This window comes from Flammeovirga aprica JL-4 (genome assembly GCF_012844305.1).
In the GTDB taxonomy this organism is placed as follows: domain Bacteria; phylum Bacteroidota; class Bacteroidia; order Cytophagales; family Flammeovirgaceae; genus Flammeovirga; species Flammeovirga aprica.
In genome coordinates, this window is the sequence record NZ_JABANE010000007.1 from 1 (window position 1) to 115,343 (window position 115,343).

At 34.7% G+C, this 115,343-nt stretch carries 70 protein-coding genes (1 of these 70 running past the window's edge); 42 read left to right on the plus strand and 28 right to left on the minus strand.

From position 1 onward, the window contains the following. Positions 1-190: 190 nt before the first annotated feature. The 3 genes from HHU12_RS03590 to HHU12_RS03600 are packed head-to-tail and all read left to right on the plus strand — an operon-like array spanning position 191 to position 1,474. Complete coding sequence (locus HHU12_RS03590; RefSeq protein ID WP_169655253.1) at positions 191-394, plus strand: fructose-6-phosphate aldolase; 204 nt, start codon at positions 191-193, stop codon at positions 392-394. Between the two features lies 1 nt (position 395). Then, on the plus strand, positions 396-1,100 hold the full coding sequence (locus HHU12_RS03595; protein ID WP_169655085.1) for a cell division ATP-binding protein FtsE: 705 nt from the start codon (positions 396-398) through the stop codon (positions 1,098-1,100). Between the two features lie 2 nt (positions 1,101-1,102). Then, on the plus strand, positions 1,103-1,474 hold the full coding sequence (locus HHU12_RS03600) for a DUF983 domain-containing protein (RefSeq protein WP_169655087.1): 372 nt from the start codon (positions 1,103-1,105) through the stop codon (positions 1,472-1,474). Between the two features lie 62 nt (positions 1,475-1,536). On the opposite strand, the gene HHU12_RS03605 is transcribed toward HHU12_RS03600, so the two are convergent. The 3 genes from HHU12_RS03605 to HHU12_RS03615 form a co-directional block, all read right to left on the minus strand. Continuing rightward, the gene (locus HHU12_RS03605; protein ID WP_169655089.1) at positions 1,537-4,449 is read right to left on the minus strand and encodes a WD40/YVTN/BNR-like repeat-containing protein; all 2,913 of its coding nucleotides are present in this window, start codon (positions 4,447-4,449) and stop codon (positions 1,537-1,539) included. Between the two features lie 130 nt (positions 4,450-4,579). Continuing rightward, positions 4,580-5,977 (minus strand): outer membrane protein transport protein, encoded by a 1,398-nt coding sequence (locus tag HHU12_RS03610; protein WP_169655090.1) that lies wholly within the window; start codon positions 5,975-5,977, stop codon positions 4,580-4,582. Between the two features lie 81 nt (positions 5,978-6,058). Then, entirely contained in the window at positions 6,059-7,339 is a 1,281-nt protein-coding gene (locus tag HHU12_RS03615) for a citrate synthase (protein ID WP_169655255.1), read from the minus strand. A 411-nt stretch (positions 7,340-7,750) separates the two neighbouring features. Here HHU12_RS03615 and topA point away from each other — a divergent pair, with 411 nt between their 5' ends. From topA to lpxK, 3 genes are all read left to right on the plus strand, one after another. Further along, the gene (topA, locus tag HHU12_RS03620; RefSeq protein ID WP_169655092.1) at positions 7,751-10,189 is read left to right on the plus strand and encodes a type I DNA topoisomerase; all 2,439 of its coding nucleotides are present in this window, start codon (positions 7,751-7,753) and stop codon (positions 10,187-10,189) included. A gap of 261 nt (positions 10,190-10,450) precedes the next feature. After that, positions 10,451-11,641, plus strand: a complete 1,191-nt coding sequence (gene sucC / locus HHU12_RS03625) for an ADP-forming succinate--CoA ligase subunit beta (protein WP_169655094.1) — start codon at positions 10,451-10,453, stop codon at positions 11,639-11,641. 69 nt (positions 11,642-11,710) lie between these two features. After that, entirely contained in the window at positions 11,711-12,727 is a 1,017-nt protein-coding gene (gene lpxK / locus HHU12_RS03630) for a tetraacyldisaccharide 4'-kinase (RefSeq protein WP_169655097.1), read from the plus strand. On the opposite strand, the gene HHU12_RS03635 is transcribed toward lpxK, so the two are convergent. Together HHU12_RS03635 and HHU12_RS03640 are read right to left on the minus strand one after the other, a co-directional pair. Beyond that, positions 12,682-13,371 carry an arginine-tRNA-protein transferase gene (locus HHU12_RS03635; RefSeq protein ID WP_169655099.1) on the minus strand — a complete coding sequence of 230 codons (690 nt, stop codon included), beginning with the start codon at positions 13,369-13,371 and terminating at the stop codon, positions 12,682-12,684. The two genes, lpxK and HHU12_RS03635, sit on opposite strands and share 46 nt — an antisense overlap. A gap of 86 nt (positions 13,372-13,457) precedes the next feature. Continuing rightward, on the minus strand, positions 13,458-14,021 hold the full coding sequence (locus HHU12_RS03640; protein ID WP_169655101.1) for a Crp/Fnr family transcriptional regulator: 564 nt from the start codon (positions 14,019-14,021) through the stop codon (positions 13,458-13,460). A 223-nt stretch (positions 14,022-14,244) separates the two neighbouring features. Between HHU12_RS03640 and HHU12_RS03645 the strand changes: the two genes are divergently transcribed. From HHU12_RS03645 to greA, 8 genes are all read left to right on the plus strand, one after another. Next, the gene (locus HHU12_RS03645; RefSeq protein WP_169655103.1) at positions 14,245-15,162 is read left to right on the plus strand and encodes a hypothetical protein; all 918 of its coding nucleotides are present in this window, start codon (positions 14,245-14,247) and stop codon (positions 15,160-15,162) included. Between the two features lie 242 nt (positions 15,163-15,404). Next, positions 15,405-15,725, plus strand: a complete 321-nt coding sequence (locus tag HHU12_RS03650; RefSeq protein WP_169655105.1) for a hypothetical protein — start codon at positions 15,405-15,407, stop codon at positions 15,723-15,725. Between the two features lie 156 nt (positions 15,726-15,881). Beyond that, positions 15,882-16,280: a hypothetical protein gene (locus HHU12_RS03655; RefSeq protein WP_169655107.1), complete on the plus strand. Its 399-nt coding sequence runs from the start codon at positions 15,882-15,884 to the stop codon at positions 16,278-16,280. Between the two features lie 173 nt (positions 16,281-16,453). Continuing rightward, positions 16,454-20,809, plus strand: a complete 4,356-nt coding sequence (locus HHU12_RS03660; protein WP_169655109.1) for a CusA/CzcA family heavy metal efflux RND transporter — start codon at positions 16,454-16,456, stop codon at positions 20,807-20,809. Positions 20,810-20,821: 12 nt separating this feature from the next. After that, positions 20,822-22,021 carry an efflux RND transporter periplasmic adaptor subunit gene (locus HHU12_RS03665; RefSeq protein ID WP_169655111.1) on the plus strand — a complete coding sequence of 400 codons (1,200 nt, stop codon included), beginning with the start codon at positions 20,822-20,824 and terminating at the stop codon, positions 22,019-22,021. A 265-nt stretch (positions 22,022-22,286) separates the two neighbouring features. Continuing rightward, complete coding sequence (locus HHU12_RS03670) at positions 22,287-23,000, plus strand: 4Fe-4S binding protein (RefSeq protein WP_169655113.1); 714 nt, start codon at positions 22,287-22,289, stop codon at positions 22,998-23,000. Then, on the plus strand, positions 23,000-23,509 hold the full coding sequence (locus tag HHU12_RS03675) for an NADH-quinone oxidoreductase subunit J family protein (protein WP_169655115.1): 510 nt from the start codon (positions 23,000-23,002) through the stop codon (positions 23,507-23,509). The genes HHU12_RS03670 and HHU12_RS03675 overlap by 1 nt, the downstream gene beginning before the upstream one ends. A 107-nt stretch (positions 23,510-23,616) precedes the next feature. After that, positions 23,617-24,087, plus strand: coding sequence for a transcription elongation factor GreA (gene greA / locus HHU12_RS03680; protein WP_169655117.1), 471 nt, complete (start codon positions 23,617-23,619; stop codon positions 24,085-24,087). A gap of 60 nt (positions 24,088-24,147) precedes the next feature. On the opposite strand, the gene purU is transcribed toward greA, so the two are convergent. From purU to HHU12_RS03700, 4 genes are all read right to left on the minus strand, one after another. Further along, the gene (gene purU / locus HHU12_RS03685) at positions 24,148-25,017 is read right to left on the minus strand and encodes a formyltetrahydrofolate deformylase (protein WP_169655119.1); all 870 of its coding nucleotides are present in this window, start codon (positions 25,015-25,017) and stop codon (positions 24,148-24,150) included. 9 nt (positions 25,018-25,026) lie between these two features. Further along, positions 25,027-26,535, minus strand: coding sequence for a GH3 auxin-responsive promoter family protein (locus tag HHU12_RS03690; protein ID WP_169655121.1), 1,509 nt, complete (start codon positions 26,533-26,535; stop codon positions 25,027-25,029). A gap of 201 nt (positions 26,536-26,736) precedes the next feature. Next, positions 26,737-27,477, minus strand: coding sequence for an LPS export ABC transporter ATP-binding protein (gene lptB, locus HHU12_RS03695; protein WP_169655123.1), 741 nt, complete (start codon positions 27,475-27,477; stop codon positions 26,737-26,739). A 130-nt stretch (positions 27,478-27,607) separates the two neighbouring features. Continuing rightward, positions 27,608-28,480 (minus strand): DUF4178 domain-containing protein, encoded by an 873-nt coding sequence (locus HHU12_RS03700; RefSeq protein ID WP_169655125.1) that lies wholly within the window; start codon positions 28,478-28,480, stop codon positions 27,608-27,610. A 161-nt stretch (positions 28,481-28,641) separates the two neighbouring features. Between HHU12_RS03700 and HHU12_RS03705 the strand changes: the two genes are divergently transcribed. Further along, positions 28,642-29,019 (plus strand): TraR/DksA family transcriptional regulator, encoded by a 378-nt coding sequence (locus tag HHU12_RS03705; RefSeq protein WP_062618323.1) that lies wholly within the window; start codon positions 28,642-28,644, stop codon positions 29,017-29,019. Positions 29,020-29,085: 66 nt separating this feature from the next. Then, positions 29,086-29,673 (plus strand): SMC-Scp complex subunit ScpB, encoded by a 588-nt coding sequence (gene scpB / locus HHU12_RS03710; protein WP_169655126.1) that lies wholly within the window; start codon positions 29,086-29,088, stop codon positions 29,671-29,673. Between the two features lie 50 nt (positions 29,674-29,723). On the opposite strand, the gene HHU12_RS03715 is transcribed toward scpB, so the two are convergent. Next, positions 29,724-30,797: a helix-turn-helix transcriptional regulator gene (locus HHU12_RS03715; RefSeq protein ID WP_169655128.1), complete on the minus strand. Its 1,074-nt coding sequence runs from the start codon at positions 30,795-30,797 to the stop codon at positions 29,724-29,726. Positions 30,798-31,350: 553 nt separating this feature from the next. Between HHU12_RS03715 and HHU12_RS03720 the strand changes: the two genes are divergently transcribed. The 5 genes from HHU12_RS03720 (at position 31,351) to HHU12_RS03740 (ending at position 46,775) form a co-directional block, all read left to right on the plus strand. After that, positions 31,351-33,099, plus strand: a complete 1,749-nt coding sequence (locus HHU12_RS03720; protein WP_169655130.1) for a coiled-coil domain-containing protein — start codon at positions 31,351-31,353, stop codon at positions 33,097-33,099. A gap of 174 nt (positions 33,100-33,273) precedes the next feature. Next, the gene (locus HHU12_RS03725) at positions 33,274-36,342 is read left to right on the plus strand and encodes a SusC/RagA family TonB-linked outer membrane protein (protein ID WP_169655132.1); all 3,069 of its coding nucleotides are present in this window, start codon (positions 33,274-33,276) and stop codon (positions 36,340-36,342) included. Positions 36,343-36,353: 11 nt separating this feature from the next. Continuing rightward, the gene (locus HHU12_RS03730) at positions 36,354-37,781 is read left to right on the plus strand and encodes a RagB/SusD family nutrient uptake outer membrane protein (RefSeq protein ID WP_169655134.1); all 1,428 of its coding nucleotides are present in this window, start codon (positions 36,354-36,356) and stop codon (positions 37,779-37,781) included. A gap of 58 nt (positions 37,782-37,839) precedes the next feature. Then, positions 37,840-39,285 (plus strand): FISUMP domain-containing protein, encoded by a 1,446-nt coding sequence (locus tag HHU12_RS03735; protein ID WP_169655136.1) that lies wholly within the window; start codon positions 37,840-37,842, stop codon positions 39,283-39,285. A gap of 17 nt (positions 39,286-39,302) precedes the next feature. Further along, complete coding sequence (locus tag HHU12_RS03740) at positions 39,303-46,775, plus strand: S8 family serine peptidase (RefSeq protein WP_169655138.1); 7,473 nt, start codon at positions 39,303-39,305, stop codon at positions 46,773-46,775. Between the two features lie 345 nt (positions 46,776-47,120). On the opposite strand, the gene HHU12_RS03745 is transcribed toward HHU12_RS03740, so the two are convergent. Genes HHU12_RS03745 through HHU12_RS03755 form a run of 3 tightly spaced genes read right to left on the minus strand, consistent with a single transcriptional unit; the run spans position 47,121 to position 51,463 of the window. Further along, positions 47,121-47,774, minus strand: a complete 654-nt coding sequence (locus HHU12_RS03745) for a bifunctional nuclease family protein (protein WP_169655140.1) — start codon at positions 47,772-47,774, stop codon at positions 47,121-47,123. Between the two features lie 49 nt (positions 47,775-47,823). After that, positions 47,824-48,996 (minus strand): NTP transferase domain-containing protein, encoded by a 1,173-nt coding sequence (locus HHU12_RS03750; protein WP_169655142.1) that lies wholly within the window; start codon positions 48,994-48,996, stop codon positions 47,824-47,826. A gap of 40 nt (positions 48,997-49,036) precedes the next feature. Beyond that, on the minus strand, positions 49,037-51,463 hold the full coding sequence (locus HHU12_RS03755) for a TonB-dependent receptor (RefSeq protein ID WP_169655144.1): 2,427 nt from the start codon (positions 51,461-51,463) through the stop codon (positions 49,037-49,039). A gap of 189 nt (positions 51,464-51,652) precedes the next feature. On the opposite strand from HHU12_RS03755, the gene HHU12_RS03760 reads away from it, so the two are divergent. From HHU12_RS03760 to HHU12_RS03790, 7 genes are all read left to right on the plus strand, one after another. Further along, positions 51,653-52,075 (plus strand): DUF7832 domain-containing protein, encoded by a 423-nt coding sequence (locus HHU12_RS03760; RefSeq protein ID WP_169655146.1) that lies wholly within the window; start codon positions 51,653-51,655, stop codon positions 52,073-52,075. A gap of 130 nt (positions 52,076-52,205) precedes the next feature. Then, on the plus strand, positions 52,206-57,488 hold the full coding sequence (locus tag HHU12_RS35780) for a translocation/assembly module TamB domain-containing protein (RefSeq protein WP_449401692.1): 5,283 nt from the start codon (positions 52,206-52,208) through the stop codon (positions 57,486-57,488). Next, positions 57,478-59,790, plus strand: coding sequence for a translocation and assembly module lipoprotein TamL (gene tamL / locus HHU12_RS03770; protein WP_169655150.1), 2,313 nt, complete (start codon positions 57,478-57,480; stop codon positions 59,788-59,790). Before HHU12_RS35780 ends, tamL begins: the two co-directional genes overlap by 11 nt. Before the next feature lie 401 nt (positions 59,791-60,191). After that, entirely contained in the window at positions 60,192-61,802 is a 1,611-nt protein-coding gene (locus tag HHU12_RS03775) for an ABC1 kinase family protein (RefSeq protein ID WP_169655152.1), read from the plus strand. Between the two features lie 2 nt (positions 61,803-61,804). Further along, entirely contained in the window at positions 61,805-62,194 is a 390-nt protein-coding gene (locus HHU12_RS03780; protein WP_169655154.1) for an HIT family protein, read from the plus strand. A 21-nt stretch (positions 62,195-62,215) separates the two neighbouring features. Continuing rightward, on the plus strand, positions 62,216-64,252 hold the full coding sequence (ligA, locus tag HHU12_RS03785; RefSeq protein ID WP_169655156.1) for an NAD-dependent DNA ligase LigA: 2,037 nt from the start codon (positions 62,216-62,218) through the stop codon (positions 64,250-64,252). Continuing rightward, positions 64,245-64,784 carry a DUF6913 domain-containing protein gene (locus HHU12_RS03790; RefSeq protein WP_169655158.1) on the plus strand — a complete coding sequence of 180 codons (540 nt, stop codon included), beginning with the start codon at positions 64,245-64,247 and terminating at the stop codon, positions 64,782-64,784. The genes ligA and HHU12_RS03790 overlap by 8 nt, the downstream gene beginning before the upstream one ends. Before the next feature lie 56 nt (positions 64,785-64,840). Here HHU12_RS03790 and HHU12_RS03795 read toward each other — a convergent pair whose 3' ends face one another. From HHU12_RS03795 to HHU12_RS03805, 3 genes are all read right to left on the minus strand, one after another. Then, entirely contained in the window at positions 64,841-65,017 is a 177-nt protein-coding gene (locus HHU12_RS03795) for a hypothetical protein (protein ID WP_044203993.1), read from the minus strand. 160 nt (positions 65,018-65,177) lie between these two features. Further along, a complete protein-coding gene (locus tag HHU12_RS03800) occupies positions 65,178-66,422 on the minus strand; it encodes an aminotransferase class I/II-fold pyridoxal phosphate-dependent enzyme (protein ID WP_169655160.1) in 1,245 nt (414 codons plus the stop codon). Between the two features lie 194 nt (positions 66,423-66,616). Further along, a complete protein-coding gene (locus tag HHU12_RS03805) occupies positions 66,617-67,612 on the minus strand; it encodes a DUF6588 family protein (protein WP_169655162.1) in 996 nt (331 codons plus the stop codon). 100 nt (positions 67,613-67,712) lie between these two features. Between HHU12_RS03805 and HHU12_RS03810 the strand changes: the two genes are divergently transcribed. From HHU12_RS03810 to HHU12_RS03835, 6 genes are all read left to right on the plus strand, one after another. Then, positions 67,713-68,816: a hypothetical protein gene (locus HHU12_RS03810; protein WP_169655164.1), complete on the plus strand. Its 1,104-nt coding sequence runs from the start codon at positions 67,713-67,715 to the stop codon at positions 68,814-68,816. 228 nt (positions 68,817-69,044) lie between these two features. Further along, the gene (locus HHU12_RS03815) at positions 69,045-69,347 is read left to right on the plus strand and encodes a hypothetical protein (RefSeq protein WP_169655166.1); all 303 of its coding nucleotides are present in this window, start codon (positions 69,045-69,047) and stop codon (positions 69,345-69,347) included. Between the two features lie 47 nt (positions 69,348-69,394). Further along, on the plus strand, positions 69,395-69,856 hold the full coding sequence (locus HHU12_RS03820; RefSeq protein ID WP_169655168.1) for a 3-oxoacyl-ACP synthase: 462 nt from the start codon (positions 69,395-69,397) through the stop codon (positions 69,854-69,856). 232 nt (positions 69,857-70,088) lie between these two features. Further along, positions 70,089-72,863: a leucine--tRNA ligase gene (leuS, locus tag HHU12_RS03825; protein WP_169655170.1), complete on the plus strand. Its 2,775-nt coding sequence runs from the start codon at positions 70,089-70,091 to the stop codon at positions 72,861-72,863. A 424-nt stretch (positions 72,864-73,287) separates the two neighbouring features. Beyond that, on the plus strand, positions 73,288-74,505 hold the full coding sequence (locus tag HHU12_RS03830) for a bifunctional 3,4-dihydroxy-2-butanone-4-phosphate synthase/GTP cyclohydrolase II (protein ID WP_169655172.1): 1,218 nt from the start codon (positions 73,288-73,290) through the stop codon (positions 74,503-74,505). Positions 74,506-74,564: 59 nt separating this feature from the next. Then, the gene (locus HHU12_RS03835) at positions 74,565-74,975 is read left to right on the plus strand and encodes a redoxin domain-containing protein (protein ID WP_169655174.1); all 411 of its coding nucleotides are present in this window, start codon (positions 74,565-74,567) and stop codon (positions 74,973-74,975) included. On the opposite strand, the gene phhA is transcribed toward HHU12_RS03835, so the two are convergent. The 3 genes from phhA to ftsH form a co-directional block, all read right to left on the minus strand. After that, positions 74,965-75,714, minus strand: a complete 750-nt coding sequence (gene phhA, locus HHU12_RS03840) for a phenylalanine 4-monooxygenase (RefSeq protein WP_169655176.1) — start codon at positions 75,712-75,714, stop codon at positions 74,965-74,967. The two genes, HHU12_RS03835 and phhA, sit on opposite strands and share 11 nt — an antisense overlap. A gap of 119 nt (positions 75,715-75,833) precedes the next feature. Next, positions 75,834-76,058 carry a hypothetical protein gene (locus HHU12_RS03845; protein ID WP_169655178.1) on the minus strand — a complete coding sequence of 75 codons (225 nt, stop codon included), beginning with the start codon at positions 76,056-76,058 and terminating at the stop codon, positions 75,834-75,836. Position 76,059: 1 nt separating this feature from the next. Next, entirely contained in the window at positions 76,060-78,012 is a 1,953-nt protein-coding gene (gene ftsH / locus HHU12_RS03850; protein ID WP_169655180.1) for an ATP-dependent zinc metalloprotease FtsH, read from the minus strand. Positions 78,013-78,271: 259 nt separating this feature from the next. Between ftsH and HHU12_RS03855 the strand changes: the two genes are divergently transcribed. Further along, positions 78,272-79,198: a tetratricopeptide repeat protein gene (locus HHU12_RS03855; protein WP_169655182.1), complete on the plus strand. Its 927-nt coding sequence runs from the start codon at positions 78,272-78,274 to the stop codon at positions 79,196-79,198. A gap of 94 nt (positions 79,199-79,292) precedes the next feature. Here the strand turns inward: HHU12_RS03855 and HHU12_RS03860 are convergent, their stop codons facing one another. The 9 genes from HHU12_RS03860 to HHU12_RS03900 form a co-directional block, all read right to left on the minus strand. Continuing rightward, positions 79,293-80,606 carry a leucine-rich repeat domain-containing protein gene (locus tag HHU12_RS03860; protein ID WP_169655184.1) on the minus strand — a complete coding sequence of 438 codons (1,314 nt, stop codon included), beginning with the start codon at positions 80,604-80,606 and terminating at the stop codon, positions 79,293-79,295. 471 nt (positions 80,607-81,077) lie between these two features. Beyond that, complete coding sequence (locus HHU12_RS03865; RefSeq protein WP_169655186.1) at positions 81,078-82,850, minus strand: tetratricopeptide repeat protein; 1,773 nt, start codon at positions 82,848-82,850, stop codon at positions 81,078-81,080. A gap of 168 nt (positions 82,851-83,018) precedes the next feature. Further along, positions 83,019-84,023 (minus strand): sugar nucleotidyltransferase, encoded by a 1,005-nt coding sequence (locus HHU12_RS03870; protein WP_169655188.1) that lies wholly within the window; start codon positions 84,021-84,023, stop codon positions 83,019-83,021. Positions 84,024-84,037: 14 nt separating this feature from the next. Next, entirely contained in the window at positions 84,038-84,472 is a 435-nt protein-coding gene (dut, locus tag HHU12_RS03875; RefSeq protein WP_169655190.1) for a dUTP diphosphatase, read from the minus strand. Positions 84,473-84,477: 5 nt separating this feature from the next. After that, on the minus strand, positions 84,478-85,986 hold the full coding sequence (locus tag HHU12_RS03880; protein ID WP_169655192.1) for a lipopolysaccharide biosynthesis protein: 1,509 nt from the start codon (positions 85,984-85,986) through the stop codon (positions 84,478-84,480). 119 nt (positions 85,987-86,105) lie between these two features. Beyond that, complete coding sequence (locus tag HHU12_RS03885; protein ID WP_169655194.1) at positions 86,106-86,882, minus strand: enoyl-CoA hydratase/isomerase family protein; 777 nt, start codon at positions 86,880-86,882, stop codon at positions 86,106-86,108. A gap of 194 nt (positions 86,883-87,076) precedes the next feature. Beyond that, positions 87,077-87,898: a tetratricopeptide repeat protein gene (locus HHU12_RS03890; protein WP_169655196.1), complete on the minus strand. Its 822-nt coding sequence runs from the start codon at positions 87,896-87,898 to the stop codon at positions 87,077-87,079. A 41-nt stretch (positions 87,899-87,939) separates the two neighbouring features. Then, a complete protein-coding gene (locus HHU12_RS03895; protein ID WP_169655198.1) occupies positions 87,940-88,755 on the minus strand; it encodes an OmpA family protein in 816 nt (271 codons plus the stop codon). A gap of 159 nt (positions 88,756-88,914) precedes the next feature. Beyond that, positions 88,915-89,208: a hypothetical protein gene (locus HHU12_RS03900; RefSeq protein ID WP_169655200.1), complete on the minus strand. Its 294-nt coding sequence runs from the start codon at positions 89,206-89,208 to the stop codon at positions 88,915-88,917. A 157-nt stretch (positions 89,209-89,365) separates the two neighbouring features. Between HHU12_RS03900 and HHU12_RS03905 the strand changes: the two genes are divergently transcribed. From HHU12_RS03905 to ade, 7 genes are all read left to right on the plus strand, one after another. Next, positions 89,366-90,685 (plus strand): tetratricopeptide repeat protein, encoded by a 1,320-nt coding sequence (locus tag HHU12_RS03905; RefSeq protein ID WP_169655202.1) that lies wholly within the window; start codon positions 89,366-89,368, stop codon positions 90,683-90,685. An 84-nt stretch (positions 90,686-90,769) separates the two neighbouring features. After that, positions 90,770-92,710 carry a DNA topoisomerase (ATP-hydrolyzing) subunit B gene (gene gyrB / locus HHU12_RS03910; protein WP_205959773.1) on the plus strand — a complete coding sequence of 647 codons (1,941 nt, stop codon included), beginning with the start codon at positions 90,770-90,772 and terminating at the stop codon, positions 92,708-92,710. A gap of 131 nt (positions 92,711-92,841) precedes the next feature. Next, a complete protein-coding gene (locus HHU12_RS03915) occupies positions 92,842-93,780 on the plus strand; it encodes a lysophospholipid acyltransferase family protein (RefSeq protein WP_062618284.1) in 939 nt (312 codons plus the stop codon). A 320-nt stretch (positions 93,781-94,100) separates the two neighbouring features. Then, complete coding sequence (locus HHU12_RS03920) at positions 94,101-95,165, plus strand: PorP/SprF family type IX secretion system membrane protein (RefSeq protein WP_169655204.1); 1,065 nt, start codon at positions 94,101-94,103, stop codon at positions 95,163-95,165. A gap of 211 nt (positions 95,166-95,376) precedes the next feature. Next, positions 95,377-113,547 (plus strand): PKD domain-containing protein, encoded by an 18,171-nt coding sequence (locus tag HHU12_RS03925; protein WP_169655206.1) that lies wholly within the window; start codon positions 95,377-95,379, stop codon positions 113,545-113,547. A gap of 206 nt (positions 113,548-113,753) precedes the next feature. Next, positions 113,754-114,356: a porin family protein gene (locus HHU12_RS03930; protein ID WP_169655208.1), complete on the plus strand. Its 603-nt coding sequence runs from the start codon at positions 113,754-113,756 to the stop codon at positions 114,354-114,356. A gap of 113 nt (positions 114,357-114,469) precedes the next feature. After that, a protein-coding gene (ade, locus tag HHU12_RS03935; protein ID WP_169655209.1) for an adenine deaminase crosses the window boundary here: on the plus strand, positions 114,470-115,343 show its 5' portion. 743 nt of this gene lie beyond the right edge of the window; only the first 874 of its 1,617 coding nucleotides appear in the window; the start codon lies at positions 114,470-114,472; the stop codon falls past the right edge of the window.

Genomic DNA, 115,343 nt, shown 5'->3' on the forward strand with positions numbered 1-115,343 from the left:
ATTCATCACCATGTCAGTGATCAATATATCCAACGATATTTAGATGAATTTCATTTTCGATTTAATAGAAGGGTATATCGGAAAACAATTTTCAAAAAATTATTGGCACGGATGGTTTCTTCAATTCATGTCACCCAAAAACAGCTTTGTGATTGGGCGACGTAAGTTTATATACCTATTTATTTTTTACATGTATATTATTAAAGTAAAAGGCAAAGCCAAAATCCCGAACTACATTCAGCTAAGAGACGAAGATTTTGTTCTGATCGCATATTTCAGAGCGGACAGACCGTTGACAAAATTGGAGAAATATGGTCTTGAAGGCAAAGAAGAAGTTTTAAAAGAGGTAATTGAACAATTGCCTTTCGGGAAAATTCAAAAACTAGATATCTAAGATGGATCAAATTGTTACTATCCGAGATGTGAAAGTTGTTTTTGAGGGTGCTGTCATTCTTAAGGACATCAATTTTGATATCGCTAGGGGTGAGTTTATTTATTTGTTAGGAACGACAGGTAGTGGTAAATCCTCTCTTTTGCGTTTGTTGTACGCAGATTTGTACCCGACGGAAGGAGTAGTTAGAGTGAATAATTTTCAAGTGAATGAGCTTGATAAAAAAGATATCCCTTTCTTGCGCCGTTCTGTAGGTGTCATTTTCCAAGACTTCGAACTCTTGACGGACAGATCTGTAGAAGAGAACTTATTGTTTGTGATGAAAGCAACAGGTTGGAGTAATCAACAGAAAATGAACAATAAGGTGGATGAACTCTTGGAAAAAGTAAATCTTCCTCGCTTGACAAAAGATAAGATGCCTCATCAGCTTTCTGGTGGTGAACAACAAAGAGTTGCAATTGCTAGAGCTTTGGTAAATGACCCTGATCTCATTATTGCTGACGAACCTACTGGTAACTTAGACCCTAAAGTATCAAGAGCAATTCTTGACCTATTTAAAGAAATAAATGAAAGTGGAACCAGTATCATAATGGCCACGCATCAGCATTCCTTTTTGAGGGTTAACCCTGAAAGAGCTTTAATATGCGAAGGTGGTAACATTAAAGATATCTCAAAAGAACAGGTTCAACAAAAACTAGACTTAACCTAATTATGAGTAAAAGTAAGCTTCAAGCCATTGTACAAAAGAAATGTCCTCAATGCAGAGAAGGAGATCTTTTTACAAATTCAGCTTTATCTCTCAAATTCAATCAAATCAATTATAGATGTACCAAATGCAACGCCAACCTTGAGCCTGAAACAGGTTTTTATTATGGTGCTATGTATGTAAGTTACGGTATTAATACTGCTCTTATGTTTGTGATGCTTGTGATCACTGCGGTTTTAATTAAGCCAGAAGACACAATCACTTATATCATTATGGCTGTAATTCCTATGATTGTATTATTACCCTTTACATTCCGACTTTCTAGGTCAATTTACCTTCATCTCTTTGGAGGAATTGATTATAAAGGAAAAGCATAAAAAATGCTCCATTGTAGCTTCTGACTATAATGGAGCATTTTCTTTTTTTATTGAATTTCCTCTTAAGGAATCTTCTTTTTCTTTACTCTTTTATAAGGTGCTTTTTTCTCATTTACCTTTAAAGTACTTTCTGCTTTTTCACCTCCCATTGATACAGTAACGGTATAAACACCTGGCTTAAGGTAATTCACTTTATTGTCCGTTTCCTTTAATTCAACTTCCAACGCTTTTTCCAAAACCTTCCTGTTTTTTGCATCTATTGAAAGATTGTAATCAAGATAATTCAGGCCTTTTTCTACATCCACTGAATAAGTCTTTAGCGTTTTTCCTTCACAGGAGATCTTAATTTCAACCGTTCCTTTTTTATGATTGAAAACAGGAATTTGAACTGTACTTTCAATAGGTTCTCCCCATTCAAAGTAGCCTTCAATCATTCCCCATTTAGGGTTTTCTGTGATTTCATCTATAGCAAAAACTTTTAATGTAGTTTCAAAATCTTCCTTTTTAAAGTTTTGACTAATAGAAAGATCTCCAACATAAATTGCTCTACCATGAGTACCTACGACAATTTCGTTATCTCTTGGATGAACTACTAAATCATGAACAGCAACATTGGGTAGGTTGCCTAATGTCATAAATGAAGAACCCTTATCGTAAGAGACATAAAGTCCATTGTCAGTTCCTACATAAAGTACATCGTTGTTATTGGGGTCTTCTTTTACAACATTGATAGGTTCTAGTGGTAAATCACTTCCAAGTTTTGTCCAAGTCTGTCCTCTATCTTTAGAAGCGTAGAGGTAAGCATTAAAATCATCATTTCTATATCCATTTAAAGCAACAATGACAGTATTTAAATCATGCTTTGAAGCAATTATTCTACTTACCCATAAACCTTCAGGCAAGCCTTTAGAAATATCTTTCCATGAAGCACCAACATTTTCAGATAGGAATACTTTGCCATCATCAGAACCAGTATAAATTAAACCAAACTGAATAGGGGATTCTGAAATACTTGTCAATGTTCCATAAGGTACATTTCCTTTTATTCCTTTATTTGTCAAATCACCTGAAAGAGCTTCAAACTTTTCTCCTTTATTTAGTGATCTGTGAAAACGATTTGATCCAAAGTAAACGATATCTTCATTATGAGTGGAAACTTGAAGAGGGGACTGCCAGTTCCAGCGTAGAGGCTTTTCACTTAAATCATGCTTTGGAGTAATGTATTTCTCAACGCCTTTTTTCGTATTGATTCTATAATAGTTTCCAAATTGATAACCAGTATAAACCGTTTCATTATCTCTAGTATCCACACCGATTTGCATACCATCACCACCCATGATTTCTTGGAATGGATATTTTCCTGAGTTTTGCCAGCCTCTATCAATTTTAGATTTAGAAGAACCTACCCAAACGCCATTATCCTGAAGACCGCCATAGATATTATAAGGTTCTGCCATATCCACGTTTACAGCGTAGAATTGTCCCACAGGTATTGAATTTGCCTTGAAATAAGTATCACCTCCATCATAAGAGATGTTGACGCCTCCGTCATTTCCTAAAACAATGTGTTCTTGGTTTTTAGGATTAATCCATAAAGCATGATGATCAACGTGAACGTTAGGATCTCCTTTGTCTTTCCAAGTTTTACCGCCATCCGTTGATTTTAATACAGGAACACCAAGAATGTATAACGTTTGATCATCTTGAGGACTCACACGGATATTCCCAAAATAGTAACCAAATGTATATACCACTCTATCTAAATGATTGCTATGTGTCTTTTTCCAAGTTTTACCGCCATCTTTAGATTGATATACTTCTGCACCTTTTATCTCTGTATTAAATAGATCATCTTCAGCATCACCTAAGTATTCAACTAAGACAATCGGATTATATTTTCCTTTCTTGATATCCTTTTTAATTGATTCTGCTGAATAAGCTTTAGGGAAATTATAGTGATCTAGATATTTATTGATGTTTTCGTCAGTCTGATTCAGAAAGTCGTCAGAAGACATGTTTTTTAACTGAGTTCTTGTCAGCGGTAACTCTTCTTTCTTCTTTTGTTCCTCTTTCGGGTCTTGATTATCAAGGAAAGCATACAACATGTTAGAATCTTGATGCGAAATAGCAAGGCCAATTCTACCTACACCATCTGTTACAGGGAAAGCAGATTTTTTTGTAGTGATTCTATTCCATGTGTCTCCTCCGTCAATCGACTTATAAATTCCAGACTCTTTGCCTGAAGCTTTGAAATCCCAAGCCTTACGTGTTCTTTCCCAAGCTGAAGCATAGAGTACTTGGGGATTTTTAGGGTCAATAATTATATCTATAACACCTGTGCTATCAGAAATAAATAAGGTCTTCTTCCAAGTCGTACCTCCATCTACTGATTTATAAACCCCTCTATTCTCATCCTTAGAATATAAGTTACCAATAGATGCTACCCAAAGCGTATTTTCTTCTGTAGGGTGTAATACGATACGACCAATGTGCTGTGTGTTTTCAAGACCAGCATGTTTCCAAGTTTTACCATGATCATCTGATTTGTACAAACCAAGGCCAGCGTAACTTGAACGGCTTGAATTATTTTCTCCAGTTCCAACCCATATTGTCTTTTGAGGTGAACTCCAATTGACAGCAATATCACCAATTGTCATAGTTGCTTCCTGATCAAAAATAGGAGAGAAGTCTACTCCGGAAGTTGTAGTATGCCACAAGCCACTAGATGCATATGCTGCATAAAACTCTTTAGGGTTGTCTGGATTAACATCAACATCCGTTACACGGCCACTCATAACCGTTGGACCAACATTTCTGAATGGGATATTCTTTAGAAATGACTTTTCATTAAGTTGTTCATGTTTGTCGAAATGTGGAAGTCTGCTCGTATTCGAGTCTTGAGCTTTTGCAGTAAAAGAATTGGTGAGTACTACAAATAAGCTCAGTATTAAACTCAGCGTATAAGTTCTTTTCATGTTTATTTATTAATTGAATTGTTATAGATACAAGAACGGAAGAAAACAGATAAAATGTCCGTTCACTTTTGTCCTAGTACTTACTATAAATATAGTAGAATATTATGAGTACAATTCAAGAAAATAAGAATTATAGCTGTGTTCTGTCTTTGAAATGATAAGTAATACCAAAAATTAGATTAAACTGAAGGTAAGTAGTTTCAGTATTATGTTTTCTATCATATAATTCTTCGTATGGCCTTGCTGTTAAGTTGGTGATTTGTGTGTCGTTTTCAGAAAATCCCATATCACAAACCAAACCGCCTATAATATTAAACCTAGACCCAAACCATTCGAAACCTGCTGACAAGTGATAAAGATCCCAATAGTCAAAAGACAAACGATTATCTTTGATCGGGTCAATGTCTTCAAAATCTAAAAAGTTGAAATCCGTTCTGAAGCCTGTTAAAATGTTCACATCCTCCACAATTCTATGCTTGAAACCTACAGCAAAATTTACGATGGGTTTGTTGGCTACAAAGTATTGGCTAAAAGTATCATCATTTGAAGAGAAAATTGATTTCTCTGGCTTTAACTCTAGAATCCCATATTTTTTCACTTTACCAAAAACACCTATTCGAGCTGAATATTCTGTTTTGGGAGTTGTATAACCAAGGTTTAACTCAGCTGTAACAGGTAATTTATAATTTGAATATACCCTTTCTTGATCACTAATTTCTTTCAGTACATTACCAGAATTATCTAGTGTTTCAATGATTCTCCTCGAATTAGATCTTGATAAAAAGGGAAGGTTAATGTCGGCAGTTTCAAAATTGAAACCAATATTCAAACGGTCGTTGTAATGCCATGCAATACCAATTTTCCACAAAAGAGAAACCTGATTGAATCTTAGATTTTTATAATCATTACTGTAGTTAGTAATAGTGTTATTCCTAGACCATGTTTCATTAGTGTTATTAGTCAGTTCAGATCCTTTTATATCTATGAAGTGTGTGACACCTATACCTACAGATTCACTTATTCGGTAAGTTGTGCCGATAGCAATACGGTCATTTCTCAATTGACTTTTATAATTGAAATAACCTTCATAATAATCATTAGTATTCGGTATTTGCCCTTGATTTGAGCTCGTATATTCTCTTTTACTATTCAATAAATTAATGATCGCATAAGTAACCTTAAAATGTCTTTTCTTCAAATTAAAAGCAGTACCCGCAATCATCTGAGGTTTTGTTTCAAATTGATTCCCTTTTAAGTCAATACCTTGACCTGCACCATTTTGTATGTTAAAAAAAGTATAACTTAAAAGATCTGAAGTAAAGGATACGTTGGGGGTTTCTGTAAAGGCTAATGCACCAGGATTGTAAAAAATAGCACTGTTATCAGTTGCACCTGAAGCGAGTGAACCTCCCAATAAATTACCATTGGCACCTTGTTGTTGTTGCCAGTAAAAGTTACCCTGTCCCATTACCGATGAGATAGAAGTAGTCAGAATAAACAGCAGGAAAAAAATATAGATACGGAGCATGGATCAAAAATAAAAGAAAAAGTACAGAAAAAAAAGCCATCAATTCTGATGGCTTTTCTGAAAGTAAAGTTACTTCCTTTATTATTTTGTAGGATAAGGTCTTGCAACTGCACCAGTATAAACCTGACGAGGACGAGAGATAGGTTGTCCTAAGTTTCTTGACTCTTTCCATTGTGCAATCCAACCTGGAAGACGACCCAATGCAAACAATACTGTAAACATTTCTGTAGGGAAGCCCATTGCTTTGTAAATAATTCCAGAATAGAAATCCACGTTTGGATATAATTTTCTTTGTTGGAAGTATTCGTCGTTCAATGCTTTTTCTTCTAAACCTTTAGCGATCTCAAGAAGTGGATCATTGATACCTAATTTATCAAGTACTGCATCTGCGTGCTTCTTAATGATCTTCGCTCTTGGGTCGAAGTTTTTATATACTCTATGACCGAATCCCATCAAACGGAATGGATCATTAGGATCTTTTGCTTTTGCAATAAATTTATCAACATCACCACCGTTAGCGTGGATGTCTTCTAACATCTCAATTACAGCTTGGTTAGCACCACCGTGAAGAGGACCCCAAAGTGCATTGATACCTGCAGAGATAGCAACATATAATGAAGCTTGTGATGAACCTACAACTCTTACTGTAGCAGCTGAACAGTTTTGCTCGTGATCTGCGTGTAAGATTAATAGTTTATCTAAAGCGTCTACTAATACTGGATCGATATCGTAATCCTCAACTGGCAAGCCGAACATCATTTTCATGAAGTTTTCGATATAGCTTAACTTGTTTTCAGGATACATCAATGGGTGACCAACACTTTTCTTGTATACCCATGAAGCCAAAGTAGGAAGCTTAGCAATCAATCTGTGGATTGTTAAATCTACCATTTCGTGATCTCTATTCGGATCTAATGATTCTGGGTGGAAAGCTGTCAATGAAGTTACCAATGAAGATAAAACGCCCATAGGGTGAGCATCTGCAGGGAAACCATCAAAGATCTTTCTTACGTTTTCGTGTACTAATGTGTGGCGAGAAACGTCTGATTTGAACTTGTCGAATTCTTGGGCAGTGGGTAATTCTCCATTAATCAATAAATATGCAACTTCAGAGAAAGTAGAATGCTCACAAAGGTCTTCAATAGAATAACCTCTATATCTTAAAATACCTTTTTCTCCATCAAGGAAAGTAATATCACTTGTTGTAGAACCCGTGTTTTTGAATCCTACATCCAAAGTGATTAATCCACTTTGAGCACGAAGCTTACTGATGTCAACACCAATTTCTTCTTCTGAACCTTTTACAACTGGTAATTCGTAAGTGTTACCAGCATATGTTAATTGCGCTGTCTTTTCATCCATGTTTTTGTCGGAATTTGTTTGAGGTTTGTTGTGGTCAAGTTCTACTTCTTGCATAACTAAAAAGTGTTAATTATTCTTTATTTTCGCACGTGTTTTATTTCCAAAACCGATTGCTACTCGTTTTGAATGCCTAAATATATTTCAGATTTTACGTTTTTGCAAAAAAACAGGGGTAATTCAATCGATATATGCGCTAAAAACGCTAAAAATCAGAAGAATTTATTTTTTTTATATTTAAATGACCTAAATCATTAAAAAATGGTAATTTGAAGTAAAATCCCTCTAAAAAAAATAAAAACGTAAAATTCTTTGATCTTTATTCAAGTTTGTAATAAGTTGTTTCGCGCGGGAGATATTACCATTTATCATTCTGCTGTTTTTAAGAATTAATAGAGATTATTATTTATATATATGACTAAGAATTTACTGATTGTCGAATCGCCAGCAAAAGCCAAGACTATAGAGAAGTATTTAGGAGGTGATTATACGGTTAGATCAAGCTATGGTCATGTTCGAGACTTGAAGAAAGGAAATGATGCCATTGATGTAGAACATGATTTTAACCCAACCTATGAAATATCGTCTGATAAGAAAGATGTTATCAGAGAACTAAAGAAATTATCTAAGGAAGCTGAGATGGTCTGGCTAGCGACCGATGATGACCGCGAAGGAGAGGCCATTTCATGGCACTTAAAAGAAACTTTAAAACTCAAAGAAGCTGATACTAAAAGAATAGTTTTCAGAGAAATTACAAAAACTGCTATTAAAGCAGCGATTCAAGCTCCAAGAACTATTGACATTGATTTAGTAAACGCGCAGCAAGCCAGAAGAATTCTGGACCGTTTGGTAGGTTTTGAGCTTTCTCCAGTTTTATGGAAGAAAATTCAAAGAGGACTGTCAGCCGGCCGTGTTCAAAGTGTTGCTGCAAGACTTGTAGTTGAAAGAGAAAGAGAAATTGAGGCCTTTAAGCCAAAAGACTATTTTAGAGTAGTAGCTTCTTTTGATTTAGGTAATAATAAGGCATTAGAAGCTGAATTATCTACCAAATTCAATTCAAAAGATGAAGCAGAGCAGTTTTTGAATGACTGTCTAGGTGCTGATTTTAAGATCAATGATATTAAAACTAGACCTGGCAAGAAAACGCCAGCTCCACCTTTTACCACTTCTACATTGCAACAGGAAGCAAGTAGAAAACTTGGTTACTCTGTAGCTTCAACAATGTCCATCGCTCAGAAATTATATGAAGCGGGACACATTACTTATATGCGTACCGACTCCTTAAACCTTTCAGAAGAAGCAATTCAATCTGCTACGAATGAAATTGCAACGGTGTATGGAGAGGATTATGTACAAGTAAGACATTTTAAAACTTCTAATAAAGGTGCTCAAGAAGCCCACGAAGCCATTCGTCCAACCAATTTCAATAATCATAAGCCAGATCTTTCTGATAATAGAGAGGCTCGTTTGTATGACTTGATTTGGAAAAGAGCTGTTGCTTCGCAGATGGCTGATGCTAAATTGGAAAGAACGACTGCCGAAATCACTACTGCAAAGAGAACTGAAAAATTTGTAGCAAAAGGTGAGGTAGTAATTTTTGAAGGTTTCTTGAAAGCTTATATTGAATCTAACGATGATGACCATGAAGAAGACGAGGAGACAAAAGGAATGCTTCCTCCATTATCTGTTGGTCAGGACATGCCTTTAAATGTAATGTCTGCAACACAACGTTTCTCAAGACCTCCTGCTAGATATACAGAGGCAAGTCTTGTAAAAATGTTGGAAGAAAAAGGTATTGGACGTCCATCAACTTATGCACCTACAATTTCTACGATCCAAAAAAGAGAGTATGTAATTAAGGAAGCAAGAGATGGTAAAGAAAGAAATTACACTCAGTTTGTACTAGAAGGAGGTGCTGTAACTGAAAAGAACCTTACAGAAACTTACGGTACTGAGAAAGGAAAGCTTTTCCCTACAAACATGGGTATGGTAGTGAACGATTTCCTTGTGAAACATTTCACTAACGTTATTGACTATTCTTTCACAGCAAAAGTGGAAGAACAGTTTGATGAGATTGCGCATGGTAATTTACAATGGCAATCGATGTTGGGTGATTTCTATAAGCCATTCCATCATACTGTAGTAGATACTGAGGAAAATGCTGACAGAGCTGAAGCTCATGCTGAAAAAGAATTAGGAATTGATCCTGCAACAGGGAAGAAGGTCTTAGTTCGTTTAGGTAGATTTGGTCCTATTGCTCAAATTGGTGAGCAGGATGATGAAGAAAAGAAATTTGCTTCCCTAAGAAAAGGGCAATACTTAGAAACGATTACTTTAGAAGAAGCTTTAGAGCTATTCAAGTTACCGAGAACATTAGGTAAATATGAAGATAAAGTAGTAGTGGCGGCAATTGGTCGTTTTGGTCCATACATCCGTCACGATGGTAAATTCGTTTCATTAGGAAAAGAATACGCTCCTGAAACCGTTGAATTAGAAACTGCAATTGAGCTTATCTTAGCGAAAAGAAAAGCTGATGCTGAAAAACTAATTAAGGTGTTTGAAGAAGAAGAAAATCTTCAACTCTTAAATGGTAGATGGGGACCTTATATTTCTTATAATAAAGCTAATATTAAAATCCCTAAGGAATTAAAAGAAAAGGCAAAGGAATTGACCTATGAGGAAGTGAAGAAGATCATAGAGGAGGCTCCAGAACCTAAAACTCGTGGTAAGAAAGCAGCGGCAAAAAAAGAACCCGCTAAGAAGGCAACTACTGCCAAGAAAACAACAGCGGCTAAGAAAACCACTGCTAAGAAGACCACTACAAGGAAAAAGACAACCACTAAAAAATCATAATTAAAGATTTTTCTTTTGGAGTTCGATGAAAAAACAAGTCAAAATTTGGCTCTGTTTTGAATCGAACTCTTTTTTTTCTCTATTTTTCATTGAAAAATGCTAAGAAAATCGCATTACATAGGCATGTATTCGCGTAAGCAAATTAGACTTTACATTTATTTTAATTAGAATTGTATTACCAAACGGACATGATGAATATCATTGTGTTTTTTTTAAGTAGCAATACGTAAACAAACTTGTGCACCCAACGGGTCAATTGTCATGAACATTCACGAATACCAAGCAAAAAGCATCCTTAAGGAATACGGAGTAAAAGTTCCTGCAGGATATGTAGCAGAAACTCCAGAAGAAGCTGTGGAGGCTGCAAAAAAACTTACTGAAGAAACAGGCACTAATTTCTGGGTTGTAAAAGCTCAAATTCATGCTGGTGGCCGTGGTAAAGGCGGTGGAGTAAAAGTTGCTAAAAGTATGGACGATGTGAAAACGCTTTCAGAGCAAATCATCGGTATGCAATTAGTTACACCTCAAACAGGACCTGAAGGTAAGAAGGTTAACAAAATCATGGTTCAACAGGATGTATATTACCCTGGTGAATCAGAAATCAAAGAATATTATATGTCTGTACTGCTTGACAGAGCTACAGGTAAAAATATGATCATGTACTCTACAGAGGGTGGTATGGACATTGAAGAAGTAGCGGAGAAAACTCCTGAGCTTATCTTCAAAGAAGAGATCGATCCAGCTGTAGGTATCCAAGGTTTCCAAGCAAGAAGAGTTGCTTTTAACTTAGGAACATCAGGTAAGTCTTTCAAAGAGATGACAAAATTTGTTACTGCTCTTTATAACGCTTACGTTGATACAGATTCTGAAATGTTTGAAATCAACCCTGTTTTCAAAACTTCAGATGATCAAGTGATGGCCGTTGATGCTAAAGTAGGTATCGATGATAACGCTTTATACCGTCACAAAAATATCGCTGAAATGCGTGATATCACTGAGGAAGATCCAACAGAAGTTGAAGCTGGCGAGTCTGGTCTTAACTATGTGAAATTGGATGGTAACGTAGGTTGTATGGTAAACGGTGCAGGTTTAGCAATGGCAACTATGGATATGATTAAGCTTTCTGGTGGTGATCCTGCTAACTTCCTTGACGTAGGGGGTGGAGCAAACGCTACTACTGTAGAAGCTGGATTTAGAATTATCCTTAAAGATCCTAACGTAAAAGCTATCCTTATCAACGTATTTGGTGGTATCGTTCGTTGTGATCGTGTAGCAAACGGTGTTGTTGAAGCTTACAAAAACATTGGTGACATTCAAGTGCCAATCATTGTACGTCTTCAAGGTACTAACGCTGAGGAAGGTGCTAAAATCATTGACGAGTCAGGATTAAAAGTAACTTCAGCGATTACTCTTAAAGAAGCTGCTGAAAAAGTAAAAATTGCTTTAGCATAATTACTTTTATTAGAATATTTTCAACCCATCTGTTTTTCAGATGGGTTTTTTATTATCTATTTTTGAGGCATGAAGTATATATTAAAGCCCTTTTCTACCTTATACGATTACATTACAAGCATTCGTAATAAAAACTATGACAATGGCAGAAGTCGTGTTGTCTCATTTACTTTGCCTATTATTTGTGTTGGAAATTTATCAGTGGGAGGTACTGGAAAAACACCTTTCGTAGAATTTCTGATCCAAAACTTTTCAAAGAAGTATAAGGTAGGCATCTTAAGTAGAGGATACGGTAGAAAAACTAAAGGACCAATATATGCGGATGAAATAGCTACTGCTAAAACAATTGGTGATGAGCCAATGCAGTATCACTCAAAATATAATAATGTGGAAGTGGTAGTAGCTGAACAAAGAGTACTTGGGATGCCCTTCTTTATGGATTCTGATATGATCGTTCTAGATGACGCTTTTCAGCATAGAGCCATTCACAGAGATTTGAATATTATGCTTTCTGATTTCAGCTCTCCATTTTTCAAAGATGAAGTATTGCCTTTAGGTAGATTAAGAGAGAATCGGGAGGGAGCTTCAAGAGCTGATATCATCATTTACACAAAAGTTAAAAATCAACTTTCTCAAACTGAAATTGATACTTATACTCAGGAAACACATAAGTATGCTCCCAATGCACATGTATTCTTTACTTCTATCAAATATGATGAAGCTTATGTCTTGAATGAACAATCAGATGTCAATGCTGATGATCAAAAGGTGTATGTGATGACAAGTATCGCTAAGCCTGAACCTATGATTGAGTATATCGAAGAAGAATTACAAAAAGAGGTTGTAAAGCACTTTAAGTTTAGAGATCATTACTCTTTCACTGAAAAAACAATTCAGAGAATTGAAAATGAGATAGGGTCAAATAAAGTGGTGATCATTTCTGAAAAAGATGCTGTCAAACTTAGACCACTTTTAAGAAATACTACACTTCAATTTATGGTTATTCCTATTTTACCCGAAGTGCTGGACGATAAAAAAGATCAGCTATTAGCACTTATCGAAACCGCTTTATCAAAAGAAGAATAATCAATCCACTTGTCTTTATCCCACAAATACGTTTCCATTGCCGAGAACTTCTTTTTATAATCATAGAAGGATGGAACGTCATAACAGTAACCATGATAGTAGTAATCGCATTCCAGTTGATTAGCATACATGATCTCTACAAGCATGGTAAAAATGCCTAAACTATAACTTCTATATTCGGGGTGAAACATTCCATAAATACTAGAAAGAGAACTTTCACCAATTCCAAAATAACTAACAGCAATTAGTTTATCGGCATCATATACTCTTAGATCTAGAATAGTGGTGGGGGTACTTGACGTTTTTTCTTTAGACAGAAAATCAAAAATGCTTTGAGGAACATTATCCTCAAACTTCATCTTATGCTCATGAAATAATTCTTGTGAGATATCATCAATTTCTGCTTTTTGAATACTTAATTTGAAATGCTCACATTTACGTAAAATTTTACGTTGTGACTTTGAAGGTTTAAAATCAGTTACTCTTAAACGTAATGGTAAAACGTTACAAACTTTTTCATCATGAATGCTAATATTATACCTGAAGAAGTTTGGTCCGAAATGTCTCCAGCCCTTTGCCAATAAATAGTCATATTGAGAAGGAGATACCCATGTCCTTGAAAACTCATCTAGTATATAGTTCATTGATTGATAATTTTATAACCTAAAAAACAGGTAAAGAATGAAATGTTTAACATTAAAACTACAAATTTTATTTAGAAAAAGAACTTCTATTTAGATTCTTTCATCAAGTCTCTGTCTTTTTTCATGATCCTACTCAAGGTCTCTGGTTGCATTCTTAGATAAGAAGCGATGTATTTCATGGGTATATGTTGAAACAATTGAGGGCTTCTCTTTATTACCCTTTCAAATCTTTTGACAGGAGAAGTAGTCAATAAATCAATCTCTCTTTTAATCTGTTGCTTAAAGAAATTTTGTAGATAAAGATCATATTCCTTTTGATAAGCTGGATCTGAAGCAATTATTTCAAAAAAATGTGTTTTATGAATCTTCTTTACCGTTGAACTTCTGATACACTCAATAGTAAATAGAGATGGGCTTCCATCAAAAAATGAAGGGATAGATGCTAAAATGGAATTTTTATAGCCAAACCGAATAGTATGCTCTTCCTTATTTCCTTCCTCAAAATAAGTAACACGCACAGCACCTTCTAAAATGATATACATGTGCTTTTCAATTTCTCCCACTCTGATTAGTAAATCACCTCTCGAAAGCTTTTTTAGTTCAGATATATTTTCGTTTGAATGTACAAGAGCATGAAATAGAGAATCCATAGTATTTTGCATTGAAGAAAACGAATAGTTTATACTTAAAATGAACGTTGTGAGTGAACATCCTTTGTAAAACTTTATTGATGATATTTTTATCTAGAATTATGCGATAAGCTAAATAAGCAGTTATACAATCAAAATCTAACTTTTTCCAATTTTAAATGTATAACTGCTCAAAAACAAAGAAAAAACCTTATTTTCGCACTCTAACACTTACAAAATTACAATGATTAAATATTTTATCTTAACTGTACTACTTGCTTTTGCCATGCAAGTGCAGGCACAACAAACAGATTATTCTTTTGAAGGATTAATAAATACTGAACTAAAAGTAAGACTTCGTTTTTCTATTGAAGATCAAAAAGCAGAAGGCTATTGTATATATGTAGACACAAAAGACAAAAAAACACTGACAGGCGAGATCGCCGAAGATGGTACACTTACATTGCGTCAAAAAGACGGTGAACGTTTTGAAGGGAAAATCATCGCAAATTATATGTATAAAGGTGAGTTTTTCAATAATGAAAATGTAGATCAAGGTACTTTCTTGTTTTCAAAAATTGAGACACCAATTACTGAGGATGAGGCACTTTTATCAGGAGCAGGAGCAACATCAAAAGAAACTATTTCTACATCAAAACCAAAGCAGTCTTTAACAGAAGTTGAGTTAAATGACATTTTGAATAAATACGTAAAGGAATACAAGGAGTGCTATCAGAAAGGTATTGACCCAATGAAATGCCGTCAGTATACTTCCAGAGCGATCACTGAAATCTTTAACATTGATGATTTCAAAGATCCTTATGTTGGTGGAAGTTTCCTTACGATGACAGAAGCATACGATAAAATCTCAGCGGATAGCAATTGGAAAATGTTAGGTGAGGCTAGCAATAGTTCCACTTTAACAGAAGCTATTCAAAAAGCCAACGAGGGTGAATTAGTTTTAGTCGCTTATGCTTTTAAAGGTTTTATCCAACTGTCATTTATCCGTAAAGGAGAAGGGAAAATGTCTTCCAAGTGGGGGGCAAAAGTTCCTGAAGTAGCAATCTTCTTCAATAATGACCCAAGCAAGTCGTATGCATCAAAGGGATTGAATTATTTATGGAGAGATGGATCTAATATCGAAATTTGGATCAAGAAATAGTGCTTTTTGAAACTTCATTTATTATCTTATAGTTGTGTATATAGAGATTCATATAAATTAGTTAAACATTTAAAATTGGGAAAAGTTAGATTATTATTTTTTTGATTAATCAAGGCAGAATTGAAGAGCATAGCATAGCTACGTGATGAAATTCTAACGCTGAGTAGTCAAAAAAAGAAGATCTAAAACTTCCGATTTTGATTGTATAATTACTTAAAACTATTAATCATAAGATAATTGAAATGAAAACGTCAAAAGAAAAAGTATTATCATTTTTACAAGCACAAATCAAAGACTCTAAAGAAAGTACTCAAAGCAATTTCCAGAATGTAGTGCGACTGATGCATCAGCCTTATTTAAATGAAGGCATTGGGAAAGGGAGTATTTTCGAAACCGAAAGTTCATTATTTGTAGTAGGAGTAAAGCTTCCTGCTTTAAAGTACGAAGGCAAGAACATCATTGGTCTGACAACAGATTCTCCATTTTATAGGTTCTTTAAAGATAAAAAGGATGGGGACGAAGTGAAGTTCGGGAATGATATTGAGCATATTAAAATAATATAGCTAAGAGGCATCTATCTTACAGAAGGTAGATGCCTTTGCTTTTAACAATTATTCAGGTTCTTTTTATATTATTGCCTAACTGTTGCACATTATTAATTCCTAAATTTGTTATTGATGAATAATGTTAAACAGTACATATCATTTTTTATATTCTTAGTGTACACAATAGGAGTTACTCACACTTTTATTGCCCACTCTGAATACGATATACATTGCTCAGCTGAGCAGAAGGGTTGTTGCATTAAAGATGATAGTACAGACCGTAAAACATACAACTATAACGAGCATACTGATTTAGATCTGTATGATTTTATTGCTTGTCTTTTAGGTCATATTAATCATTCTGCAGTGGTAGATAATAAGATCTCTACCGATAACGAAATGATCTTAAAAGCTCCTAAGTTGATTAGAGAAGTAATTGCTTTCTGCATTTTATGGAGCACCCCAAAATCTATTACAGAAGTTGTTAATCACTATGTGGTTGATAATCTCTCTGTAAAATCACTTCTTTACATTACCTGTTCAGGTAAACGGGGACCTCCTACAGTATACTAACCTACTTGATATAACTTCTGTTCGCTTCTCAGCTAAAAAGAGTAGCCTGATTGTTATATCCATTTTTTCTCCTTTCTAATTACTGAATCATTAACTGATTTCTGTATATGTTTTCGTGTACAATGAGAATTGGACTAGGAGTAGTATACACCAACAAAAAAAAGTAAAGAAAGATGATAAGTAGTATCATATCATTTTCAATCAAAAATAAACTTATTATTGGCGTATTTATCATGGCATGGATATGCGGTGGTATTTGGTCAATAACAAAGGTTCCTGTTGATGCCGTCCCTGACATCACAAATAATCAAGTACAAGTCATTACTCAAGCACCTAGTTTAGGTACTGAGGAAATAGAACAATTTATAACCTATCCTGTCGAATTAGCAATGTCAAACCTTCCTGATGTGGAAGAAATACGATCTGTTAGCCGTTCGGGGTTGTCTTTGGTTACCATTGTTTTTAAAGATGAAATAGGTACATATCTTCCCAGGCAACTTGTCGTCGAAAAACTAGCTGAAGTAAAAGAAAAAATTCCTGCAGGTTTTGGAGAACCGTTTGTAGGGCCAATCAGTACAGGTCTTGGGGAGATTTATCAATATACATTAGAAGTTGATTCAGCTTATAAAGATCAGTATTCTTTAACTGATTTAAGATCTATTCAAGATTGGATCATAAGAAGACAAATGGCTATGGTTCCGGGAGTCGTTGAAGTCAATGCTTTTGGAGGAAATATCAAACAATATGAAGTGGCCGTTGATCCTGATGTTCTTAATTCAATGGGTATCACCATTGGTGATGTTTATAATTCATTGTCCTTAAATAATCAAAACTCAGGTGCTTCCTATATTGAAAAGAATCACAAAGCTAATTTCATTAAAGGAGATGGATTAATCCGATCATTAGATGACATTCGTAAAATTGTAATTAAAAATGAAAATGGCATCCCTGTTCATATCGGAGATATAGCAAAAGTACAATTTGGGCATGCTGTACGTTATGGTGCTTTGACCAAAGAAGGTGAAGGTGAAGCGGTCGGTGGAATGATTCTGATGTTAAAAGGAGCCAATTCTAATGATGTAATTCAAGCTGTCCAAGAAAGAGTAGAATTGATTCAGCCTTCATTACCAAAAGGTGTCAGAATTAAGGAGTTTCTTGCAAGAAATAAGCTGATTGAAAAGACAACCTCTACCGTTTGGAATAACCTGATTGAAGGGGCTTTGATAGTGATTTTTGTATTAGTGCTTTTACTCGGAAATTGGAGAGGAGGTCTTGTAGTTGCATCAACAATTCCATTATCATTACTTTTTGCCTTTATGATGATGTATGTATTTGATGTATGGGCAAACCTGATGAGTTTAGGGGCTATTGATTTCGGTATAATCGTAGATGGAGCTGTGATTATTGTTGAGGCAACAGTCTTTATGATGCATAAGAAAGTATTGAGTACGGAAGGGTTAAATCAGGAGCAGAAAAATGAAGTCAGTAAAACAGCATCTACTAAAATGATGAACTCTGCTTTCTTCGGCCAATTAATCATTCTTATTGTATTTGCTCCAATTCTTACTTTAGAAGGTGTAGAAGGTAAAATGTTCATCCCAATGGCACTTACCTTTATGTTTGCCATGATCGGTGTGATGATTCTTTGTTTGACTTATGTACCTATGGTTTCTTCATTGTTTATCAATGTAAAAAGGAATAATAAATCCTCTTTTGGTGATAAAATTATTCAGTCTATAGAAAAAGCATATGAACCCGTCCTTTTACAATCTCTTAGTAAAGGAAAAGTGATAATAGTAGCATGTATTACGGTTTTACTTTCTTCATTCTATCTTTTCTCAACATTGGGGGGTGAATTTATGACGCAACTGGATGAAGGTGATATTGCCTATCATGTGATTATGAAACCGGGTACTTCTTTAGAAGAGACAATAAAAGCGACTACGAAAATCGAAAATATCATGAAAGCCAATTTTCCTGAAATTGAGCAGGTGATGAGTAGAATTGGAGTAGCGGAAGTTCCTACAGATCCAATGCCAATGGATGTGGCGGATTGTTTGGTTATTTTAAAACCCAAGAAGGAGTGGACAAGTGCTTGTACAAAGGAGGAATTGATTCAAAAAATCAAAGAAAAGGTTTCTGTCGTTCCAGGAATAAACTTTGAATTTACCCAGCCCATTGAGATGCGTTTTAATGAATTGATTTCTGGGGTAAGAGAAGATGTTGCAATTAAGTTATATGGTGAAGACTTGGATATTCTAGCTGAAAAAGCAGAAGAAATCAGTGCTATAATTAATGATGTAAAAGGTATTGCTGATAAAAGAGTAGAAGCTACAGATGGCCTTCCTCAAATTGTTGTCCATTATGATAGAGATAAAATTGCTCAATATGGTCTCAATATCAATTACCTGAATGACCTTGTACAAACTTCTTTCACCGGAAAATCTGCTGGAATGATCTTCGAAGGGGAAAAAAGATTTGATCTAGTGGTAAGATTTCAGAAAAATAGGAGAAATGACATTGATGATATCAAAAACTTATATGTGAGCCTTCCTAATGGATATCAAATTCCTCTAAATCAAATTGCCGATGTAGTCTATGAACCCGGCCCGATGCAGATCAGTAGAGATAATACACAACGTAGAACTTATGTTGGTTTAATGGTGAGGGGAAGAGATATAGAATCAGTAGTCAATGATATAAAGGAAAAACTAGACCAAGAGCTCGTATTGCCTGCCGGTTATTTTATTCGATATGGAGGACAATTTGAAAACCTTGAAAGGGCCTCTAAAAAATTAAAGGTAGTAGTACCCATCGCTCTTCTCTCCATTTTCCTATTGCTCTTTTTAGCGTTGAAATCTTTTAAGCAAACACTTATGATTGCGATGGCTATCCCTTTTGCAACGATTGGCGGAATCATTTCTTTGTGGGTAAGAGGAATGCCATTTAGTATTTCTGCCGGAGTTGGCTTTGTCGTATTATTTGGCGTGGCTGTACTTAATGGATTAGTCCTTATTGAAGGATGGAATGAACTGAAAGAAGAAGGAGTTGACAACTTAATGGAAAGAATAAAAATTGGAGCAAGAAGGAGAATACGACCTATTTTATTAACGGCCTTGACGGATATTTTAGGTTTCTTACCAATGGCGATTTCCACATCAGCAGGAGCAGAGGTACAACAACCTCTTGCCACTGTGGTTATTGGTGGAATGATCACTTCAACATTTTTGACATTAATTGTTTTACCAGTTTTATATTCGATGATAGAAAAATCAAACTCAATTAAAGTCAATCCTAAACCAATTATTGCCTTATTTATCGGTTGTGCGTTCTTTATTTCTGGAAATAAGACCTTTGGCCAAGACATTACAACTGTTACATCTTTGGATCAGGCGATATCAATTGGTTTACAGCAGAATGGTAATATCAAAATAGCCAACTCTGAAATTGAAATTGCTGAATTGGGTAAAAAACAGGCCGTCAATATCCAGAAAACTGAGCTTACTTCCACTTATGGTCAATACAATTCCTTTCGAAATGATTTGGGGATAGAGATTTCTCAACGTATTGAATTTCCTACAGTCTATTCTCGCCGTAAAGACCTTGCAAAAGAGAATATTATTGGAAGTCAGTTGAAACTCAGTATGACAGAACAAGAAATCAAAAGGGAAATAAAAAAGGCGTGGTTCCAATTAAGTTATTTGAACGAACAACAGACTTTGATGTTCTATCAAGATAGTTTGTACAAAAGGTTTCTTCATGCTTCTACCATCCGTTTTGAAACTGAAGCAACGAATTTCCTCGAAAAAGCTTCCGCTGAAACACAGGTAATGGAGATTGAGAATAGACTTTTTGTATTGAATTCTGAAATTAATATTCAGAAAAACACCCTAAGAGTGTTACTGCAAGATACTACAGGATTGAAGTTTCAACCCGAAAAGTTGAAGAAGAAAAATAATTTAAATACGAATACTGTTGAAAATAATCCTACACTCGCATTCATCAATCAGCAAGTTCAAGTAGCAGAAGCTGAAAAGAAGATTGCTTCTTCTGAAATGCTTCCTGATATAAACCTGGGTTATTTTAATAATTCGATGAATGGTGTTCCTCTTTCAGAAGATGGTGGTATTGCAAATTCCTCTAACCGTTTCCAAGGAGTATCAGTAGGGTTAGCAATTCCAATATTTTATGGCTCGAGTAAAGCTAAAGTAAATGCTTCTAAATTGAAAGCTCAAAATGCAATGATACAGTCACAGCAATATAAAATTCAATTAGAGGGTGATTATATCAGATTGGAACAAGAAGTAAATCAGCTTAATGGAAGCTTGAATTACTATGAAAGTAAAGCCCTTCCGCAGGTAGATCGTATCATCAAAAATGCTCAGAAAAGTTTTGAGCATGGTGCCATCAATTATATCGAGTATTTCCAGAATATTAATCAAAGTCTGGAGCTAAAGTATAATTACTTGCAAACCCTCAACAACTTCAATCAAACTATGATTGAATTAGAATACATTACTGGCAAATAACAAGACACAACAATGAATCAATATAAATATATTATAGCTTTTCTATTTTTTGGATTAACAACAATAAGTTGTCAACCCACTTCAAGTTCTCATCAACATGAAGGTGATGAACATTCTCATGAAGAAGGTGGACACGATGATCATGATGACCATGAAGAGGAAGTACATTTATCAATGCTTCAGTTTAAAAGTATGGAAATGCAAATAGGTAATATTCCTGAAATTAATATTGGAGAGTATGTATTGACAAATGGCTCTCTTGAAGTGCCACCACAAAATGAAGCTTCGGTTACTGCTGTTATTGGAGCCAATGTCAAAAAGATTAATGTGATAGAAGGGGAAAAGGTAAAGAAAAATCAAGTTTTGGCTTATTTAAATCACCCCAATCTCATCAAACTTCAAACGGATTATGTCACAAAGATCAATCAATTAAAGTTTCTGGAGGAGGAATATAACAGACAGAAAAAGCTTTATGAAGAAAAGGTGGGCTCAGGAAGAGAATACCAAAAAGCTTCTTCAGATTTCTTTTCAACAAAAGGAGAGGTGAAAGGTCTAGAAGCTCAATTGAAAATGCTTCATTTAAACCTTAATAAGATTAAGAAGGGAGAGATTTATGAAAACGTTCCTGTCATCAGTCCATTGAACGGTTATATCAAACTTGTTGAAGTAAAAACTGGGCAATATGTTGATCCTCAAAAAGAAATGTTTGAGGTGATTAATCTGGATGATATCCATGTCGATCTTATGGTTTTCGAAAAAGATATCTCAAAAATTCAAGTGGGGCAAGAAGTGTTATTTACAACAGAGGTGAACCCAAAGCAAAAGATGAAAGCAAGTGTGTTCAATGTTGGACGATCATTTGAAGAAGGACCTAAAGCAATTCACTTACATGCTGATATTGATGGAGATAAAAATGGATTAATTCCTGGGACTTATTGTAAAGGAAAAATTATGATTAATAATGTCTTCACAACAGCACTTCCAGAAGATGCATTGGTGAGAGAAGATAATAATATGTATTTCTTTACCGTTGAAATGGAAGAGGATGAATACGCTTTTAAGCCTCATAAAGTAATTACTGGGGAAAAAGATAATGGTTTTGTTCAGGTTAAATTCTTAGAGGAATTGAATCAGAATCAAAAAGTTGCTTTAAACAATGCCTATTATCTAATGGCAGAAATGAAAAAGGCTGAAGCTGAACACCATCATTAATATTTTTAGTTCTATCAAGTACCTGAAAAAAAGAAAATGTCCCTTTTCTTCTTTCCATGTACTTAAAACGCATCTTAGGATTCTTTCTTTGGATGCGTTTTTTTTGCGTTAGGATAAAAAGGATCTCATTTCAAATATCAATCTTCATAAACAGAAGTTCAACAGTATTAAAACATTAAATCCTTCAAAACATAATTTACTCTTAAACGGTTATTTTACTCCAAGAAATTATTAACTTTACAATAATTATTATAAAGATTTGCGAATGAGTAAAAAAATAGGAGCAAATAATTCATACTTCGGAAATATTAAAGAAGCATTTGAAACATCCAAACATGGTCTAAAAATTACAATAGATCACTTTAAAGATGCTTTGAAAAATGAAAGGAGAGATCCTATAGGAACCAGTGATGATAATTATTTTGAAAAACAAAATGCTATTGTAACACTGAAATACCCTGAAGAGGTATTGCCTGTTCCTGATAATGGTAGATATAAATTAGATCTTGAGATTGATGATTGCATTGTTTGTGACAAATGTGCAAAAATCTGTCCTGTAGATTGTATTGATATAGCACCCATCAAATCAAGTGAGGTGATTGGAGAGTGTTCTGATGGTACACCAAAGCGTATTTATGCAGCAAAGTTTGACATTGATATGGCAAAATGCCTTTTCTGTGGCTTGTGTACTTATGTTTGCCCAACGGAATGTCTGACGATGACAAAATCATATGATTACAGCGAGCTAGATATGCGTAGTCTTACTTATGGTTTTGCTAATATGTCTCCTGAAGAGGTAGAAGAGAAAAACAGATTGTATGATTTAGAACAAGAGAAAAAGAAAGCAGCGAAGTTGGGTACAACTACTGAAGCGAAAACTCCTGTTGCTAAAGTTGAGGAAAAAGAGGTTGAGGCAAAGTCGGTTAAAAAAGCGGCTCCAAAACCAAAATTCAGACCTAAAGTGATCAAAAAGAAATAATGATAACATTAATAGTATTTTATTTTTTCATAGGTGTAATAGCATTATCATCTTTGGCATTGTTCTTTACAAAAAATGTCATCCATAATGCAGCATATCTACTTTTTTCATTATTGAGTGTAGCAGGATTGTTTGTACTTTCAGGAGCTGACTTCCTTGCAATAACACAAGTAATGGTTTATATCGGTGGGGTATTAGTGCTTTTATTATTTGGAGTAATGTATACCAAAAATTCTATTGATCATGAAATGGATAGTGGTTCCAAAAGAACTTTCATTGGTTTTTTATTTGGTGCGGTGTTATTTGGAATATTAGCCTTTGGAATTTTAGAGGAGGACTTAGATAGAGATTACACGGTCAACAATGAAGGTATTACTTCTAATTTGGGTATCAGTTTTATGACCGATCAAATCTTTGCATTTGAACTTACAGCTATCCTTTTATTGGTAGTCTTAATTGGTGCAGTTTTCGTGGCTGGCAAAGCTGATAAAACCATAGATAATCAATAAAATTCTTTCTAAATAATAGAAGAAGACATATATTTGTCTTCTTACACGATTATAATACGATCTAATTTAATTGGATCGTTTTTCATTTATAGATAAAAACAAAACTTATGGCACAAGTTACTTATTATACAGCGGAGGGCCTTCAGAAGTTATCAGACGAACTTACAGAGCTCAAAACGAAAGGCAGAGCTGATATTGCTCGTCAGATTGCTGAAGCAACAGATAAAGGAGATTTAAGTGAGAATGCTGAATATGATGCAGCAAAAGATGCTCAAGGTCATTTAGAAGCTAAAATTGCCAACTTAGCCAATCTAATTGCCAATGCAAGAGTAATTGATGAATCAAAACTTGATGCTTCTAAAGTTGGTATTCTATGTACTGTTAAAATCAAAGCGCCAACAGGTGCTGAGATGTCATATACATTGGTTTCTGCTAAAGAAGCAAACGTTAGAGAAAATAAAATTTCAATCGATTCTCCAATCGCTCAAGGTTTAGTGGGTAAAAAAGTAGGAGAGACTGCTGAAATTAAAACTCCAAGAGGAATTATGAAATTCGAGGTATTAGATATCTCTTTATAATCTCAATTCTTACAAAATAATAAAGGGTGATACATTCAAATGTATCACCCTTTATTATTTCTAATCAAATATGATTGTCTTATTTTTATACGTCATCAGCTTGCGGTTTACATGTTGATAAAGTGCTCTTGATAAAACGATCTTCTCTAAATCTTTACCCTTACGGATCAATTCCTTCACGGTATCCTTATGACTTACTTTGGCTACATCTTGTTCGATGATTGGTCCTGCATCTAAGTCTGAAGTTACATAATGTGAAGTAGCTCCAATAATTTTCACACCTCTTTCATGTGCTGCATGATATGGTTTTGCTCCAACAAATGCTGGTAAGAAAGAGTGGTGGATATTAATGATTTTATCAGGGTAACTCTTAATAAATTCAGGAGAAAGAATCTGCATGTATCTAGCAAGAACTACAAAATCAATATTATGTTCTTTCATTAATTTCAACTGTGCTTCTTCTTGTTCCTTTTTATTTTCCTTATTCATTTCAAAATGGAAGAAAGGAATCTTGAATTTATCTGCTACTTTTTTCAAGTGTTGATGATTACTGACAATCATAGGGATCTCAGCTTGTAGCTCACCAGAATCAGTTCTTGATAAAATATCATATAAACAGTGAGACATCTTCGTCACAAAAAGAGCCATTCTTGGTTTTTGCGTATTAAAATAGAGCTTCAAAGTCATGTCAAACTTCTTTGCTAAAAGTGTCTCTATATAATCTCTGATTTTATCTTCTGGAATCAAAAAAGAATCAATATCAAATTCTATTCGCATAAAGAAACGTCCCTCTTCTCGGTCCACATACTGATCAAGGTAAATGATATTGCCTTGATTTTCGTGAATAAACTGAGTTGTATATGATATAATTCCTTTTTGATCTGGACAATGCATCAATAAGATGGCTGTCTTTGGTGTTTGTTGTTTCATGTTTAGTTATTATAGTGAAGCTAATAAAGAGTCTAAATATTCTCTATGATTAGCCAATCTAGGTACTTTATTTTGGCCTCCTAATTTTCCTCTTGATTTCATCCAATTATAAAAAGATTTTGGTTGCAGAAAATGAATTTTTGGTTCAATCAATGCCATGTCTTTATAACGTTTTGCATCATAATCTGAGTTGATTTCTCTTAACTTTTTATCAAGTGTTTCAATAAACAGCTGTTGGTTATTAGGAGTATGTTTAAATTCAATGGCCCATTCATGACCACCTTTTTGACCTTCCTGGAGATAAACAGGAGCTGCTGTAAAGTTTCTTACTTCAGCTTGAGTTGCTTTACAAGCGGCCTTTATTGCTTCTTCTGCATTTTCTATGACCACTTCCTCACCAAAAGCATTAATAAAATGCTTAGTACGGCCTGAAATCTTAATTCTGTAAGGATATTTTGATGTGAATCGCACCGTATCACCAATCAAATATCTCCATAAGCCAGCATTTGTTGTAATTAATATTGCATAGTTTTTTCCAATTTCAACATCCGCTAATTGTACTACTTTAGGGTTTTCTTTATCAAACTCTGACATAGGGATAAACTCATAAAACACACCATAATCAAGGAGTAATAAGAGTTCATCGTCATTAGTAGTATCTTGAATCCCAAAGAAACCTTCAGATGCGTTGTATACATCAGTGAAGTGCATATCATCACGGCCAATCAGCTTCTTAAACGTTTCTCTGTAAGGACCAAAAGCTACAGCACCATGGAAAAACACTTCCAAGTTAGGCCAAACTTCTGCCAAGCATGATTTTCCCGTCTGTTCTAGAATCTTTTCAAACAAGACCAAAGTCCAAGTAGGAACACCTGCTATACTTGTTATATTTTTATCCGTTGTTGTTTCAGCAATTCTTTCAATCTTAGATTCCCACTCATCCATAAGTGCTACCTCAAGGTTAGGAGCTCTCATAAACTCAGCCCAAAAGGGGAGATTCTTCATGATAATTGCAGAAACATCACCCATCAAACTATCATTATAATGATGGTTCTTCTGTAAACTGCCACCTATTCCTAAGCTCTTTCCAAATAAAACTTTTGAAGTTGGATGATTATTAAGATAAATAGTGATAAGATCCTTACCCGCTTTATAATGACAATCCTCCAAAGCTTCTTTAGAAACAGGAATAAATTTACTTCTGGCATTTGTGGTACCTGATGACTTTGAGAAATCAGTGATTTTAGAAGGCCATAAAATATTTTGTTCTCCTCGAATCATTCTTTCGATGTAAGGGCTCAAATCTTCGTAAGTAGAGATAGGCACTCTTTCTTCAAAAGTATCAAGATTCTTTATCGAACTATAATCATATTTCTTGCCCCATTCCGTTTGAGCTGCACTAGAAATTAAATCCTTGAATAAATATTCTTGTACCTCAATAGGATGCATCATAAAATGTTCAATCTGATGCATTCTTCTTTTTGAAATCCAATTAATAGCAGAAGCAAGTATTTCCATATGTTAAGATAGTTCTAAGATCAATTGTGAAACTAAACAATTAACTATCCAATTCTCATAGGTGATTGAGAAAAAAATAGTTACGCACAGTTGACTGTTATTGTTAATTTAGTTTCAAGATAAACGCTAAAGTAATATAATATTTTGGGTATCAAAAAAAGGACACCCATCTGAGCGTCCTTAGTATGATTTTTAGTTTTCTTACTCAGAAAAATCTTTCTTTTTGTATTCAGCGTATTCACCAAAGTAAGCTTTTCTAACCTCTGGGTCATTGATAAGCTGATCAGGAGTACCGTCTCTAAATACAACACCACTTTGTAAGATGTAAACTCTGTCAGTAATTGATAAAGTTTCTGTTACGTTGTGGTCAGTAATAAGAATACCAATATTTTTCTTTTTCAAGTTATAGACAATTCTTTGAATTTCTTCTACGGCGATAGGGTCAACACCTGCAAAAGGTTCATCTAAAAGTACAAAACTTGGGTTTGTTGATAACGTACGTGCAATCTCAGTTCTTCTTCTTTCACCACCTGACAGAGACATACCTAAGTTATTGCGAACGTGTGTTAGAGAAAATTCATTCAATAAGTTTTCAACTCTTTGTTTTTTCTCTTCTTTAGAAATTTTTTCCATCTCTAAAGGCAACATAATATTTTCTTCAACAGTCAATCCTCTAAAAACCGATGGTTCTTGTGCTAAATAACCAACGCCTTTTTGAGCACGTTTAAACATTGGAAGAGTAGTGATATTTTCTGCATCAAGATGAATCTCTCCGTTGTTTGGCTTGATCAACCCAACAATCATATAGAAACATGTAGTTTTACCAGCACCGTTTGGTCCTAATAAACCAACTATTTCTCCCTGCTCTACTTGAATAGAAACATCATTAACTACTGTACGCTTACCGTACTGCTTTATAAGATTATCTGCTTTTAGTATCATTATATAAAAATAATATCTTCTAAATTTTTATTTGAGGAAATATAATAGGTATTGCTCAAATTTTCCCTCAAAAATAATATAATTTTTTGGTGCTTGACTAACCTTAAAGTTAGCTAACTTTTTTTAACACTCATTTTTTAGGTAAAATATCAGAAAAGTCGGTTTCATGTACCAATTTACCAATATAAGCATGGAAATTTTTGGCTCCAATTTGCTCAATTGTCAAATACTCCACACGGCTTTCATCATAATATTCCCATCTTGAGTATTTGTGTGTGACTTTATTTTCTGTGAAAGAGTAAAAAGAGCCTGTGTGATTGGCATCTCTGTAATATCTTTTTCCATTAACGGTGAGTATCGCTTTTGGCTGCTGTTTCAGAAGAATTTCAGTATCCAAACCTTCATCAATACTGTAAATATTTACCTTCTCCGTTACTCTGATTTTTAAATTGACTTGATCAAAATACTTAAATAGAACAAGCTCGTTAATACCAGACAATAATACTAATTTCTCTTCCTCTGTTTCATTATTAGAGCTTAACTGATAATGCTCTACAACTTGGTAGGTCTTGAGGTTATAATCAATCAAATAACCTAATTGTATATCATTGATTCCTATAGAAGTAGGATCGTAATTGAAGGTTCTTCTTTGAAACGATTTTGTTGGATTATTTGTATGTATTTGATGTCCTGCTAATAGGTTAAATATTTTCTCAGGTGTTTTTTTAATTTTCTTGGCTTGATTGTAAAGATAAAGTACTGAACCGGTAAATAAGATGAAAGAGACTTCTGAATTATAGACTAAAGCTAAAACATTAGCCGCTACAATTCCTTTCCTTACTACATCAAACTTATAAAACTCTTCTTCAATTTTTTTTAGAAAGGTTCCTTTTTTTTGGAATGGTAAAGCTAATTCATATTTTTTTTTCTCAGTGGTTAATTTCTCTTTTGATAATTTAGGCCAAAAATGATTTTCTAAATATTTTCCTATATTCTCTTTCATAAAAAAAGTCTGAATTCAGATTAATAGTTTATATTTACAATGATAATGAGTTTAATTCTATTTTTTAAGTTTATTTTTTGTGAATACTCTTATGGTACGATTTTTTTAGATTTATATTCATTAACTTTGTAAAATCATATTACCTTAACCGTTTTTTAGATATGGCAGTTGAAAAATTACGCTATTCTGCGGAGGATTTAAAGGAGTTTGAGATCCTTTTAAATAAGAAGCTAGAGAGGACTAATAAGGAGCTTGATCATTTAAAACATTCTATTACCAAAGATACTAGTGGTCAAGATTCTAATCACACAGGTGGGAAAACTCTAGAAGATGGAGCAGATGCCTTTGAAAAAGAGCAGTTAAACCAATTAGCTGCAAGAACAGTAAAATACAGAACCCAATTAGAAAAGGCCTTAGTAAGAATCAAAAATGGTACTTACGGAGTATGTGTGGATACTGGCAACTTAATTTCTAAAGAACGTTTACGTGCTGTTCCGCATACACAACATTCGATTGAAGCGAAATTGAAAAGAAGTTAATTACAAAGAATTAATTAATTGAAATGGCACTTGATAGTACACAATTATCAAGTGTCATATTTTTTTATGGAAAGAATAGATATTGCAATTGAATCCCTAATTTTTGTCTCTAACGAACCTGTTTCGGTCGACGAAATTTTAAATACACTTCAGGAAACTTTCGAAGAGGAAGAAATTACCAAAGAAATGGTTCTTGAAAACATTGAGCGTTTAATCAAAAAATATAAACGTAAAGACTATTCTTTCGAAGTCATCAAAAGTGGGGAAGGATATAGTTTCTTGACGAAAAAAGAAACTAGTGAAGTAGTGAATACTTTCCTGAAAAACAGATCGAAGAAAAGGCTGTCAAGATCTGCGTTAGAAACATTGTCGATTATTGCCTATAAGCAACCTATCACGAAAGGAGAAATAGAAAAAATTCGTGGGGTAGGCAGTGATTATGCCATGAAAAAGTTACTAAACAGAGGTTTGGTGAAGATGAAAGGTAAATCTGAAGCAATAGGAAGACCGATGCTTTATGGTACTACGGATCAGTTTTTAGAGTATTTCGGCATTACTACTTTAAGAGACCTTCCTTCTCCAAAAGAATTTTCTGAAGAAGATTTAGGAGATGGGCCTGATGATGTTCCAACTACTGGTACTGAACCGTCTTAATTCATTAAACTGAGCCATCAATTTACCCAAAAACACTACTACTTTTTTGATCACTGTTCCAGACTTTTAATGTATTCTGAAGGAGTCTGACCAATTTTTTGTTTAAAGATTCTATTAAAGGTCGTCTTTGAATTAAAGCCAGCCTGCTCACCGAGGTGTGGCAAGTTAAACTGTATATGCTTTCCTTCTTCTATTAACTTTAGGACTTCTTTCAACCTAAAGTCGTTCATCAATTCATAGAAAGAAGTGTTCAATTCATTATTTAATAATTGAGAGATCTTTTTATAAGAGAAATCTGATATGTCTGCTAGGTCCTGCATTTTTAAATCATTCTGCAGATAGGGTTTTTTCTCTTCAATTAATGCCAGTAATCGTTGACTTTCTTCATTCAATACCTCATCAGTCTTGTGTAAGAATTCTTCCTCGCTTTTATCACTTTTTATTTCTTCCAATTCAATAGTAGCTAAATGAAGGAATAGTTTTGGCCATTTGAAAGCACAAAATCCAATGGTCAGCATTAAGCAGGTTAAACCAAAATAAAAGAAATGAAAAAAGTTGACAGGTACTTTTACGTTCATGATTTGAAGCACAACGGCTGCAGTCCCTAAGGCCCACAAAAAGATATTGCTGAAAACAAAGTATTTCATAAAGCGAATAGACCATCGGAAATCTTTTGAAAGACTTGAGGTGTCATGAAACTGATACAAAATTTTTGCGGACTTTAAAGAGTAAATTACTCCTTGTACAATAATTATTGAATCAAAAAATAGACTATAGGGTAAAAACCAATCGGGCAATTCATTTGTTAGGTGTTCTACTTTTTCATTGGAAGATAGAATCAGAAATGGAGAAAATGCGACGAAGTATAATAATACTGGTAAAAAATGAAATACTAATTTATAATCAATTTTTGAAGAGGGAGTAAAGTAGAACTTGATGTAAAAAAACATCAGCGGAAAAAATAATAATACAATGGGGTCTATGAGAGAATAGAGATGAGGATATTGAATGAAAAACTCATCTGATTTGAAAACATATACAAATACTGTTACAGTCCAAACCAAAATCAAACTTCCCAAAGTAGTATTGGAGGGGTGTTTTGGTGGAACAAAAAAGATATACATCGAAAGTAAGAAAGATAATATTACTCCTATTAGTAGTGATAAATGAAAAATACTGTCCAAGATCATGAATGCTATTATTGTCTATTATTATACAGTCTAGTGAATCCCATTCAAAGTTTAAATGAATGGTATAATTAATGGGATAAAACTAGTGATGAGATGGTTTTAGTTCAATTTTCTGAGAGATTCCATTAGTAGATAAATATTGAAATCCCCTAAACACAAATTTAGAGCTCATGTAACTAAAAATCATAATTAAGAATGTTAGAATAACCTAATTTACACTGTTCAACCCCCACTAAATACAATTTAATGACAGCTGATATGCTTTTTGTCTATATAAACCATAAAAAGAGTAAGTAGCAATATATTAGTTGTTTAAGGTGTACCACTCGTGGAAAATACAGTGTACCACTCGTGGATGTTGTACCATTAGTTACTATGGTACAACTTATCATAATGCAAATTAGTTTACGATGCATATTTAACGAAAATTTACATAAAATTTCCAAAGAGTATTACAACTCCTTTCTATTTATTTAAACTTTAAATTATGCTTCGTAACAAACTTGCACTTTCATTAGTAGCACTTTCGTGTTGTATGGTAAGTTGTCAAGAAGACAACCTCGACATTCAAAATCAAATTGACAACCTTAGTGGAAAAGTCGATGATCTGAATTCTAACTTAGACAGTTTAGATCAAGAATTAGCTGCACTTAAAGAATCTCATCAAAATGCATTACTTGAGAAACTTCAAGAAATGGATGAGACTATGGCAGGAATTATTGCCGAAAACACAAAACTTTCAGATCAATATACAGCTATTTCAGATAGTTTAAACTCAATCAAAGAAGAAGTAGCTGAGAGTGACAACTCGGTTTATTATGGTGACTTATTAACTGCTGACAATTTTTCTAAATACACTACACAAGGTGCTTCAATTGTTACAGGTAATATCTTAGTTACTACAGAAGATCAATTAAAACAATTATCCAATTTAAGAGTGGCAGGTGGAAACCTTCATTTATCTGAATTAATGGATGTCACGCTTCCGGCTTTAGAAACTGTAGGAGGTGACTTGGTATTATCATCTGTAAAAGGCTCAGTAGCATTTGATAATTTATTTACTGTAGCGGGCAGTTTCTTTGACAATAATAATGCAGAGCAAACTTCATTAGTTGCTAATAAATTAGCTTTCGTTTCTGGTAATGTAGAAATCCAAACCAACATTCTATTAGAGACAGTATCTTTTGAGTCTTTGGCTTTTGTTAGATCATTAATCTTAAATAGTTTCTGGGCTGAAGATCCTGAGTACAATAACTATGGGGCATTATCTTCTGTAGTTCTTTCAGATGTAGACGTTGAAAATGACCTTACAATCGCTTACGGTGGTACAGGCACTGTAAACATTGGAAACGTGGGAGGTCACCTGAAATTAGAGAAAACAAAATTTACTGATATTAATATCTCTGCGACTTCTTTAGGTGGTTTAGAAGTAATCAATAACGGCGAGTTGTCTAACCTTATGGTGGATAACTTAAAAGCAGTGAATGGTAACATTAAAATCTCGAATAATGTAAAAAGTTCTGGTGTAGGTAACTTCACTGTTTCTAATACGGAAGGTTTTGTCTCTTTCCCTAGCTTCAGTGCATTAACTGAGATCAAAGGCAATATCAACGTAGAAGGTAACTCTTCATTAACATCAATCGAAGCATTTAATGCGGTTACTTCAATCGAAGCAGACGAAATTTTATTCAATAACAATGGTTCATTATCTGTTTTAGATATTTTCAATAATGTCACTGAAGCGGGTGTACAGGTTACTCAATTTACGAGAACTAATACTAAGCTTTATATCGTTGAAAAAACAAACTGGTTCAATGCTTTCACAAACCTTGCTGAAGGTGGAGACATCACAATTGAAATTAAAGATCCGGCTGCTGATGACGGTGGTTTTGGCCTTTTCTCTACTTCTGTCATTAAGTTCGAAGGTTTCTCTGCAATGACAAGAGCAACACGTCTTCGTTTGACAGTAGGTGATGTTACGGAGTTCAGTGCATTTAATGCATTAGAAACCCTTTCTCCAACATGGGATGACTTATCTTACCTTACATTGGCAATGCCGAAAAGCACTGACGTTTCACTTTGTTCTATTTCAACTATTCTTTCTAAAATCAAGAATAATGAATTAGGTAATTCGAATTACATTGTTAATATACAAGAAATCAATGAATGGGGGTGGTATCAAAATGTAGAAGACCAAGACGCTGCTCTTGATCAACTTTTATCATCTTGTGAATAATTATAGTTTTTTACCCAAAAGGTAATTTTACCATTATTAAAAGGGCATCACATTACAATTAACGTGATGCCCGAAATCCAATTTTTTATAAATCCAGCTTTTTTAGTTCCATCAATTTTTAATGAGAAATGAGTTAACCAACTCAGTTTTCTTGACCAATTCAAATCTTATTTAATGAAGAATTTATTATTATTTTTTCTTCTACAATTATTTGCAATGACTTCTTTGTGTGCGCAAGAAAAAATTGTAAAAGGTAAAGTTGTAGACGAAGAGGGAGTAGAACTTCCTGTCGTAAATATTCAAGTGTTAGGCACTAATATTATTACCGTTACAGATATGTCTGGTAAATATCAGATAACTGTCCCTTCTGATTCATCGACATTAATTTATACTTTCATTGGCATGTCCAAGCAATATGAAAGAGTAAATGGAAGATCTGTGATCGATGTAACTATGGAGCAAGACCTCCAACACTTGGAAGAAGTGATGGTCGTTGCTTATGGTACAACTACAAAAGAAGCTTTCACGGGTTCAGCAGAAACTATTGAAGATGAAGTTATTAAAGACAGAGCTGTTACTTCATTTGATAAAGCATTACAGGGTACTACGCCCGGCCTGATGGTGTCAAGCAGTTCAGGGCAACCGGGAGCTGCATCAACTGTTAGAATTAGAGGTATTGGCTCCCTAAGTGCAAGCAGTTCTCCATTATATGTTTTAGATGGAGTGCCAATGACAGGTTCTATCACTGATATTAATCCTAATGATATTGCTAGTGTAACAGTATTGAAAGATGCTGCAGCTGCTTCATTGTATGGTTCCCGTGCGGCGAATGGTGTAATATTAATTACTACAAATCAGGGAAAATCAGGAGAAACAAAAATCTCTTTAAACTCTCAGTTTGGTGTTTCAAGTAGAATTTCTGATGGATACCAGTTAATGAATTCAACTCAAATTTATGAACATTCATGGCAAGGTTTATACAATAGAGGATTAGTGGATAATCTTTCATCAGATGATGCTCGTCAGTTTGCCAATGACAATGTTGAGAGTATTGTAGGTTTCAATCCTTTTAGTACAGAAAGCCCGTTAGATCAAAATGGAAAAGTAATACCTGGAACACATGTTCATACCAATACAAATTGGAGAGATGAGTTATATAAAGATGGTTTTGTAAATAATCACAATTTAAACATCAGTGGAGGAAATGATCTAACGAAAGTCTTTTTCTCATTAGGTTATTACGATGACACGGGAACAATTTTGAGTTCTAATTTCACTAGGTATACAAGTAAGATCAATGTATCACACAAAATTAATGACTTCCTTACTGCTGGAGTTAATTCAATGTTATCTTACTCAAAAACAAATGCACCACCAAGTGGCAGTGAAGGAGCAAACCCTGTGCGATCTGTAGAAATTATCAATGCAGCTTCACCTGTACGTAATGCAGATGGTACATACAATTGGGACAATAAAGCGGTATTTGATTTTAACCCAATTGGTTTAGCTGAAAAAGATAAATATTTATATGAGACAAAAAGAGGGGTTTTAAACTCTTATTTGAAAGTTGATTTTGTGAAGAACTTCTCTTTCAAAACAACTTTAGGTGTAGACAACTCTATCAATAAAGGTGTAAATTATTATAACCCAGAACATGGTAACGGTGCAGGAGTGAATGGTAGAAGCAACATGTCTCAATCAGATAATTTTGCTTGGAACATTTCAAACTTATTCAACTATAACCTATACAGAGATGGATTCTCAGTTGAAGTTTTAGCCGGTCAAGAAGCAGCAGGACAAAGTATTTCTACGGTAAACAGTGGTGTGACTGATTTTTCAGTAGACGGTTATTATGATTTGGTTTGGGGTTCTAAACCATCACAGCCAGGCAGTTTTACATCAGAATGGAGCTTAGTATCTTACTTGGGACAAGCAAAAATTGACATCAAAAACCGTTATTATTTTAGTGGAAGTATTCGTACAGATGGAAGTTCGCGTTTTGGCAAGAACAACAAATACGGATTATTTTATTCTGTAGGTGGTGGATGGATTATCAGTAATGAGAGCTTTCTGAATGACATCACATGGATAAATCATCTAAAACTAAGATCTTCTTATGGAACTTCTGGAAACAATAATATTGGTAATTATGCCTCTCTTGGTTTGTATGGCAGTGGAGCTAATTACGGCGGATATGCAGGTTTAAGTCCTGTTCAATTAGAAAACCAAGATTTAAGTTGGGAAAAAATCACAAGTTTCAATGTTGGATTTGAATCTAGGTTAATGAGTAAACTAACATTGTCAGCTGAATATTATATCAGACATTCTGATGGGTTATTATTCTCTCAGCCTCTTTCTGCTTCAAAAGGTTTTGGATCAATTTTAACCAACCTAGGAGCAATGGATAATAAGGGTGTTGAAGTGGCCATGTCTTATGATATTAAAACAGGTCCAAACTTCCGCAGTACTATTGGCTTTAATATTTCGACGAATAAAAATACCATTTTAAAGTTAACCACTGATGAAATGATTAGTGGAACAAAATTGATTGAAGAAGGAGCAAGTCTTTATCAGTTTTATTTAAGAGAATGGGCTGGAGTTAACCCTCAAAATGGACGTCCAATGTGGTATGTAAACCATACTGGAGAAAATGGTGAAACTATGCCTTCTTCAGCAATTGAAGATCCAAATGGTTCTGGAAAAATGGTTACAAGTGAATACAATGATGCAGAAAGAGTTCGATTAGGTACTGCATTACCATCAATTTTTGGCGGACTTAACTATATGGTAGGTTATAAAAACTTAGAGTTGAGTATGTTATTCTCCTTCAACTATGGAAACAAAGTCTATAATCACGATTACGCAACGAATATGCATGATGGTGTAAACCCTGGTGGCAATTTGGCAGTAGATGCTTTAAATGCTTGGACTCCAGATAATATTTATACAGATGTTCCAAGATATATTACCAACAATACTGACAGAGGTAATGAGATGTCTTCAAGATATTTAGAAGATGGATCTTATGTAAGATTGAAAAATGTGACTTTAGCTTACAGATTGCCAAGAAGAATCTGTGATAAAGTAGGTGTAAGTGGATTAAGAGCATTTGTCTCAGGTGAAAACTTATGGACCTTATCTAACTACAATGGTTTTGACCCTGAAATGAGTATCAATGGAGTTACAGGTAGTAATATACCAGGTGTAAAAGTGGTGTCAACTGGTTTCAATTTAGATTTTTAATGAGAAAGAAAATGAATAATATTATTAAGAAAAGCATCATCACATTATTCTCGATAAGTCTTTTATTCTCATGTAAAAGTGACTTTTTAGAACTTGAGCCAACAGATGCAATTCAAGACGAAGATGTTTTCAAAAATTATAATAATGCACGAGCAGCGCTAATTGGTGCTTATGATCAACTAAGTTCTAATAATTTCGATGGTCTTTACAATCCTATTATGGCAGATATTATGGGAGAGGATGTAATGATCAATTCAGTAGATAACTGGAATTGGTTTACTGAAGTATACCAAATGAATCTGTTACCTACTTATTCTTATGTAAATTCCCCATGGTGGTCAGGTTATAAATTGATTTTCGATTGTAATAAAATTATAGAAAATGTTCAATTTATTCCTGAAGCTACTCAAGAAGAGAAAGATGAACTAGAAGGACAAGCCAAAGCATTAAGGGCATATGTCAATTTAAAACTGGTTCAAATGTATGCTCCTGCTCACAAGCGAGATAATATGGCTCAATCCATTATGATTGTAGATCGTATTTTGGATGTAAATGCAGAAGACCCAGGTAGAGCCACATTACAAGATGCTTATGATTTCATTGAAACAGATCTTCTTCAAGCCATTGAATTATTATCTGATCTAGAAGTAGATGAAATCGACAGAGGATTCTTTTCTAAAAAAGGTGTTTATGCTTTGCTTGCGAGAACTTATTTGGATCAAGAAAGATGGGAAGAAGCTAGGGATAATGCACTAAAAGCCCACCAAGATGTGCCATTGATGACAGCAAATGAAATGCTTCAAGGTTTCCTATACAGAAATCAAGAAACCATTTTCTCCATTGCTTTTACACAAGAAGACAACAATATCTATTTGAGTTTACCTTCTTTTTATTGGCCTGTTGCTGGTTATAGTTCAATGAGAGCCAACGATAAATTTGTTGAAAAATTCTCTACTGAAGACCTTAGAATCTACTTTTTCTTAAAGGAAGAAGAGATCGATGCTGAGAGGAATTTAATTCTAAAGTTTGGTCATAATGGTACAGTTGGAAATGCCGAAAGAATTGTCATTAGAGCATCTGAAATGCACTTAATTGAAGCGGAATGTGAAGCAGAATTAGGTAATTACTCAAAAGCTCAAGATGCATTACATTTAATTCAGGCGAGAGCATACCCAGGTGTACCAAAAAGTAAGAATACTGGACAGGAATTGATTGATGAAATTCTATTAGAAAGAAGAAAAGAATTATTCGGCGAAGGATTTAGATGGAATGACATTAAGAGGAGACAATTACCATTTGTACGTGAAGGTGATCACTGGGTGAAGTTTAATTTCACAGCAAACGACAACGATTATTACCGTCTAACTTTCCCAATTCCTCAATCAGAAATCGATGCTAATCAGAATATTTCTGAAGCAGACCAAAATGTTGGGTATTAAAAACTAAACCAATTGATGATCTACAAAATCATCACAATAGCTTAAATAGAAATTCGTAATGAATAATAAACTCATTCAAAAAAGTATCAGTTTGCTTTTACTGCTGGTCTTCGGATTTGGTTGTAAAAACGATACTGAAATTATAAAAATCACCCCTGATGCTGGCCCTAGCTTTATTGATATTGAAAGCGATGGATATATGGTTGAACTTTCGGCAAGACCTGTTGATAATGGGCAATTAGGCACATGGAAAGTATATATTGGTGATAATGGAAGCTTTGAAGATATACATAATCCAACATCAAAATTTTATGGAGAGCCAGGTGTTACCTATCAATTGATTTGGGAAGTAACAGACGGTGAGCAATACAAAACGGATTTGATTACTGTTTCTTACAAAGAGCTTAAACCTACAATCCATACAAACATTCCTCAGGATACACTTTTTCATAATATATCGACATACTTAACTGCAACAGCACCAAAATATGGTGCTGCTGGTAGTTGGTCGATTTTAGAAGGTGAAGGAGGAGTTATCGAAATGATAAATGATAGTACAGCAACTTTTGTAGGTTTAAAAAACAGTGACTACAAAGTACAATGGACTTTGACTTTCGGTAACAAAATTGTCTCTGAAGAATTAGATTTTGTCACAGATGAACTTCAAGCCTATGCAGGCGAAGATCAGTTGGATATTATCACAGACTTAAATAGTGAGGAAAAAAAGTATTACACTTTGCAAGGCTTTCTTCCTGCTGGCGCTGATGGAAACTGGACTTTATTAAACGACAGTAATGGTGAAATTTTCCATAATAAACTTCCTCATTCGCTCTTTAGAGGTGATCCAGATACTGAATATGAATTAGCGTGGAATGTTCAGCTCGGCAATACCGTTTCTTCTGATACTGTGAAATTAAGATTTAGAGGCAAATGGGGTATTTGGGTTGATGAAAGAGACAATCAAAAATACCGCTTTGTAGAAATTAATGGGCTAGAATGGATGGCTGACAATTATAACTATGCACAAGAACCTGGCGCTCAATCATGGTATTACGGTTATGGTTATAGAGCTTTGATTGAAGACGGTCACGCATTAGATGATGAGGAGGAAAGAAAACGTTATGGTCGCCTTTATTATATCGATGCTGCCATGAACAGACCTCCTGAAGGCTGGAGATTACCCACTTCAATTGAATTAGATGATATCATTCGTCTTTATGGAGGTGAATTATATGCCAAAGAAGCATTAAAAGTAGGAGGTGAATCAGGTTTAGAGATTAATTACCCTGGTTATCTGTCATTCAGCGATCCATCTGATCCTGCGTTCAGACATATTTTTAAAAGTCAGGAAAAGGAAACATTAATTATGACTTCTGATATCAATCCAAGCACTGGTATGGGATATGTTTTTTTAATGAATACTTCTATTCCAAATGTAGGCTTCGCAGTAATGAACACCTATTTCAATGGCATGACAGTTCGTTACGTACGTGAAAAACAATAAAGGCTAGAATTAAGAAAATGAAGAAATTATTAATACTAATGTTCTTAAGTATTGGCTTTTTGTTCAATGCTTATGGGCAACAATCTTTGCCTCAGGGTGAAGATATTGTTAGCGGTAAGATTAGAGTAAAGTTTACAAAAGATGCGGTTGACGGGGCTTCTAATATGAGATTATCTCCGTCTAACGGCAGAGTAGGAATTGCTCATGTAGATGATGTCAATCAGCAATCAGGTATTTATTCTATCAAAAGAGTATTTCCTTTTTCAATGAAACATGAAGCAAAACATAGAGAATATGGTTTGCACCTGTGGTATGAAATAGATTTTGATACACTGGTTGACCCTTATGAAATGGTAGAAAACTACAGAGGGTTAGCGGAAGTGGATATTGTAAAGCCAGTCTATTCAAAAATCAATATTAATAGCGAAACCAAACCTGTAGTTTTTAAGCAAGATGCTTTTCAAGCGAAGAATGATTCAGAGGAGGAAGAGTTTAAATTTGATGACCCATTATTGAAAGACCAATGGCACTACATAAATCATAGAGAGATTGGCGGAGAGTTCCATACTGATATTAATCTGAAAGAAGGATGGGAAATTCAATCAGGAAATTCTGATATTATCGTTGCTGTGGTAGATCAAGGTGTGGATCCGTATCATGAAGACCTCAGTGCTAATATGTGGGTAAATGAAGCGGAATTGAACGGCACACCAGGTGAAGACAGTGATGGCAATGGCTATATTGATGATATCTATGGTTACAACTTTATCGTGCCTGGACCGATTACGCCTGGTGATCACGGTACACACGTTGCAGGTACGGTTGGTGCAGTCAATAATAATGGGATTGGTGTTTCTGGTGTAGCTGGCGGTGATGGTTCTGGCAATGGTGTTAGGATCATGTCCTGTCAAGTATTTGATTACCGTGAAAGTGATGGAGCTAACTTCGCCGAGGCTATTGTTTATGGTGCAGATAATGGAGCTGTGATTTCTCAAAACTCTTGGGGATACAACAGTCCAAATTATTATGAGCCGGAAGTGTTAGAGGCAATCCGTTATTTTATCGCTGAAGCAGGACAATATGAAGGAAGCCCTATGAAAGGTGGTGTTGTCCTTTTCGCTGCAGGAAATACAGGACTTGAGCAAGATAAATACCCTGGTGCATTTGATGAGGTAATTGCAGTGGCGGCATTAGGTCCATCTGGTTTGCCGACTTATTATACAACGCATGGTAATTGGGTAGATATTGCGGCTCCAGGTGGTGATCAGCGTAACTTTGATCAAGAGGGCGGAATTTTGAGTACACTGATCAATAACAACTATGGTTATATGGATGGTACTTCAATGGCATGTCCTCACGTGAGTGGTGTTGCTGCATTGATTATTTCAAAATTTGGAGGAGAGGATTTTACTGCTGATGATTTGAAGAGGATTCTACTCAATTCAGCAGAACCCTTCAATTTTAGTAATCACGACAACAAATTTGGTAGAGGGGTATTGAATGCTAAAAACGCTTTAGCAGATGATAATCGAATTCCACCGAATGCTATTGATGACTTAAGAGCTTCTGAAATTCTTCATAATGAAGTGACGTTAGAATGGACAGTGCCAGAAGATGAAGACAGCCAAGGTCCAGGTATTTTTTACCTAGCTGTTTCTACTTCAGAAATCACAAAAGAAAACTTCAATGAGCAATTGATTTTTGGCATTGAAAATTTCCTTGCGGAAGGAGATACGGTTAGAATACGTTTCAATCAATTATTCAAAAAATCAGATTATTGGTTTGCAGTGAAATCTGCCGATCAATTCGCAAACTTATCAGAAGCATCAAATATTCTAAAAGTTACGACTGTAGACGAACCTCATTTTATGTCATCTACAGATGAAATATATGTGAGTATTGATGTGAAAAAGCAGACAACAGCCACTGCTCCTTTAGAATTTTCAAATATTGGTGATGGTACTGTTTATTGGTCAGCATTGGTTACAAATGAGAACAATTATCATGAAGAATATGGCATTGAGTCTCAAAGCGCATCAGTAGCTCAGACTGAAGTCAGTAAAGTTTTAAGCATGCCTTTGAACTACAACAATGAAGTGTCTTTAAATACAATAGAACAGTCTGTTGAATTTGCAACGTCTGCTCAAGTGAGTGAAGTGGAAGAAGGAGTATTACACTCTAATGAGCATTGGAAAAATGATGTAACTGAGTTTGTATCAGGTATTTCTTATGAACTGTATGATGGCCCAAGCTTAATTGTAGGTTCAGGTAACCCCAATGCCGGATTAATCTACGCTACAAGATTCCACCTTCCATATGATTATGAATTCAATTTAACACACATTGAATTAGGTATGTTGCCCACGGTCAGTGATAAACCGTTCTTCATTGAAGTACGAAAAGGAGGGTATAGAAACTTTATGGAATCTGAATTGGTGTATACACAGGAGTATTATCCTGATACAGCTAATGTGATGAAGTATTACAGAATGCCATTGTATGAGCCTCAATTTTTTGGTGAAAACGAAACGTTCTGGACTGTAATTCATTTCCCTAAAGAAATTGAGCGCCCAATGTTGTTACAATATGGTTTTATTCCATCAGAAATAGATAATTTCTTAGTTTCAAGGGATAATGGCAGGACATATGTATCGGCTGTAAGTCTGACAGTGAGGAGTACTATTCCTTTATTAAGAGTATTAAGTACAGGAGATAATGGTTCATTTGTATTTATTGATCCAAAGTCAGGAAAAATAGAATCCGGTAAAACTGCTTCAGTAAACGCAACCGTAGATGCTCAATCTTTACCCAATGGAGAACACCTTGCTTCATTAGGTATTCTTACCAATGACATTCACAAGCCAATTGTTAATATTGAAGTAAAAGTTGATGTTTCTGGTCATGAACCTAAAATTGATCTTGCAAAACAATATGATTTGGAATGTTTCACTTCTATTGAAAAGGAACATGAGATTATCTTAGAGAATAACGGTTTTGGTGATTTTGTGATAAGGGGTTATGAAATTGACGGGCAAAGTATTTCTCTTGAAGATTCAATAGTTGTTGAAGCTAAATCAGCCCAAGCATTTACTTTTAGCCTTTCTACAGATAGTGATGGTATTCATAGAAAAGATTTGATTTTAAAATCTGATGAGAGCCAAGTCAATATTCCTCTAACAATTTCAAGTATTGTTGCACCAAGTATTAATGCAGTATTAGAAGCAAATGCATTTAATATCAATTATGGTGAGACAAAAGAAATCACGCTAACATTAGAAAACACAGGTTCGCAAGCTGACTTAGAATATGATTTAACTCCGTATAGTCAATTGGCATTGAAAGGTGGAGTTCTACCACAGCCATTAGAATATTCTATTAAAACGAGTCCATTTGATGGACAATTATGGGACGAAATCAATCAAATAGGTAAGGCCATTGATACTGAAGTGAATTTTGAATCTTATGATTTCGGAATGGGCTTTCCATTTTTCAATGAGCAACTTAAGAAGTTTGATTTAACTTACAATGCAAGATTCTTTTTCTACAACTACATGGCTATTTTTCCTTTAAAATTTGAAGAAGGATTTCAACGAGCAGTAGAAATGAAATACCATGCTTATGGTGATAAATTTGTAGTTTCAATGAAGACGAATCATGTTATTTATGCTGATTCAAAATTCAATATCAGTAATACAGACTTAGAATACCAAGTAGTATTCCATAGAAATGGTTTAATTGAATACAACTATGTCAATGTTGAGCAAATAGATCCTGAGACGAGGTATCAAGTGTATACGTTAGGATTTTTAGTTACTGATACTTTGATGTATAAAGACTTCGATGACGAGCCATTGAAAAATGGTACTACAGTAGCTTTTGAGCCTAACAATGATATCAATATGGTATATGATGTCACACCGTCAAAAGGTATTATTGCACCGGGGAGAAGCGTAGATTTAAAAGTGACATTAGATCCTGAGTTTAATAAACAGATCAATGGGACTTATAGTAATTCTATCGTTGTAAAATCAAATACTATTGAAGGCTCGACACATGTACCTTTTGAAGTAAATGTCTTGGGAGCACCGGATATGCAAGCGTCAGACTCATTGATTTTTGAAGAAGTGAAAATTGGTTTATCTGGAACAGAATTTATTACCATAGAAAATACTGGTTCAGCACCTGTAACTATTTCATCTATTTCATCAACCAATAATTTATTCTCTTTTGATGAAGCATTATTGAATACAGAAATCAAAGGACAATCAAATTTCCCTCTTCCAATCATCTACACACCTAATTCTAATGTACAAGAAGAAGGGAAGTTAAACATCATCTTCAGTGACGGAACAATTACTCAAACTTCTGTTGTAGGAAATGGGATTAATGATGCAGATTATACTCACAACTTCCCTGCAGAAATAGTTGTGGATGCTACAATTGGTGAGGTGAAGAATTATGATGTGTACATCCAAAACGAGAGTAAGGGAGTTGACTTCGAGTATGTAATTCAAGAAGGTTTATTTACTGGTTTAGAAAACAATACTTTCCAAGATACATTTGACAGTACTTCTTTCGGTTTTATGAGAGATGATTATGGTTACACATGGCATACCAGTAACCCTGAGAATGATTTTTACCGTTGGGAGAATATCAAGAATGAGGAAGTACTTCCATTAAAAGACGGCGAACCTCTTGCCATAGCATTGCCATTTGATTTTCCTTTCTACGGAGAGCAATATGACAGTATTTGGGTTTCAATTCATGGTATGGCCTCAGTGCTTCCTATGGAAGAAGATTTCTTAAGTCAAACTTTCACAAAAGACGATGGTGTAAGTGGAATTATTGCTCCATTCTGGTCGTACTTGAAATATTCTGGTACTGATAGTGTGTATTACAAAATGACAGATGATCGACTTATTGTTCAATGGAATAATATCATTGGTAAAGATGCTACGTCTAGTCCTGGTATATTAAGTTTCGGTTTTGAGATCGTAAAAGATGGTCGCATTTATTTCCTCTACAAAAAACTAGAAACTTGGGGAGGTCTATTAAGATATGGTTTAGAAAGCCCTGATGAAAAGTATACTTTACAAGATGAAGACATCCTGATTGTCAATCAATCTTTCCTTACAGATCGATCTTCTATAGCGATTGTACCACCTTTACATCATAAAGCAGAGAATAATGCAAAAGATGAATTTCAAATTTCTGTCAATACATCAAGGTATAATTACACAGGATCTTATGTGGATACTTTAAGAGTTCGTACTAACAGTGAAATCAAACCATTAATTGAGGTTCCTGTTAAGGTCAATCTAACGGGTACTTCTGAATTATCAGTGTTGAATGACATTGATTTTGATGAAATTGTTTTTGAAGAGAACTTAAGAATTGCTGGAAAAATTCAATTGATGAACAGTGGTAATAATGATCTAGAGGTGACTAAGATTACAACCACTGACCTTGATCAAGTAGACTTTTTTGATGAAGAGGGAAATCAGATGATTATGAATAGTTCTGGAGTGCTTTTATCACCAATTAAAATTGCACCATGGGAGGTCGTAACAGTAGAAGTATCACTTCCAATTGCAGAACAAACGGATATCAATGGTAAAGTGAACTTCATCAATACAACGGGTGAATTAAGTGCCAATGTAAGAGCTAAACTTGTTGATTCTCCTGTTTTTGACTGGGATGCAACGGATCAGGAACTGTCTTTAAGAGGTACTGATACAACCACGTATACTTTTAACATTGATAATAATGGTACTTCAAAATTAAAGTACACTATCACTCCAGCTGTTTTACCAGAAATTGATCCAACAGTAATTCCAGGTGTAATTGATGAAATTGGAGAAATTAAAACGACAAATGGATTAGCTGTAGATTCATTGGCATTGGATTGGAGCGAAGAAGCTGACGGTGTATTTACACCATTTGTGGTAGGAGCGAAGTTGGCCTTTGGAAACCGTTTTGTTGCTCCTGAAGGAGGTTTTGACATCACACATGTGAAAGTGTATTCTTACATTCAGAATATTAATGAGTATGTCCGTATCATGATCAGTCAAGGTGGAGATCTGCCACAAGAAGGTCAAGTATTATTAGATCAGCGATTCCAGATCGTTGAGAAAATTGATGAAGATTGGATGTATTTCGAATTGGAAAAACCTTTCCATATCCCTGAAGGTGAAGTTTTCTACATTGGAGTAGGATTGCCAGTTACAAATAAGTATATGGGCTTCAACTCTTCAGAAGATAGAGCATTACTCGATAATACTTTCAGTGGCGTTTTTGGTGGAGAAGAAACGAATGGAAAATATCGTTGGTGGCAAGCTAATAATTATGAAAAGTTTGTTTGGAAAATCAGACCGCTCACAGCTAGTGCTGAAAATAATTGGCTGACTATTGATCAAAATGAAGGCACCTTGTCAGAAGGAGGGCAATCTTCAGTAACTGCTTCAATCAATGCTTCAGAGGCAAAACCTGGAATCAACGTAGCTTCTATTATTGTCAAATCAAATGATATCAATAATAAGACGAATGTGGTTAAAATGAAGGTAGATGTTAATGGCCGTCCAACTTTTGAGCACAGACCAAATGACTATCAAGATACTTTAAGTGTAATAGAAGATGGAGAATATATTTTTACCTATTTATTTGAAGATCCAGAAGGCGATGAGATGACTATTGAAGTTGATTCAAATGACATTCAAAATATTGTGTATCAATTACAACAGGATGGTAAAAATACAGCTTCATTAAAAATCATCACGGATTACGAAAGTGAAGGAGTCTATCACTTTCCAGTTTCTGTAACAGATGAGTTTGGCAATGTGACTAGAGATACTACTTTAATTCAAGTAAAACATAAAAATAGACCACCTGTATTTAACCAAGAGTATGCAATCATCAGAGTAAATCTAGCGGACACTATCCAAACAATTACAATCGATCCATATGATCTATTTACAGATCCTGATGGTGATGCACTTCAGTTCTTTGCTAGAAATGATAGTGAGAATATGATTGATTTAGCGTTAGGACAATCTTTCATTCATATCACTCCATTAAAAGAAGGAGTAGGGCAATTAGTTTTTGCTGCCCATGATGGTTATGAAGATGGCTTTATAGGGCACTTTGTATATATGGAAGTCATTGATGACCCGTCAGCAGTGATGAATGCAAAAGATGCCAATGGTCAGCCTATCCATTTAGATCTTGGATCTTTTGATCAATCTACAGTTTACCCTAACCCTGTTACTGATGGTAAAGCATTCTTGGCTTACATCGTGGAAGAAACAACAAATATCCAAATTGAGCTTGTGAATATTAATGGTAAAAGCATTTATCAAAAATCATATTCACACCAAGCTACGGGCATTTACGCTGAGTCTCTTCCAGTTGAGAAATTGCCACAAGGAGTTTACGTTCTAAAAATTAGTGTTGACAATCAATATGTCAAATCGCATAAACTTCTCATTAAATAACTTTGTTTTGAATTGAAGTACTAGGACAGAAGAAAAGGGACAATTTTAGGTTTTTATTTTTAATACTATTCGAGGCAGATTTGCAGAGCATAGCCATAGTTACGCTATAAAAATCTAACGAAGAATAGGATTAAAAAGATAAGATTAAATGTCAGTTTACTTCTGTTTTAGTACTTAATATTGAATTGGATATAATAGCAAATGCACTGAGTTATTCTCGGTGCATTTCTTTTACCCTTTAGACTAAGAGTCTTTTAAAAAGAAAAATGTATTAAAAATAAAAAGACAGTATCGGAATAAATCTGATACTGTCTTTTTTATATGTAATCAATATTATATTGACTCTTATTGTCTCTTTGAAATTTCGTCTCTCAGCTGTGCTGCTTTCATGTAGTCCTCTTCTTCAAGTGCTTTTTGAAGCAATTTATTCAATTGCTCTAAGGAAGTTTCAGATAAATCACCACTAGCAGACTCTGCGATAGCACTAGTTTCCTCTTCATCTTCAACGCCTTCAAAATCTTCGATTTCAAGATCGTCTTCTTCCTCTAAATCATCATCAATATGATCTACTTCATCCTGCTCTAATTCTTCTACTTGTATACCTGCTTCACCCATTATGTTTTCATAAGCATAAATAGGAGCATTAAAACGGATTCCGATCGCCACAGCATCTGAAGGTCGTGAATCTAATACTATTTCCTCTCCATCAGCAGTGATGATATGAATATCAGCATAAAAAACACCTTCTTTCAAATTAGAAATCTGTATATGATTGATAGATGCTCCTAATTTCAAGGCGAAGTTTTTAAACAAGTCATGAGTCATTGGTCTGTTAGATGAAATCTTTTCAATTTCCAATGCAATAGCTTGTGCTTCAAACATACCAATAATGATTGGCAGTCTTCTATTTCCATGTTTCTCTCCAAGTACTAGAGCAAAAGAACCATGCGAAGTATGGCTAGCTGATAGCCCTAATATTTCTAATCTTACTTTATTCAAGACGCTTTTTATTAATTTCTACACAAATCTAAACATTCTTGGCAAAAATCTAAATTGAATTTTGCTGACTTAGCTGTTTTATCGCAATATCTAGCTCATCCATGGTGTCAACTTCACTTAAAGTTTGTTCAGAAAGCGGAGCAATCAATTTAATATTGGCATCTTCAATGACCTCTCTTAAACTATTTTTCCCAAATGCTAAAGACTGAAGCAATAGGAGGTACGCTCTCGGTTCCCAAATACCAAGCAGAGGTTGAGGGTCTCCAGTATTCGTTGATTTATATAAAGTAGCCACCTTCGTAGGATCTCTTTGCTCAATTAAATGCATAATTGTTTTGTCATCTACAAAAGGCAGATCGACAGCTACCGTAATCCAAGCCGCATTAGGATTGCTTCTGAAAGCGGTAAGCAAGGCACCAAAAGGTCCTAAATTCATAAATGTATCAGGAAGTAAGTTCAATTGATCTGAGAAAGTATCTACCTGATCAGGTCGGCAAGACATATAAGAAATGTTTGTATACTTCGACAATATTTCTTTCATATGAAAACGTTGCTCTCGACCATGATAGTTGATCTTTGCTTTATCTTTCCCGCCCATTCTTTTACTTCTACCGCCAGCTAGCAACAATCCATTGATCTGTCCAACATCCGCTCTGATACGGCCTTCAATTACTTGGCAGATATGATGAATTTTTTCAATAGGGAATGCTGGTTTCTGAAGTATGTTATGAATACGTTCATGTAAGATTTCAGGAATATCATCTTCTGTAGTGCCATCTGCATAAATGATACAAAGCACATTGCTCAATCTGCTGATTTTTCGGCTGAGCTTTGATGTATTTTCCTTATCAATAATAAGAATCTGCTTAGAAGCCTTAAAGTGGTTTCCATTAATGAATGCCACGTCCACATCATTCAAAGCAACATGTCTGTCATTTACGCTTAAAGCTTTCTTATAATCAACTCTTGAAAACGTAATTTTATCTATAATTTCAACTCTTGATTTATGAGATAAGGAAGTTTGGGAGTCCACACCTAATTCTTTCTCAAGTTCAGAGAATTGATGATCACAATCGATGTAACCAATATTCCAATTTTTAGATAAACTCTCTGTCAGCCTAAAAATCAACTCTTTTATTTTACTAGAAGAAGTACCTAAAAAAGCAACTTCAGTTCTGCAAAACCTTCCAACTTTTGGACGTACTAAATCATTTCCCTGCATAAGATCTTCGGTTTATTCTATGTAAAGTTACAAACATTGATTAGAGGTGCAAAATCATTTTCACGTTGAAAAATCTTTGCGATAATGTATTCGGTACTGCATATTGTGTACCATCAAAAGTAGAAACCCATGTATGTGATATAACATTATTATTCCCCAGAACATTTAATATTTCAACTCCTAATGAAATGTTTTTCAAAAACTCTTCACTTGGATTTTCTACTTGTTTATTCAATGCAATTATTTTTTGGAAACCCACATCCAATCGCATATAATCATTTCCGCCACTAAATGAATTTCTCAATTCTGGATTATTTGGCGGGCCAAAAGGAAGGCCAGACCCATACATAAACCTTAAATTCATTCTCATAGTTGGGTTATTTGGCAAGTGATCCTGGAAGAACATCGTAAATGTCACTCTTTGATCAGTAGGCCTTCTTATATAACCTCGAGGATCTCCATCTACTTTTTCCTTCGTACTCATCACACTCAAACCTACCCATGATTGTGTTCCTGGAATAAATTCGCCACTCAATCTTGTATCGATACCCATAGCAAAAGCCTCCGCTTCATTTTCTCCGGAATAACGGATTCGGATATTATCCACATCATAAGGAACAACGTTCCACATCTTTTTATAATAGACCTCTGAGATCAATTTAAATGGTCGGCCCCAATGTTCAAAATTGTAGTCAACACCACCTATAAAGTGCATGGAACCTTGGGCTTTTAAATCCAGATTCAGAGTGCCATCAGGTCGTCTCATTTCTCTGTAAAAAGGTGGCTGATAATAAACACCTGTTGCAAAAGAGAAAATCACATCATTTTCCCATTCTGGTCTGAAAGCATATTGTAAACGTGGGCTAACATTCACTTCTTGATTGATAGACCAATACGTACCCCTTAAACCGACAGTTATTCTGTGCAGATCATTAGGAGAGAGGTAAGTACTTTGAAGATAAGCAGAATAACGCTGAGATGAAATATCATTGACTGCTTTTAATTGATCTTCGACTGCTATTACATAATCCGCAGAGTCCTTTACTTTATATTCGTTCAGATTATCTTCAATATCTTCAAACTTCACTTGAAACCCTAATTCAGATTTCCAGAAGTGATTATGTTCATATTCGTTTCGGTTTTCAACAATAAACACGTTTCCCTTTAGGGTATTTCTTGAGTATTGAAATTCTCCACCCAAACCTTTCTCTGTTACATTTCCATTGATACCTCCTAAGTCTTCCAAATCACTGATTCTATAACCACTTTCCAAATTACTTCTTTCACGTTCTTGAGTGATCATAGCAGAAGTAATAAGGTTACTTGTCAGTTTTGAATTGAAATGATGAATCAATTTTAAGCCACCCTGGAAGGTATCATAATCCAATTGTTCTTTTCCTTGAAACGCAATTGTCAGATTATTAATTCCTTCACCCGTTTGGAAGTTGGTGCTCCTAGTTGAAGGGAAAACGCTATATCTGTTGGCTCCATAAGACAAAATTGCATCAATATAAGTCTTGCCATATTTTTCTTTACCTGAAATGTCAAAACTCAAATAAGACTGTACATCACCAAACCTAGGTTTATATTCTCCCTGTGTCTGCAACGTACTTAACAGGTATTCAGTCGATTTATAACGTGCTCCAATAATAGCTGAATGCTTTTTATTTTTTGATGCCCCTTCCAATGTTAGTGAGCCACCAAGGAGTGATGCTTCTAGCGTACCTCCAAAATCTACAGGCTTTTTATACCTTATATTCAAAGAAGAAGAAAGCTTATCACCATACTTTGCCTCCCAGCCACCAGAAGAAAATTCAATATCTTCCACCATATTGGTATTGACAAAGCTCAATCCTTCTTGCTGTCCTGCTCTTGCTATAAATGGCCTGTAAATTTCTATATTGTTGACATACACCAAGTTCTCATCAAAACTACCACCACGTACTGAATAATCAGAGGACAACTCATTGTTAGAGGCAATACCCAAAGCACCCGAAGCTACTAATTGCTGTGTAAATTCTCCGTAACCGACTGGTATTTCCCTGAGATCTTCTCCCTTTACAAAAACGATACTTGGCTTATCCCTTAGTTCCTTTTGCTCTTTATTTCCAGAAATCTCAACTTCCTTCAAACGGTAAATTTGTTTGAATAACCTTGCATCCAATGTTTTTATCTCATTTTCAGTCAATCTTATCTCGAAGGCTCTAGGAGAGAAGTTGGGATGTGAAAAGAAAACCGTGATGGTTGAATCAGACGGTAATGTAAGTATGTAACCTCCTTTTTCGTTGGTCAAATAGAAGTTCTGCTTGTTTTTGCCTTCTTGAACTATTGCTGATCGAATTGGGTTTCCTACTGAATCAATCAGGACTCCTCTTAAAGTAGCTGTCTGAGCCGTAGAATTTTGATGAATCCCTATAAAAAATACGAATAATAGTGAACAGAAGGATAGACTAAGTTTTTTAAACATAGTTGCAAAAAACGGTATTAAAAAATTGCTATACTTTAAATAAAGTACATCTAAAAATTAATCTAATTTAATGAAATTAAAATCTAGTTTACGTTTTGCACGTAATTTATCTAAAAAGTTAAGTAATTTTTGCTTTTTATATTTATATTAAATCTGCGAAACTAACTTTAATTACTAAAAAGGTAGATAATGAATAGCAATATTGTAGATAATGTAAGGAATTATTTTGGTTCAAGTTTCCCTGATGAAGTGGCGTTAGATCAGGCTTATCTTCATATGGGTGTATTCATGGGTTGGGTAATCAAAAATGATTTCTACAGTGATGACTATGAAGATGAATACGGCGCTCAGATAATACACTTCATGAACAATGAAATCTCTCCAATTATTTTGGCAGAAACGTTGGACGGGATCATTGACTACTCTCTTTTCAGAGAAACTTTAAAGCCGTTTGTCAGAACATACTATGGAGGCGGTCAGTATTTAGCTGATTATCAACATACACTTTCTGATGGGCTGAATTCTATGTTTCATGTTAAAGACAGCTGGGAGAATTTTGATGCTATGAAAAGTGTGATTTCTGATAGATATCAGGACTGGCTTTCTTCTTAATCCCTCATTTTTTTTATCTATTTTTTTAGAATACTTTTTTATTTCACCGTTTAAATTGGGTCTACTTCTAATATTTAAGTAATTTTATATTTAAATTTTAAAAACAGATCACAATTTCCTCTATTCGATAATGAAAGGAACTTTCAAGCGGATATTTTTTGGTATTCTTCTTTTATTCATAATTCTTTTAGGCTCAGTTTATGGCATATTAAGAGTGCCATATATTCAAAACCTCGTCATTCAAAAAGTCACTTCTTATGTTTCTGAAAAGACAAACAGTGATTTCAAAGTAGGTTATATTGCTCTAAATTTCCCAAAATCTTTAGTGATTGAAGACATTTCATTGGTTACACCAAAGAATGAAGTGCTTTTCTCTGCTCAAGAATTGGAAGTTGATATTGATTTTGAAACATTTTCATTAGAAAAAATTATTCTTGATGAAGTTGCTTTAAAAGGATTCAATTCTACAATAATTGTAGACAAAAACGAAAAATTCAATTTTGATTATTTACTGGAAGCCTTCGCTTCAGGAGAAGAGGAAGAAGTAGTAGAAGATACTACAGCTTCAGCTCCTTTACCAGAAATAGTTATTCATTCTATTCTAATTGAAAATACTACTTTCAATTATATTGATAGTGTTTTAAACTTAACATCTGAAGTTGAAATTGGAAGGGCAGAAACTTCTATTCCTCAAATTGACCTTAATAATAGTGTTTACGATATTGAATACTTTGGTTTAAGTAACTCAAAGGTCAATTATACACAGTTCGGGCCAATGCCTGTCAGTGAAGAAGCTCCTGAGTCTGATGATAAAAATGCTGAAAGCACTCCTTTTATTTTGAAACTAAAGAAAGGGCAGATTTCAAATTTCTCTCTTCAGTACAATGAAAATGTGATTAACGAGAAAGCTCTCATTCAAATAGGTCTTTATGAAATCAATGATCATTTATTTGATTTAGAGAAAACCATCATTTCAATTGAAAATAATAAATTAGCCAACACCTACATAGAGTATGCAATGGTTTCCGATACTACAAAAGTGGAAGAGCCTTATGTAAAACCAAAACTGACAAGGTTGAACTCTTTAGATTTAGGCTGGAATATCGATATCAAGGAGACTCAAATCGAAAAATTGTCTTTAAAATATGATGATAATCTTTATGAGCCTGTTACGGCAGGTTTAGACCCTAGTCATATTTATTTCCAACAAATTGATAATACGGTTAACAATCTTGTCATTGATGATGAGAAAATAGATTTAGAAGTCTTTTCATTTTACTTAAAAGAGAAAAGTGGTTTCAAAGTCAACAATCTCAGATCTGATGTTTCCATCAAGCCAAGAAGCTTAAAGGTGAATAATCTATTATTAGAACTAAATAATAGTTTTATTCAAAATGACCTTTACCTGAGTTACCCCAACTTATTTCTGATAGGGGATTATCCAGAAGAATTGTATTTCAAAAACTCCTTAAAGAAAGCACATATTGCCTTTAGTGATGCTACAGTATTTGATCCTTCACTAAAAGCGGATACACTCATACAGCCTTTCTTAGCACATGATTTAGATTTAAAGACTGATGTTGAAGGTGATTTATCAAAAATGACCATTGATAATACACAACTCTCAACTTCACTCGGAATAAGTACTTACTTTAAAATGGATCTAGCCAATGTGATGTCTGATGATTCATTGAGCTACAGTATGAGTATTGATTCTTTACAATTCTACACTCCACCATTGCTAGACATATTTTTAGATTCAGCAATGCAAGAGGATTTCAGAATCCCTCGTAGAATTCAAGGTAATATAGGTGCTCAAGGTGGACTAACACATGTCACCACTCAATCGCAAATCAATATTTTTGACAACGGTTATTTCACGCTGAATTTTGACCTCAAAAACGAGGACGAATATTCTCTAAAAACAAAAACGTACAATTTAGATGTCGGCAGAATTCTTAAAGATTTAACGATAGGAAAAATAAGTACTGATTTTAGTTTAAGAGGAAAGGGTTTTGATGTTGAAAAAGATCTTCTTGCTGAACTGTCATTTGAACTTCAGAAAGCAGAATACAATGAGTATGATTACAAAGGTCTTTCTATGCATATGAACATTGATAGACAATCTGCAAAATGGAAAGCGAATGCGGATCGTGAAGCAATGAATTTCGACCTTACGGGAAGTGTAGATATGAATAAAGAAATCCCTACAGCTTCAGTTAACGGTAAGGTAAATGTGATTGACCTTTATGCACTGAATCTATATGAAGATACGCTTTCCTTTGGGATGGATATAGAATCAAACACCATTGGTTTTGATATTGAAAATCTTAATTCTACACTCAACTTGAATAAAATCTACTTTATACAAGACAAGGATAGACATGATGTCAGTTTTGTAAGGTCCCATGTTGAATTAGACAGTACACACTTTTTTGTAAATCTAGAATCTGAAGCTGTCACTGCTCGTGTCGAATCTGACGTAACACTTGATAGCATTTCAGTAATGATAGAACGTTACTTCTCCCAATTTTTATCTTCAAGGCAAATGATTGGTCAGATACCTCCATCCAAAGGAAATCTGAATGGATATGTTGAAATTAAAGATAGCGAACTGCTGACAAATGGAACAATTCGAGATCTTGACAGCTTAGAGTTTAAACAGTGTGAATTCCATTTCAATGCAGCAGCTAACACCTTCGATTTTGATTTAGATATTCCAAAATTAGCCTATGCAGATTATCATTTAGATTCTATTTATACGAATGTGCATGCCAATACGGAGAGATTAAAATATGATTTAGGTTTTCACCGTTTCTTGATGCTGGGCTTTGAAGACTACGCCGTACATCATTGGAACTTTGGAGGTGATGCTTCAAACAATCATTTATCATTTAAGACCGAAGGTTTCAGTGAAGGATATGAAAAGCAATGGCTGTATTTGGGTGGACACCTTCAATTAGACACGACTACATACAGGTTTAACCTGGAAGACAAGATCATTGTCAACGATGAACATTGGGCTGTCAATAAAGACAATTACATACTTTCTGATGGCGACATGCCGTATGTCAATAATTTACATATCAGCAAGGGAAAACAGCTGATCAAATTAGAGACCACGCAGTATGATGAAAAGGACACTGTCTATACTTTCCAAATCAATCAATTTTCTCTTGACTCTGCAACTTACAATGCTCAAACTGATACGTCTGTAATCAATGGAGAAATTAATGCTTTAGTCAATATTGGAAACCTTCATAATGGCGGTGATTTGAAAGCGGATTTATCAGTAGACGATTTTGGTTTCTTCGATCATATTTTAGCCAACATAAAAAATACGGCATCCAATACAAGAAATAGAGATATTTATGAGAATAAAGCAAGTATAAAAGGAGCCATAGGTGATATTTCATCAGAAGCAACTTACAATATGGTAGACAGTATCTCACCACTTGATCTTTCACTTGATATCAAAGAATTAGATATTGCTTCTTTTGAAAAATTTGCAAAAGGCTATGCTTCTAATTTGAGTGGAGGATTTCATGGAGACATTGAGGTGAAAGGATTAGGCAAAGCCCCTTTGAATGTAGACGGTGAGATCTTAATGAATGAGCCTTCTTTTAAAGTAGATCTTTTGAATATCAGTCTTACGGGTATTGACGGAAGTATGGTTTTTGACAATTCCGGTATTCATTTTAATCAGTTTGGTTTTAAAGATGATGAAGGACACTTAGCCGTCTTGAAAGGAGATATTGAAACAGAGAATTATGAAGATTTCAATTTCAACTTAAAATTCTCTGCTGATGATATCACTTTAATCAATTCTACGTCGAAAGATAATCCTGAATACTTTGGAAAATTGATTGTAGGTAACTTGACTAAAATTAAAGGTCCACTAGATCATCTATTAATCGATTCTGATGTCAGAATCAGTAGAGGAACAGACCTTACTTATGTGTATATGGACGGAGGTGTTGGAGACGTTGATACAGGAGAAGATATTATTAATTTCGTTGAAAAAGGAGATACTACAGTTGTAAGATCTAAAGGAGATAATTACGAGGTGACTGCAACAATTCATATTGATGAACAATCCATCTTTAGAGTTGTGATCGATCCAAGGGCTGGTGATGCACTTACTTTGGTAGGTGGTGGTACACTCAACGTAAGAATGGATGCTGGTGATGATATGGTGATGTCAGGACAGTACACAATTACTGAAGGTGATTACTCTATGACATTCTATCAGCTGATGAATAAAAAACTGAAGCTAAAGAAAGGCAGTAGTGTACTTTGGACGGGTGATCCTTATAATCCCCAAGCAAATATGACAGCCATTTATGAAGCGTCCACCTCTCCATATCCGCTTGTTGCAAATCAGATCGAACAGGCCGAGGCCAATCAATACAAGGCAAAGAGAAAATTTATAGTTTATATGAATATGAATGGGGATGTCATCAAACCAGAACTTTCATTTAAACTAGAATATCCAGAAGGAAGTCAAGGTGGAGATAAAATTGCATCAGCGGTTGAAAATCTGAATCAAGATGAATCTCAAGTAAACAAACAGGTTTTCGCATTGCTCATACTAGGAACATTTTTAAATGATGCTGGTGGTGAAGGAGCAAGCACATCTGATATGGTGGCGGGTTCTGTTAGTTCCATTATCAGTCAACAATTGAATAATGTTACAGACAACCTTACTGGAGGTTTTGTTGATGTAGACTTTGACTTGGATTCTTATTCACAATCTTCCAAAGGTCAACAAAGCAATCGAACTGATGTTGGAGTAACGCTGAAAAAGACATTATTCAATGACAGACTAAGTGTTTCTGTGGGTGGTAAAATGGCTGTAAATGGTAATGATGCAAATAACAATAGTAACTCCAACAGCTTCAATACCGATTTCCTATTGGAATATAAACTACTGAACGATGGAACTTTGAAGAATAGATTATTCAGATCTATTGATGCTCAATATTTTACACCTGATGTATTTAAAACAGGCGTTTCTATTGTATTCACCAAAGAATACAACAACAGTAAAGAACTGTTTGTAAAGAACCTTGACAAGAAAAAAGACATCAGAAAAAGAATGGGTATGATCAAAAGATCAAATTCAGGTGGTGGAATGATGAAAGCGGCAGACCCTGATAGCACTTCAAACGGCGGTGGAATGAAACCTGCTAATACTGGAATGAGACCTGCCCATAAAGATACTGTTGTGGTGGACTCTTCAGCAATTATGATACAGCAGGATAGCACTGTAAATAAAGAGGTAGAAGACACCTCATCGGATCCAGTTGGAGAACAAAAAACACCTGTAGATAAATCGAACTTCATTCATTTATTTATCCCTAATCAAAAAAACGAAACTACGATAATATCATTGGCTCAAAATGATGAATAAAATATTTTTTAATATATCACTTGTCTTATTTCTAGCACTAAACAGTTGCAGTATCACAAAATACATTGAAGAAGACAAAGCTTTTTATACAGGAGCAACAATCGCTTACCATACTGATACAGTAGAGGTTGATGGAGATTTAAAATACTCACTTCAAGAAGTGGCTGAAACTACCTCTCCCAATTCAAAATCAGGAGCATGGTATTATTACAGAGGTGAAAATGCAAAGCGTCCAAAAGGGTTGAAAAAATGGATGGCTAAGACATTTGGCGATAAACCCGTCTATTATGACGATAATGTAATGCAGAAAACAGCCGATCTTATAGAGAATACTTTGAATAACAATGGCTACTTTGATGCTCAGGTGTCTTACAAAAGAAAGAATGATAAAAAGGCAAAATCTGCAAGTGTAAACTATGATGTTTATGTAAAAAAGACACCTTATCGTCTGGATAGCATTTCATGGGAAATGGATGGTAATACTCCACTCAACGAGCATGTGCTTTCCATCAAGGACCAATCAGCATTGGTTGCTGGAGAAAGATATAGTCTTGACAAATTCAGAGAAGAAAGAATAAGAATCAACAATGCATTAAAGGATTCTGGCTTTTACTTTTTCAGCTCTAATTATTTGATGTTTGATCTTGATAGTACTAAAGGGGATCAGTCTATTGATGTGAAAGCTTATTTCAAGGAAATGCCTCAGAAAACTAAAAAGCTTTACACCATAGATTCTGTATTATTACAACCTGATTTTGATCTTGATGGGCTGAATGCTTCGAAAAGGAAACAACGAATTATCGAAATTGATTCAGGTATTATTTTCAAGGGAGATCCAATCAACCTAAAACCAAAAATCCTAGAGGAAACACTGCAAACAAGAACAGGGGATATTTATTCAAGACATAAACACCAAGCTTCTTTAAGACAATTTTCAGGCTTAGGTGTATTTAAGTATGTCAATATGGAATTCACTCCAAAACCTACGGAAGATCCTAATTATGGAAAATTGAATGTCAACACAAAAATGTCTCAAGTGACATTACATGCTATTTCTACTGAATTAGCGATGTCAACTTGGTCAACTGGATATTCTGGACCTGAGTTAGATATTACCTGGAAAAACAGAAACACTTTTGGAGGTGCTGAAAGACTTTCTATTACTGGTTTCACGGGTATTCAAACACAATTTGGAGGAAAGGGAAATGGTATTGACGCCATCGCATGGTATGGTATTGATGCAAAATTGTCAATTCCAAGAGTAATAGCACCAATAGATGTGCATCCAGGTGGTGATTTCTATATTCCTTATACCAACTTTGGAATTGGTTTCAAGAGGTATCACTTTTTACCGAAATACACCCTTAACTACTTCAATACTTCATACGGTTTTGACTGGAGAACCAATGAAAATATCAAACATACTTTGAACCCCGTTGCTATTAGTTACCAAGCGACAGGGTCTACAGATAGCACCACAATCGGACAAGCTTTCCCTTCACTAAAAGAGACATTTAGAAATCAGTTTATTTTAGGGTCAAATTATACTTTTGAGTACGCACCAACTTGGGATAAAAAGAAGAATTGGGGAAGTTTTTATTATAAAGGAGATATTGCCCTTTCAGGTAACTTATGGTATGCTGCAATGCAAGCCTTTGGTGGAGATAAAAACCCTGAAACAGGTCAATATGAGATATTCGGAAGCCCGTTCTCTCAATATTTTCGTTTTACAAATGACTTCAGATTCTTCTTTAGAACCTCTAAAAAAGGTTCTCTAGCCAATCGATTAGTGATCGGTTATAGTAGACCTTGGGGTAACTCCACAGCCTTACCTTTCGTTCAGCAATATTTTGTCGGTGGACCAAACAGTATCAGGGCATTCAAGACAAGGACACTCGGTCCAGGTAGCTATGACCCAAGTACGAATGAAGACAGTGATGGACAGAACTCAGGTTTTGGTGAGCAAGCAGGTGATTTGAAACTAGAAGGAAGCGTGGAATATCGTTATGATTTACATCAATACCTTAAATTGGCTGCATTTGTTGATTACGGAAATGTCTGGTTAGCGAATAAAAATGAGGCTTTGCCTGGTGGTGAGTTCAAAATGGAGAATCTGATCAATGAACTAGCGGTAGGAGCAGGAGTTGGTCTTAGAGTTGATGTGCAATTTTTTGTGTTACGTTTTGATTTTGCCGTTCCTGTAAAAGTTCCTTATGTTCCTGAAGATGGAGATCAATGGGTAATTAAGAAAACTAAATTCAGTGATATTGTATTCAATTTAGCGATAGGGTATCCTTTCTAATTTGAAAAGCTTAAATTAAAGAAGTATTCATTCACTTTTGATTTTATTCATCTACTATTCTTTTTCAATTTTTTATTCATTTCTCTGATTAAAATTTGAAGCATATAATTGTAGTAGTAGTTCTTATACCTTATTTTTGATAAGAACGCTAACGAATTGAGCATAATTCTAGTTCTTGGTTATTATTTGTGAGACAATCCAAAAAAAGCTATAATAGTAGATCTATTTCAAGCTTATTAAAAGAAGTAATGCTATTTTGCTGAAGTAGTTCTAAAAGGATAAATATATTTTTAACTTCAGATCCTAATTATTTTAATACTTAAGATTTGTATACTTTTTAATTGATGTTTTTTTCAACCAAAGTCAAAAATTTTCAACGACTTCAAGAAATCATTAAAATCTTGCTGAAGTATGGATTTGAAGATGTTGTTTCTACCACATCCTTAAGTAGGTTTGTACCTATTGAGGATTGGAAAAGAAATAACAGACCTGTATTAAAATTCAGCAGATCTGAACGTATACGAATGGTAATTGAAGATCTGGGGCCCACCTTTGTAAAGTTTGCTCAAACATTAAGTAACCGCCCGGACCTTCTTCCTCAAGACCTTATTGAAGAGTTACAAAAACTCCAAGACAACGTAGCTCCTTTTTCTGAAGAGGAAGCAATGGCTATTGTGGAGAAAGAAACGGGAATGAATCTTAACGATTTTGTTTCGTTTTTTGATAATAAACCATTGGGAGCGGCAAGTATTGGGCAGGTGCATAGAGCTCGTTTGAAGACAGGGCAGGACGTTGTTTTAAAAATACAAAGACCTGGTGCAAGAGAACAAATTCATACTGATCTACGATTGCTTCGCGAATTTGTAAAACACACCAAACACTTTTTTGAACGTTACGGTATCCTTAATCCTGATGAGATTATTGAGACTTTTGAGGAATCTATCGTCAATGAACTAGATTATACCATTGAGGCAAAAAATATTGTTCAATTCAGAAATGCACACAAGAACAATGATAAGCTTCATATCCCATATGCGTATTTAGAATACACCACCAAAAAACTCCTTGTGATGGAGTATGTGAGTGGCTGTAAAATTACCGATAAAAGAACCATTGAATCTTGGGGCCTAGATGTTAAACAAGTTGCTCTAAATGGGCTCCATCTTTATTTAGACCAAATTTTCAATCAAGGGTACTTTCATGCAGACCCACATCCAGGTAACGTTTTAGTAAGACCTGATGGCAAAATCATTTTGATTGACTTCGGAATGATCGGCAGACTAACCAAGTATCAGAGGTATAGTTTTGCCAATTTCCTTACTTCAATGGGACATGGTGATGCAAGAGGGATGGCGATGCACCTCCGAAGAATTTCAAAAGAATCAGATGCTGAAGATTTAAGAGTACTGGAACAAGACTTAAGTGAATTGGTGGATCGCTATATAATCCATACATCAGATGCTACTTTAGCAGATATCACTGGAACACTCCAAGAAATCATCTATAAGCATCACTTGGCTGTTCCTGGTTCAATTTTTATGATTCTAAGAGCATTGGCTATACTAGAGGGTATATGCAATGTGTTATGGCCATCATTAGAGACTTTACCGGAGATTGAGCCTTATGGTAAAAAACTGGCTCAAGAACAGTTTTCAATCAAGAATCTCAGTTCAGATTTTTATTATTCCTTCTATCAGATTTCTTCATTGATTTACAACTTACCCATGGAGGTAAAGTCTATTTTGAAGAAAACACGTACGGGGAAACTTTCTATCAACATTGAGCACAAAGGATTAGAGCCACTTACAAAACAGATTTCAGAATCATCATCCAACCTCAATATTGTGTTGTTGATTCTTGGATTATTGATTTCTTCATCTATTGTGATGACTTCTCCGCTCACTTATTTACAAAGAAACTCAATGGGTATGCCAATGGTAAGTACAATAGGCTATTCATTGTCACTAATATTAATGTTTTACCTTTTAATTAAACCGAAAAGTAAAAAATAAAAATGGCTAGTATATTCACTAAAATTATTAATGGAGATATTCCATCGCACAAAGTCTATGAGGACGAAAATTATTATGCATTTCTTGATATCTCACCTGTCCAAAAAGGACATACGCTTTTGATTCCAAAAGTGGAAGTAGATGATATGTTTGATTTGGAAGATGAATTACTTGCCGGTTTATATGTAGTAGCCAAAAAGATTTCAAAGGCAATCAAGAAAGAATTTCCATGCAACCGTGTAGGGCACGCTGTTATAGGACTAGAAGTTCCACATGCGCATATGCATTTAATTCCAATCAGCTCAATGCATGATATGAATTTTGCGAATAAATTAAATCTAAGCCAGGAAGAATTAGCAGAAATTGCCGAAAGAATTCGCGTTCATTTATAAGTCACCGTTCAGTAGTATCTCATGTCGTCAAAAGTAGAAGTAAAAACACAAATTGAGCAACTGTCAGAAAAGTTGCATCATTTAAACACTAAATATTATATAGATGGTGTTTCTGAAGTTACAGATCAAGAATTTGATCAAATGTTACAACAATTACAACAACTTGAGGAAGCACATCCAGAATTTCTTTCACCCAATTCACCGACTCAGAGAGTAGGAGGTGCCCCCACAAAGAACTTTCCCACTGTAAAGCATGAAGTGCCGATGCTTTCGCTTTCCAACACTTATAATAAAGAAGATCTGATTGAGTTTGATACAAGAATTCAAAAAGACCTTGGCATTCAGCCAGAAATGGTTTGTGAGTTGAAATACGATGGTGTTGCAATCAGTCTTATCTATGAGAATGGTATACTGACAAAAGCGGTAACTAGAGGAAATGGAGAGGAAGGTGATGAAATCACGAACAATGCAAAAACCATCAAAACACTTCCTCTAAAACTAAGAGGAAATTTCCCTGACAAGTTAGAGGTACGTGGAGAGGTTTTCATGAGTAAAGAGTCATTTGAAAAGAATAATGAGAAAATTATTACTGAGAATGAAATTCGTAAAAGTGAAGGCAAAAAAGAACAACCTCTTTTAGCTAATCCTAGAAATGCTTGTGCAGGTGCATTAAAACAACAGGACCCAAAGAAAGTTGCTGAAAGAAACCTTGATGTATACATCTATGGTATTGTTGGAAATTATGAAGAGATTAAGAATCACTTTGATGCTCTAAAGACACTACAATCATGGGGTTTTAATATTCCAAACTCTTTCGAGAAAGCGAAAAATATCGATGAAGTATGGGATTTTATTACAAAATGGGATAAAGAACGCTTTAATCTTCCCCTTGAGACTGATGGTGTGGTTGTTAAAATCGACCAAGAAGAATTAAGAAGAAAGTTAGGAAATACGGCAAAAAGTCCACGTTGGGCTATCGCATATAAATACAAAGCTGAAGCAGCTAAAACAAAACTAAAAAGCATCACTTATCAGGTTGGACGTACAGGGGCAATTACACCTGTTGCAAACCTAGAACCTGTGCAATTAGCTGGAACTACCGTTCGAAGAGCGTCACTTCATAATGCAAACGAAATCGAAAGACTAGAGCTTTACAATGGAGATTTTGTTTATGTAGAGAAAGGAGGAGAAATCATTCCTAAAATCACTGGTATTGAAAAATCGCTGAGAGAAGATGAAGCAACTCCGGTTGAATTTATTGATAAATGTCCTGCTTGTAATACTGAATTAATTAGAATTGAAGGAGAGGCACAGCATTACTGCCCTAATGATAAATCTTGCCCGCCTCAGGTAAAAGGTAGGATACAGCATTTCGTAAGCCGTAAAGCAATGAATATTGATTCACTAGGAGGTGAAACCATTGAACAGCTGATAGAGAAAGGATTAATCAGTAATTATGCTGACTTATATACGCTTACAGCTACAAAATTGGAAGCAATGGAACGATTCAAACAAAAGTCCATTGATAACCTTCTTGCAGGCGTTGAAGCTTCTAAACAAATTCCTTATGAAAAGGTGCTATTTGCACTAGGAATTCGTCATGTCGGTAGTACAATTGCCGAAAAATTGACAGAAGTATTCAAAAATATTGATGCTTTATTTGAAGCTACAAAAGAACAGATTGCAGATGTTTATGAAGTAGGGGAAAGGATAGCAGATAGCATTGTAGAATTTAGAAACGACCCTGAGAACATTGAGCTGATCAATCAACTGAAAGCACATCAACTTCAGTTTGAATTGGTTGAAAAAGAGAATGCAGGAACACTAAATGATAAGCTATTTGTATGCACAGGTACGTTTTCTGTCTTTTCTAGAAATGAAATTCATGATTTAATAAAGCAAAATGGCGGGAAGGTACGTACTTCTATTTCCGCAAAAATTGATTATCTTGTTTCCGGAGAAAAAGCAGGTTCCAAATTAAAGAAAGCCGAAAGCTTGGGAATTACTGTTTTAACGGAAGAACAATTTGGTCAATTATTGAAAGGGGAGAATGATTAATTTATTACAAAACAAGCTTTTAAATTACAAATTACAAAAAGAATCTCCATCAAAAGATATTATCCATAATAATGATTTACCCTTAAATAAGGCAACTTCAATTGGTTTTTTATTTTATATAAAGGATAAATTGAACCTTGAATCTATATTGAATGAGATAAAAATTTTGAGGAATATTCTACCGAAATCTGTTAAAAATTTAGAAATTATTTTTGTCTCTGAATTTACCAAAACTGATTTTGAAATCCCCTTCAATTGTAAGTTAATACCTATATCAAAGGTTGATTGGAATAGTGGAAATGTAAAGAATGATCTTCAAATATTTGTTGAAAAATCTTTTGATTATTTGTTTACATATTCACTCTCAATTTCAAAAATATTAGATCAATTGACTCGTAAATCACATGCCACTTGCAGAGTGACTTTAGGAGAACATCAGGATGAAGGATATTGTGAAATGAAATTATTATCAGATCAATACGCTTTTGATGACAGGCTCAAAGCAGCAATTGAAGTTTTAAATAGGATGTAAAAAAAGAGGTTAGATTTTAAAATCTAACCTCTTTTCGTTTATAGCTTATTCAAGCATTATCCGTTGTTTTTGATCTCTTGGATCTCTAAACGAATATCTTGTGCAAGTTTCTTGATGTCTTGCATGTTCTTACGTACACGAGTACCTGCTGCAGCTACTTTGCTGTTGTAGAACTTTTGTGCATCTTCTTCAGTTTGCTGAATAAGCTCTTTTAATTCTGTGAATTTGTCCATTTTATTAATATTAATTTCTATCGATGAATTAATTAAGTGTATAGCAATTTATATAATAACTTTGAAAAATTATAATATTTTTGACGAAAAAAAAGGATAAAATCTCAAATTTTTATTGAAATCTTATCCTTTTTATATTTTAATTAAAATCAATAATAAATTACTTCATTATTTGTGGTTCAGCGTTTGCGTACTCACCTGATTCTAATTTATGTTTTACTGCTTTGAATGCTGAGATTGTTTCAGTAACGTCTTCTAATGAGTGAGAAGCAGTAGGAATCAATCTTAACATGATCACTCCTTTAGGAACTACAGGATATACAACTACTGAACAGAAGATGTTGTAATTCTCTCTTAAGTCCATAATCATATTCACAGCCTCGTTCTGACCACCTTGTAAGAATACAGGAGTAACAGGAGTATCTGTTAAACCAATGTCAAAACCATTTGAAGTTAAACCGTCTTGTAATGCAGTAGCAACTTCCCAAAGCTTATCTTTCAGCTCAGGCATGTTACGAAGCATTTCCAAACGCTTTAAGTTACCTTTTACCAATGGCATAGGTAAAGTTTTAGCAAAGATCTGAGATCTTGTGTTGTATCTTAAATACTCAATTACTTGCTCGTCTGAAGAGATGAATGCACCAACAGAAGCCATAGACTTAGCGAAAGTAGAGAAGTAGATATCGATTTTATCTTGACATCCTTGCTCTTCACCAGCACCAGCACCTGTTTTACCTAAAGTACCAAATCCGTGAGCGTCATCTACTAACATACGGAATTGATATTTATCTTTAAGGTCAGCGATTTCTTTCAACTTACCTTGGTCACCTAACATACCGAATACACCTTCAGTAATCAATAGGATAGCACCACCTGTTTCTTCAACTAATTTTGTAGCTCTTTGTAACTGCTTTTCACAGTTTTCGATGTCATTGTGAGGGAAAACGAAACGTTTACCAACATGCATTCTCAAACCATCGATGATACATGCATGACACTCTGAATCGTATACTACAACATCTTTTCTATCTAATAACGCGTCGATAACAGACATGATACCTTGGTAACCGAAGTTTAAAACCATTGTATCTTCTTTACCTACGAATGAACTAAGTTCTGATTCAAACTCTTCAATTAAGTTTGAGTTACCAGACATCATACGTGCACCCATTGGATAAGCTAATCCGTACTCAGCAGCTGCCTCAGCATCTACTTTTCTAATTTCTGGATGGTTTGCTAATCCTAAGTAATTGTTTAAACTCCATGTTAATACTTCCTTACCTCTGAAGGTCATACGAGGAGCAATTTCTCCTTCAAGTTTTGGGAATGCATAATATCCGTGAGCCATTTTGGAATGATTTCCTAATGGTCCTCTGTCTTGAAGAAGTTTTTCAAATAAATCCACGATATAGTCTTATTTTAATGCTTGAAACATTATTCTAATTACAATCTAATTTGCCTCAGGAGCGAATATTTCGTACTCAATTTCATAAAAAATAAGCACACCTCTTTTTGAGACATTGACAAAAATCGGTTTTATAGTCCTAAAACGTACTATTCTAGTTCACCATTTAAGTATTTTTAACATAAATTTGAGGTTTATTTTAATGTTAGCCCCATTCCAACGTTAATTTGATGATAATTTGAGAATGTATAGTCTCCATTAAGGAAAACTAATCCAAATTTAAGCATAATGCCACCCCCAAATTTCCATGTTCTAAGCTCAGATTCCTCTACTAATCCATCATCAGGCAAGTTCAATGTTTTGTTTTCATCTTGCAGTAATCTGTAATCGCCATTGAACTTTGTAGTATTTTTGCTGTAAATAAACCCAGAGTTGACATATAAAGTCAATAAAGGGAAGGTTTTGGACATAATTAATTCAAAATCACCACCTCTTGTAATAAAATTCAAGTTACCTGGCTCTTTTACAGGAGCTACTGCACTTTGTTCTAATGGATAATTTCCTTCTACCTGTGTATAACCTCCAAAAATACTTAAATCAAAAGGAGACTTCTCTTTAAAAAACCACTGTATCAAGTTATGTTTCAACCCAGCACCCCACATTTGAAGAATAATGCCATTGTATTCAACTTTAGGAAAAACTCTACCCATTATTTCTGTATTCTTATAAATACCCAAACCAAATTTCAAGTAGGGTAGAGGAGCAATAGGAATATTAACCCCTTGTGTAGCGGGAATAATTGCTTCTGTTCCATCATCATTTTTTACTCCAATGACAGATGATGTTGTATTACTTCCAAAGAAAGTCGGAATTCTTTCACTTCCTTTTATTATTCTTACACCTTCTATTCCATTTACATCATAATAGAGCTTATCAGAAGGAATAAAAACTATTGCAGATCCAAAACTCAGATCAAAGCCGATTGGTCTATGTGGCCTAGCAGTATGATTCCAGCCTAATCCAACAGCCCATTTATAGCTTTCAACCAGAGGGCCTGTATACCGATTAAATAGCTCTAAACTACTTTTCTGGGCATTTTCACCTTCTGTAGAAAATAAAGAAAGAACATCTTGTGAATAGGAGAGCGGACTTAAAAAAAATAGTCCTATATAGAGGTATAAACTTTTCAAAAGTATTGTATCTAATAGTTATCTATTCAAATATACTATTATCCTTGTAAACACATCTATTTATATTGTTTTTATTAATTTATAGTTGCAACTTGCAACCATGAGTTTAAATAAATTAGAACAAATAGAGCTTGAATTCGAAATTCTTATTCAAAAGGATAGAAGAAACTGGCTGAGAGTCGCAAAACTATTGGATCAAATAGAATCCCAACAACTGTATAAATTAAGATCAAGATCATTTACAGAATATGTAAAAGGATTGGCCCAGAAAAACAGAATCAACATTTCTACTTTATGGAGAGCGAGGTCAGGAGCAAAGTTATATTTAGAGATTTTGGAAATGAATCATTTGGATGAGTTAGATGAATCTATTGTCAAAACTACTCCTGAACAATTAGAAACCTTCAGTAAAGTAAGAACAATTGCACCCACTAAAATTGTTGAGGATGTAAAAGAAAAAATGCTGAAAGGTGAGAATATGCGTCATGAATTGAAAGAATTATGGCAAATTTACAGACCATTAAAAGGAGGGAAGACAGAAAGAGGACGTAAAAAGGAAGATCCTGTGGTGATCACTGATAAAAAGAACAAATCTCAATTTGTATTGCCATATCAGCTAAAAGATACTGTTCGTAATGAAAATGTACAGAAAAATACTGTAGACACTTACTGGCAAGATTTAAAGAAAATGGAGAAATATCAGCTTTCTTCAGAAAATTTAGCGAGAGCCAATATTCTTAACGCTTTAAGGTCAGAACAATGGATTGCCAGAACACTAAACGTTGATTTTTCTTCAAATCACGAACATTTGGTTTCTTTTGTAATCCAACAACCTTCAAAAGAGATTGATGTTTTATCATTGGCAAGGCCAGAGAAAAATTATAAAAAACGACCTATAATTATTGGCTCAGAAATTATTACTGCTTTATCTTCTTTTAAATCTCAGAAACAACGGATTATGACCAAGGCACTTTTCTGTGATTATTTTTATTTGGCTATACCTATGAATGAAGAATATATTCAGAAAGCTGAAAGTTTTAGTAAAGACACAAATCTAGGTATTATTTGCATCGGGGATCATTTAGCGAATGATACAAAGCACATCTGTAAAATTCATTCACTAAGCACACTTCAAGAACCTGATCTAAATTATGAGTATATCATAATGCAGAAAGTAATGGAAAGATTGTTAGGTTGGAATTAAAGATCACAATTTCAAGCTATTATATATATACGGACATTTATTAATATAATTAATGTTATGTTAAATAGAGGTTTTTTAGATATATAGCACTCTTATTGAGTAAAAATGTATATAGTTGATTACTTGTTATTTAAGTTTAAGTTTAATTTTATTTAGATTTTACTTGTTGTAATATGGAATAGTAATTATATTTGTAATACATAAATACTTAAACAACTACTTCATATTATGAAACATCTTTTGATCTTATTCCTAACAGCCTCTCTCCTCCTCACTTCAAAATCTAACGCTACGGAGAGCAATGAAAAAGTAAAAAACTACACAATCATTTCTGTCATCTTGACGGTACAGCAAGGTGATGGTTATTTCAAAATAACTAGAAGATTATTTAAAGCACTGCATCTTCCTGAAAATGAAATGACTTGGAAGCATGTTCAGTATGTGAAGGATTTGTATCACCAAAAATACAACTCCCCCGATTTGAAAGTAGGAAATGAAATCACTATTTTGAAAGCCGAATTTATACAGTGATTAAACCAATGAGGAAGAATTATCTTCCTCTTTTCTTTTTTGAATAGATGGAAAAATTAGATATTGATTATAAAAAAGCCCTAAAAGCTCATTGCAAATCTTTGATTGTTGATAAAGTAAAATCGCTGGAAGAAGCAATGGAAAGTGCTCAACAGTCTGCAAATGCTGAAACGAGAAGTACTGCGGGTGATAAACACGATACAGCTCGTGCTATGATGCACTTAGAGAAAGAAAAAATGGGTACACAACTTTCTCAAAACCTGCAATTACTTAAAGTGATTGAAGAAATTAATGATGTGAAAGCAGAAACAATCAAACCTGGTAGCCTTATTAAAACAAATAAAGGGATCTATTATCTATTGATAAGCATTGGTCAGGTAAAGTTTGAGAATACTAATGTATTTGTCATCAGTGCGCAATCTCCTATCGGTAAGATCTTTATCAGAAAGTCAGCTGATGATAAGGTTAAATTTAATGGAAGTGAAATGACAATAATTGAGCATTTATAATCACAGGATCACTTTAAAAATAAGATATCTTAAGCAAAACCTAGAATTGTATTAAAATTGACAATTATTATTGTTTGATCTAAAAATCTTCGTTTATCCTACTCTCAGAAGTATTATAAAATAGATTTATTTATATCTTTGCTTGATTTATTGATTTCGAGTCAAAAATTAGCGTACTAAGCTTTAGTACATAAACAAAAAACGCAATTAATTTTTAGGATACATCTACAGTATGTCTGAATATAACCATAATTCATTTGAGCCTAAATGGCAGAAATATTGGCAAGACAACAATATCTATAAAGTAGACATTGATAAAAGTAAGCCAAAATATTATACACTTGATATGTTCCCATACCCTTCTGGAGCTGGCCTTCACGTAGGTCACCCAATGGGATATATTGCTTCTGATATTGTTTCAAGATATAAAAGATTAAAAGGATTCAATGTACTTCACCCAATGGGATTTGATTCATTTGGTCTTCCTGCAGAGCAATATGCGATTGAAACAGGTCAACACCCTGCAATCACTACAGAGCAAAATATCAGCACATTCAAGTCTCAAATGAATAAAATCGGTTTCAGTTTTGACTGGAGTCGTGAAGTTCAGACTTCTTCTCCTGAGTACTATCGTTGGACGCAGTGGATTTTCGAACAATTATTCAATGCCTACTACGATAAAGATGAGAATAAGGCAAAAGATATTGCTGAGTTAGTAAAACATTTTGAAGCAAATGGTTCTGAAGGAATCAATGCTGAGTGTGATGATGATGCAACTGTATTTACTGCAGAGGATTGGAAAGGATACTCTGATAGTGAAAAAGCTACTATCCTATTACAATATAGATTGACTTTCTTATCTGAAGCAATGGTAAACTGGTGTCCTGCATTAGGAACTGTTTTAGCCAACGACGAAGTAAAAGATGGTGTTTCTGAAAGAGGTGGACACCCTGTAGAAAGAAAGAAAATGAAACAATGGATGATGCGTATCACAGCGTATGCGGATCGTTTATTGGGTAACTTAGATCGTTTAGATTGGTCTGATGCTTTGAAAGAAATGCAACGTAACTGGATTGGTAAATCTATTGGTTGTGAATTGGACTTTAAAGTAGCAGATAGCGATATTACTTTAACGGCTTTCACTACTCGTGTTGACACTGTTTATGGTGTGACTTATGTAGTTTTAGCTCCAGAGCACGAATTAATCCCTACTTTAACTACTGATGCACAAAAAGAGGCAGTTGAGAAGTATGTTGAAGAGGCAAAAAATAGATCAGAAAGAGATCGTCAATCAGACGTAAAAACAGTATCTGGTGTATTTACTGGTTCTTATGTAATCAATCCATTGACTGGTGAAAAAGTACAGTTATGGATCGCTGATTATGTATTATCAGGATACGGTACAGGTGTTGTAATGGCGGTACCTTCATCAGATGATCGTGACTTCCGTTTTGCAAACCACTTCGACTTACCAATCATTCGTGTAATCGAAGGAACTGAAGACATGGAAGACCCTACTCAAGTGAAGAAGGGTAAAATGATCAACTCAGGTTTCTTAAATGGCTTGGATTCTGATGAGGCAATCAAAGTTGCAATTGACAAATTGGTTGAGTCTGGTCAAGGTAAAGCGAAAGTAAACTTCAGAATCAGAGACGCAGTATTCTCTCGTCAACGTTATTGGGGTGAGCCAGTTCCGGTATACTTTGATGAAAACGATTCTCCTCAATTGGTACCTGATCAACAACTTCCATTAAACTTACCAGAAGTTGAAAACTACTTACCTACTCCTGAGGGTGATCCTCCACTAGGAAACGCTAAGGACTGGAAATTTGATGATAAATTCGGTTACGAATTAACAACAATGCCAGGTTGGGCAGGTTCGTCTTGGTACTTCTTACGTTATATGGATCCTCAAAACAAAGAGGCATTCGTAAGCAAAGAAGCGGTAGAATACTGGAACCAGGTAGATTTATATGTAGGTGGTACTGAGCATGCAACAGGTCACTTATTATACTCACGTTTCTGGAACATGTTCTTATTCGACATGGGCTTTATCGGTCACGAAGAGCCATTCCAAAGAATCGTAAACCAAGGTATGATCCAAGGTCGTTCTAACTTTGTTTACAGAGTAAAAGGTACGAATCAGTTTGTTTCTTATGGATTAAGAAAAGACTATGATGTACAACCTCTTTACGTAGATGTAAACATCGTGAATAACGATGAATTAGATACAGAAAAATTCAAAGAGTGGCGTAAAGATTACGCCGATGCTGAGTTTATCTTAGAAGATGGCAAATACATGTGTGGTCATGTTGTAGAAAAGATGTCAAAATCTAAATACAATGTGGTTAACCCAGATGTAGTGATCGAGAAATATGGTGCAGATACACTTCGTCTTTATGAAATGTTCTTAGGTCCTATCGAGCAATCAAAACCTTGGTCAATGCAAGGTATTGATGGTGTTTGGAAGTTTTTAAGAAAAATGTGGAGATTGTTCTACAACGATCAAGGACAATTAGTTGTAACTGATGGTAAAGCTACTCCAGAGGAATTAAAAATCCTTCATAAAACAATCAAGAAAGCAGGTGAAGACATGGAGTCTTTAAGCTTGAACACTACTGTTCCTGCATTCATGGTATGTGTAAATGAGTTAGCTTCAGTTAAATGTCATAAGAAAGAGGTATTAGAGCAATTACTAATTATCTTATCTCCTTTCGCTCCTCACATTGCTGAAGAGTTATGGCACGAAGCTTTAGGTCATGAAGATTCTGTAATTTTAGCTTCATTCCCTGAGTTTGATGCTTCATTACTAGTAGAAGCTTCACATACTTACCCAGTTTCTATTAATGGTAAAATGAGAGTTAAAATTGACCTTCCAATGGATATTTCTCAAGAGGAAGCAAAAGAAGCTGTTTTTGCCAACGAAGTAGTTAAAAAATGGGTAGAAGATAAACCAATCAAGAAGTTTATCTTCGTTCCTAAGAGAATTGTAAATGTTGTTGTATAACACTTTATAAATACAAAACGGAAATAGGCAATTTAGCTTATTTCCGTTTTTTTATACGATATGCTAAAAAGGTTTATGGGGCTTGGTGCCCTATTAGGTGTTGGTATTGGAGACCTTGTTTACAAGTATATCCAAGATATTCCCAGAAGTAATATCAATCATAAAACAACTATATTTATTAGTTGTGTCATTTTTGTCTTCATTGGTAGTCAGCTCTATCAATTTAGTAAAGATAAAGATGAAAAGTGGCTACGATCAAGCATGATCATACTCTATATGATGGGAGGATTAATACTCGTTATGAGTTTAGTCCTAACAAGCTTTTTAAAATAAATGAATAAGTGTTCTTTTATAGTTTATATATCAATAATATTCTACCTTTGTAATATAAACATGTTGAGAACAATTCACATCCATATATAAAATGTCAGAACAATTCAAATTAGATACCATTGAGGATGCAATTGAAGCAATCAAAAATGGTGAAATAGTTATTGTAGTTGATGATGAAGATAGAGAGAACGAAGGTGACTTTATCTGTGCTGCTGAAAAAGTGACTCCAGAAATCATTAATTTCATGTCTAAAGAAGGTAGAGGTTTAATCTGCTGTGCTTTGATTGAAGATCGTTGCGAAGATCTTGGACTTGAGTTAATGGTGGGTAAAAACACAGCTGCGTTTGAAACACCTTTTACTGTATCTGTTGATTTAATTGGTCATGGATGTACTACAGGTATTTCAGCAAGCGACCGTGCTAAAACAGTACAAGCTTTAGCTGACCCTAACATTGATCCAGCAGTACTTGGTAAGCCAGGACACATCTTCCCCCTTAAGGCGAAAAGAAATGGTGTTTTAAGAAGAACAGGTCACACTGAAGCTACAATCGACTTAGCTCGTTTGGCAGGTTTAGAACCATGTGGTGTTCTTGTTGAAATCATGAATGATGATGGAACAATGGCACGTCTTCCAGACTTGGTACATGTTGCAAAGAAACACAACTTAAAGTTGATCAGTATTGAAGACTTAATTCAATACCGCTTGAAGTTGGAAGAGTCGTTAGTAGAAGAAGAAATTGGTGTAGATATGCCAACTGAATTCGGGCACTTCAAACTTAAAGCTTTCCGTCATACTCAAACTGGTGAACAACACCTTGCTTTGATTAAAGGTGATATTACAACGGATGAACCTGTTATGGTTCGAGTTCACTCTTCATGTGTAACAGGTGATATCTTTGGTTCTTGCAGATGTGATTGTGGTCCTCAGCTTCATGGAGCAATGGAAATGATCGAAAAAGAAGGCAGAGGTGTTATTCTTTATATGAATCAAGAAGGTAGAGGTATTGGTTTGGTTAACAAATTAAAAGCTTATAAACTTCAAGAGGAAGGCTTAGATACTGTTGAAGCCAACAAAGCTTTAGGTTTCAAATCTGATCAAAGAGATTATGGTGTTGGTGCTCAAATCTTAAGAAAATTAGGAGTTAGTAAAATGAAATTGATTTCTAATAATCCTAAGAAAAGAGCTGGTTTGATTGGTTACGGCCTTGAGATAGTAGATAGCATTGCTATTGAGATTTCTCCAAACCAATACAACAAAAAATACTTAGAGACGAAGAGAGATAAAATGGGACATAATATCCTTAAGTAATTCTTTCTAAATTATATTATAAGAGCGTATAATTTCAGTATTATACGCTCTTCTTTTTTATGGAAACATTTGAATTAAGAAATTATAAAGGACAGGTCCATCGTTTTCAATTAGAAAACACTCTGATTGCCTTTTTACCAACCGTTTCTTCTAAATTGGATAAAGAGCACCTTCATTTACTAAAAGAGCAGATGAAGGCTATCACAAAGCATGTTGAAAATGTATTTGTCATTGTTCATCAAAATGAAGAAGAAATTGCGAAGGTATTAAAGAAAAAGAACTTCCCCTTCCCTATTTTGGCTGATTCGAAAGCAAGAATTGCAAAGCAATTACAATGTTATCTATTGCCGATAGGTATTGTTCAGAGAAGTTCCTTTTTATATGATATTAATGGTGCTCTTCTTTTTAGAAAAACCTTTATGTCCAATATAGAAGAGCATTTTGAGTTTATATATTCACCTACTGAATAATAATATCATTTTTCACAACTTTACCCAAAAGACGGTCCAATTCATCCAAGCTGTCGTACAACTCTTTATAAGAACCGATCACCCAATATTGCTCTTGGAATTTATCCTTGATATAAGGAGTTTGAATAATCTCCAGAACATTGAATTGATGACGTTTTGGAATATCAGAAAACAGACTGTATTCACTTTCCCCTTTAGAAGAAAGTATTCCGGCTCCATAAATCCTCAAACCTTCCTCTTTCTCAATTAAACCGAACTCAACGGTATACCAATATAAACGGGAAATCAATTCAATTACATGCTCATTGTCAATATATTGCAAAGCAATAACACTCATTTTCTCTAAGTATTGACAAAAGAACTCATTGGTTAAAAGAGGAACGTGCCCATAAATATCATGAAACATATCGGGCTCTTCTAAATAATCCAATTCGGATAACTTTCTAAACCATGTGGAAGAAGGGAATTTTTTAGCCTTTAAAAGCTCAAAAAACTCTTTGTTTGGAATAAGCCCAGTTACAGGAGCAATACTCCATCCTGTAATAGAAAGTAGCTTCTCATCTAATGTTTTAAAAGAAGGAATACGATCTTCTTTAAATCCTATGGCTTTGATCCCCTCTAAAAAATCATTTTCAGCTAATGATGGTAAGATTTTCATTTGCCTTTTGTAGAGAGTCTGCCATACTTGATGGTCTTCATCAGTGTACTTATCGTACTCCTGTTTTTCAATAAAATACATGCTAGTGATTGGTTAAATATGTGAATTTTATGTGTTTAATTAATTAAAACGAAAAAATAGTTAGTTAAGTTAAAAGCCATACATTTCAAATAAAACGAAACGTATGGCTCTCAATATAATTACATTCCAGTAATTTTAATACCTTTTTCCTTTAAAATTTCTTTTGACCGGTTGATGGTATATTCTTTTTGACTTTGATCAATTTGAAAATCTGACATGATATTATCTATAAAAATGTCAAGGGTGATTAAATCTTTAGATATGCTTCCGCTCTTTAATAAGTCTTTAATACCTTTCGCCTCTCTATTGATAAATTCATCAATTTTCTTTTCCTCTCTTATCATTTTAAACTGCTCTTGGTCCGAGAATTTCAAGGACATCTTGTTCATCTAGAATTTCCTTTTTCAATAAAATCTGAGCTAATTTCTCTAAATCATCTCTTCTTTCATTTAAAAAGACTTTTGTTTCTTCATAACAAGTAGCAATAATCTCTAGGGATTCTTTGTCGATTTCTTTTTCTAAACTTTCAGATCGTTTATAGGAAGCTCCACCGTTTCCTAAGAAATTATTCTGTCCTTCTTTTTGAAGAGACAAGTTAGGTAATTTTTCACTCATACCATATACCGTAAGCATTGAGCGAACGATAGAAGCTACTTTTTCCAAATCATTTGATGCCCCTGTACTGATATCCCCAAAAATAATTTCTTCTGCAGCTCTACCACCAAGAAGCCCTTTAATCTTCCCTAATAATTCATCCTTACTCATTAAGAATCGATCCTCAGTTGGTGCTTGTAATACGTATCCTAAGGCTCCAGAACCTCTTGGGACTATAGAAACCTTTCTGACTGGATCTGCACCTTTTGTAAAGTGTCCTACGATGGCATGACCTGCTTCATGATAAGCAACTGTTTTCTTTTCAGATTCACTAATCACAGCATTTTTCTTCTCTAAGCCTGCCACTACTCTTTCAAATGCATCTGTAAAGTTGATTTGCTCTACCTCTGTTTTTCCTTCTCTAGCAGCCAATAAAGCTGCTTCATTACATAAGTTGGCCAAATCAGCACCCACAAAACCTGCGGTCTGTGCAGCAATTTCCTCCAAGTTGATTGAACTCCCTAATTTGATTTTACTAGAGTGTACCTTCAAAATCATTAAACGACCATTTAAATCTGGTCTATCCACTTGTACCTGACGGTCAAAACGCCCTGGTCTTAATAAGGCTTTATCTAAAATCTCTGGTCTGTTGGTTGCTCCTAAAACAATCACCGTTTGATCAGCAGCGAAACCATCCATCTCCACTAAAAGCTGATTTAAAGTATTCTCTCTCTCATCATTGCCTGACATTCCATTAGAAGATCTACTTTTACCAATAGCATCCAATTCATCAATAAAGATAATACAAGGAGCCTTTGACTTCGCCTGTGTAAATAAATCTCTTACTCTTGCGGCACCAACACCTACAAACATTTCCACAAAATCAGAACCTGACAAGCTATAAAACTGCACACCAGCTTCACCTGCCACTGCTTTTGCCAATAATGTTTTACCAGTACCTGGAGGGCCTACTAATAAAATACCCTTAGGTATCTTAGCTCCCAATTCAGTATATTTTGTAGAGTTTTTAAGGAAATCTACCACCTCCGCTAACTCTTGTTTTGCTTCATCACAACCAGCAACATCATTGAAATCTACAAGATGTTCAGCATCAGCAGCGTAAATTTTTGCCTTACTTTTACCAACGTTAAGGTAGTTATTACCACCGCCTCCACCGAGGCCTCCACCTTTACCCATTCTTCTCATGACAAAGGCCCAGATTAAGAAAAGTAAACCAAAAGGCAGTAACCAGTTCGAGAAAAAGTTTCCTAACCAATCATTTTCAATAATACCTTTATAGTCAATATTCGCTTCTTGCAAATCACTAATCAAGTTAGGGTCATCTAACTTTATCACATAAAATTGACGACTAAGGTCTTCTCTTCTCTTTTCGTAATCAATACGCCAAGGAGCAGCCTTTCCATTTGCATCAATTCTCCATAGTCCATTTCTTTTATTGATATCCGAAGAATCTACAGCAGAAGTATCATTAAGTATAGAATTTGAAGTTTTCTTTATTTTACCATAAACTTTATCATCAGCAAGAACTACATGTTCAATTTTTCCACTAGCAATACTATCTCTAAATGCATTGTAAGAAAGTTCTTTTACATTAGGTCCTGAAAAAAATAAAGCCTCTAAAAATAGCATTCCTCCAAGAATGCTCAAGAAGTACCAAATTGAAAATTTAGTTCTGTTTTTCATTAAATTATCCGTTTGAAGTTTTTTTCAATCAACACAAAATAAAAGTTAATGAGAAAATTTGAAATAAAAAAAAGCCTGGCGCCATTAGCGACAGGTTTTCTACTAGTGTCAAATTAATTATCTTTAAAACGCATTAAATACGTTGTATTATTCTTTTATAAGAAGCATGGCTTCTGATTTGTAAAAATATCAAAAGTTTACGTGAAACCAATGGATTAGTGCTTATACATTTGATAAAATTCGTATTATAAACCTTTTTATGCTTGAAAATCCATCATTTGCATTTTCTTTTAAAGCTTATTCAGAGAAGAAAAAAAGCTATTTTATACTACCTAAATTAGGAAATATCAATGAAAATGGCATCTATTTGACAGGAGAATTAATCTCCTTCTATGATATTTTACGTATGACCTACTTCGGTGGTTACTTAATTATAACTTTTAAAAACTATCCTTTACTGGGAAAAAGAACCGCAAGCTGGAAAATTGATAAAAATAATGCTCTTGTAATAAGGTCGGGTATGATCAAAGATATCAAAAGAGCCTTTGATATTTTCATTTCTCAGAACGCAGAAGTGACGAGAAGATGTGGTCACTGTGATAATCCTATCAACTGGGATCATCAACTAGAAACTCAATATCATTATTGTAATGAGTGCCATTCTATTTCAGACAAACATGGATTACTATTCTCAAATGGTGAACTCTTTGATATATGCCCAGAAACAGGTTACTATGACCGTCTAGGTTATAGAAGAAAATACGAGTATTACTTTTTTGATAAAAAATTCCATTGGAAAACTACGAAGTATTATGGAGGAGATAATTTAGGTATTGAGTTTTTCCATAAAAATATCCTTAAGAATTTGATGTTTCTGATTGGAGTTCCAGGTACCTTAATTGAATTTTATAAAGCCAACAAAGGACATCACCCCGACTTTACGGAATTGGCTGAAGCAAATTTTGCAAGCAGATGTGGTGAACTAAAAGAAGCTGCAGATCTCTATACTAAAATGCAAATGAGGCTACCTTACTTCCCTGCTTTACATTATAATTTAGCCATTGCTTATCTTCAGTCTAACAATGAAGAATTAGCAAGGAGATACTTTCAGAAGTCTCTAGAAGGATGTTCCAATTACGAACCTACATTGAAAGTATTGAAATATCTTTCTGAGAAAGAAGGATAATAAAAAAGTTATAAAAAACACCTAAAAATAAAGATATATTCTACTTATTTTTAGGTGTTTTGATCTATGATATTTATAATCTGCTATATTACATTTACCTAATTTCAGCCACAGGAGGTAACCCATGTCTAGTATCATCAGTTTCAAAATTTTCAACTAACTCTCTTGGAAGCCATTTCCAAGGGTTACCATAATACATTATTCCCAAATTAGCTTTATTATATTGCAAAGATGCAGGCAAAGTTGTTAAACGATTATTCTCAATATTGAGATAATAAAGTTCTTTAATTAAACCTATATCTTCAGGTAAAGATGAAATATTGTTATTTCTAAGATCAAGACTTCTCAATTTTGGACATAAAGCTAAACCTTCACTCAATTGTGTGAAATCTTGATTATTCCGAATAGATATGATTTCCAATGAATCTAAACCTGAAAGAAAAGTTGGAAAATGATTTAGACGGCTCTTTTTCACAGAAAAGCTAATTAATTTATTCAACCCCATAAGTTCTGAAGGAAATTGTACCTTACTAAGGTCTGAATTTGAAAATGAAAAATATTCTAAATTTTTTAACTCTCCGAGTTCAGGTGGAATCTTTTTTACGTAACTATTAAAAACTCTTATTTTTTTTAAAGACTTTAATTTTTTTATAGAAGGTGGTATTTCAATTGTATCAGCTGAAAAAAAAATTTCTTCTAAGGAAGGCATTTGAGTTAAAATCAAAGGAAACTTTTTGAATTCTGTTCCATACATTCTTAATTTCCTTAATTTCGTTAGTTTCAACATACTTTTTGGTAGTTCAGAAATAGGGTTGTCATCAATATATAATTCTTCTAGGTTTTCTAAATTGCCAATTTCGTCAGGTAATGATTCAATTTGATTAGAAGAAAGTTTTAACACTTTAAGACTTTTCATTTGACCTATTTCTTTAGGTAAATTTAAAATTAGATTCTTATCTATTTTTAATTGTTCTAAGTTATCTAATGAATAAATAGATGGAGGGATAGAATTAATCTGATTATCAGATAATTCTATTTTCCTTAATCCTTCTATTTTAAAAGCGTTAGGATCTAATTCCGTTAACTTTGGGTTATAGGAAATTATTAAGGTCTTAAGTGTAGATAATTTATTCAAAAAACCTGGTATTTCTTTTAATTCTTTATTCGCTGTAATCTGTAATGTTTCAATTTCACTGAATGCAGTGATTTCTTTAGGAATCTCTTTAAAATATTTCCCCAAAGCATAATATTTATAATGTCCATCTTCTATTCTTGTATTTAGTTGATAGGAACTACTTTTCTTATTACCTACAGATTCTAATATTTTTTGGTCAGCTATAAACTCTTGCTGAACAGCACAACTAAAGGAAGAAAGTAGAATACATAGGACGATTAATATTTTTTTCATAATTTGCTTTATTTTTATATTTTTTACTATTAGTAATTGAACATATATCTTTGAAATTCGTAACACTCTGATTCTTTTGATTATTAACCAACTATAAAACTATCATTAATGGAAGATATTATTGATTTTAGCCAAATAGTATAGCTTTTAAGCTGTTCTTACTTTCTTCAAAATTCAATTCTAACTTTAACTTTTATTGGGAGAGAAACTTACACTAAAGACAAGATTTGAACAATAGTTACTTTTAGATAACTTATTGACTTTAAAATCAATTTGTTTGTTGTTATCAAAGTTATTAGGTTATGGAATTCATGAAAAATATTTGTATGACAGTAAATATAAAAAACTATTCCCTTTTTATGAGCAATAGTCCTGATATTATAACAATAAAAAGAGGTATAATATTGATTGATTAGTCAACATATATACCTCTTTTTCTACGAAGTGAGATCAACTAAAACTCAAATTGTTTTACTCAAAATATTTCTTCTGATCTATTTTCTTATCCAATACTTCAGTGACTTCATCACCCGTATCTTTTGCTTTCTTCCAATATTCTAAAGCTTTCTCTACTTTTCCAACTTTAAATAGAACGTCTCCATAGTGTTCTAGAACAGTTCCATTTTTCGTGATAGTAGCAGCTTTTTCTAATACTTTTTCAGCTTCTTCATATTTTTCTCTTACAAATAATACCCAACCATAAGTATCAAGATAAGTATCATTTTCAGGTTCAGCTAAAATCAATTCATGCGACATTTCTTCCGCCTTATCCAAATTCTCTTTACGTAATGATAAGAAATAACTGTAGTTATTCAACACATAAAGGTTGATAGGGTCAACTTTAAGCACCTCCTCATATTTTTTGAAAGATTTTTCAAAGTCATCCAATTTATAATAAGTATCGCCTAATTGTGCATTAAATTGAATTTTTAAAGAAGGATCTACAACAATTTGAAGACCTTGACTAAGCATTGCTTCGGCTTCTTCATATTCTTCCAAAAACAACTTAGAGGAACCACTATAAAAATAAAGAATTGCTTGATTTGGGAAATATTCAATGGCTAAATCAGAGTGAACTTCTACAGAATCAGTTTCCTGCAACTCCCAGTCAATAGACAATACTTGTTGCCACAGCTTAAAGTTATCAGGATTGATGGTTAAAGATCTCATGTAATAGCTTCTTGCTTCGGCATATTTCTTTATTGAAACTTGAAAGTCGCCATAAATTGCAAAAACTCTATCGTCATTTGGATGAGCTTCTAAAGCAATCTTGATTAACTCTTCACCTTCTTTTCTTTTCTTTTCATTATAAGTAAATTGAAGGTAACCGGTTAAAATATTAAAGGACTCATCAGTAAGAGGATCATCACTTCCAAAAGCAATCTTCAATTCCTCATAATATTTTTCTGACTCACCTTGATTTCTATAGATGCTTGCTAGAAGAAAATGTCCTTCTCCTTCGTTGGGGTAATCTTTAAGAATAGGTTCCAACATTTCTCTTGCATCATCTGTTTTATTATTTCCTAATAACAAACGAACCTGAGAATACTTGAAACTAAGATCTTCCGGGTAGGCTTTGATTAATTTATCACCTTCAAGTAAAGCGGCGTCTAGATCTCCTAATCTAATATAAATACGTTGCTTTTGACGGACGATAATATCATTAATTCCATACTTCTCCTCTCCAATATCGAAATACTCAATAGCCTTTCTTGGTGCACCCATTTGCAGGTAAAGCATTGCAATTTGGAAAAATGCTTCCTCATCATCTCCTGTCTTAGTGATTTGATCTTCTAAAACCTGTAGAGCGTCTTTATATAAGCCTAGAATTTCAAAGTTTTGAGCAACTAGCTTATAGTAATATTTATTAGTAGGGTCAAGTTCAAGTGCACGCTTTGCAAACTGTTGCGATCTTTGATAATTTTCAAGTTTTTGGTAACATAAGGCTGTTTGATATTTTACACCATCATTCTTGCCATTCAATTCATTACACTTGAGTAGTAATTCTAAAGATTGCTGATATTCTTCAAGCAAGTACTCATTCACAGCATAGATAAAGAGTTCTTCAGATTTTCTTAAATCTTTTTTGGAAGGTTCCTCAATACTTACAACAGGTGTGTCTTTTTCTTTCTTTGACTTCCTTTTTTTCTTTTTCTTTTGAGCGAGTGCTACATTATCAAAAGCGAAAACACTTAAAATAAGTAGGATTAAAAAAGTACGAATGTTCAATAAGTTTCTATTCATTGTATATGATAAACCCCTCTAAATCTATTTTGAAGTAAGTGGACCTCTTTCAGAAGAGTTACACCTGCTTATATTTATATAAATCTACGAAAATACTAAATGAAAAAAACAGCGAAATATAATTATTTCGCTGTTTTTGATATTTATTGAAAATAAATAATGATTTTTTTATTCTTTTACAGAAGTAAAGTCACCGATACTAAGGTCTTTCGAACGACCTCTGTAAACAACGTGGTTTCCTACTACAGAATTCTCAATATTTACTCTTCGAATATCACTATTTTCTTGTACAATAGAATTCTGTACAACTGAATTTTCTATGATTGTATTTTCGCCTATTGAAACATAAGGACCAACAACAGCATTAGAAATTCTAGCATTCTCACCTACGTAAACAGGACTTACTAAAACTACATTGTCAAGCTGTGCTGAATCATGCACTAACTCTTGCTCCTGAATGTATGTCAAATATCTTTGGTTTGTATTTACAATGGCATCTTTGTTACCACAATCCAACCACTCAATTACAGTTCCTGGCTTCAATCTAGCACCTTTTGCTTTCATGTTTTCAAGCGCTCCAGTTAATTGATACTCTCCATCGTTCATGATTTTGTTATCAATTAAGTACTGTAATTCTGTTCTTAATTTCTCTCCTTCCTTGAAGTAATAAATACCGATAATTGCTTGATCGGAGATGAACTCAGTTGGTTTTTCAACAAAATCAGTAATTACTCCATCAGAATCTAATTTTACAACACCAAATGCAGATGGATCTTCTACTCTTTGAGTATAAATGATACCATCTTCAAATTTGTCAATTGTAAAATCAGCTTTGAATAATGTATCTGCAAAGGCAACGATAATATTACCATCCATTGAATCTGCCGCACAATTAATTGCGTGAGCAGTTCCAAGAGGCTCATCTTGGTAATAGATTGTTCCTTTTGCGCCTAATGACTCAGCAATTTGAACAAGCTCTTTTTCAACAACTTCGCCAAAATCACCAATTACGAATGCAATCTCTTCTAAATTCTCATCAGACATTGCCGCTAAATCTTCTACTAAACGATGAACAATTGGCTTACCAGCAATTTTAACAAGTGGTTTTGGGGTTGTAAGAGTATGTGGTCTCAAACGAGAACCACGACCAGCCATTGGTACAATAATTTTCATAAGTATATTTAGTTCTATTTTTTTCCAGTACTACCATAACCTCCTGCTCCTCTTTCAGTAGATGAAAGCTCTTCCACAGGTTCCCATTCTACTGTTTCATGTTTTGCAACAATCAACTGGGCAACTCTTTCGCCGTCTTCAATATTGAAAACATCGTTAGAAAGGTTCACTAATAAAACTTTTACCTCACCTCTGTAATCAGCATCAATTGTGCCCGGTGAGTTTAACACAGTCAAACCATGTTTGAATGCCAGACCACTTCTTGGTCTTACCTGTGCTTCATAACCATCAGGAAGTTCAATATACAATCCAGTTGGGATTAATTTTCTTTCTAATGGTTGAAGGGCTACAGGTTCCTCTAAAACAGCTCTTAAATCCAAACCCGCAGATAATGGTGTTTGGTATTGAGGTAAAGGATGGTGACTTTTATTTATAACTTTAATTTGCATTGAAATTAAATTCTGTTTGAAAGTTTATGTATTAGCGATTTTACTAAATCTCTTTCCTTGTAAGCTACAAAGGATAAGAAAAATACAAACATAGTATTTTGAATGAAAATATCCATCCAAAAACCATTTATTTTTATGAATGTGTTAATTACAATAAATATACCACCCATTAAAAAATACAGAAATACCATTTTCACATTGTAAGGAATTGGGTAATATTTCTGACCTAAATAATAAGAGTAAGCCATCATGGTAAAATAACAACAGAATGTGGCAATCGCACTTCCATAAAAACCAATCATTGGTACTAATAAAAAGTTCATACTTAAAGTGACAACAGCTCCCACAGCACTAATAATAGCTCCATAAGAAGTCTTATCTGTTACTTTAAACCAAACTGACAGATTGTAATACATTCCTAAAAATACATTGGCCATTAATAATATGGGGACAACCGGTAAACCTATTAAATAGATATCTTGTCTCAATACAATTGGTGCTATCCATGAAAGGTTACTAACTACTCCTACTACCATGACCATTAAAATAATGACAAAGTAATGCATCACCTTGGCAAAAATTTGTGGAGAATTTTTTGATTCTGCAGTCGAAAAGAAAAATGGTTCTGCGGCATATTTGTAAGCTGTGACAGCCAAAGTAATAAAAATAGAGAGTCTGTAATTGGCAGAATAAATTCCCATTGCAGCTTCTGCATCTCCAAACGAATAAAAATCATCTGGTATTAAAATCGTTAATAACGTTCTGTCTGATGCTTCGTTAATGAAAAAGGCTATCCCAGAGAATATAAGCGGAAAACCATATTTATAATACGGCTTCATCTTTTCCCAAGACCATGAAAACTTGATTTCAAGGAATTTGTCCAACAATAATAACATGATAAATGCCTTTGAAATTAAGTTGGCCAAGAATACATACCCTCTCCCAAAAGTTGGATCAAAATATTCTTGTATTAAACCTGAAAAAATAGAAGTTGATTTACCGTCTACCACTTCCATACAAGTGACTAGGAAGAAATAATTCAACCCAAATGTCAATACTACTTCACTCAACTTCAAAAAGGCAAACCGTTTTGCTTTTCCGTCAATTCTTAAGCTCGCAAAGGGAATAGCGATAATGGTATCTACTGCAAAAAGTATGGAGAAAAGTTTCACGTACATCTCACTGTCTTCATAGCCAAATAGGGTTTCTATATAAGGTGATAAAAACCATAAAATGGACGATAATATAAAGGACGTAATTAAGAGTGAGGACTGAATATTGGAATACACCGTTTTTTTATCTCCCTTTGATGCATATCTGAAAAATGCAGTCTCCATACCATAGGTGTAGATCACATTGAATAGGACGGCATAGGTATAAAAAAGGGAAACGATACCAAAACTTGTTGGGCCAAATACTGCAGTATGCAAAGGTGTCAAAGCATAATTGATCAGCTTCATCAATACAGTTGTCAACCCATAAATGACAGTATCTGAAAGTAATTTTTTAAGCATTTGTTTGATAAATGAAAAACCTCTTTAAACATACAATGTTGATTAAAGAGGTTGAAGTACTGAGGATTGAAATTATTCTATTTCAATCTTATAGCACTTTTTTGAATATGTATTATTATTTATTTTCCTTTGAATGTAGGCTTTCGTTTTTCTAGGAAAGCACTTGTACCTTCTACAAAGTCTTCTGTTTTAATGGCACTTGAAAATGCATTAGCTTCCGTCTGATAGCCTGTATTCATCGGTAACGATGCATTGACACAATCTATGGCATGAGAAACGGCAAGTGGTGCTTTTTTCAATATCTTATTGACCAATCCCTTTGCTTTTTCCATTAATTCAGCTTGAGGTACTACATGATTAACCAAACCAATTTCATAACTTCTTTGAGCAGAAATCATATCTCCAGTTAAAATCAACTCATTGGCAATTCCTTTTCCTACTAACTGTGGTAATCTTTGTGTGCCTCCATAGCCAGGAATAATTCCTAAAGAAACTTCTGGTAAACCAAACTTTGCATTTTCAGAAGCAATTCTAATATGGCAGGCTAATGCTAATTCACAGCCTCCTCCAAGTGCAAATCCATTTACTGCTGCAATTACAGGTTTAGGACAAGTTTCAATACTTTGCATAATTTCCTGCCCTTCTTCCGAAAACTTACGAGCATTCAGCTCATTGAGATCTTTAATTTCTGAAATATCTGCTCCAGCAACAAAAGCCTTCTCTCCTTTTCCTGTTATGATAATTGCTCGGATGGATTCATCATCATAGGCATTTTGGAAAGCATCTTTAATTTCTTCTAATGTTTTAGAATTTAGAGCATTCAACTTACTTTCTCTATTTATAGTAATAATAAGTAAGTTTTCATTTTTTTCTAAAAGTAGATTTTTATAATCCATTTTGACAATTTCTGTTCTGTTAGCAAATAAATTTTATAGCATGTAAATCACCAATTTAAAAACCCTATTTACTCCTTTTGAAAATACTGAATCATAGTTTATGATTCTAAAAATATTGAAATAGTTTTCTAAAACTAAACCATTTGTGATAAATGTACCAAATATTTTCAAGCAAAATCAAAGAAAATAAGGTTCTATTCTTTACAACTCATAGAAATCAGTGAATCATAATTGCCTTTTGAGTTATAGTATTTTGCCATTTTTACATTCTTGCAGGCCTCTTCTAGTTTCCCTATCTCTATTGCAGCTTTGGCAACATTCGCTCTGTATAGACTATTCTGCGGTTTGATATCAACGGCTTTTTTGAAAAACTTATAGGCATCCTCAGATTCTTTCTTTTTCATAGCAATCATTCCCAGGTTATTCGCTGCTTCATCTCTTTTAGGATTGATTTCAAGTGCTACTACTGAATAATGAAAAGCGGAATCAAGTTCTTCTAACTCAAAAAAACAATAGCCTAAGTTGGTGTATAACACATCATCTTCGGCTACTAATCGTTTTAAAGCTCTTAAATCTTCTAATGCTTTTTCATACATCTTTTGATCTTGGTAAAGCGTAGCCCTATTTAGAAGCAGTGACTTATTTTCTAAATTACAATTTAAGCCTTGAGAAAGTAGGGCTATTGCTTTGCTCTTTTCATCCTTCAAATAGAGTAAATTAGCCTTATTCTGATAAGCATCTTGTAGGCAAGAATCAATCAGAATCGCTTTATTGTAAGCATTTATTGCTTCATGGTATTCCTCTAATTCTGTGTGTGCTATCCCTAAATTATTCCAAGCCTCAGCAAAATTACTATCATATTTTACTGAGAGTTGCAATTGCGTTTTGGCTACAGTGAAATCCTTTTGTTTTAAGGCGTCTCTTCCTTTAATAAAAGCTTGATTCCGATCAGCATTTTCATCACAACCGAACAATAATAATGTGATGGCGAAAAAAGTATAAAAAATCTTATTCATAAAAAAACCAGCTCAATTTGATGAGCCGGTTGCAAATGTAATTAGTTCAATGCTTTAATGGAAACCCTTCTGTTTTTAAGTCGCCCTTTTTCATCATTATTTGGAGCGATTGGTTTTTCAGATCCCCAACCTACAGTTTGAAGTCTTTCTCCTTTTACTCCGTTTTTGATCAGCTCATTTTTCACTGCTACGGCTCTTTGAAGGGATAATTTCTTATTGCTTTCCGTATTACCTACATTATCCGTATGCCCTTCTATACTTAAACTCAGTCGAGGAGCAAACCTGTTCATTAATGTGGCAACTTCTTTGATGTTTTGATATGAGGCTTGAGAAAGATTAGCAGAACCGGTAGAGAATTGGAAATATAAATTCACTTCTCCTTTAGATTTTAGCATCTCCAGCATCTCTTGCGCTGTTTCAGCCTCTTGCATTTTTTCCTGCTCAATAATGGTGATAGTATAAGTCCCTCCATTCTCATGAGTTTCTAACACACACCAAAATTTCTTAGTATTTGATCTCACTTGAAAAGACCCATAATTTGAACCCTTAAAAAGTGGCTTTCCTCTCAGGCTTTTTACTTTATCAAAATAAGTTTGAATAATTTGATTCGCATTGGGATGCTTATAGGTGTTATTTTTATCGTACTTAAACGTGGCAAAAGTTTTATTTCCTGACAATGGGAAGATATCTACTTCACTCATTGGAAATTCTATTTCATCAAATTTTGATTCATCATAAACCAACTCATAACCACTCAATTTTACAACTAGTGGATTATCAAGAACATTTTGAGCATTGACCTGTAATGAAAAAAATATTAACAAGAATGAAATTAAGGTAAACTTTGTACTACGCATTATTAATCAAATTATCATGTTATTTTTACAATTATTACTTACTACAAAATACGTGCAAAATACATCATATATTGCAGTATTGGCCTTTTTTCATAAAAATAAGGGTTGCTATCTACTTCATACATAGACAGCAACCCTTTATAAATATTTTAATATTTTTTAGTTCAGTGAAAAGGAAGGAACAGCAGGGCTTGTTACCTCGGCAATACTTAACTCTGAAATAGTGATCTCTACAAAATCATAAAGTTTGAATGCACATAGTATATTATCTACCTCATCTTTTGATTCTGCATCTAAAGTTAACCAAGCCTTTTGTGCATTATCTGACAACATAAATGATGAAATAATCCCATCATTCATCATATTTCCAATCTCTGTATACTGCGAAGGAAGTATGTCTATTAAATGCTGATCTAAAATTTCGGGTAACTTTATTTCTACAATAAATTTCATATGTTATATATTTGTTCTAGAAGACAAGATTATCTAAAAAAAATTACGTTTCCTATTTTATAAGGTTGCTTTAACTAAATGTTGTTTATTATTTAATTGAAGTCTACTACATAATATTGCCAAAAAAATTATCTTTTAACAGTCAATATCCATTTTTTTGAACTTAAAACCCTTTTTTACTGTTTTATTCCTTCTTGTTTGTGGTCACACTGTTTTCAGTCAAGAAACAGATTCTTTTGTTATCAAGGATTTAAATACCATCTCTGTTTATCAAACTATTCTTATAAGTACTGATAAGAATATTATGATTCCGAATGTCGGAAAGGACAGTCCTTATTATTATAACACATTATTTCTTAAAAGCTTATGTGAATTTAAAAAAGGGTCTTATTGGACTGGCTATTGGGACTTGAAAAAAGTTTATAATCACTCTTCTCAGAACTTTGCTAAACACCCTGAAGATACTTTAAGTGGCTTACTTACAGGAATCATTTCAACAAGTATTGGTATCATACCTCAGGAATATAAATGGATCATGCGCTTTATTGGTTTTCCAGAATTGACATACGAAAATCATGAAACATTAATTGAAAATGCAAAAAAATCCACCAACCCATTTATTCAATTCGAAGCATTCTCATCAGAGTTGTTTTTAGATGTTTATATCAAAAAAGAATATGACAAAGAGAAAATTGATCTTTATGAAAAGAAATATGGAAAGCTTTATCAAGGGAAGATCGTATTAAGCTGGGTTTATGATAGAATTAAAGAATACAAATTGAATATCAACATCTTAAACTCTTTTACAAAGGAGGAAAAGAAGCATTATGATTATTATAATTATTTACTGGGGACTGCTCATTTTTATTTAAATCATTATAAAAGTGCATCACTTAGCTTTAATAATTACTTAAAAGCAACAGATTCAGATTACATCAAAACCACAAAATACAGACTATTCCTCATAGATTGGCTTTCAACAGAACTAAGTGAAGAAGAAATAAATATAAAGTTGAAAGACATTATCAAATCGGGAGATGAAAAACTTTATTTGGATAAATACGCGCAATCCTTTGCTCTGTCCTCTTCTCTGCCTGATAAAAAACTAATGTATGCTAGAATGTTATACGATGGCAAAGAATATAATGCTTCTGATAGTGTATTAATGCAAATCAATCCTAAAGATTTCTCAAGAAAAGATAAATTAGAATACAATTATAGATATGCCAGAGTAAAAGAGGCTTTAAATGATACAACTTTAGCAATAAAGTATTATCTTAATGTGATTGATTATGGAGGAACCAAACCTAAAAGATACTTTACGGCCAATGCCGCACTTCAATTAGGGATTTTATATGAAGGGCTAAATGATAAAGAAAAAGCCATTTTTTATTATAAAAAAGCATACTCCTATCCTAAACACTCCTATAAAAACAGTATAGATGCTGAGGCGAAAAGAAGGTTAAAAACTTTGTAAGCAATTGAGTACAATTCTATTAGAAAAAAAGGGTTGTAATTGAGCTTAAAAAGAGGTAGCTTCGCAGATATTTTGAACAAAGATATGGAAGAAAAAAAAGACAATTATTCAGCCGGTAATATTCAAGTCCTTGAAGGATTAGAAGCCGTTCGTAAGAGACCAGCAATGTACATCGGTGACATTGGCATCAAAGGTTTGCACCATTTAATTTGGGAAGTTGTAGATAACTCCATTGATGAGGCAATGGCTGGTTTTTGTACAGATATATTTGTGACTATCAATGAGGACAACTCTATTACTGTTCGAGATAACGGTAGAGGTATTCCTACTGATATGCACCCTAAGGAAAAAAAATCTGCTCTTGAAGTTGTAATGACAGTACTTCACGCAGGTGGTAAGTTTGATAAAGATACATATAAGGTATCTGGTGGTCTTCATGGTGTAGGTGTTTCATGTGTAAACGCACTTTCTACAGACTTGAAGGTTACAGTTCACAGAGCTGGAAAAGTTTTCCAACAAGAATATAAAACAGGTATTCCTCAGTATGATGTAAAAACAATCGGGGAAACAGATATTACTGGTACTACAGTTCAATTCTGGCCTGACTTAAGCATCTTTACTTCAGGTGTTTACAATTATGATACTGTAGCTTCAAGATTAAGAGAATTATCTTACTTGAATGCGGGTATCACTATTCACTTAGAAGATAAAAGAGAGCAAGACGAAGAAGGTGAAAACATCCAAGAAACTTTCTATTCAGAAGGTGGTTTGAGTGAATATGTTTCTTACCTAGACAATACTCGTCAAGCACTTTTGGGTACTCCTATCTTTATGGAAGGAGAAAAAGCCAATATTCAAGTGCAAGTGGCAATGACTTACAATACTTCTTTCTCTGAGCATGTATTCTCTTATGTGAACAACATTAATACATATGAAGGTGGTACTCACGTTGCTGGTTTTAGACGTTCTTTAACAAGAACTTTGAAATCTTATGCTGATTCTACTGGACTTTTAGATAAAGTAAAGATTGACATTGCAGGTGATGACTTTAGAGAAGGCCTAACAGCTATTATCTCTGTAAAAGTTCCTGAACCACAATTTGAAGGTCAGACAAAAACAAAATTAGGTAACTCTGAAGTTTCTGGCGCTGTAGATTCTGCAGTAACAGAAACATTGAAAACTTTCTTAGAAGAGCATCCTAAAGAAGCTAAAAATATTGTACAGAAAGTAATCACTGCCGCTCAAGCTCGTCATGCAGCACGTAAGGCTCGTGAAATGGTACAGCGTAAAAACGTTCTTACTGGAACTGGTTTACCTGGTAAACTTTCTGACTGTTCTGAAAAAGATCCTGCACTTTGTGAATTATACCTAGTGGAGGGTGACTCAGCAGGTGGTTCTGCTAAGCAAGGTAGAGATAGAAATTTCCAAGCTATCCTTCCTCTTAAGGGTAAAATCCTTAACGTAGAAAAAGCGCAAGAGCACAAAATCTACGACAACGAAGAGATCAAGAATATCATCACGGCATTGGGTGTTCGTTTTGGTACTGAAAATGATGAGAAAGAGCTTAACTTAGAAAAGTTACGTTACCACAAAATCATTATCATGACCGATGCCGACGTCGATGGTTCTCACATTAGAACATTGATCCTAACATTGTTCTTCAGATATATGAAACCATTGATCGAACAAGGTTATTTATATATCGCTCAGCCTCCTCTTTACTTAGTGAAGAAAGGTAAGCAAGAGAAATATTGCTGGAGTGAAGATGACCGTGTAAGAGCTATCCAAGAATTTGGTGGCGATGAAGGAAAAGTAGGTATCCAACGTTATAAGGGTCTTGGTGAAATGAACCCTGAGCAATTATGGCATACTACTATGGATCCTGAATTCAGATCAATGAGTAGAGTGGATATCGAATCGGCGGCAGAAGCTGATCACTTATTCTCTATGTTGATGGGTGATGAAGTTGCACCTCGTAGAGACTTCATTGAAAGAAATGCACGTTATGCAAATGTTGATGTTTAATCGACTTTGCTAATATATATTAGAAGGCAACAGCGATCCTGTTGCCTTTTTTTAATGAAATAAGAGAACTTTTCTTTCTATATAGCGTTTACAAAAAAGATCATTCATTTTTCAAAAAATAAACTACAAAGATGAGTCAACATAAAGGTTGGAAAAAAGTGAAATATGAGCTTTTGTACCAGGTTATTGTAGTATTAATTAAAGTAGCGAACTGGATACCAAGAAAAGCTTTGATGTGGACTTTCGGCAAATTAGGTGGATTAGTCTACTATGTGATGCCTCAGACAAAAAATCTCACATTAAAGCACTTAAAATACGCTTATGAAAATGAGCTAACAGACAAAGAGATAGAAAAAATTGCAAAAAATGTCTTTAAAAATCTAGGTCGAAATTTTACAGACATTCTTCGCTACCCTTCTATTAAAACTGTAGAAGAACTGAATTCCGTGATTGAGGTTGAGGGAGAACAAAACTTAATTGATGCTCATAAAAAAGGAAAAGGTGTTATCCTTTTAACTTGTCATAGAGGTGCTTTTGATATGGTTGGTTTCTACTTAAGTATGAATAACTACCCATGTATCGCCATTGGTGCAAAACTGCATGATGATAAACTCAATGAGTTGGTGGTGAATACTCGTCGTCATAATAAAAATGATCAAGCTGATTTTGTTGAACGTTCTGACCCTCGTGGAAGTATTAAAATGTTCAAGAAATTAAAAGACGGTGGTTTAGCCTTCTTACTTATTGATCAAGATACAGACAAAGTTCAGAATACTTACGTTGATTTTTATGGCAAACAAGCGGCCACTCCTATTGGTGCTGCAATGTTAGCTTTAAAAGCGGACTCTGCAATCATTCCAGCCTCTATCAAATTACAGGAGAACGGAAAACATTTATTAGAGTTCAGACCTGAAGTCCCACTTGTGAAAACAGGAGACAGAGAAAAAGATATCAACGTCAACACTCAAAATATGTCTTTGGCTTTAGAAAAATTTATTCGTGAAGCGCCAGATCAATGGGTATGGTTCCATGAAAGATGGAAGTCAAAACCTGCTTCAGATGTAAGCTAATTGTCGTTAAGCTCTATTTTGAGATAAAAAAGAAAGGAAATCAATTCAAATTGGTTTCCTTTTTTTGGTTGCACTAAAGTAAGGTTAGATATTATTTTAAATGAAATATGTATTATCCTAAGCGAAATAACAAAATAATACAATTACCAATTCGAATAAGTTAAGTAAGATTTCAAGATAAAAGAATAAAAAATAAACTTTTTCAATTGTCAAGATTGAAAGTTATCGAACCCTTACGATGTAAGTACTTTTCTACTTTTTTAGAAACACAAATTCCATAGAAAACGTTCTTATAACAATACTCACCCAATTAACTTACTATGAAACCTAATTTTATCTATCAGCTATTATTAATTGCTATTATCACCTGCATACTCTCACCTCATGAGAGCATTGCACAAGACACTCAGTTTTCTCAATACTACTCTACTCCCATGTATCTCAATCCTGCGCTTACAGGATCAAGTGGTAAAACAAGAGCCATTGTAAACTACAGAAAACAATGGGCAGGACTACCCTCAAGTATTGTCTCTTTTATGGCAGCATTTGACCATAACTTCAAGTATAAAAACTTCTCTTTAGGAGGTTATATCAAACAAGACCAATTTGGAGTAAACGAAGGTACACCACTAACACATTTAGAGGCAGTCGCTTCAGGTTCTTATACCATTGGTATTAATCAATACACGGGATTAAACCTTGGTTTACAAGTTGGTTATGGTCAAAACAAATTAGATCGCTCTGCATTGATTTTCAATGATCAACTGGACAGTTTCGGCTATACAGGTAGCGTAACCAATGAACCTTTTATTAATGATCAAGTCAATTATGCTGATGTGAACACAGGTGCAATGCTTTACGGAGAGAAGTATTGGGTTGCCCTTGGCTTTAGGCATATCACTAGACCGAATATATCATTTTTAGGAGAACAAGCGTACTTGCCTGTCAAAGTATCCATTGAAGCCGGCTATATGATCCCATTAGAATTCAAAGGGCATAGAACCCATATCCCTGAATATAAAAGAAGATCCATTACAATTGCAGGACATTACCAATCTCAAGGGAAAAATGACCAATTAAGTATAGGTGCGTATTTGCATTATGCTCCATTGCTATTTGGGGTTTGGTATAGAGGTTTACCTTTGATCAAAAGTGCTGAAAAAGACAACGCTGTCAATCATGATGCAGTGGTTATTTTAACAGGTATCAAGATGGGTAATATCAACTTTGGATACAGTTATGACATTACTACTTCTGACCTCCCTCAACAAAATGCCAACTCACATGAAATTAGTTTACAATATACCTTCAATTTATACAAGGACTATAGAAAGAAACCAAAAAGAAAACCGATGGAATTATCGTGTCCATCCCCTTTGTTATAAGAATAGTACAATTTTTTCAGAAACATTTCAGAATATACTTACATAAGTTGAATTATCCCCTTAGATTTTCTTAAATTCTAAGAGGATAATTTTTAATACACCCAAAAAAGTGGTTTTAAGCTATCCTAGCTAGAAATTAATTGTACCAATTACTCACTAACTATAAAGAAAAGGGCTGACCTTCCTTTTAAGTGTGCTGAACATCAAAATTATGAACAAGTCGGTATTAAGAACATTGCTTTTTTTGATTATTTGTACCCTAAGTCTTTTAGTCAATAGATTACATGCTCAAACGATCATCAGAGAATATAATGGCACAACCTATTCTGACCCTAATGTTGTGATTAGCGGTTGTGGCGGTGTGGCCATTGAATTTTCAATTTCTCCTCAAGCCAATCACTCCTATTCCAATTATCAGTGGTCCAGGATTGAGAACAGTGTCACCCAACCACCTTTTTCTAATCTCCCCACCCCTTTTGAACAATTCAATACCACCGGGGTGTACGGCATGACCGTGACATTTGATGAATATGACTCCATATTGACCACCACAACCACACGAACCATCACCACAGGGCTAAATATCATAGAAGTTTTTGATCAGCCAGAAGGTTCCTTTTTTGCCGACCACCAAAGTATATGCATCGGCGAAACAATCACACTAACACAAACTACTCCAGGTACATTTACTAGTTTATCATTCTTAGTCGACAATCAACTTTACCCTCTGACAGGAAACTCCACTACCGTAACATTGAACAATCCAGGTGATTATGATGTAGTTTTAAGTGGTACAACAACAGATGGCTGTCAATTTATTTATAGACAAAATGACTACATACATGTCGAAAAACCTTATTCTACTTCCTTTACTGCATCACAAACCCTTAGTTGTAACACCACTCAAAATGTCACTTTCACAGCAACCTCTACTGATATAGATGGAGGAAATGTTTCACCAACTTATTTCTGGGATTTTGGTGATGGAAGCTTAGATACAACATCCATTAACACTGTCACACATACATTTGACAGTTCATTAGGCAGTGATTTTAATGTAACTGTTGGAACGGAAAGTAATAATTGTTCGGGTACTGTAAACAATTCAATTGACATCTATTTTAGAAGTATAAGCACTTTATATGGAACGCCAACGGTTTCAGGAGATTGCGATGAACATATTCTAACTTACACTCCTTCTGCTATTGATCCTCAACTAGTAGGAATGAATGTTACATGGGATTTTGGAGACGGATCATCTCCCACTGTGCACTCCATTGGTGATGTAGTTTCCCATAGTTTTTCAAATGCCACACCCAACCCATTAAACGTGACGGTGACGGCAACATTAAATGGAGTTGCAGATAACAGTTGCAGTTATACTGATCCACAAGTGATCCCTATTTTACCACAAGGTGGAATTAGTATTTCTTCGAATGAATTAGAATACTGTAATGAGAATTTCAATGTAATTGTTCAAGCTAATAACCTTCAAAATGTAAGTGCTTTTTATTGGGTTTTAGATGGTGACACTGGAAACCCAATAGGTAATAATGCCATGATTGACACTATTGCAGTTTCTGGAACGGGAAGCCACACCATCGAGCTTTATTTTGATGCACAAACTGGAGACACCAATGATAATTGTGCCTTAAACAGTATAGATGTTTATTCTGCTCCTCTCACCTTAACTGCCGCTGGACAGACACAAGCCTGCGAACCTGCGAATGATACTTTCTTTGGCTCAAGTACATGGATAGATCAAACAGGAACCACAGTCACCAATCCTTTTGCCGTTGATAGTGAAGAATGGATGGTCATAAATACAGTCAATGATGACACGACATATTACAGCACTAATCCACTCAATTTTTCAAACTTAGGACATGGTAGCTATAGAATCACTTACTCTATGACATTGGATTCAATTGGTGCCAATCCTCAATGTCAGTACTCTTCTATTGACTATTTATATGAAGTAGGTGAAGTATTTGATTACCCGACATTAAATGTAGATACTAACCCAATATGTATTCGCAGTGTTGTTAATTTTTCAACAACTACAACTGCTGATACAGCAGGATTAGGTTTATCAGGCGAATATCCTATCATTTACGAGTACCGCTATGGCAGTAATTTAGACTGGGTGGATGTAGGCACTGATGGCTTAGGAACCTACTTTTATGGAGATATAGTAGACGATAACAGAACTGCTCTTCCTGGAGTTTTTCAAGTTCAACTGAGAGCTTTAGTTAATGGCTGTCCGGGTGAACCTACAACTGTCTTTATTACAATCGAACCTTCTGAAGCAGAACATGAAATGACAACAGATGATTGTAACCCTACAACCTTAAGTTTTGTCAATAATTCACTAGGTACAGCTGATACCGATTACAGATGGACGTTAACCATTACACCTCCAAGTCAACCCGCTGTTACATGGACTTCGCCAATCACAAAAGATGAAAACTTTAATTTCTTAGCAGAACCAGACTTCCCAACCTTTGCGGGATATACACAAGGTGAAATTCCTGAAAGCTCACAAGTGTTTGTTCGTATTGAAGCCATGGAACCAGGAAATGGTTGTTCGGATACAGAAGATACCACCTTTTTTATGCCAGGCCCATTACCACAACTCGCTCCTACTCCTCAAACCTCAACAGGAACATGCGTCAATGATAATTTAAGTTTTGATGCTGGTGATGGAAACCTTGGAGACACTTATGTATGGACTTTCACCCATATTGCTGACCCGACCATTCAATATACTTTTTCATCCAATACTTCTACAGTAAACACTACATTTCCGATACCTGGTGATTATAACGGAACTGTAGACGTTACTACAACAGGTGGGTGTTCTTTTAATGACACCGTTGGCCCTATTCAAATTACGGGTGGTTCTGTGACTATCAATGGACCGAATAATGGTTGTGTAGGTGATAATTTCACTTTTGAAGGTGTGAATTTGATGTACAGCCCTACCTCACCAAACTATACATGGAAAGTAGATGGAGTAGATCAAGCATCAGGGACTGCTACAGGTGGTAATATTCCTGATTTAACGGGAGTAACTTTTGCAAGTGCCAATTCCCCTCAAAGCACACCACACACTATTACATTAGAGTTAGAAGTCAATGGTTGTACAGCAGATTACACACATAGCATCATTGTCACTCGACCTGATTTTTCTTTCCCGGCCCCTCATAGTGACTTCATTTCATTTGATTATTTATGTGATGAAATTGTAACTGTGGTTGATTTAGATTTGGATGATAATGAGGTATACAACTTAAACACTTCAACTATAACTTATTCAATAGGTGGATCTCCACTTACACCCGTCTCACAATCCAATGACGAGGCAAGATTATCTATTGCCGCAGGTACATATACGATGAATGTCAATGTACAAGATGAATTTGGCTGTTCATCTGACAATACACTCACATTTACAGTTCCAACGATGAGAGAATTAGAGGCTGACTTCACACCAAATACCACAAGTTTAGTCTGCCCTGGATTTATAAGTTTTGGAGATTCTCTTTTTGAAACTTCAGGACATACTACAAGACGTCAAGATTTAGATAATACCAACACTTTATATGATGTAGATATTTCTTCATGGGAATGGGATTTTGATGCTGATGGAACAGTAGATGCTACAACCACAACAGGAAGTGTAACACATTATTATGACAGACCCGGCCAATACAAAGCCATTGTTACAGTGACTGATGCACAAGGTTGTCAAGATGTTTCCGATTCTGTGACAATTGAAGTGGGCGGTACTTCGGGTAGCTATGAAATCTTAAAGAAAATTGGGTTTGAACCAGCCACAACCTCTATGGTCGCTCACCCGGTAATGGACCCCAACACTGATATTACAAATACGATTTACCAATGGTCATCAGGTCATGGTTTATTAGGTTCTGATAGTCTTCAGACTTTCACTTATAATAGCACCATTGGAGGAGTTAATCTAAGTACAATTACTCCTAACTTGACTTTCCTTGATGAAAATGGATGTAGTTACCCGGCCGATTATTCCGGTGACATGACCATTCTAAAATGTCCAGATATTTCAAATCCAGACATCACTTTATGTACTGACAATGGCCCTTACACTTTAGATATTGAAGATCTTTCATGGAGCAGTCAATTTAGCACAACTGATACCATTGAGACGGTTGATTATATTTATACTTGGGAATTACAGTATAGATGGTTTGTGGATGGAAATCCAATTTCACAAGTGAATGGCGGTCACGATACTGAAGTTACTTTTAGCTTCGGGCCGATTGACACTAACCCTTTTGTCATTAATCCTGATGACGCTGATGGTAAATTGTATACTATCCAAGCTACGATTATCGCTTCCTATGTTGACAAAAATGATGCTTCAAATAACGCTCTGAACGTTTCAGAATGTGTGATGACTGATAACATTCGAGTGATTTTTAACCCTACGCCAGTCGCTTCTTTTACAAATACTGAAGTCTGCGGTGGTGATGCTACTACGTTAGACGCTTCTACGACTGCTTTTGGCACTTACACTAGAGGTACAATTGCAAATTACGAATGGGACATTGACAACGACGGCACTTATGATTTTAATACCGCCTCAGCCGTTTCTACTTATACTTTTCCAGGGCAAGGTGTTTATCCCGTTACTTTAAGAGTGACTTCTGCTGATGGGTGTATTCATCAAACTACTGAAGATTCTGTGGTTGTAAATTCTATTCCCGTTGGAGATTTTACGTATTCAAATGTATGTCAAAGTTTTGGGATTCAATTCAATGATCAATCGAGTATTACGCCAGTTACTGACGATGAGATTGTACGATGGGATTGGGATTTTAATAACAACGGAACTTTTGATATTGGCGGTACAGATACATTGATTCATAGATCTCCTCAAGTTTCATTTGATACCTTAAGGGATAATTACAATACAGGTGCAATTATAGGAACCAATGTAGTTTTAAGGCCTCGCTTGAGAGTAACAACTAATAAAGGATGTACTTTCGATTACGTTCCTTCGACTGACTCTCTCCTAGTTTTCTCATTTGATGACCCTGTGGCTAATCTTTCCGCACAACGAACTTCGGATGCTTTAAGTAATGAAGTTTGTTTAGGTCAAGAAATGCAATTCAATGACCTTTCAACGGTGAGCAATGCAAATATTGCCTCTTACATTGGCAGTGGAGTTTTACCTGCTGGCGTAAATGATATCAACGCTTGGGTATGGGACTTTGGTGATGGAAATTGGTCTTCTATTCAGAATCCCGCACATACTTATGCCAATGAAGGAACTTATACGGTTCGACTAATGGTCACGACTGCTAGAGGTTGTAGTCATAATAATAGTATAACTGTTCATGTAAGAGAAAATCCAGACCCTGAAATTGGAACAGATAGCTTGATCGTTTGTGATGACCAAACTGTTTCTTTAAGACCTATTGCAAATGACAGTACTAACTTTGCTTACACTTGGTCTAAACTTACAGGACCTACTAACGGGACTATTATTGAAAACAATCTTAATTCACACACCGCTACTGTTGATGTCAATGAAAGTAACTTTAATGCTGGCGAAAGTGTTATCGATGTTAGATATCAATTAGGAATTGTAGACAACAATCACCCTACTGCATGTACAACGTTTGACACTGTTGATGTTCAATTTCACCGTTTCCCTAATATAGATTTAGATACAACTTTAATGGCCTGTGACACTTCTGCCTATTACGAAGCCTTGCCGTTTGGTGCTGAAACTATCAATGGATTTACGTATCAATGGACACAAGTTTACCTTACAGGCGGAACGGTAACTGAAACAAGCCTTACAGATCAGAATTTTACCGTTCGACCCAACAGCTATAATGATGGATCGACTATTATTCGATCAAAATATTATATTGATGTTACCAATGCAATTGGCTGTACAGATAGAGATAGTATTGAATTTGAATTTTACAGAAGACCTGATTTTGCTTCATTAAGCCATGCTTATCCAACTTGTAACACATCAAATAGAAGTTTATACGTTGTCGATTTTCATCCTTTTGGGCTAACAGAATCTTTACCTCACAACACCGCTTATGATTACACTTGGTCTATGTCTTCAAGTGCAAGTGATCATAATGTTGATCCATCTTTCTTAAGTGCTTTAATTAATCAAGTGACAGCTAGTGATACAGTCCAAAATCTTTCTTTAGATGTAGTGGAAGATTATTTCAAAGATGACTCTTTAAATCTTTGGTTTGAAATCGATTTACATGTTGAAAATAGCTTTGATAACACTTGCTTAAAAGATACCTCTTTTATTGTCAATATTGAAAGAAGACCAAGAGAGTTAAACTTAATGGATCCTAGAGTTGATCCGTGTAATTTGTCAGTGACATTAAACCATCATACAGAAACACTTGATTTTGATTATAGATGGAGAGCGACATCCACAAGTGCAGAATATAATGGAGCTTCAATTCCTGACACTTACGCTCAAACAAGGACCTTGAATTTTACGGATGCTGATTTCGCTACAGGTGAATCTCAGTTTACGATAGTAATGAACAATAGAGTCCGAAAAAATACATCTCCTCGATGTGGTATCAATAGAAATATCTCATTAAATTTCTTTAGAACTCCAGATATCAATTTCTCTGAAACTTGGCCTAGCGGAAATAATTGTGCTACAAACGTGATGCTTTCTTCTGGAAGTGAAGTTATCCCTGGCTTTAATTATACTTGGGTACAAACATCCGTTTCAAACGGAACTGTAAATCACGATGCCACTAATAATAAAGACATCAATCTTTCTGTGGGAAGTTGGAATACTGGAGAAACAGTCATTACTGTAACGTATGAATTAACAGTAACCAATTCCGCTTCGACAACTTGTATGGATGTTGAAAGTTATACAATTGAATTCCATAGAACTCCAGAGATCTCTTATAACCCAACAGCTTTAAATTGTGCATTGGTGGATACCGTTACGGCTAATAATGAAGCATTGAACACAGCAACTTTCACTTGGGTTGAAAATACGGTTTCAGGTGGTACTTTAAACACAACTGACAATGGTAATGAATATATCATTGAGGTAGATAATTTCGATCCAACATCACACAGAATTGATGGTAATTACACTGTCAATATTGCCAATTCAACTGCAAGTACTTGTGACAATGATACCACTTTTGATATCGTTTTTTACAGAACACCTGATATTGCTTTTACAGATACAAGAACGGATTCATGTGCATTAACCAATACATTCAGACCATTTGGAACTACTGCCATTACTGGGTATAATTACCAATGGAGAGAGCTATATGTCAACGGAGGTGTGATCACTACAAATACTCTAACAGATCAGGATCTCACTTTCAATGTTACAAGTTTTGATCAAGACACCGCTTTTATTGATGTCGCTTACGAGCTGTATGTTGAGAACAGTGACGCTACGGGCTGTAGTGATATTGATACTGTAATGTTCCAATTCTACAGAACACCTAATTTAAATGTCTTCAGAAAGCAAAAACCTAACAGTGAGTGTGGCTTAACGGTAGAATTATATCCATTAGATACTGTTGAAGTCATCAATCACACAGAAGGTTTTGATTATACATGGATTTTAGACGTATCAACGGTTACAGGAGCACCTTCTAACACTTTACCAGCTTCAGTAATTACAGACATTACAAACCAAGTCAACACACAGAACTTTAATTTGAATATGCCTTTAACGGCTTTTGATGCGGGTAGTAATGAAATCACTTTTGAATTAGATTTAAATATTGAACACTCAGCATCAGGCGTAAATTGTGCTGTTGATTCCACTATTCTTCTTTCATTCAAACGACCTCCAGTAATTGACATGGTGGAAGTGAAAGCGGATAGTTGTGCTCTTTCTACAACACTCCAACCTTTTGGTACAGAAACCATCACAGGATTTAATTATGACTGGGAAGTTGTTTCCATTACGAATTACACCAACACTACTTATGGAGTTGGACAAACCTTTACGACACAAGACCTTAATATAAATTTGGTAGATAGTGATTTTACGCCAACCGAAGCAAAGATCGAAATGATCGTTTCATTAGAAGTTCAAAATCAATTATCACCGGCAGATTCATCATGTATTGATATCGTTAGGGATACTTTGATTTTCTATAGAACACCAGAAATCGCAACTCCTTTCCTATCTAACAAAGTCAACACTTGTGATCATACTGCTACATCTGAGCCTTTTGCTACCAATGTCAATGGATTTAGTTATGTTTGGACCAAAGTAGGTGAAACAGATGGAGCAGTAACCAACTCTTCTTTAACAGATCGTCAAATCACAGTTTCATTAGATACTTTCGCTACGAATAGTCTTCAAGTTGATGCTCAATATAGATTAAGAGTTTTCAATACAGAATATCCTGATTGTTATGATGAGGAAACGGTAGACTTTGAGTTTTATAGAACACCAGAAATGGCATTTGATGACCCGATGTCTTATTGTGCTTCTATTGATTCTTCGATGACATTCAGATCGACCAATGAAGCTTATATTCATTACGGGTCAGATTTTTATTGGAATTTAAATTCAATTTCAGGAGGTACTATTGATAGTACAGCAGGTGGTACAGAAGTTTTCACCATTGATGTTGCTTCATGGGATATCGATGCTGTACATATCGATGCAGAATATACCCTTTCTATCAGCAACCCATCTACGCACACTTGTGATGATGATACGACTTTCCAAATCACATTCTTCAGAACTCCAGAGATTCAATTTGCATCCACAAAAACAGACTCCTGTGCATTAGCAGATGTGATTCAACCTTTCAATGGTGAAGATATTCCACTATTTACAAGAACATGGAGACAGCTTTCTGTTAGTGGCGGTACAATTACTCAAAACTCTACCAACTCCGATCTTGATTTAGATATCACTGCAAATACTTTTGATTTAAATTCAACAACTATTACTGTTCAATATGAATTGACAGCGGTAAACTCTGCCTCTGCAAGTTGTGTAGATAAAGATACAGTTGAATTCTATTTCTATAGAACGCCAAATTATGACAATTACGATGAACAACAACCTTTAGGGTTCTGTGGAGGCTTGGTTCAAGTTTCACCTTTAGGATTGACAGAAGTAATCAATCATAACAATGGATTTGATTATACATGGACACTTGACCCTACTTCAGTATCAGGTGCTGGTGCGGATGGAAATACGCTTTCAGCAACGATTCTAAATACATTAAGTTTAAATGAAAACAGCCAAAACTTAAATGCTAGTGTGGTTGACGGTGATTACGAGAATGGTGCTCATATCCTTCGTTTCAATATGAATTTGAATATCAGACATTCTAATTCAAATATTACATGTGCTGATTCGAGTAAAACTGTGATGTTCCAATATTATAGATATCCTGATATCAACTTCTCTGAGCAAAAAGCGGATTCATGTGATTTGACCACAACATTACAGCCATTTGGAGGAGAGATAATTAATGGTTTCTCTTACAATTGGGAAATTCAAAACATCACAGGTTATGATGGTAGTACTTATGCTGTCAATGACACTTACACTACTCAAAACCCTTCATTCACAGTAACAGATGATGATTTTATAGACACAGAATCAGTCATTGCCATTACAATTGAATTGACAGCTGTCAATAACGAAGCTACTTTAGATAATAGCTGTAGAAATACGCAGACTTATACTTTCTATTTCTACAGAACCCCTCAAATCAAAACTAATTTCTTATCCACTAAAGCACAGCAATGTGATAACACTGGAGTAGCGTCGCCATTTGACACACATATTAATGGATATGTTTATCAATGGAGTTTAGATTCTATGTCCACTACTAATGGAGAAGTTTCAGGTGTCGTCATTGATGATAGCGGTTTGGCTAATAGAGAATTAAATGTGCTAGTAGATAGCTTTACGGACCTTCACTCTATCATGACCGCTCACTATAAATTAAGAGTGATCAATTCGAATCAGCCGACTTGTTATGCAGAAGACACCGTGAGTTTCCGTTTCTACAGAACTCCAGAAGTGATGCTTACAAGTATGACTGGATCTTGCCAAAATGCAGTAATGGTATCCTCTACTAATGAAATGTTGTTAGATGTTGATTTTGATTGGACATTAATTAGTGAATCTGGAGGAACAGTAGTTACAAACCCTGCAAACCATGACGGAAATCGAACGATCACATTTACTGCAGTAGATTACGACCCAACGGAAAGTGAGATCAATTCAACTTACATGATCACACTTCTCAACTCAGGAGAATCTATGTGTGATGACGACACTACATTTAGCTTTACATTGTACCGTCATCCAGAAATCAACCTTACTTACACAAGGTCTTCAGCGGATTCATGTGCCAATGCTTTAACAATTGCTCCTTATGCAGGTGAAGGAATCAGTGGTTTTACAAATGCTTGGAGCGAAGTTTCAAGAACAGGTGGTGCAATTACAACTTCTTCTTTAACAGACGAAGATTTAACCATCACCTTAGACACATTCGCTATCAATTCCACTCGTATTGACACAAGGTATTTATTGACTTCATTTAATACCAACTCTGTCGCTTGTGAAGACTCTATGAGTTTAGCGACTACACTTTATCGTCAAGCTGATTTCACGAATTTCAACGAAAGCAGAGCAGATGGAATTTGTGGATTAGAAATGACACTTTCGCCATTAGGTCTAGTAGAAAACATCCCGCATAACAGTGGTTTTGATTACACTTGGTCTTATGACAGTGTAAATGTAACAGGAGCAGATAATAATATTTTACCTACTGCTGTGATCAATAGTTTCTATAGTCAAGTAAATAACCAAAATTTAAATTTGACACTACCGATAGAAGCCTTTGCTGACGGTAGTAACAAGATTGAAATCCCAGTTACGATTTCTATTGAAAATACAGATCAAAATAGCTGTGTAAATGCTTACAATCATACCATGGTATTCTACAGACCGCCTGTGATTGATATTGAGCAAAGTTTAACGAGTTGTGGAGTTGCCAATACCATCACCTCTTTCGGTACTGAAAACGTTTCATCAGCTTTCAATTTCAATTGGAGCTTTACGGAAGTTGGCGGTACAGTGACTAATTCTTCATTAACCGATCAAGATCTCACTTTTACAAACCCTGTATTTAATAATGGCAGTGACACCATTAGAATCAATGTTGCACTTATAGTAGAAAATATTGAGAATACAACTTGTCAAGCCGATACAGCATTCACATTCTTATTCTACAAAGAGCCAGTCATCAACTTTACACAAAGTCTTACAGGTTGTGACTCTATCAATTTGATTCAACCACACGGGACAGAAATCTTAAATGGTTTTACTTACGTTTGGGAAGAAACTCAGCGTTCAGGAGGTCAATTAGGCATCACATCAGGTTATTCATTATCTACTCAGGATATTGAATTAGAAATGGTATCCTTTGATTCAGGAAGTCATAAAATCGATGCTGAATATAAATTGACAGCTAGTAATACGGATACATTAGGTAATGCTTTATGTTCTGATATTGATAGTACTTCATTTACTATTTTAAGAGTACCATCCATCAATATTCAGCAAACATTATCAGCAGGTGATTGTGGGCTTACTAATACAATTACAACATTTGGAACAGAAACAATCACAGGATTTGTATATGAATGGAAACCTGTGACAGTCCTTGGAGGTACGATCAACCACTCTTCTACTACAACACAAAACGTTACTTTTGACACTCCTGTATTTGATGCTTCATCACATCAAATTGATGTCACTTATACGGTTGTAGCTAGAAACGCTGAAAACCCAACGACTTGTTTTGATACAGAAACTGTCACTTTCACTTTCTACCGTACTCCTGATATCAACCTTGCCTATACAAGAGCAACAGCGGATAGTTGTTCTAATGCGTTGACGATCTCACCTTTTGCAAATGAAGCCATTGGAAGCTACAATAACACATGGTCTGAAGTATCAAGAACAGGTGGTACAATTACTACAAGTACCAATACCAATTATGAAAATATCACATTAACAGTTAATACTTTCGATTTAAATTCAACTAGAATCGACACCCGTTATTTACTAGAAACTTATAATAGAAACGCAACAAGTTGTGAAGACTCCATGAGTATTGCCACAACACTCTACCGCCAAGCTGATTTCACGAATTTCAATGAAAGCAGAGCGGATGGAATATGTGGACTTGAAATGACCCTTTCGCCATTAGGTACTACGGAGATCATTGCCCATAATAGCGGTTTTGATTACACTTGGTCATATGATAGCTTAAATGTAACTGGTGCTGATAACAATAGATTACCTAGTGCAGTAATCAACAGTTTCTATACTCAAGTTAATAGCCAAAACTTAAGCTTAACACTTCCTCTTGAAGCTTTTGCGGATGGAAGTAATAAAATTGAAATTCCGGTGACCATTTCTATTGAGAATACGGATCAAAACAGTTGTGTAAATGACTATAATCATACAATGGTATTCTACAGACCACCTGTAATTGATATCCAACAAAGCTTGGCTGGTTGTGGCGTCACGAATACGATCACTCCTTTCGGTAATGAAAATGTTTCTTCTGCCTTCACATTCAATTGGAGCTTTACGGAAGTAGGTGGTTCTATTTCTAATTCATCATTAACGGATCAAGATCTAACATTTAATAATCCTGTCTTTGATAACGGTAGCGATACTATTAGAATTAATGTAGCATTGACCGTAGAAAATAATGAAAACACTACTTGTCAAGCGGATACAGCGTTTACTTTCTTATTCTATAAAGAACCAGTAATTTCATTTACACAGAGCATTACAAATTGTGATTCGGTTAACTTAATCAGACCTTTCGGAACAGAAGTATTAAATGGCTATGATTATGCTTGGCAACAGACTCAATTATCAGGTGGTCAGGTTGTAATTGCTTCTGGATACTCAATGAGTACGCAAGACATAGAATTAGAAAAATCTTCATTCGATCTTGGAAGTCATAAAATTGATGCTCGCTATGAATTGACAGTAACAAATAATGATACTTTAGGAAATCAAGTTTGTGCCGATACTGAAAGTGCCAATTTCACGATTTTAAGAGTTCCATCAATTGATATTCAACAATCATTGATAGCCGGAGATTGTGGAAGCACAAATACTGTTACAACTTTTGGAAATGAAACTATATCTGGGTTTGTTTATGAATGGACACCTCAAACAGTAACGGGAGGTACAATCAGCATTTCTTCTTCATCAACACAAAATGTAGTTTTTGACAGCCCAACATTTGATCCTACATCAAATAGAATTGATGTCACTTACAATGTTGTTGTTAGAAACTCAGAAAACCCTACAACTTGTTTTGATACAGAAACGGTTAGTTTCACATTCTACCGTACGCCTGATGCAACACTTCAACCGATTTCATCAGTTTGTTCATCGTCTTCTATCCTATTGACAACCCAAGAATCTTATGTTCCTAACTTCAATTACTTATGGACATTGATTGACACAAGAGTAGATCACAATCCGAACACTGAGACATTAGTTGCTCCTCAAGTGGTCCAAAATGACAATACTTATACCTTAAATTCTCCTGTTGATATTGAAGGTTTCTTCCCAACAGGAAGTAGTGAAATCACTTATGAATATGAAGTGAGTGTAGAAAATAGTCAATCGCCGGGATGTACAGATAAAGACACTATTGAAGCGACATTCTTTAGAGTTCCAATCCTGAAAAGCACGCAGTCACTAGATAGTACAAATTGTGAATTAGTGAATGTAATTCGTCCATTCGGAACAGAATCAATTCCTAATTACACTTACAATTGGACGGAATTAGCTGTGAATGGAGGTACAATTGATGTCACTTATTTAGATGCTCAAAATCAAGATGCTCAATTTACTGTAACTGCATTTGATTCATTAAGTCATAGAATTGATGTTTCCTATAGAGTGATTATCACGAATAATGCAGGAGCATGTACAGGAAATGAGACGTATAATTTCACCTTTTTCAGAACACCTCAAGCTAGCCTAAGTCACTTGAACTTAACTCTAGCTTGTATGGATTCTGATGTTGTACTCTTCCCTATAGATAGTGAAAATGTAGGTTTTACGTATCAATGGACTCCTATCAGTGTGATGACGGATAATGGAATTGATTTATTAGCTTCTAATATTAAACCATTAGAAAGTAATCTGAATACGCATACGTTAACCCTAAATCATAGTCCTAGTTTCCCTCAAAACGCTGTAAGAGTAACCTCAGTTTACGAATTGACAGTGACCAACTCTGATAATCTTTGTACATCAACAGATCAAGTAACGGTGATATTTGATAGAGATGCTTTACTATCATTGAACGTGAATAATTTCAGTACTTGTGATCAAAATGACCTTACATTACAGACCGTTGAACCAAGAACTGATAATTATACTTACACATGGAGCATCGATAGTATTTACACTGATAATGGAGCAAGTATTTCTTCACTTTCCAATGTAAATACAGCTACTGTTGGAAGTATGACGATTGATGGTGATCCTTCTGATTTCCCTTCAGGTAGTGCATTAATCACAGCGAAATACAATGTACATGCAGAAAATCAGTTGAATGCAGACTGTGATGCAGATACAAGTTATACAGTAACGATTGCCCGTCAACCAATGATTTCATTTACAGATAATCACGCAGGTTGTGCTCTGGATTCAGTAACTATTAAACCATTTGGTAATGAAATAATCAATGGTTTTAATTACAATTGGTCAATCGTTAATATCGATGGTTATAATGGTAATTCTGCTTCACTATTAAGCAGCCAAAACAATGATCAGAATATTGATATTCACTTTAGTAATACTGATTTCAGTACTGGACGCTCTCAGATTGAAGTAACGTTTGAGCTGACAGTTGACAATCCAAATGAAAGTGGCTGTGGTGATACCCAACAACATACACTGGTCTTCTTTAGAGTTCCAATGATTGATTTCACAGTAACGAAAGCTGGAAATGATAGCTGTGCCAATGAAATGACAATCAGTCCATTTAATGAAGTGGTAAGTGATTATACTTATCAGTGGTCAATGCTCAGCAGTACGAATGGAACGGTTTCAATGGCGAATGATCAAGTGAGAGATTTAGTGCTGAATAACCCAGTATTTGATCAAGGTGAAACTAGAATTGATTTACGTTATCAATTACAAATCACGAATAATAATGTCAATGCTTCTCAACCGTGTATTACTACAGAAGAGATTAGCGTTTCATTCTTCAAAACACCAATTCTTGAAAATGATTTATTGACAAATGCGATTGATTGTAACAGCAATGCAAAATTAAAAGCCTTAACATTTGGTATTAATTCAAGCCAAGAAGACAATTATGTATTCGACTGGAGTATTAATAACTTAAGCGGGGGTACAATCGACACTGTGTCTGTTCTTGATAGTTTATTGATAGATGTCAATACCTTTAATCAAGGTTCTGGTGAGATTAATTTCGCAATCAATTTGGATGCTCATAATACCTACCAATACAATACTTGTTTAGCGAATGACACTAGAAGTCTGACATTCTACAGAACACCTCAAATCAGCTTGAATACCTCAGCTTCTGACCTTTGTGAAGACAATCAATTTACCATCACAACAGGAGAAGAATTAGTAAGCCACTTTGACTATAATTGGACAATCAATATCACTGATGATATAGGAAATAACACCGGGGCGGTAGATTCTACTTCTAATGGAAGCAGAGGTCATGAATTAGTTTTCTCTAACCCTACTTTCCCAATTGGTGCATCATATATTGAAATTGAGGCTACACTTAATGTATCGAATGGTAATAGTGGTTGTACTGATTCAGAAACAATCACACTTCGTTTCCATAAACAGCCAGAGTTGAGCATTACAAGTTCAAGCCCTAGTTCATGTGATAGTAATACAATTACATTAAGACCTACTCAAAATGAAGTTACTAACTTCACTTACACTTGGGAGCGTTTGAGCATTGTTTCAGAAATCAATACTACTGATGGTGCCAATATCGGTATCAGTTCGATGAGTGATTATGAAGTCACTTTAGACAGCCCTACTTTCCCAACCGGAAGTGCTCAGGTTTCAGCATGGTACAAACTGACGGTTTCTAATCCAGAAAACCCTTATTGTACAATGGTTTCTGATTCCATAGAAGTGACTTTCTTTAGAAGTCCAGTGACCGCATTAGGAGAAGATATTCAAGTAAGTTGTGATTCAACTCTTATCGCAACCACTCCTATTAATGAAGAATTGATTGGCAACTTCAGTTATAATTGGGTGATCAACCGAATTGATTCTGATAAGAGAGAATCTGATCCAAATGCCCAAATCACTATTAATAATGCAACAGAATACAAACCTACATTTGAAGTAACCAATATTCCTGATGATGCCTCATCGGTGACCGCTTATATTTCATTGACCACTGAAAACCAATTGAACAGCTGTGGTTCAAGTACTGATGAAATTGCGGTGACATTCCTTAGAACTCCTACAGTGAGTTTACCGGATGATATGGCAGATTGTCAAGAAAGAACCTTCCTGTTAAGCCCTAATGAGACAGAATGGACCGGAATGGATTATGAATGGGAAGTAATCCATTCCACTGGAGGAAGCGTAAATGCACAAAACAACATGAATTCGTATTTAGCATCGCTTTCTGATCCGGTCTTCAACTCTAATTCATTTGAGATCAACAGTACTGTAGTATTAAGAGTCAATAATAAGTTGAATGCGAATTGTATTGCTGTGGATACCATGAATATCATGTTCCATAGAACACCAATCGCTCACTTTGTAGTAGACAAAGGCTTCGGCTGTCAAGAAGAATTGATGCACTTCTCTACAAGAAATGCAGAAGTTCCTCATGAAGGAAGTGTATTTGAATGGGATTTTGACAACAATGGATCTTATGAAATTCAAACATCAGGAGATACTACTTATACTTTCAATACAGTAGGTGATCACCCTGTAAATATGAGAATCATAACACCTGCAGGATGTATTTCAGAGACATTCACTTCAGTAGTTCCAATTCATGAAATCCCTACTCCTTCATTTACTTTCAGTGATATTTGTATTGGAGAAGTCGCACAGTTTGTCAATACTACAGCACAGTTGACCCAAAGCGGTGATCATGGTGTAAAAGCTGTGAAATGGGATTTTGATTACAATGAGACCAACGGAGCCTTATTTGATGCTTTCGAAACCAATGCTTCTTTCCAATACCCTGAAGCGGGTACTTTCAAAGTCCTTGTTGAAGTTACCAACAACGGAGGCTGTACTAATACCTATATTGACTCTATTACAGTTACTCCACTTCCTGTAGTTACATTAGCTTCTGACATTTGGATTTGCGAAGGCTTAACTACTACGCTTTCACCAGAAGTAGATGTCCCTGTTTCTTTCCAATGGAATACTGGTCAAACCACAAAAGACATAGAAGTAGCGCCAGCAAAAGAAACGACTTATACTTTGACTGTAACCAATAATCAAGGGTGTATCAATACACATGATATTACTGTTCATGTTATTCCAGATATTGATATGGACAGCGAACAGGAATCTTGTGAAACAGAAGCCATAACGTTTGATGCTCGAATTCCTGAGTATGAAGGAACAGTTCAAACTTATGCATGGAGTACTGGAGAAACTACTCCTACTATTGATGTATTGGAGAATGGCACTTACTCTGTAACAACAATGGTAGAACATACTTCAGGAACAATGTGTGAATTTACACATGAATTTAAGGCTACTTTCCATCCAAATCCAGAGATGGTATTGGAAGACACTACATTCTGTTTTGAGTTTGGTGACCTATTACAAGTAGGTGCTGTTGAAGGTAATAATTTCACCTACCAATGGAATACAGGAGAAACTTCAAGAGTGGTCACTAGAGACCGTTCGGGAGTGTATACTGTAATGGTGACAGATGAGACCCACTCTACAAGATGTACTACTATTGACACTATTTCAGTAAATCAAATTTGTCCAGCAAGAATGAACACACCAAATGCCTTCACACCAAACGGCGACGGTATTAATGATGAATTCTTGCTAGAACCTGCATACGCTATCGATATTGATCTTCATATTTTCAATAACTGGGGTGAATCGATTTTCCATAAAGAATACAAAACTTCATTTGAAGCAAGTAGCAACGGAAACGGCTGGAATGGTCAATACAAAGGTGCTGATATGATATCAGGCAACTACACTTACACTATCCGATACGTTTCAGAAAAAGATGGATCTGTCACAGAAATAACAGGACAAATATTACTAATTAGATAATTATTTAAACGAGATTTCGATTCAATACAAGAAATCTCGTTTTTTCTTTATAACTACATAAAAAGAATAGTAACTTTAAACATTAAGCAACAAGACAGAATTAATTAAAACGACCTATAGAAACGATTTCTTAAAGTAATCTATGCGTCATTTTTAATTATTTTGTATTGGTAGAACTATAATTTTTTGAAATTACCTATTCTTATATGAAGAAAATATTTTTGGCCCTTAGTTTATTAATCGCCTCTTATTCTGTCTATGGACAAGGTATAATGGTAGCAGGTAAAGTTGGTACAAGTATATCAACAATCAAGACCAATCGCGTCAATGATTTTAACTATAAACCCAATTTCAATTTTGGTGTTGTAGTAGAAGCAGCAACGAATGACTTGTTTTCATTACAGACAGAGTGCATGTATTCTATGATCAGCTCAAAATCTGAAGGGACAACGGTTAATTTAAACTATGTAGATTTTCCGATTTTAGCTAAAATCACTTTTGGTAAATCAAAAAGATTTTTCTTCAATGCTGGCCCTATGGTCAGTATTTTAGCAAGAGCAAAAGAAAAAGGGCCTATTAATATCTTAGACGGTTCATTAAGCACTGCTGAAAATAGTAACGAAAGAGACGGCATGCGTTATCTAAACAACTCTAATTTCTCAATGGTTTTTGGGATTGGGGCATTGATCGATAACATCATGATTGACTTCAGATACATAACAGGTTTTACTGATATCTCAAGAGCACAAGGAAACGATTTATCGGTTTCAAGATTTGACATAACAGTAGCCTACGCATTAGTGTTTTAATTCACCCTTTAAAACACAAAACATAAATTACAACCACAATTAAATCATATCTAAACTAAGCCAAAATACTTCAATTACTAGGAGGTATTTTGGCTTAGTCAATTTTAGGACCCATGGAAAAAGTAATACAAGGTTATATTGTAGATGTTCACGGCAGAGTAATATTTCCAGGAACATTGAAATACAAAGGCAAAAAAATAACTTCTATAAAATACGATGAATCTGCGAAAGGTTCCGGTCAATACATTATGCCTGGCTTTGTGGATGCGCACATTCATATTGAAAGTACAATGCTCGCTCCCACCGAATTTGCTAAAATAGCGGTAAGGCACGGCACGGTGGCTACAGTTTCTGATCCTCACGAAATAGCCAATGTTTTAGGTGCTGAAGGCGTAAAGTATATGATTGAAGACGGTAAGAAAACCCCTTTCAAATTTAACTTTGGAGCACCGTCCTGTGTACCTGCCACCAATTTTGAAAGTGCAGGCGACGCTATCGATTCAAAAGGTGTGGAGAAACTGTTGAGAAGTGATGATATAAAATACCTTGCTGAAATGATGAACTGGCCGGGTGTTTTACATGGAGATGCTGAAGTAATTAAGAAAATTGACGCTGCTAAAAGGCTGAATAAACCTGTAGACGGCCACGCTCCTGGACTTAAAGGTAGTGATGCTAGAAAATATGCAAGTGCTGGGATTTCCACCGATCATGAGTGTGTTGAATTAGAAGAAGCGAAAGATAAATTAGAGGCCGGGATGAAAATTCAGATCAGAGAAGGCAGTGCCGCTAAAAACTACGAAGCTTTAGCTCCTCTGATCAAAACAGATCCAGAGTCACTAATGTTCTGTACTGATGATTCTCATCCCCATGAACTGATCAATTATCATATGGATAAGTTTGTCCACCGTTCTATAAAAAATGGAGATGACATTTTTAATGTCATAAAAATAGCTTCCATCAATACTATTAATCATTATAATTTAGATG

Bases quoted from the DNA above. Each gene is read 5' to 3' on its own strand.
- HHU12_RS03645 (WP_169655103.1), top strand. From the start codon at position 14,245: ATGATTAAATATTTTATCTTAACTGTACTACTTGCTTTTGCCATGCAA.
- HHU12_RS03790 (WP_169655158.1), top strand. From the start codon at position 64,245: ATGATTAATTTATTACAAAACAAGCTTTTAAATTACAAATTACAAAAA.
- HHU12_RS03590 (WP_169655253.1), top strand. From the start codon at position 191: ATGTATATTATTAAAGTAAAAGGCAAAGCCAAAATCCCGAACTACATT.
- purU (WP_169655119.1), bottom strand. From the start codon at position 25,017: ATGAAACAACAAACACCAAAGACAGCCATCTTATTGATGCATTGTCCA.
- HHU12_RS03705 (WP_062618323.1), top strand. From the start codon at position 28,642: ATGGCAGTTGAAAAATTACGCTATTCTGCGGAGGATTTAAAGGAGTTT.
- HHU12_RS03870 (WP_169655188.1), bottom strand. From the start codon at position 84,023: ATGAAAATTATTGTACCAATGGCTGGTCGTGGTTCTCGTTTGAGACCA.
- HHU12_RS03700 (WP_169655125.1), bottom strand. From the start codon at position 28,480: ATGAAAGAGAATATAGGAAAATATTTAGAAAATCATTTTTGGCCTAAA.
- HHU12_RS03615 (WP_169655255.1), bottom strand. From the start codon at position 7,339: ATGGATGAAAAGACAGCGCAATTAACATATGCTGGTAACACTTACGAA.
- dut (WP_169655190.1), bottom strand. From the start codon at position 84,472: ATGCAAATTAAAGTTATAAATAAAAGTCACCATCCTTTACCTCAATAC.
- HHU12_RS03675 (WP_169655115.1), top strand. From the start codon at position 23,000: ATGATAACATTAATAGTATTTTATTTTTTCATAGGTGTAATAGCATTA.
- lptB (WP_169655123.1), bottom strand. From the start codon at position 27,477: ATGATACTAAAAGCAGATAATCTTATAAAGCAGTACGGTAAGCGTACA.
- HHU12_RS03595 (WP_169655085.1), top strand. From the start codon at position 396: ATGGATCAAATTGTTACTATCCGAGATGTGAAAGTTGTTTTTGAGGGT.
- topA (WP_169655092.1), top strand. From the start codon at position 7,751: ATGACTAAGAATTTACTGATTGTCGAATCGCCAGCAAAAGCCAAGACT.
- leuS (WP_169655170.1), top strand. From the start codon at position 70,089: ATGTCTGAATATAACCATAATTCATTTGAGCCTAAATGGCAGAAATAT.
- HHU12_RS03690 (WP_169655121.1), bottom strand. From the start codon at position 26,535: ATGGAAATACTTGCTTCTGCTATTAATTGGATTTCAAAAAGAAGAATG.
- HHU12_RS03735 (WP_169655136.1), top strand. From the start codon at position 37,840: ATGAATAATAAACTCATTCAAAAAAGTATCAGTTTGCTTTTACTGCTG.
- HHU12_RS03835 (WP_169655174.1), top strand. From the start codon at position 74,565: ATGGAAACATTTGAATTAAGAAATTATAAAGGACAGGTCCATCGTTTT.
- tamL (WP_169655150.1), top strand. From the start codon at position 57,478: ATGATGAATAAAATATTTTTTAATATATCACTTGTCTTATTTCTAGCA.
- lpxK (WP_169655097.1), top strand. From the start codon at position 11,711: ATGAAGTATATATTAAAGCCCTTTTCTACCTTATACGATTACATTACA.
- HHU12_RS35780 (WP_449401692.1), top strand. From the start codon at position 52,206: ATGAAAGGAACTTTCAAGCGGATATTTTTTGGTATTCTTCTTTTATTC.
- HHU12_RS03830 (WP_169655172.1), top strand. From the start codon at position 73,288: ATGTCAGAACAATTCAAATTAGATACCATTGAGGATGCAATTGAAGCA.
- ligA (WP_169655156.1), top strand. From the start codon at position 62,216: ATGTCGTCAAAAGTAGAAGTAAAAACACAAATTGAGCAACTGTCAGAA.
- HHU12_RS03750 (WP_169655142.1), bottom strand. From the start codon at position 48,996: ATGCAGGGAAATGATTTAGTACGTCCAAAAGTTGGAAGGTTTTGCAGA.
- HHU12_RS03635 (WP_169655099.1), bottom strand. From the start codon at position 13,371: ATGAACTATATACTAGATGAGTTTTCAAGGACATGGGTATCTCCTTCT.
- HHU12_RS03670 (WP_169655113.1), top strand. From the start codon at position 22,287: ATGAGTAAAAAAATAGGAGCAAATAATTCATACTTCGGAAATATTAAA.
- HHU12_RS03815 (WP_169655166.1), top strand. From the start codon at position 69,045: ATGAAACATCTTTTGATCTTATTCCTAACAGCCTCTCTCCTCCTCACT.
- HHU12_RS03855 (WP_169655182.1), top strand. From the start codon at position 78,272: ATGCTTGAAAATCCATCATTTGCATTTTCTTTTAAAGCTTATTCAGAG.
- HHU12_RS03810 (WP_169655164.1), top strand. From the start codon at position 67,713: ATGAGTTTAAATAAATTAGAACAAATAGAGCTTGAATTCGAAATTCTT.
- HHU12_RS03660 (WP_169655109.1), top strand. From the start codon at position 16,454: ATGATAAGTAGTATCATATCATTTTCAATCAAAAATAAACTTATTATT.
- HHU12_RS03730 (WP_169655134.1), top strand. From the start codon at position 36,354: ATGAATAATATTATTAAGAAAAGCATCATCACATTATTCTCGATAAGT.
- HHU12_RS03820 (WP_169655168.1), top strand. From the start codon at position 69,395: ATGGAAAAATTAGATATTGATTATAAAAAAGCCCTAAAAGCTCATTGC.
- HHU12_RS03665 (WP_169655111.1), top strand. From the start codon at position 20,822: ATGAATCAATATAAATATATTATAGCTTTTCTATTTTTTGGATTAACA.
- sucC (WP_169655094.1), top strand. From the start codon at position 10,451: ATGAACATTCACGAATACCAAGCAAAAAGCATCCTTAAGGAATACGGA.
- HHU12_RS03925 (WP_169655206.1), top strand. From the start codon at position 95,377: ATGAACAAGTCGGTATTAAGAACATTGCTTTTTTTGATTATTTGTACC.
- greA (WP_169655117.1), top strand. From the start codon at position 23,617: ATGGCACAAGTTACTTATTATACAGCGGAGGGCCTTCAGAAGTTATCA.
- HHU12_RS03650 (WP_169655105.1), top strand. From the start codon at position 15,405: ATGAAAACGTCAAAAGAAAAAGTATTATCATTTTTACAAGCACAAATC.
- HHU12_RS03725 (WP_169655132.1), top strand. From the start codon at position 33,274: ATGAAGAATTTATTATTATTTTTTCTTCTACAATTATTTGCAATGACT.
- HHU12_RS03930 (WP_169655208.1), top strand. From the start codon at position 113,754: ATGAAGAAAATATTTTTGGCCCTTAGTTTATTAATCGCCTCTTATTCT.
- HHU12_RS03920 (WP_169655204.1), top strand. From the start codon at position 94,101: ATGAAACCTAATTTTATCTATCAGCTATTATTAATTGCTATTATCACC.
- HHU12_RS03880 (WP_169655192.1), bottom strand. From the start codon at position 85,986: ATGCTTAAAAAATTACTTTCAGATACTGTCATTTATGGGTTGACAACT.
- HHU12_RS03640 (WP_169655101.1), bottom strand. From the start codon at position 14,021: ATGGATTCTCTATTTCATGCTCTTGTACATTCAAACGAAAATATATCT.
- HHU12_RS03900 (WP_169655200.1), bottom strand. From the start codon at position 89,208: ATGAAATTTATTGTAGAAATAAAGTTACCCGAAATTTTAGATCAGCAT.
- HHU12_RS03760 (WP_169655146.1), top strand. From the start codon at position 51,653: ATGAATAGCAATATTGTAGATAATGTAAGGAATTATTTTGGTTCAAGT.
- HHU12_RS03865 (WP_169655186.1), bottom strand. From the start codon at position 82,850: ATGAATAGAAACTTATTGAACATTCGTACTTTTTTAATCCTACTTATT.
- HHU12_RS03915 (WP_062618284.1), top strand. From the start codon at position 92,842: ATGAGTCAACATAAAGGTTGGAAAAAAGTGAAATATGAGCTTTTGTAC.
- ftsH (WP_169655180.1), bottom strand. From the start codon at position 78,012: ATGAAAAACAGAACTAAATTTTCAATTTGGTACTTCTTGAGCATTCTT.
- HHU12_RS03795 (WP_044203993.1), bottom strand. From the start codon at position 65,017: ATGGACAAATTCACAGAATTAAAAGAGCTTATTCAGCAAACTGAAGAA.
- HHU12_RS03600 (WP_169655087.1), top strand. From the start codon at position 1,103: ATGAGTAAAAGTAAGCTTCAAGCCATTGTACAAAAGAAATGTCCTCAA.
- scpB (WP_169655126.1), top strand. From the start codon at position 29,086: ATGGAAAGAATAGATATTGCAATTGAATCCCTAATTTTTGTCTCTAAC.
- HHU12_RS03895 (WP_169655198.1), bottom strand. From the start codon at position 88,755: ATGCGTAGTACAAAGTTTACCTTAATTTCATTCTTGTTAATATTTTTT.
- HHU12_RS03780 (WP_169655154.1), top strand. From the start codon at position 61,805: ATGGCTAGTATATTCACTAAAATTATTAATGGAGATATTCCATCGCAC.
- HHU12_RS03885 (WP_169655194.1), bottom strand. From the start codon at position 86,882: ATGGATTATAAAAATCTACTTTTAGAAAAAAATGAAAACTTACTTATT.
- HHU12_RS03720 (WP_169655130.1), top strand. From the start codon at position 31,351: ATGCTTCGTAACAAACTTGCACTTTCATTAGTAGCACTTTCGTGTTGT.
- HHU12_RS03610 (WP_169655090.1), bottom strand. From the start codon at position 5,977: ATGCTCCGTATCTATATTTTTTTCCTGCTGTTTATTCTGACTACTTCT.
- HHU12_RS03845 (WP_169655178.1), bottom strand. From the start codon at position 76,058: ATGATAAGAGAGGAAAAGAAAATTGATGAATTTATCAATAGAGAGGCG.
- HHU12_RS03715 (WP_169655128.1), bottom strand. From the start codon at position 30,797: ATGTATATCTTTTTTGTTCCACCAAAACACCCCTCCAATACTACTTTG.
- HHU12_RS03890 (WP_169655196.1), bottom strand. From the start codon at position 87,898: ATGAATAAGATTTTTTATACTTTTTTCGCCATCACATTATTATTGTTC.
- HHU12_RS03860 (WP_169655184.1), bottom strand. From the start codon at position 80,606: ATGAAAAAAATATTAATCGTCCTATGTATTCTACTTTCTTCCTTTAGT.
- phhA (WP_169655176.1), bottom strand. From the start codon at position 75,714: ATGTATTTTATTGAAAAACAGGAGTACGATAAGTACACTGATGAAGAC.
- HHU12_RS03605 (WP_169655089.1), bottom strand. From the start codon at position 4,449: ATGAAAAGAACTTATACGCTGAGTTTAATACTGAGCTTATTTGTAGTA.
- HHU12_RS03755 (WP_169655144.1), bottom strand. From the start codon at position 51,463: ATGTTTAAAAAACTTAGTCTATCCTTCTGTTCACTATTATTCGTATTT.
- HHU12_RS03740 (WP_169655138.1), top strand. From the start codon at position 39,303: ATGAAGAAATTATTAATACTAATGTTCTTAAGTATTGGCTTTTTGTTC.
- gyrB (WP_205959773.1), top strand. From the start codon at position 90,770: ATGGAAGAAAAAAAAGACAATTATTCAGCCGGTAATATTCAAGTCCTT.